The organism is Arthrobacter sp. TJ-254 (assembly GCF_058269175.1).
Genome location: NZ_JBZCNF010000002.1, coordinates 280,019 through 392,144, shown reverse-complemented (window position 1 = coordinate 392,144; position 112,126 = coordinate 280,019). Strand labels below are relative to the sequence as shown.

The following is a 112,126-nucleotide window of genomic DNA, read 5'->3' as shown; positions in this document are numbered from 1 at the left end:
TCCAGCGGCAAGCTCAAGCGGGTCTACGACCTCCGGCCCAAGACCGACGTTTAGTTACCGAACGTTCATGCGAAAATGACGGGTATGGCGAGCATCCCAGTACAGGCCGCGGCCCCCGGACGCCGCGGGCGGCCCGGCTATGACCAGCAGGCGGTCCTGACCATCGCCGTCGACGTGTTCAACCGGCACGGGTACGAGGCCACCTCGATGGGCGTGCTCGCCGAGAACCTTGGGATCAGCAAGTCAGCCATCTACCATCACGTCCCGTCCAAGGGCGACCTGCTCCGGCTGGCGCTTGAGCACGCCCTCGGCGGCCTGGAGGCCGTACTGACCGACCCCCGCGCCACCGCCGGGCGGGCCGACGCGCGGCTTGAATTCGTGCTGCGCGGCACCATCGCCGTCCTGACCGAGCGGCTGCCGTTTGTCACGCTGCTGCTGCGCCTGCGCGGCAACACCGACGTCGAACGCGGTGCGTTGGAGCGCCGCCGCTCCTTTGACCGCCAGGTGTCGGCGCTCGTCGACGCCGCCCGCACGGAGGGCTCGCTGCGCAGCGACATCGACCCGCGCACCACCACGCGGCTGCTGTTCGGCACGATCAACTCCATCGTCGAGTGGTACAAGCCCGGCGGCCCGCTCACGGCCGAGAAACTTGCCGACGACGTCATCACCATGGTCTTCGACGGGCTGCACCACCGCCCCTAGGCAGCGGCGCAGCCCGCCGGTCCTACTTCTCCACGAGGGTCAGCACGTCGTAGGTTGCAACGATCTCGTCCGACTGGTTCGTCAGCACCGCATCCCAGGCCACCTCGCCGTACTCGTCGGTTTCGCGGGGCGTGATGCGCTTGGCGGTGAGGGTCACCCGGATCGAATCACCGGCGGCCACGGGGGTGAGGAAGCGCAGGTTCTCAAGCCCGTAGTTCGCCAGGACGGGGCCGGGCTCCGGATCGACGAAGAGTCCGGCCGCCCAGGAAAGCAGCAGGTAGCCATGCGCCACGATCCCCGGGAAGAACGGGTTAGCCGCCGCGGCCTCCTCGTTGGTGTGCGCGTAGAACTTGTCGCCCGTGGTGTTGGCGAACGCGGTGATGTCCTTGAGGGTGACCGTGCGCAGGTCCGAGCGCACGGCGTCGCCGATGCGCAGCTGCGAAAGGTTCTTGCGGAACGGATGGACGCCGTCAAAGGTGCGGTCCGCGCCGGTGTGCCAGATCCCGGTGACGGCAGTGAGCATGTTCGGCGATCCTTGGAGAGCGGTGCGCTGCATGTGATGGAGCACCGAGCGCATGCCGCCGAGCTCCTCGCCGCCGCCGGCGCGCCCGGGCCCGCCGTGGGTGAGGTGCGGGACCGGTGATCCGTGGCCGGTTGAGGAGCGTGCGTCCTCCCGGTTGAGGATCAGCACCCGGCCGTGGTGGGCGGCGATTCCCGTCACCAGGTCGCGCGCCACCGCCGGGTCGTTCGTGCACACCGTCGCGACGAGCGACCCGGAACCCAGCGCCGCGAGGTGCACAGCATGGGCGATGTCGTCGTAGCCAATCACCGAAGCGACGGGCCCGAACGCCTCGACCGAGTGAAGCGCTCCGGCTTCAACGTCCTCCCAGGTCAGCAGCACCGGCGCCATGAACGCCCCGCCCTCGGCCGGGGCGACACTGCCGTCGGCATGCGTGACCTCGGGGACGTCAAGGGAGCCCAGGGCGAACTCGCCGCCCGAGGACACGAGTTCGCGCACGGCGGCCCGCACCCCCTCCAGCTGCTCAAGGGAGGCGAGGGCGCCCATGGTGACCCCCTCGGCCCGCGGATCGCCCAGGGTGATGCGCTCTTCGATGCGGGCACGGGCCGCATCGACGACGTCCTGAACGATCGCCTTGGGCACGATAGTCCGGCGGATACCGGTGCACTTCTGCCCGGCCTTGACCGTGAGCTCGGTGACCAGGGACTTGACGAAGGCATCGAACTCAGGGGTGCCCGGCACGGCGTCGGGCCCGAGGATTGCGGCATTCAGGGAGTCGGTCTCCGAGCTGAAGCGCACTCCGCCGTGCATCACGTTGGGGTGGGACCGCAGGTGGTTGGCGGTGGAGGAGGAACCGGTGAAGGCCACGAGGTCCCGGTAGTCGAGGTAGTCAAGCAGGTCCCGGGCCGGGCCGGAGATGAGCTGCAGCGCCCCCGGGGGAAGGATGTTGGACTCGATGATCAGCTTCACGACGGCGGCGCTCAGGTAGCCGGTGGGCGTTGCCGGCTTGACGATCGTGGGAACGCCGGCGAGGAACGCCGGGGCGAGTTTTTCGAGCATGCCCCAGACCGGGAAGTTGAACGCGTTGATCTGGACGGCTGCGCCGGGGATACGGGTATGGATGTGAGTGCCGAGGAAGGAGCCGTCCTTGGAGAGGTTCTCCGTTGGGCCGTCGACGATCACCTGGGAGTTGGGCAGCTCGCGCCGGCCCTTTGAGCCGAAAGTGAAGAGCACCCCGATGCCGCCGTCGATATCGACCATCGAGTCGACCTTCGTGGCCCCGGTGCGGGCCGACAACTCGTACAGCGGCTCGCGGCGGCTGTTGAGGAACTGGGCCAGTTCCTTGAGCTTGAGGGCGCGCTCGTGGAAGGTGAACTTCCCCAGTTCCGCCTGACCGGTGGAGCGGGCATAGCGCACCGCCGCTCCGACGTCGAGCCCTTCGGTGCTGACCAGGGCGAGGACCTCTCCGGTGCTCGCGTCGCGGACCTCGGTGGCTGCTCCGGTGAGTGCGGCGGCGTCGGGCGCCCACCAGGAATCCTCGACGAAACTTGGGACAATGTCTGTGCCGACAGCTGTTGTAGTCGTCATCGACTCGCCTTTCAGCTTGATGATGCAGGGCCCGCCAGGGATAAACTGAACGGACGTTCGGTAATATGACCAGCGTACAGGAACCGCCTTTTTTCAAGCACCCCTCCCAAGGAGCAACCGTGAGCGAAATCCCCGACGCCGGAGCCGCGGTCCAGCCCTGGCGGATCGTCCCCGGCGAACTCGACATCGCCATGGGCGTGCAGATCCTCGAGCAGTCGGTGCAGAAGGTTGTGGCGACGATGCCGGTCGAGGGCAACCGCCAGTCCTTTGGGCTGCTCCACGGCGGGGCCTCCCTTGCGGTGGGCGAGGCTGTGGGCTCCTGGGCGGCCGTCATCCATGCAAGCACTCTCGGCAAGACGGCCGTCGGGGTTGACGTATCGGCCACCCACCACCGCTCCGCCCGCGGAGGCACGGTCACCGTCACGGCGACGCCCATCCACCTCGGCCGGACGCTGACCACCCACGAGGTGCTTATCGAGAACGAGTCGGGACAGCGGCTTTGCACAATGCGGATCACAAACCTGCTGCTGGACAAGCCAATCCCTGCCTGAGCCCGAAGCCGTTTCCCGGGACTCCTGAACGTTCCCGATTCACCCTCCCTGAGAGTGGGGCTGAGATGCCACAATCCGCTTCAGCGCCGGTACGGCGCGTGGTCGTCATCGGCGGCGGCATCCTCGGAGTTTCCACGGCCGTTCACCTGTTGCGCGGCGGGGCCGAGGTTGTCCTGGTGACCGAGGCCGGACTGGGCAGCGGCGCCTCGGGGCGCTCCCTGTCCTGGCTGAATTCGGCAGGGGAGCGCACCGAGCCCTACCATCTGCTGCGGATGGCGGGGATCGACCGCTACCGCACCCTCTTCGCCTCCGATCCTTCCCGTAGCTGGCTGCGCTTCGGCGGCGGGCTCTACTGGGCCGAGGCCGGCGATGAGGAGAAGGCCCGACGCCGCCACACGGCTGAATGGCGGCACGGATACGGTTCCCGGCTCATCGATCCCGCGGAGGCCGGCCTGCTCGCTCCGGGGGTCATTCCAGAGCAGTTGCCCCGGCGGCCATCTTCAACCCCGGCGAAGGCTGGGTGTCGCTGCCGCACCTCATCGACCACCTGATGCAGGAGTTCACCCGCCTCGGCGGGAGCCTTGCCGCGCGCGAAGGGAAGGCAGCAGTGATCCTGAGGGGCGGGCGTGCCGCCGGCGCCTCCACCGGGGACGGGCGCGCCTACGACGGCGATGCGGTCGTCGTCGCCTGCGGAGCCCGGACGCCCTCAGTGGTGGGCGAGCTCGGGGTCACAATTGACGACGCGTCGCCGCTGTCGATGCTTGTGGTGACCGGACCCCTGGATCACGGCCTGACCTGCGTGTTGAACACACCGCGGGCGGCGGTCCGCCCGAACCCGGGCGGCACCCTCGCCGCAGACCACGGCTGGTACGAGGAGGCGATCACCGAGAATCCCGACGGCTCCCACAGCATCCCCGAGGCCATTGTGCGAGAACTGCTCGACGAGGTGTCAAGGCTTCTCCCGGGTACCCCTGTCCTCAAGGCGGCCTCCTTGGGGCTGGGCCGCAAACCCGTCCCCGGCGATGGCGAGCCGGTCTTCGGGGAACTTGAGGAGGTCCCCAGCTGCTTCGTGGCATTCACCCATTCCGGTGCGACACTCGGGCTCATCGCCGGTGAATTGCTTGCGGGGGAAATCCTGACCGGAGAGGCACACCCGATGCTGGCAGGCTTCAGGCCGGGGCGTTTCGCGCGGTGACGCCGCGCCCGGCGTTACCAAGGGTCCGACGCTGCCAGGGGCCCGGCGTAACGTCCGCTGTGAACCCTTGCGGCGGGGGGCAGTAGTCCTTGTAATGTCCATCTGTACCGGCAGCAGTGCCTCCCGCTTTTCCCGCAGCGCGCGGGCCCGGGCCATTTGGTTCCCCGCATTCCACCGGCTGCCGCCAGGAAGGAGAGTCCGATGACAGATCGAGACGTGCTGAGGCAGTGTGCGGTGGCAGGGGCCGTTGCCGGCGGAATCCTCAGCGGAGCGACCGGGGATTACGGCGACGCTGCGCAAAGCCGCAGCCTCGTCCTCCCGGGCAATTACGCCTTCGCAATCTGGGGGCCGATCTACGCAGGGGTTATCAGCTACGCCGTTTACCAGGGCCTGCCCGCGACGCGGCAGGATCCGCTGCTGCGCCGGACCGGCGGACCTGCCGCGGCGGCAATCGGGCTGTCCGGCCTGTGGGTCAGGACGCGCGAAGCACCTTTGCTTCAGCTGCCCCTCATTGCGGGAACGTGCGCCGCCGCACTGCTCGCCTACGTACGGGCGGCCCCGGAGGGCGAGAAGGAGCGGCGGTCGACGGCGGCCAGGTGGCTCGTGCGGGCGCCGCTGGGATTGCTGGCCGGCTGGATCACCCTCGCCGCTGTCGCCGGAACCGCGGAAAACCTCATTGCGCAGGGTGTGAAGCCGCCGCGGCCTGGCGCCGAGGCCTGGAGCGCCGTGGCGCTTGCCCTCACTTCGGGCGCCGCCACCGCGTTCGTCAGGGCAAGGCCGGTGTCCGCCGCCTATCCGGCCGCCGTCGCGTGGGGACTCGCCGGAGTGGCCGCGCGGAATCTTGGCCGTCACCGGTTCTCCGGGCTTACGGCGATGCTCGGCTCCGCAGCGGTGGCCGCCGCCGGGCTCCGCACCGGGGTTACCGGTCCGGAGCGAACAGGCTGATGCTGATCAGCGCCCCACCAGATACCGGTTGCGGGTTTCGATCAGGTGACGCATGTACCGGCCGAGGAACACCCGCTCCGCCGCCCATCCGAGCACGCCCAGCGGCGCCGCGAACTCGATCCTGTCGACCATCACGGTCCCGTCGGGCGCCTCAAGGAATTCGTGAACGTGCCGGAAGCGCTTGAAGGGGCCATTGACCTGTTCGTCGACGAAGCGGTGCGGTGAGTCCATCGCTGTGATCCGGCTCGTCATGTGCAACGGAACGCCGAAATGCCATGCCCGCCAGGTAACCTGCTGATCAAGGCCGATCAGTCCCGAGGTGACACCAGCGACCGCCTTCTCCCGGGCTCGGGACATCGAGCCCACGTGCGCATCGATGCTGCGTGACAGGTCGAAGAGTTCGGCTGCGCCGATTGTCGTACGGGTAACGCACTCAAAGTAGTAGCTCATGCTCCGAAGGGCCGTCCGTCCACCGCGGACGCGCGCCCCAGGATCTGCAGTGGGTTCATCCGGCAATTATGCCCTTTGACATCGGAGGATACGGCTCGCGATACTTTCGCTACCGATCCTCACCGTTACAGCTCCCCTCAGGCACCCACTGCACCCCGCCGGCGAAGGCGTCCCCCGTGGATCCGAGAGCGTCAGGAGACCCATGACAGCCACCATCGAACCCCAGCCGTGCGGGCGGGTCCACTCCGGTGCGGGCCCCGGAGTGCCGCGATGAACAACCCTGATCCCCTTCCCGGACTTCAGGACAACACCGAAGTTCTGCACCGGATCACCGACCGCCTTACCGAACGGTTCGCGGGGGTGATCGCTGCCGAGACGGTTGAACGCTACGTCTTTGAGTCCTATGCGGCTCTTGTCAGGACCGCGAGGATCAGCACCTTCCTGCCGTCGACCACCGAGCACTTCGCGAACGACCGGCTCAGCGCCCTGGCCCGCTCCAAGGGTGCGGTGGGCAGGGAGGGACCCGAGGTCGTGTTTGTCTGCGTGCAGAACGCGGTCTTCTCCCAAATGGCCGCGGCGCTCCTTGACCTTGAGGGCGGGGGTCGGATCCGTGCGCGCTCGGCGGGATCCATGCCCGCCCCGGAAATCGACCCCGCCGTCGTCACCGTGATGTCCGAGCTGGGCATCGACGTGTCGAAGAACTACCCGAAGCCGCTCACCGACGACGTGGTGCGCGCCTCCGACGTCGTCATCACCCTCGACTGCCGGGATTCCTGCCCCGTGTATCCGGGCAAGCGCTATGAGGACTGGAGCGTTGGTGAACCGGCGTGCGGATCAGTGGAAAGCTTCAGGGCCGTCCGCGACCGTCTGCACAGCCAGGTGAAGACACTGGTTTCCTCGCTCGCCGGATAGACCGCCGGGGACCGCGGCCGCTTCCCGGGTCCGCCCACCAGGACGCAACGGAGCGGTGGGCGGCCTAGCTGTTGATGTCCCCTTCGGGGCGGTCCACCGCGGCGATGTACTGCTGAAAGCTCGCCGGCAGCTTGTGCCCTCCCGGGGTGCCCGTGTCGCCTTTCCACCATGCCGCGGCCGCTGCACCGCCGGCTCTGATGATTTCGGCTTCGGCGTCCGCGGGCAACGGCGCGTTCGGATCAGCCCGCAGGAGGTCCTGGGTTGCCGGAGAAAGTCCGGCCCAAATCTCCGAGTGCGAGCGGTCGTGTGTCATGGAGGAAAGCATTGCACCTCTCCGTGTCCACGTCTCCTTTATTTCGCGCCGGCACGGGCCGCACCGGATCCCAGCCACCGCGTGGAGGCACCTGGGTTCCGAGGAGGCCATCGCCCTACGTTTCGGCCGAGCGGCCCTCCTGTTGTCAAGAGGGAACGGCCCCGCACCTTCCTGTCGACCTCCCGGCCGCACTCCTGTTTTACTGGTGGGGATTTGCAGGTAGGAGCTCGCGGGTGCACCGGAGGCGGCGGCACGGCGTAACGGCTGGTTGCAGGGCATCATCGGGGAATGCCCTGCAACCCTGCGCCCGACCAGAGAGGGGGGGGGGGGGGGGGGGGGGNCCCCCCCCCCCTTGGAACCCTGTTCCCGACCCCCCCCCCCCCCCCCCCCCCCCCCCCACCACCCCCCCATCGCTTGCTAACGTTGACCCATGATGTCGGCCCCGCAGCGCATCCCGGCGGCAGCAGCGGCCTGTGCAGCGCTTGTTGCGGGAATGCTCGCCGGATGTTCTTCAGGAACCGGTGCGCCGGCCGCCGCGGAGCGGCGGACGGTCCCGGCCCCCCTTGAGTACGTTGCCCTCGGCGACTCTTACGCTTCCGGTTATGGCGCAGGCTCCTACTCCGAGGAGTGCGGACGCTCGCCCTCCGGTCTGCCTGGCCTCCTCGACGCCGACGAAAACGTCAGCCTCGCCGCCGACGCCACCTGCGCAGGAGCGGTTGCCGCCCCACGCTCGGACGGGGCATCGACCCTTCCGGATCAGGTGGCCGGGCTCGTCACCGAGGGAACCCTCGGCCCGGGAACGGACCTGATCACCATTTCTGCGGGCGGCAATGACGCCGGGTTCGGCGAGGTCTCTGAAACCTGCGCGGCCGCACCGCTTGAATCGTGCCGCCGGATGGTTGAAAACAAGACGACGGCCGTTCTTCCCGTGCTCGCCGGGGACCTCGACCGGCTCTACGGGCGGATCCGCTCCGCTGCCCCCAATGCAACGGTGGTCGTCACCGGCTACCCGCATCTGTTCTCTCCCGAGTTCGGGGTTGAAGCGGCGCTGAGCGTCCCGGCGCAGGAACTGTTCAACGGCGGCACCGACTCCCTCAACGCCGTCCTTGAAGACGCGGCCGAGGCCCACGGTTTCATCTGGGTGCCGCTGACCGAGGCCTTCCGGGGTCACGGGCTGGGCGCGGCCGATGCGTGGATCACCACCGCCGACCAGCCCGACGGCCTGCACCCCACCGCTGCCGGGTACCGCTCCGGGTATCTCGCGGCTGTCCGCGGCGCCGTCGACCTGCCCGCGCTCCGAGAGGCGCAGCGCTGAGCGGAAGCGGCAGCTCCGTTCAGGCCAGGATGCGGTGCCGCAGTGCGGCGACCTCCCCGGGTGTCACACCAGCTCCGAGCAGATACGCCTCGGCGTCGAGGGTATCGAGGAGCTCATGCAGATGGGCGCGGGTCTCCGAAAGCCACCCGTCGAGTTCCGGCTCGGCGCGCGGTTTTTCCCGCGGTGCGTCCTGCCCCCGGTAGTAGTCGTTCATGGCGCGCACCGCCACGGCATAGTCGTCGAGGATTGCCTCCGCCGGAACGCCGCAGGCGGAGAGCAGCAGTGCGGACACCATCCCGGTCCGGTCCCGGCCCGCAGCGCAGTGAACGATGACACCTCCCGGCGGCGAGGAGGCGATGGCGCGGGCGACCGCGGCGAACTTCTCGGGCCACCGTTCCAGGTTGTAGCGGTAATACCGTGGCGAGTTCAGGTACGGGCCGCAAACGGCTGTGAATTCCGGGTCGGACTGGTCCTCGGTGGGGAGGTTGAGGAGGAGGAACTGCTCCGCCGCACTCTTCACGGCAGGGTCGGTGCCGCGGCGGCCCACCTCGCCCGGGCTGCGCAGATCGATCACAGTGCGCACGCCGTCATCCCACGCCTGCTGCCAGCCGCGGTCGGTGAGCCATTCCCTTCGCCCCATCCGGTAGACCCGGCCATGGGCGACCATCCCGGCAATACCGCCGAGATCGCGGGCATTGACTGCGCCCTCCCAGGGCACGCTCCCCCGGGGATGCGGGACGGATGGAGTGGCGCTCATCCTTCAGGGTAACAACACGCGGTCCTGCGTCTCAGTCCACCCAGTCGAAGAAGCCTTTGCCGCTCTTCCGCCCGAGCTCCCCGCGTGCCACCTTGTCGCGCAGGATCCGCGGCGGAGCAAATCGCTCGCCGAGGGTGGATTCGAGGTACTCGGCGATCCCGAGCCGCACGTCGAGGCCCACCAGGTCGGTGGTCCTCAGCGGGCCGACTGGATGCTTGTAGCCAAGGACCATCGCGGTGTCGATGTCCTCGGCGGAGGCCACCCCCTCCTCGACCATCCGCATCGCCTCGAGCGCGATCGCCACCCCGAGCCGGGAGCTGGCGAAACCCGGTGCATCGCGGACCACCACCGGGGTCTTGTTGAGCGCTTCGACCCACTCCCGGGCCGCGCCCGCGGTTGCCTCCGAGGTCTGCGGGCCGAGCACCACCTCGACCAGGGTCGAAGCGGGCACCGGATTGAAGAAGTGGAGGCCGCAGAACTCGGCGGGCCGGGTCAGGGATTTGGCCAGTTCGGCAATGGACAGCGACGACGTGTTGGTTGCCAGCCAGGCACCCTCGGCGAGCTGCACCTCGACGGCGGCGAGAGCCGAACTCTTCAGGGCAAGATCCTCCGGGACCGCCTCCACCACGAGCCCCCTGCCGGTGAAGGCTGAATAATCGGTCGACACTGCGGTCCGGCCCAGCAGCACCTCACGGGACTCGGTGACCGAGCCGCGCTCAACGCTCTTGCCGAGAGCCGCCGCGAGCCGTGAATGCGCCGCCTGCGCGGCGTCGTCGTCCCGCTCGACGATGACGACGTCGGCTCCCGACACGCAGAAGGCGTGGGCGATGCCGGCGCCCATCCTGCCGCCGCCGAGCACCCCTACCCGCTCCGGGACCGGCATCAGCGTGCCGTCCCGTCGCCCGCGTGCGCCGCCGTCGTGCCGCGGTCCTGTTTGCGGTCGAGGAAGCGCTGCATGCGTTCAAACTTGGCGTCGGATTCGAAGAGGATGCCCTGCGCGAGCTGGTCGATGAGCGGGTGGGCCTCCGCCGGTGCCGCAAAGACGCTCTTGGTGATGCGCAGGGCGAGCGGGTCCTGGCGGCAGATGCGGTCAGCGAGTGCGTGGGCGGCGTCCATCAGCTCTCCGGGCTCGTGGATTTCGGTGATGAGGCGCACGGCGAGCGCCTCATCGGCGTCGAGGATGCGCCCGGCCAGGAGGATCTCCTTGGCGAGCGGTTCCCCGACAAGCTCCTTCAGCCGCCAGGTGGCACCGGCTGCGGCAAGGATGCCGAGCCCGGTTTCGGGGTTGCCGATCTTCACCGACGGCGTGCCGATGCGGAAGTCCGCGGCATAGGCCAGCTCAGCCCCGCCGCCCAGGGCATACCCGTCAAGGGCGGCGATGACCGGCAGGGGCAGCCGGGCGATGCGGGCGAACAGGGTTGAGTTGATGCCGGCGAGTGCGTCGTCGCGGCGGCGTTCACGCAGCTGGGCGATGTCGGCACCGGAGGCGAAGACCCCATCGGTCCCGGCGAGGACCAACACGCGGGGGTCGTGCTCAAGCATGGTGCAGACAACGTGCAGGTCGTCAACCATCTGCTGGTCGATCGCGTTGCGCACCGCCGGCCGGTTCAGGCGCACAAGCAGGCGGTCGGGGCGCTCCTCGACCTCCAGTGCGGCGAAGGGGCCCATCAGACTCCCTCGATGAGCATTGCGGTTCCCTGACCGACGCCCACACACATGGTGGCGAGTCCGAGGCGGCGGCCGCCGGATCCCAGTTCGCGTTCCATCCGGCCCATGAGGGTGATGGCGATGCGCGCCCCGGAGGATCCGAGGGGGTGGCCGAGGGCGATGGCGCCGCCGTCGCGGTTGACCAGGTCCTCGTCGAGCTTCAGGCGCCGGATGCAGGCCAGGGCCTGCACGGCGAACGCCTCGTTGAGTTCCACGGCGCCGAGATCGCCAACGGAGAGGCCGGTGCGCTCGAGCACCTTCTGCGTTGCGGGGACCGGCCCGATCCCCATGATCTCCGGGGGTACTCCGGCGGAGGCGCCGTCGAGGATCCGCGCCCGCGGCGTGAGGGAGAAGCGCTCGAGGGCCGCTTCGGAGGCGACGATGACGGCCGAAGCGCCGTCGTTGAGGGAGCTTGAGTTGCCGGCGGTAACCACCCCGCCCTTCTTGACGACTGGGCGGAGGCCGCCCAGCACCTCGAGGGTTGTGTCGGCGCGGGGGCCCTCATCGGAGGTGACGCTGAAGGAGCGTTTTCCGGCGTTCACCTGGACCGTGACGATCTCGTCGTCGAACCGGCCGGCGTCGGCCGCCGCGACGGCGCGCTGGTGGGAGCGCAGCGCGAAGGCGTCTGCGTCGTCACGGGAGATTCCGTCGAGCTCCGCGAGCTCTTCTGCCGTCTCCGGCATCGAGTACGTCAGCTTTTCGGTGGCAGCGAACTCGGGGTTGGTGAAGCGCCACCCGATGGAGGTGTCGAACACGGCTCCGGGCTTGGCAAAGGCCTTGTCGGGCTTTTCCATGACCCAGGGTGCCCGGCTCATGGATTCGACACCGCCGGCGATCACGACGTCGGCGGCCCCGGACTTGATCATCTGGGACGCCTGGATGATCGCCGAAAGCCCGGAGGCGCAAAGCCGGTTCACGGTGATGCCCGGCGTGGTGTTGGGCAGCCCGGCCAGGAGCGCTGACATTCGCGCAACGTTGCGGTTCTCCTCCCCCGCGCCGTTGGCGTTCCCGAGGATCACCTCGTCGATGTGCCCGGGATCCATACCGGCCCGGGAGATGGCTTCGCGGATCACCAGGGCCGCAAGATCGTCGGGGCGTACTGAGGAAAGGGCGCCGCCGTAGCGGCCCACCGGGGTGCGGACCCCGCCCACGAGAAAAGCCTCGGTCATGACTGCCTCCATTGCAGGGCCTGCTTACCGGCACGAACCGGCGGGATTTACCGACCGTTCGTTCTGTAAAAACTGATACAAGAATCGCACGGTGGTTTTCCCGGGTCAACCGGCACGGGACCGAACCGTTCTCACCGGGGCCCGAGGGGCCGGCCCCCGCCGGTCCTGCTGCCCGCGGCCGCTGCGGGGATTCAGCAAGGGCTCCGCACGCCGATGACCACGGTCGCCTCGAGGTCCTCGGAGGACGCGATGCGGGTACTGAGCCCGCATTCCTCAAAGAGCCGGGCGACCGGCGGTGCCTGGCGGCTGCCGGCCTCGATGATCAGGCTGCCGCCCGGCACCAGCCAGTCACCCGCCTCAGCGGCGAGCCGCCTGTGCACGTCGAGCCCGTCCGCCCCTCCGTCGAGCGCCCGGCGCGGCTCGTGGAGCCGGGCCTCCGGGGGCATCGACGCGATCATTTCCGAGGGCACGTTGGGTGCGTTGCAGAGCAGAACCTCGACGGTCCCCCTGAGGCGGTGAGGCAGCGGCTTAAACAGGTCGCCCTGATATACGGCGCCACCACTCGGCGCGAGGTTCGCCCGGGCGCACTCCACCGCCCGTGCGTCGATATCGGAGGCATGGAGGTCGATCCGTGGCACTGCCGCCGCAAGTGCGGCCCCGAGCGCCCCGCAGCCGCAGCACAGGTCGAGGACGACGGCGCCGGGAGCAGCCACGGCGGCGGCCTCCCGGACCAGGAGTTCGGAGCGGCGGCGCGGAACAAAAACCCCGGCATCCACAACCATCCTCGCTCCGCAGAACTCGGCCCAGCCGAGAAGGTGCTCAAGCGGGGCGCCGGCTGCGCGCCGGTCGATCGTTGCGGCCAGCTCCGACGGCGGAAGGCCGGCATTCAGCAACAGATGCGCCTCCTCTTCGGCGAAAACGCAGCCGGCGGCTCGAAGGCGGGAGGTGACAAGTTCTTCCAACGGAATGTTGGAGGGGAACGACATGAAAGACCCTTCACAAAGCGTGAGGGCGCTCCCGGGTCAGGTTCGCGCGAGTCCCGGCAGGACCGCGGGGCGGGAGCGCCTTGCCTGATGTGCGGTAATCGGTCCCACCTCCTTCGTGATGCGGCTAAGGGAGCCAATTCTATCCGCCCAGGGCCCGCTGGCGAGGGGATGAAACGGATCCTTCCGGCCTCCCGCAGGCACCGGGGGTCGGAATTTCCTTGTGCGCTTCAGCGCAGCTTTCTACGCTTGTCTTAGTCCAGCAGTTGTGGCGCATGACTATTCGAGCGCGGAGCCACCTGATGAGCCACGAATTCACTGCAGCCAAGGCCACCACCCAGGCAAAGCAGCCTGCCCCGGCGCGGCCCCAGACGCCTTCGGGCGGACAACAGTACGACCTGCCGGAGCCGCCTTCCAAGGTCGATTTCTCCCACGCCAAGACGGCAGGGGAGATTCCGACGCTCCAGGTCACCATGCGCATACGCCGGTATCAGCCCGAACGCGCCGAGGAGGGGTACTGGGAGGATTTCCACCTCACCATGATCGGCACCGACCGCGTGTTGGATGCGCTCCACGTGATCAAGTGGGAGCACGACGGCACGCTGGTGTTCCGGCGTTCCTGCGCTCACGGGGTGTGCGGCTCGGACGCGATGCGCATCAACGGCCGCAACCGCCTGGCGTGCAAGGCCCTCCTCAAGGACCTGAACCCCGCGGACCCCATCGTGGTGGAACCGCTGCAGGGACTTCCAGTAGAGAAGGACCTCATTGTTGACATGGAGCCGTTCTTCCAGTCCTACCGGGAAGTGATGCCCTTCCTCATCACCAGGGGCCACGAACCGGACCGGGAACGGCTGCAGTCGCCGGAGGAACGCGAACGGTTCGACGACACCACCAAGTGCATCCTCTGCGCCGCCTGCACCTCGTCGTGCCCCGTGTTCTGGACCGACGGGCAGTACTTCGGGCCGGCCGCCATCGTCAATGCCCACCGGTTCATCTTCGACTCCAGGGACGACGCAGGCGACCTGCGGCTGGAGATTCTCAACGACGCGCAGGGAGTCTGGCGCTGCCGCACCATCTTCAACTGCTCCGAAGCCTGCCCGCGGGGCATTCAGATCACCCAGGCGATCAAGGAAGTCAAACGGGCAGTGATCAACCGACAGGTGTGAGCGTGCTTCCCGCCGCTGCCGCAAGGGATGCCAGCGGACGCACCCCGTCGGAGTCAGCGTCCGCTGCTGCATCACCCGAGGATACGTCAACTACTAGTTAACGACTGAATCATCGTCAACTTACGGTTGACTCATGACTGATCCAATCCGCATGACCAACCCCGTACGCCTCGATGAGCTCATCGACGCCATCAAGAAGGTGCACCCCGACGCTCTCGACCAGCTGTCCGATGCCGTGATCGCCGCCGACCATCTCGGCGAAGTGGCCGATCACCTCATCGGCCACTTCGTGGACCAGGCAAGGCGCTCCGGCGCGTCCTGGTCGGACATTGGCAGGAGCATGGGCGTCTCCAAACAGGCGGCCCAAAAGCGTTTCGTCCCCAAAGCGCCCGGTGACCAGACGGACCTTGACCCCAGCCAGGGCTTCAGCCGGTTCACCGAGCGCGCCAAGAACGTGGTGATGGCGGCCCAGAACGAGGCCCGCGCTGCAGGCAATGACGAAATCCGGCCCGAACATCTTGTCCTCGGGCTGTTCCAGGAGCCTCGCTCAATCGGAACGGCAGCCATCGCCGCCCAGGGGGTGACGCTCGATGCGCTCCGGCACGCCACCACCGCAGCACTGCCGCCGGCGTCCGCCCAGGTTCCCGACCTGATTCCCTTCGACCAACGGTCAAGGAAAGCACTTGAGTTGACGTTCCGGCAGGCTCTGCGCCTTGGCCACAACTATGTGGGCACCGAGCACATTCTGCTCGCCCTGCTGGAGCTTGAGGACAAAACGGGCGTACTCTCCGCGCAGGGGATTGATAAGGAACGGTCTGAAGCGCACATCTCTGCCGCTCTTGCCGCCGTGCAGGAATCCGCCGGGGACACCTAGCACGCACCGGAATCTCGACGTCCGGGTCCGTTCATGCGGGAAGCTCTCCAATACGGGAGATGAGCGCGCCGTCCGCCGGACACACCCATGCCGCAACGCCTGCTGCCTCCCGGGGCCGCGCCGGATGGGTGAGCGGATGCCGGGGGCATTGGGGCCAGTTGCTGCCGCGTGACCAGCGTTCCTCGATCACCCACTCCTGGACTTGATCCGCGTCCTCGATGGTCCGTTCGAGGTCGGACCACCGCAGCGAGATCTGAATGCCTTGCCCGGACCCGTCACTCGCCCACAAGATCGCCGACGGGGACTTCCGGTCGTTGGTCCATGCTGATTCCCTGATCAACGGCACGGGAGCCCCAGTGGCCTCGATGTCGGCGAGGACGGGTGCGAGGGCGCGGGCCAATGAAGGATCCATTGCCCCATCGTGCAGGGGAGACCTTCATCTGGCTAGAGTTCGTGGATGACGATCATGCCGCACACCCTGACCCGCGATGTCGAGATGCGGCTGGTGCGAACCTCCGATTCCGGGCGGCTCGCTGACGGTTATGCGGTGAACAGGGAGCATCTGGCCCCCTGGGAGCCGCAGAGGAACCGGCACTTCTTTACGGAAGCGGGCCAGCGTTCGGTGATCGAGTCGAAGCTGGAGCTTCACGCATCGGGCATTGAAGTGCCCTGGATCCTTGTGAAGCAGGAGCGTGTGATCGGCGTCCTGAACCTTACCGGGATTGTGCGCGGCCCGTTCCTCAACGCCAATCTGGGCTACTGGATCGACAAGGAGCACAACGGCAGGGGTATCTGCACGTCTGCCGTCGCCCATGCCCTCGGCGTTGCTTCGGGGCAGCTTGGGCTGCACCGGGTGCAGGCCGCGACGCTGCCCCATAACGAGGCCTCGCAGAAGGTGCTCGCCCGGCTGGGCTTCACCAAAATCGGGACGGCGCCGGCGTACCTGAAGATCGCCGGTGCCTGGCGGGACCATATCCTCTACCAGCGCATCCTCGGCGAGGAGATCTGATGGCCGCCCACTACTGCCGGATTTCCTCCCTCAGCGGCTTCAGTCGCTGCGGAGTGTCCCCGGGCGACACCGCCGGGTAGGTGCAGGTGAATTCCCCGCGGTAGCCAAAGAGGAACCCGAAAAGGGGATTGCGGACCCGCATGTCGATTGTGAAGACGTCGCGGGCGTCGTCGTAGCTCTCGTAGAGGTCGGCGGTGCCGGTGAGGATCGCCGGGAAGGTGAATCCCAGGCATCCCGCGTACAGCCGTTGGCCCGTGGTCTGAAGGTGAAGTGAACCGTCCGCGAGGACCTCAAGTTCAAGGGCTGTTGCAAGATGCTGGTGGGTGCCCAGGTAATCGATGATCTTGCCTTTTTCGGCACTGTAGATCATGGTCGCGCCGAAGCGTCGGCGTTCGGCCGCGCTGATCTCCAGGGTGCGCACGAAGGTCACGGTCGGCCGGCCGAACCCGTCGAGGTAGGGGTAGTTCTCAATGGTGAACGGGATGTTCTCGCCGTGATGGGGAAACAGGATGTTCCGGAACGCGCCGAGCTTGAGGAAAGGGACCGTCCACAGGGGCCCGCGGCGGACCTCCGAGAAGCGGCCGCGCCCCACACAGGCGTAGCCGGCGTCGACGTCAACGCCGAAGCGCCGCTGCAGCATCGGGTGGAGGCGGTGGAAGTTCTCCCCTAGGGCGTTCGCGAAGATCGAGGTCACAGGGCACCACCGACCGCAGGTTGCCGGCCCGCGTCCGGAACTCTTGGAGTCGGAAGCCCCGCGAGTGCGGACGGCGCCTTGGCGGAGCGCCGGTCCGGTGCGCGCCGCAGGCACCGCCGCGCGCGGGGGACCGTCCGATGCGCTGGGACCAGCAGGGACGCCGCCGCGATGGCAAGGCCCACGACGGCGGCCGGAGCGCCCTCGGGCCGGCCCGCCGAGGAAAGGAGCAGCGCACTTCCGGCTGCGGCGCCGCCCGCGCGGACGACGGCGTCGAGGATCCACCGGGTGCGCGCGTCCCGCGGATCCACACCGAGTTCGGCCCACAGGCGGAGGCGGTCGAAGCTCAGCGCCGTCGCCCAGCCGAGGGCGGGCCGGGTGACCCGGCGGTCCAACGCCTTGCCCAGAACGCCCATGCCGGGCTGGTAGGTGTAGCCGGTGATGAACCGGATACCGTGCTGCGTCGGAATGTAGCGCCAGTACCCGGAGCCGGACCCGATGGGCGAAAGCGGGTCCGACGTGGAAAACCGCAGCACCGACGTCGACTGCCCGTCCTCCCGGTGCCGATGCCCCAGCGAGATTCCCGTTCCAGTAATCGTGTGGAACGGAAGACCGAATTCATACCGGAACCGTTGAGGCTCCCCGGCGCTGTGCGCGGCGGGAACGATGCGCGAGAACCGCAGGTCCCACCGTGGGTGCAGTTCTGCGTCCTGGCTCAGTTTCCACAACCGGTCCATCGACGTGCGGATGCCGATCTCCACGTAGATTTGCCGCCTGTGACCGGGCCCCCTGCTGCTGTTCTCCCCCATTTGAGCATCATAAGTCCAGTGGTGTTCCGGTCCGGCAGCGCGGCCCGGTGCTCCCCCTCGTCGGTCGAAGGAGTAGATTCGAAGCCGATACGCTTCGCGTTCTTCCGGCCCGGAGCACCGAATGCCACTGGGAGGCCCGCTTTGTCTTTGAGTATCGATTTGACCGGAAAGACCGCGCTCGTGACGGGATCAACCCAAGGTATCGGCGCCGAGATCGCGCTGCAGTTGGCCCGCGCCGGCGCCGAGGTCGCGGTGAACGGGCGCACGGCAGCGAGCGTGGGCCGAGCCGCCCAAACGATCCGCGAGGCGGTCCCCGGGGCGCGGATCCTTGAAGCACCGGCCGATGTAAGTACGGAGGAGGGCGCGGCAATGGCCTGTGAATTGGTCGCCAATGTCGACATCCTGGTCAACAATCTCGGCATCTTCAGCCCGGAGCCCGCCTTGGAGATCCCTGACTCCGAATGGCTGAGGTTCTTTGAAGTCAATGTTCTGGCCGCGGTGCGTCTTACGCGGGCCTACCTTCCAGGGATGATGTCCCGGGGTTGGGGTCGCGTCCAGTACATCGCGAGCGATTCCGCCATCGTCATACCGGCCGAAATGATCCACTACGGGGTCTCGAAGACCGCACTGCTCGGTGTTTCACGGGGTTTCGCCAAGGCGGCCGCCGGGTCGGGGGTCACCGTGAATGCGGTGATCGCCGGGCCCACGCATACCGGCGGCGTCGAGGACTTCGTGTATCAGCTCGTGGACAAGGATCTGAACTGGGACGACGCCCAGCAGGAGTTCATGAAAGTGCATCGACCGCAGTCGTTGATCCAACGGCTCATCGAGCCCACTGAAATCGCGAACCTCGTGGCTTACTTGGCGTCCCCGCTGGCTTCGGCGACCACAGGCGCCGCACTGCGCGTGGACGGCGGCTATATCGATTCCATCGTCCCCTAGAGGGCCTTGCACGCGCGGCCGCAGTGGTGGACCATGAGCGCTAACGGGCTGTCGCGACAGCCACCCACCTCCGCCACGCGATACAAGGGGTGAGCCGAATGGTCGGTAAATCGAGGGCCCCGGCCCCGCGCTGGTTCATCGCGGCAGCGGGCGCCCTGCTCCTCGCGGGCGCGGTGATGCTCCTGCCCGGCATCAACGCGTTCGAGCGCGCTTCCTGGGGAAGCGCCGCGAGCCTGGCGCAGGCGTTCGTCTTCATCGCGGTGGCGGTGGTCCTGATCATCGCGGGCCTGACGCTTCTGGCGACCGGCGTTTCACGTCGTCGTGCGGCCCGGCGACCGGGGACAGACGGGGACCAGCACGATGATCCCACGCTGCGCAGCGAGGACTGATCGATCAATCAGAAGGAATTATTCGTCGCGCCCCGATGCGCGGGAAACGCTGTGGGGAGCCGGAGCTACGGGGAACCGGCGTCCGGTGATGCTGTCCGGGGTAACCCGTACGAAACGGTCCTTGCGCCCGCCCTCCCACGGATGGACGGGCAGATCGATGGTCTCGAGCAGTTCCCTGGTCGTGGAAATCGTGCTCGCGGTGCCCTTGATGACCACGCTCCAGGCCCTCGTCCCGTCAGCGTCGAGCCCGTCGGCCTCGACTGCAACCGGCGCCTTCTCCACTGCCGCCCTGGATTTGGCGCCTTCGGAGGTCCGGAACACTACGGTGCCGTGGTCCACCTGGATGTTGACCGGAAAAATATCCGGTTGGTCATTCGCCGAAAGGGCCAGGCGCGCGACGGACGCCGTGCGCAGCAGGCGCCAACACTCGCTGGCCGAAAGTACCTCGGTGGGAGCGGGCTGATGATTCATGCCCCCAGCGTATTGGTTCCCACCGCTACGCAACAGGGTCATCGGCCTATCCCCACCGGGTCATCGGCTGGTCATGCGCGGAATTTACTGCGTGGCTGAGTTGTCCCGCTAGGCCCGTGCCGCGAGGGTGCCGCCGGTTGCCAGTCTCATCAGGTCGGTATCGAAGGCAACCTCCGGGGCGGCCGTTGCGGGGCGGGCGTTCCCGGCGAAGGTGTGCTGGTACTGGCCCCAGGCGTCGTCGGTGATCGCGGCCCTGATGCCGGTGCTGACCATTGCCGCAAGTTCGGTCGCCGCCCGTTCGATCCGGGTGGTGAGCGCACTGTCTCCCCAGTCCTCCGGTGCCGCGAAGAGCGAGGTGGGGGTGGTGAGCGTGCGCATGAACGCAAAGAGTGGCCGGAGCTGATCATCGATCACCAGTGCGTGCCGGGCACTGCCGCCGGTTGCCGCAAGGACCACGGGAACGGCGATCAGGAGATCGTTGTCGAGAATATCCATGAAGGCCTTGAACAGCCCGCTGATGCCTGCCTTGTAGATAGGGGTCGTCGCTACGACGGCGTCCGCGGCGGCGAGCCTGTCGATGGCGGCCTGGAGGTCCGGGTCAGGGAAACCGGAAACGATCGCTTGGGCGATGTTGGCGGCGAGGGGACGCAGTTCGATGATGCTGACCGCGGCCGGGATGCCCTGCCCGTTAAGGCGGTCGAGGGTTTTCTGGGCCAGGCGGTCGGCAAGCATCCGGGAGGAGGAGGTGTCGCTCATGCCTCCGCTGAGGATCACGATGCTACGGGTCTGATCCGGGTCCGGGCGGGCGTTCTGGGGGGAAGTGGGGTTCACGAGGGGGTCCGTTCGGTGGTGGGCTTGTTCAGGAGGTCCGGATTGATCACTGCGGTGATCTGCCGGCAGAGGTCCCTAAGCTGTTCGAGCTGGGCGTGGCTGAGGGCGCTGGTCATTGTGGCAGTGACGGCCCGCGCGTGCTTCCGCCCCACCCGTTTTTGCGCTTCGGTTCCCGCATGGGTCAGAAGAATGCGGGCTTCCCGTCGGTCCACCTGGTTCGGGCGCTTTTCCACGAGCCCGCGCTCCTCGAGCCGCGTCACGAGTTTCGACATGCCCGGCTGGGAGAGCAGGATCCTCCGGCCGAGGTCGCTGATTCCCAGTCCGCCGTCGGCCTTGGACAGCGTGAAGAGGACGTCGTACTCCCGGGTAGAGAGTTCATCCCAGATCTCGTCGGCGGCGAACCGCCGGCCAAGTGCGCTCTCTGCCTGAAGCAGGGCCTCCCAGGACTCATTCGCCAGCCGGATCTCATTTCTGTCTTGCCGGTTCATCGAATCACCGTTCTATCCGATCAGCGGATAGCGGGCCGGGGTTGCGGCGTCGCTGTCCTGATAGGGCGAGGTGCCCGTGACGTTGTCCCCCCGGTTGGGGTTGGGGCGCGGCTGTCGCGGCGCGGCGTCGCCGTACTTTGCCTTCGTGAGGGACTCGTGGGTGGGGGCGTCCGCCGCGTCAGGGGAACGCCGTGCGGCCATCTCCTTGCGCAGCACGGGAACAACCTCCCCGCCGAGCAGTTCGATCTGGTCGAGCACGGCGGCCAGCGGCAGGCCCGAATGGTCCATGACCCAGAGCTGGCGCTGGTAGTCGCCGAACTTCTCCTGGAATTCCAGGGTCTTGTCGATGACCTGCTGGGGGCTTCCGACGCTCAGCGGAGTCTGCTGCGCGTAGTACTCCAGCGGGGCTCCGTGCCCGTAGACCGGTGCTTCGTCGAAGTACGGACGGAACTCGCGCAAGGCGTCCTGGGAGCGCTTGGCGATGTACGCCTGCCCGCCGAGGCCCACGATCGCCTGGGCCTTGGTGCCGTGCCCGTAGTGTTCGAAACGCTCGCGGTAAAGGTTGACTAGGGGCAGGAAGTGGAAGTTCGGCGCGAGGATGTTGTTCGCGAAGAATCCGTTGCCATAGTAGGCAGCCTGCTCGGCGATCTCCGGGGTGCGGATAGCGCCGTGCCAGACGAAGGGAGGCACGTCGTCCAGGGGCCGGGGGCTGGAAGTGAATCCCTGGAGCGGGGTCCGGAAATTGCCTTCCCAGTCGACGACGTCTTCGCGCCACAGCCGGTGCAGCAGGTTGTAGTTCTCCAACGCCAACGGCAGGCCCTGACGGATGTCCTTGCCGAACCACGGGTAGACGGGGACGGTGTTGCCGCGTCCGAGGGTCAGGTCCAGCCGGCCCTTGGCAAGGTGCTGGGCCAGCGCGTACTCCTCGGCGATGCGGACGGGATCGTTCGTCGTGATCAGGGTGACCGAAGTCGAGAGGATGATCCGCTTGGTCAGGGCTGCGACATGGGCCAGCAGAGTTGTCGGCGAGGAGGAGAAGAACGGCGGGTTGTGGTGCTCGCCGATGGCGAAGACATCGAGACCGACCTCCTCGGCCTTGACTGCCGTCTGCACCGTTGCATCGATGCGTTCCGCCTCGCTGGGCGTGTACCCCGTCACCGGGTTCCGCGTGATGTCGCTGACCGAGAAAATTCCGAACTGCATCGTGCGTGCCTTTCACTGGAGCAATTACATAACCAGTTATGTATCTTGCCCGTGTAACGGTGCATAACCGGTTATGTATTCCCGCGCCCTCCGTGACATGCAGCACCAGGCCATGCAGCGCTGAGGGAACTGACACTCCGCACTGCCGGAATCGGGATGCCCGCTCCGGTGACGGAATTTCCGGGAGGTGCTGCGCCCTACTTTCGAGGGCGGATGCGCACCCGCGGCAGCTCCGGTGCAGGCAGGGGCTTCAGGGTGTTGCCCCCGGGAAGGCCGAACAGAATCTCGGGCCGCATCTGGTCTTCCTCGACACCGATCTCGGACTGCCACCGGTTGCGATACTCGACAATCTCCTCGTGGCTGCGTCCCACGAAGTTCCACCACATCACGATTTCTTCACCGAGAGGCTCGCCGCCGATGACCATCAGCCGCGCCGGTCCGCTGCCGCCTGCCCTGATCTCGATCGATTCATGACCGACCGGTAGATAGGCAAGTTCACCGGCCGCAACGTCCGTACCGTTGACTTCGATGCTGCCGCTGTCGACAAGGATTCCGTGTTCGAAATCCGGGGAAACGGCGAAGGAGGCGGTGGAGCCCGCGCGGATCCTCAGCTCGGCTCCCAGCAGCGGGGTGTGGGTGGCAACGGGGGAAGCTGAGCCGCCAAGGGTGCCAAGGAAAACGCTGAGGTCGAACCCTTCGCCCTGGACCGGGACCGGGGCGTAGTGGTCGAAGCGGTGGGTCACGAAGCGCGAGCGGTCCGGCAGGGCCAGCCAGAGCTGCACCCCGTGGAGCGACGTCGCTGCCGGCGTTGAGACCTCGGAATGGGAAATGCCCGATCCCGCCGTCATGAGGTTCAGCTCGCCAGGTCGAACCAATGCGTGGTTTCCGGCGCTGTCGCGGTGTTCGATCTCACCGGCGAAAAGCCAGCTGACCGTCTGCAGGCCGGTGTGGGGGTGGGGCGGGACGCTCATGGCGCCGGCCGCCTTAACAGGATCGGGCCCGTAGTGGTCGAGGAAGCACCATGCGCCGATCAGGGACCGGCCGCGCTGCGGGAGCGTACGGCGAACTGACATGCTCCGGGGACCGCCCAACGGCACCTCGCGGGGCTGGAGGATTTCGACCGGAGGGCTTCCGGCCCGGTCGGGTCCGCTCTCGCAGATCACCGGAACCGGGCGGGTCTCGAGATTACTCATTACTGCCTTACTCGTTGAGTCCTATGCCGCGCGGTCGGCGCCGGATGGTTGTGCCGATTCTAATCCAGCGGAACTTGCGCCCGTTAATGTTCCGCAGCGGAGCAGGCGCTGTCCACCGCCGGTCTGGGCTCCTGTACGCGGATTTCGGGCGGGGTGTGTTCGGGTCGAGGACAGCGGTTGACCGCGGGTGTCTTCCGCATTCGGCGGGTTCAGCATTACCGTTTCGGCATGGAACACAACATTCAGATTTCCATTGACTGCAGCGACCCTCACGCGCAGGCCGACTGGTGGGCCGAAACGCTGGGCTGGATCGTCGAGCCGGTCGACGAGGGGTTCATCGATCAGATGCTTTCCGCGGGCTACGCGGACGAGTCCGACGTCGTCGTGCACCGGGGCGCACGGGTCTGGCGAGACGGCGCAGCGGTCTGCAGGGCCGGCGAATTGGGCCAGAAGGACAGGCTCCGGCTCGTGTTCCAGCCCGTGCCCGAACCCAAGACGGCGAAGAACCGCTTCCACCCGGATATCCATCTGAAGGAGATCGACAAGGATCAAGCCCGTGCCGCCCTCGAAGCACGCGGCGCCAGTTTCCTCCATGACGGCAGGCAGGGCCCGCTGACCTGGTACACGATGACCGATCCCGAAGGCAATGAGTTCTGCATCTCCTAAGCGCCCGCCGCTGCATGCCCGGGGTGCTTGCCACCGCTAGACTCGGTTGGTGACATCCGATCTTCCCCCTCAGGTCTCCGACATCTTCGACCCCACCCAGTGGCGAACCGTCGCGGGTTTCGAGGATTTCACCGACATGACGTACCACCGTCAGGTGGAGCGTTCGGCAGACGGCCGCGTGCTCCGCGACCTCCCGGCGGTGCGTGTCGCTTTCGACCGCCCCGAGGTGCGCAACGCCTTCCGTCCCGGCACTGTGGACGAGTTGTACCGGGCACTTGACCATGCGCGGATGACCCCCGACGTCGCCGCCGTCCTGCTCACCGGGAACGGCCCCTCCCCCAGGGACGGCGGGCACTCCTTCTGCTCCGGCGGGGACCAGCGCATCCGCGGGCGCGACGGCTACCGGTACGCGGAGGGCGAGACACGGGAGACCATCGACCCGGCCCGCGCAGGGCGCCTGCACATCCTTGAGGTGCAGCGGCTGATGCGCACCATGCCCAAGGTTGTCATCGCCGTCGTCAACGGGTGGGCCGCCGGGGGCGGGCACAGCCTGCACGTGGTCGCGGACCTGACCATCGCCTCGCGCGAGCACGCGCGCTTCAAGCAGACGGACGCCACGGTGGGAAGCTTCGACGCCGGCTACGGTTCGGCGCTTCTGGCCCGGCAGATTGGGCAGAAACGTGCGCGCGAGATCTTCTTCCTCGCGCGCGAATATTCCGCCGAGGACATGGTGGCGATGGGCGCCGTCAACGAGGCCGTCGATCACGTCTCCCTCGAAGCAACCGCCCTCGAGTATGCAGCGGACATTGCCCGCCAAAGCCCGCAGGCGCTGCGGATGTTGAAGTTCGGCTTCAACCTCGCCGACGACGGACTCGCAGGGCAGCAGGTGTTCGCCGGAGAAGCCACCCGGCTCGCGTACATGACCGACGAAGCCGTCGAGGGCAAGGAAGCGTTCCTCGAAAAGCGCAACCCCGACTGGTCCGCGTTCCCCTACTACTTCTAGGACCGGCATGGAACTGCTCCCCGTATTCACCCCTTCGGGTTTCGACGCCCACGAGCTGCTGAAACCGCTGGCGGCCTCGCTCGCCGGCGAGGGCCCGGCGGTCGCCCCGCATGTTGCCGCCGGCGAAGTCTTCCCCGGGGAACTGCCCAACGACGAAATTGCCGCCGTCCTGAGCACCTCCGGCTCGACGGGGGTGCCCAAGAAGACAATGCTCAGCGTCGACGCGCTGGCCGCCTCCGCCATGGCCACGGCCTTCGCCCTGAAGGCGGAGGGGCAGTGGCTCCTCGCGCTGCCTGTGCACCACGTTGCGGGATTCCAGGTCCTGGTCCGCTCGCTCTACGCAGGCACCCGCCCCTGGACGATGGACTCGGGTGCACCGTTTACTGCCGAAGCGTTCACCGCCGCCGCGTCCGAGCTGACGGACCGGGTACGCTTCACCTCCCTGGTCCCCACGCAGCTTCACCGCCTGCTGGCCGATCCGGCCCCGGAGACCCTCGCGGTGCTCCGCCGGTTCAACGCCATCCTGCTCGGCGGGGCTCCGATGGGTTCTGCGCTGCGCGGCGAGGCCCGCCGCCAGGGCCTGAACATCGTGGAAACCTACGGGATGAGCGAAACCAGCGGAGGCTGCGTCTACAACGGCGTGCCCCTCGACGGCGTAGAGGTGTTGTCCGAAGAAGGGCGGCTGTGGATCAGCGGCCCCATGCTCGCCGACGGCTACCTCAACGACCCCCAGCTCACCGAGGACCGCTTCGTCTACAACTCCGGGCGCCGGTGGTTCAGGACCGACGACGCGGGCGACGTCGGCGCGGACGGGAAAGTCGTTGTGCATGGCCGCATCGACGACGTCATCGTCACAGGCGGCCTCAAGGTCTCGGCGTCGGTCATTGCCGGCGTCATCGAGGACATCCCGCAGGTGAGCCAGGCCGTCGTCCTGGGAATCACCAGCCCCGAGTGGGGCGCGGCGGTGGGTGCCGCCGTCGTCGGATCCGTTGACGCAACCGTTGTCCGTGCCCGCGTGGCCGAGGAACTCGGCGCCCATGCCGCACCCAAGACGGTGCTGAGCTTCGACGCGCTCCCCCTGCTTCCCGGAGGCAAGCCCGACCGCCAGGCACTCAGGGCCCTCCTCGAAAAGTCGGGGCACTGACACTTTTCCTCCCCACCGGCACCTGACCGGCCAGACACACCAGCACAACCAGCAAAGGAACAAACCGTGGCGACTGCCGCTCAGTGGCTTGAAGGAGCCCGCCCCCGTACGCTGCCCATGGCGCTTGCACCGGTGATCATCGGCAGCGCGGCAGCCTACGGGCTCGCCTCGTTCCGGCCGCTCAACGCCGTGCTCGCCGCCGTCGTCGCCGTGCTGCTGCAGGTCGGCGTGAATTACGCCAACGACTACTCCGACGGCATCCGCGGCACCGATGACGACCGCGTGGGCCCCCTGCGCCTCACCGGGTCCGGCGCCGCCGAACCCCGCCAGGTGAAGTACGCCGCCTTCGGCTGCTTCGCGCTGGCGATGGTTGCCGGCGCGGTGCTGATCATCCTGTCGCAGACCTGGTTCCTGCTGCTCGTTGGACTTGGCTGCATCGCCGCCGCCTGGGGCTACACGGGCGGAAAGAACCCCTACGGATATCTCGGCCTGGGCGACATCTTCGTCTTCGTGTTCTTCGGGCTCATCGCGACGCTTGGCACCACCTACACCCAGGCCGGTTCCCTTAGCGCCGCCGCCTGGGTGGGGGCGGTGAGCACCGGGGTCATCGCGATGGCGCTCCTGATGGCGAACAACGTGAGGGACATCCCGACGGACCGCGCCTCGGGTAAGCTGACCCTCGCCGTGCGCCTCGGGGACACCGCCGCGCGGGTCAGTTACGTCATGATGCTCGCGACAGCCATCCTGCTGCCCCTGTTCCTCGTCGAGGAGTACCCCTGGGTGCTGCTCGTGCTCCTGCTGGTTCCGGCCTGCCTGATGCCGAGCTGGCTGATGCTCAAGGGCAAGAAGCGCCGCAGCCTGATCCCGGTGCTGAAGCAGACAAGCCTGATCAACCTGGGCTTCAGCGTGCTGTTCGCCCTCGGGATCGTCCTGACCGTCGCGCTGTAGGCCTGCGCGCCGTGCGGCCGGGTCAGTCCCGGCGCGGCCGGCGGTCGGCGTTGACGGGGGCGTTGGGGTCGAGGCCGTCTTCGGCGGCGGCGTCGTCGTTCTCCATCGCGTTGCGCACCGGCGGCGCCCCCTCCTTGAACCGGCGCTGCAGGTTTGCCGCAGCGGCGTCGCGGAGCTCCCGGAAGAAGAGGTAGGTGACGCACCAGGCCAGGATGGCGGCGGCAACGGCGGACAGGATGGCACCAAGCCCGAGCTGCACGCAGATCACGAAGATGATGACGACGAGCAGCAGCCGCAGGGCGGTGAATTTGAGGAAGGCCACCGTACAAGTTTACTCGCCTACAATTGGGGTATGCCCCGCCTGTTGCTCTTTCTGGTGATTCTTGGAGTCGCAATCATCATCTACGCCCTGATCGACTGCTTCATGAGTCGGTCCAATGAAGTGCGAAGCATTTCAAAACCGGCATGGCTGATCACGATCCTCGTGGTTCCCCTCCTCGGAGCGGGCCTCTGGTTCCTCTTCGGGCGCCCGCGCCAGGTCCGGCCGGCCGGTCCGACCCGCCCTGCTCCGCGGCGCCCCACCGCGCCCGATGACGACCCCCAGTTCCTGCAGAACCTTGAGACCAAGCGCCGGCAGCAGGCACGGGAGCAGGAGCAGCGCCGGCGCGAGCAGGAGCGGAAACCGCACGGCGGCCAACCGCACGCCGGAGGAACCAAGGGCGGGGGAACCAAGGGCGGCCCCAAGGCGGACGGACCGGCCTCAGGCAGTTCCGAGACTCCGCAGGCCCCCGAATCGGACGACGACGCCGGGGACTCCGGCAGTACCGGCGCACACCGGCCCAAGAACCCGTAGCCCGCGCCCTTCCGCCGCACTCTTCACCCACGCAAAAGCCGCACCGGTCCGATCCCGAAAGGGGATGGGGCCGGTGCGGCTTTGTGTGGCCGGGAAGGTCAGCCCGCGTCGGCGTAGCTGTGCAGCCCCGAGAAGTAGATATTGACGATCGTGAAGTTGAACACGATGCACAGGTAGCCGACGATCGACAGCCAGGCGGCCCGCGTTCCGGTCCAGCCGCGCGTGGCCCGGGCGTGGAGGTAGCCTGCATAGACGGTCCAAATTACGAACGTCCAGACCTCCTTGGTGTCCCAGCCCCAGTACCGGCCCCACGCCTGCTCGGCCCAGATCGCGCCGGCCATCAGGGTGAAGGTCCAGCCGACGAAGGCAACGGCGTTGAGGCGGTAGGAAAGGTTTTCCAGGCTCAGGGCCGACGGGACAAGGCGCATGAAGCGTGCGGTGTCGGAGCGGCCGGCGGCAACGCGGGCTTCCCGGGAGGACTGCACCAGCTGCAGCACCGACATCGCAAAGGTGATGGTGAAGAGGGCTGAGGACGCAACGGCGATGGACACGTGCACGATCAGCCAGTAGCTCTGCAGCGCGGGGATGAGGTTGGCCACCGGGGTCGGGAAGCCCACTGTCGCGGCGCAAAGCATGACCACCACGAGGCCGACGACAAAGGACCCAACGAAGCGCAGGTCCCGCCGGGTCAGGGTGATCAGGAAGATCACCGAGACGACAAGCGCGCCCGTGGTGCAGAACTCGTACATGTTGCCCCAGGGCACCCGGTTCGCCGCGACGCCCCGGCTCACGACCGCCGCGGCATGGATGACCGTGGCGAGCACGGTGAGCGCGACGGCGATCCGTGCCGAGGAGCGCCGCTGGCCGGCGGCGTACGACATCGAGTCGTCGGCGGTTGCAGCCGCCCCCGCACCGGGAGGCAGGTCCGCCTGCGGTGCTCCGACGGTGGCGAGCCGCGCTTCAACCTTCTCAATGGTCTTGCTCGACTTGACCAGGTCGAGCACAAAGAAAACGAGTGCCACAACATAGGCGATGGAGGCGAGCAGCATGAAGAGCTCGCTGGCTGCGCCCAATTCGGCGTTAACGCTTGGCATTAGGTGTCCTTACCGTCGTCGCCGCGCGTTCCGGCGGGCTGCAATTGATTTTCTCCTGCTTGGGCCTCCGGCACCAGCCAGCGTGTGCGGAGCAGTTTCTCGACAGCGGCACCCTCCCCTGCGAGGCGGTGGTCCTCGCCGCGGGCGAGCAGCCCGTACTCAAGGAGGACGCGCCCGTCGGGGTGGAGTCCGGACCGGACCCACAACCGCCTGCGCCCGATGAACAGGGAGGCGGTGAGCCCTGTCAGGGCGAGGGTGGAAAAGGCGAGGGCCCCGAGCTGACCGGGGTCGTGGTGGATGTCCAGGGCGACGTACCGCTTCAGCCCGTCGAAGGTGATTGAGCCCTTGCCCTCGGGCAGGTCGTAGGTCTCGCCCGCCCCGAGTACGATGCCGCCGTTGTCGCTGTTCCTGCTGTTGAGCTCGGTGAGTCCTTCGGTGTCGAGGGCGTACACGTTCTGGGGATCACCCCCGTCAAGGCCGAGGTCACCGTAGTAGGCGTTGAGGTTCAGCTGGGGATTGAACGGATCGGGGTCGCGCGAGAAGGAGACCCCGTTCTCGTCGATGAAGGCCGTGGGAAGGAAGAACCCGACGAAGCCGAGCTGGTCGGGCCGGGCGTCGGGCGCCTTGATGACCGCCAGAGAGGTGTAGAGGCCGTCGGAGGGCACTGTCACAACCGGGCCCTGGACGGCGATGTTCCCCTCGCCGTCGCGCACCGTGACCACCGGCGCGTAGCCGTTGCCGACGAGGTAGACGCTCGTGCCGCCGATCTTGACCGGCGCGTTGACCTTGAGCACCTGCTTCTGCGGGGCGGCGCCGGGGCCGTCCTTGGTTGTGAGGTTCGCGGTGAAGTCCAGCGGCTGGCCGTAGTGCGCCGGCTGGTCGCGGTCGAACTGCACGTCGAAGGAGTCCAGGCGGATCGAGTAGGGGTCGAGCTGGTCGTTGCTGAAGTTGGTGCCGGGGGTGAAGGAGTCGTAGCCCACCAGGGTGTTCACGAAACTGTCGCCCTCGACGATGACCTTCTGACCGTTGTAGCCGAACAATCCGCCCACTGCCACGGAGATCAGGACCCCGATGAGCGAGATGTGGAACACCAGGTTGCCCAGTTCCTTGGTCAGGCCGCGCTCGGCCCCGACGGAGGGGCGGTCGGTGTCCTTGTCCCGGACGTCCACCCGGTATCCACGTTTGCGCAGGATTTCGGCGGCGTCGGCGGCCGCGGAGCCGGGGGTGATCCCCGCGGCTGCGGCACGCTCGGCCGGAATCTCGATCGTGCCGTAGACCGGCAGGCGGGACAGACGCTTGGGTGTGCGCGGCGGGAATGCCTTCATGGCCCTGCCATGGGCGAGCGCTCGGGGGATGACGCATCCGATGAGTGAGATGAACAGCAGCAGGTAGATCGCGGAGAACCAGACCGAGGAATACACGTCGAACAGCTGGAACCAGTCGAGCACCGGGCCGGTGCCGGGATGGTCTTCGATGTACTGGGTCACGACGGCGGGGTTGGCGGGCCGCTGCGGGAACAGTGATCCGGGGACGGCAGCCACTGCGAGCAGCAGCAGCAGGAAAAGGGCCGTGCGCATGCTCGTCAGCTGCGTCCACGCCCACCTCAGGCTTCCGCCGAGGCCGAGCGCGGGCAGGACGGCGTCGGGCTTGGCAGCCGCTGTGCTTTCCTTTTCCTTTTTCACCTTGACCTGTTCTTCGTTGGGTGGTCGCTCATCCGGGAAGCCGGGTGAGGAAGCGGGCTAGATGGGCAGATTCACATTGCTGATGAGGAGGTCCTGGATGCTGGCGATCCACCGGTTCCATACGCCCGTCACCATCAGCGCTCCGACGGCGATCAGCAGGCCGCCGCCGGCGCGCTGCAGCAGGCGGCGGTGCCTGCGGAAGAACCGCATTGCCCCCATGCCCCGGCGCACACCCAGTGCAATGAAGAGGAAGGGAAGCCCGAGGCCGAGGCAGTAGACGAAGGTGAGGACGGCGCCGCGGAGCGCGCTTGCGTCGTCGCCGGAAATGGCGAGCAGCTGGACGGCGCCCAGCGTCGGGCCGATGCAGGGCGCCCAGCCGAGCCCGAACGTCATCCCGAGCAGTGGGGCTCCCCACAGTCCGGCGGGAACGCGGGCGTGGATCCTGCTCTCTCTCTGGAACCACGAGAATCCGCCGGCGAACACCACGCCAAGGAGGATGACAACGATGCCAAGTACCTGGATCAGCCAGTCCTGCGAGACGCGCAGCCAGGCCCCGAGCTGGCCGAACAGCGTCCCGTAGGCCATGAAGACCAGCGAGAAGCCCAGGACGAACAGGGCTATTCCGACGAACATCCGGCCGCGCCGCTGCTGCTCCAGGTCGACGCCCGTCAGCCCCGTCACATAGCCGAGGTACCCCGGGACGAGCGGGAGCACGCATGGCGAGGCGAAGGAGACGAGCCCGGCGAGCAGTGCCACCGGCAGGGCAAGAAGCATCGAGCCGCTGAGCACCGCGTCGGCGAACGGGTTGCCCTGTGCGGGAACGGCCGCCCCAAGCGCTGTCAGCAGCTGCATGAGGCGCTACTCGGCGACGGCATCTTGGATCAGGGCCTTAAGGGTGCTGCGGTCGGCAAGGCCGAGGATCCGCGCCGAAACGCGTCCCTCCTTATCCAGGACCAGGGTGGTGGGGACGGCCTGGGGCGGGACGTAGCTCGTCATCGCGAGAAGAACGCCGCCGTCTTTGTCGTTGAAGCTGGGGTAGGGAATGTCGAATGTGCGCTCGAAGGCCTCGGCGGTCCTGCGCTCGTCACGGATGTTCACCCCGTAGAACTGGGCGCCGGCGGGTTCGAAAGCGTTGTGGAGGGCCAGGAGGTCGGGGGCTTCCTTGCGGCAGGGAGCACAGGCGGCGTACCAGAAGTTCAGCACCGTCACCTGACCGTCCCAGTCGGCGCTTGAAACCTCGGAACCGTCGAACAGGGTCCCGGTGAGCTGCACGGGCTCTCCCCGCTCCCCCGGAGCGTATTCCGTGACCGATCCGTCTCCGGCGATGTAGTTCTTGTTGTCCCCCGCCGCCGCCTGCTGGGCGAGGGGGTCTTCCGCGGCACAGGAGGCAAGCGCCATCGAGGCGGACAGTGCAAGGGCCAGAGCGGCGCCGAATTTGATCAGCGGGCGTCTAGCCGGAGCGGCATTCGAAGGTGTCACGGCTTCTTCCACATTTTTCTACAACGTGTAGTAATTCTATTATGCTCCCGGGACATTTGCCGCACCCGGAAGCAGGTCCGCGCATGGTTCCTCATACCGGACCCGCGTGAGAACATCACCGGAGAAATCGAGTGACGTGACGGAGGTCAGGGTGCATTCGCGCTGGCGGGGATCGTGCCAGAGCCTCCGCCCCTCGGCCGCGAGCCGGGTGACCCAGATGGGCAGCTGATGGCTGACGAGGATCGCCTCGGCCGGCCCGTGCGTGTCACCACCGGCTCCGCGCAGCGCCTCATCCCGGGCGAAGCGGACCGCTTCCATCACCCGTGACGCCTGCGCCGAGTATGGCTCACCCCAGGACGGCCGGAACGGATTGACAAGCAGCGGCCAGTAGCGCGGCTGCCGCAGCTTGCTCTTGATGCGGGACAGCCCCTCGAAACGGTTTTCGGCTTCGAGGATCCTGCTGTCGGTGTTCACCTCGAGGTTCAGGGCGCTGGCGACCGGCGCGGCGGTCTCCTGGGCGCGGGTCAGCGGCGAGGCGGCCAGGTAAACGATATTGGCACCTTCATTGCGGCGCTGCTCGAAATGGTCCGCCATCTGCTGGGCCATGCGGCGGCCGAGATCGGAGAGGTGAAACTCCGGGAGCCGCCCGTACAGGACCCCGTCGGGGTTGTGGACCTCACCGTGGCGCACCAGGTGAACGGTTGCAAGGGGCATGGTCCCAGTTTCGCAGAGTTATCCCCGCCCCGCTAAATCCCCAGTGGACTGCCCCGGGCGGCCGTGCACCGGGCTGATTGCGGACGGGGTGGGAATAAAAGATGCAAACGCATGTTTATATAGAAGTAACAACCTTCCTCTTCCCATCCAAGGAGAACAACCCATGAGCATCCCTTCAGGCCTCAGCACCGGAACCTGGTCCTTCGATCCCGCACACAGCGAGGTCGGCTTCACCGTCCGCCACGCCGGCATCAGCAAGGTGCGCGGCACCTTCGGCGATGTCGAAGCAGCCCTGGTCGTTGGTGACAACCTCACAGACTCGAAGGTGACGGCGACCGTCAAGACCGCCTCCTTCAACTCCGGTGACGAGAACCGCGATGCCCACGTACGCGGCGCCGATTTCTTCGACGTCGAGGAGTTCCCCGAGATGACCTTCACGTCGACTTCGGTCGAGGGTTCGGGCGAGACCTACAAGGTCACGGGTGACCTCACGATCCGCGGCATCACCAAGACCGTCGTTCTCGATACCGAGTTCAACGGTGTTGCTGTTGACCCGTTCGGTTTCACCCGCGCAGGCGTGTCCGGCTCGACCACCATTTCCCGCAAGGATTTCGGCCTGACCTGGAATGCTGCCCTCGAAGCCGGCGGCGTTCTCGTTGGTGACAAGGTCACCATCAGCCTTGACGCTGCATTCGTAGCCAACTAGCAGTCAGCTTCGGGCACCCGCCCGCCAGCTTTCGTCAGCCGCCGGCCCGAGGGGCCGGCGGCTGACCGCGTTAACGGCTCCCCGGGCGTCCGGGCCGGCCGCATCCCCTGAATTGACCCAAAGGGATGGCCGCGCCGAGGTAGCGATCGCGTGCCTGCGCGATAGGCTGAAACCGAAGCCCCGGCGCCCTCGGGCGCCCTCAGTGAATGGATGCGGTCATGACTACACCTCCGGGAACTCCTGAGCCCAACCCCCAGGATCCGACTCCGCACGATCCCGCACCGCAGAACCCTGCTCAGCCCCGGTACGGGCAGAACGCACCCCAGGCGCCGGCGGGCGGCGGGCAGGCCGGAGGATACGGGCAGCAGCCAGGCCCGCCGCAGTTCGGCGAACGGGTCGAACCCCAGTACGGCCAGCAGCAGGGGCAGTTTGGCCAGCAGGGCCAGCAGCAGTACGGCCAGCAGCAGCCCAATTACGGATACCAGGCTGCCCAGCCGTCCGGATACACCTACCCGGGCGCGCCGGCTGCGGCCGCGACAAAGGGCCCCGCACCGCAGAAGGTCGTTATCGCATACTGGCTCATCATCGCCGCCGGCCTGGTCTTCCTGCTCAGCACCATCCTTTCTTCGATGAACCCCCTTGCCACGCTCGACCCCTCCCAGATTGCCCAGCTCGAGACCGCGGGGTTCACGGCGGAGTCACTCGCCGGAACGATCGCCACCCTGGCGATCATCTTCGGGATCGTTTTCACGGCAATCTACGTTCTCCTCGCAGTGATGATCCGCAAGGGAAAGAACTGGGCGCGGATCATGGCAACCGTCCTGGCCGGGCTTTCGCTGCTCTCCCTGGGCGGCGGCGCGCTCGCGGCCCTGTCCGTCCTGCTTGGTGTCGCTGGGGTAATCCTCTGCTACCTGAAGCCAACAAACGAGTACTTCGCCCCGCGGACCCCGCGCTACTAGCAGCGCACCGCAACCGTTCCTCCGCCGAGTCCGGCGCAGGCGCCTGCGCCTGCGCCGGACGGTACCGAAGCCAGTGCCGCGATCCGGTTTGCGTTCCGGCGCCTACTGAGCGGAGCGGGCGTCGGGGAGGCCCATGTCGGGTTCCTGGGCCCGCTGCGCGTGGTAGGCGAGGATCTGCAGTTCAGTTGACATATCGACCTTGCGCAGCTGGACGTGCGGGGGCACCTGCAGCACGACCGGGGCGAAACTGAGGATGCTTGTGATTCCCGCAGCGACAAGCCTGTCGCAGAGGGCCTGGGCGACTTCCGCCGGCACAGCCAGCACCGCCATATTCGCGCGCGTGCGCTTGAGCACCGGCTCAAGCTCATCCACGGCGCTGACACGCAGCCAGCCCACCTCGGAACCAACCACCATCTGGTCTGCGTCGAAAAGTGCAACGATCTCAAACCCGCGCGAGGCGAACCCCGAATAACCGGCAAGGGCGCGCCCGAGGTTGCCCACGCCGATGATCGCAACCCTCCAGTCGAGGGTCAGCCCGAGGGCGCTGGAAATCTGGCGGTTGAGGTACTGGACCTCGTAACCGACTCCGCGGGTGCCGTACGAGCCGAGATAAGACAGATCCTTGCGCAGCATCGGGGAGTTGACGCCGGCCGCATCGGCAAGCTCCTCGGAGGACACCCGCTCGATACCCTCTGCGAGCAGTGAGTTCAGCGCCCGCAGGTAGATGGTCAGGCGGGACAGCGACGCGGGAGGAATCCGACGCGCGGCTTCACCGCCTACTGGATGAAGCTCTGGCACGTCCGGCGTCGTCACTGTTCTCTGCTCCGTTGCATCTCGGATACCGCGGAAACGGTATCGCCCCCACTGGCACGAATTCCCGGCGGATCTACTTCCACTTTAGGTGGCGGCGGACGGCCCTCCAACCGGGAAGCGCGGGCTTGACGGGAAACGGGCACGGGCGTCACCGCTCACTCACCCGGCATCAGCAGCCGGCGCAGCCTGGCCTCGTCGATGGTCCAGAAATCCCGCTGCACGCCGTCAATCATGAGCACCGGCAACTCCTCCGCGAACCGGGCAAGGAGATCCGGATCCCCGGCCACCGAGCGTTCCCGCCAGCGCAGCCCGAGGCTGCCGGCCACCCGCTCGACAACGGCGCGGGCGTCCTCGCACAGGTGGCAGGAGGGTTTCGTCAGAAGGACGATGTCCGGCCCGGTGCCGGCGGCTTCGGAAGTGTCCATGACTCAAAACTACCCGCCCGGGCGCCTGCGCCGGGTGCGGGCGCCCAGTGGCTAGACTCAAATCATGCCTGCAGCCGTCCCGGGGTCGACCCCGCGTCCTCCGCGTGCGGTCGGCGAGCCTGGGGAAGCCGCCTTCTTCGACGTGGACAACACGATGATGCGAGGGGCAAGTCTCTTCCACGTCGCCCGCAAGATGTACCAACGGCGCGCGTTCACGCTGAGGTTCGCCGTCGGCCTGGCCTGGAAGCAGATCCGCTTCATCATGCGCGGCGAAACAATGACGGACGTCAACGCGGTGCGCGACGCCGCGCTGTCCTTCGCCATCGGCATCGCCCATGCCGACATCCTCGCCCTTGGCGAAGAGGTCTACGACGAGATGATCGCCTCAAAGATCTGGCCGGGAGCCCGCGCGCTCGCCGAGAATCACCTCGACGCCGGCCGGAAGGTGTGGCTCGTGACCGGCACCCCGGTTGAGGTGGCCGCCGTGATTTCCAAGCGCCTTGGCCTGACGGGCGCCCTGGGCACCGTCGGCGAAGTTGCGGACGGCCTCTACACGGGCCGGCTCGTCGGCGAGTTCCTTCACGGCGCGGCGAAGGCCGCCGCAGTCATCGACCTTGCCGCACGCGACAACCTCGATCTTGCCCGATGCTGGGGATACAGCGACTCCTACAACGATGTGCCGCTGCTGAGCATCGTCGGGCATCCGGTGGCAATCAACCCTGACAGCAAGCTGCGCCGCCATGCCCGGGCGAACAACTGGCCGGTCTACGACTTCCGCAGTGGCCGGCGCGCTGCAACGGCCGGGCTGCGGGCCGCCACCGGAGCCGGCGTGGTCTACGGGCTTTGGCGCGGATTCACGCGGATGCGCGGGCGCTGATCCGGCTGCACCCGCGTCAGCCGGGCCGTGCAGCAGGGTCGGAAAATCCTGCGGCTCACCTGGACGCCTTAACCACGTCCGGCCCACGGCTTCAACTGTTTCGGTTGAAGCTGCGGACCGGTAAAGCGGGAGCGGAAGCCTCCCGTCAGCGGCAGGCCGGCTGCGAGGGGCCAGGCCCTACTTTTTGTTGCGGCGCTGGTGGCGGGTCTTGCGAAGCAGCTTGCGGTGCTTCTTCTTTGCCATACGCTTGCGGCGCTTCTTGATTACTGAACCCATAGAGTCCTCACAAACTTTGCTGAAGTTTCCAAGCGGCGGCACACGCCGCTGAACAGCGTGCTTCCGCCTGGATCTGACATTGGCGCACAAGGTGATGCGCACCGGTGGTGCTGCATAGGACGGCAGACAATTGCCGACCAAAACATTCCTTAACAGGGTACAGCCAATTGGCGCCGCCCCTTGACCGGGACCAGCCCGCGCGGCGCCTGTTTGCCGGGCGCGGTCAGGCTGTGGCGGACTGTCCGTCGACCTGCGCGGCGACCTGCGCGTCAACCTGCGCGTGGCGCACGTACGCCTCGACGGCCGACTCGGGCACGCGGTAGGACCTGCCGAACTGGACGGCCGGCATTTCCCCGGAGTGGACGAGCCGATAGACCGTCATTTTGGAAACCCGCATGACCTCGGCCACCTCGGCAACCGTCAGAAACTGCACATCCGAGAAATTGTTCCCGTCTGCCATCTCACCACTGTCCTTTTCTTGAAGGCTTCTCACCCTGCAACCGGCATCACGCTTGACACCCATTGAGCGACTAGTCGGCGTGTCGCCTTGTGGCATAAGGATTATCCGCCTAGAGCAGTACTCTAGTGGCTAATGTGACCAAAGTGAAAGCACCGTACTAGCGGGAGGCTTCACGGGTGCTGCGGACGCTGGCGGCGAGCTCCTCGAGGATCGACTCGGTGGTGGCGAAGTCCATGCACGCATCGGTGATGCTCTGCCCGTACCTCAGCTCTCCTGCCGCGCCCTCGGTGAGCTTCTGGGCGCCTTCAACAATGAAGCTTTCGAGCATGACACCGGCGACGGCGTCCGCGTACCCCGGCAGGGAAGCCCGCAGCGCGGCGATCTCGCGCGCCACCTCCGCCTGCCGCACGTGGTCCTTTCGGCTGTTGGCGTGGCTTGCATCAACGATCAGGCGGGCAGCGGTGCGCTGCCCGGAGAGCGCAGCGCCGGCGGCGGCAATATGTTCGGATGAGTAGTTCGGCCCGCCGCTGCCCCCGCGCAGGACGAGGTGTGCGTCGGGGTTTCCGGTGGTCGCCACAAGGGCGGCACGCCCTGAATCGTCGATCCCCAGGAAGGACTGCGGCGCGGATGAAGCAACGCACGCGTCGAGGGCGACCTGGAGTCCGCCGTCCGTGCCGTTCTTGAATCCGACCGGCATGGACAGGCCCGACACGAGCTGGCGGTGGATCTGGCTCTCGGTGGTCCGCGCGCCGATTGCGCCCCACGCCACGAGATCGGCGAGGTATTGGGGGCTCACCGGCTCCAGGAACTCCGTGCCCACGGGCAGCCCGAGGTCGGTGACCTCGCCGAGGAACCGGCGGGCGGTGCGGAGGCCGAGCGAGATGTCGTGGCTGCCGTCAAGATGCGGATCGTTGATCAGCCCCTTCCAGCCCACGGTGGTGCGCGGCTTCTCGAAGTAGGCGCGCATCACGATCAAAAGATCATCGTTCAGGGCCGCTGCGGTACGTGCCAGGCGCCGGGCGTAGTCGAGGCCCGCCGCCGGGTCGTGGATGGAGCAGGGGCCGACGATCACCAGCAGGCGGTCGTCGGTGCCGTTGAGCACCGCACGGATGTCGCGGCGGGCACCCGCGACCGTTTCGGCGGAGGAATCACTGAGGGGCTGTTCCCGGCGCAGCTGCCGCGGCGTCGGCAGCGGCTCGAACCGGGTGACGCGGAGATTCCGGGTGGCGCTTTTCTGCGGGGCATGGAGCTGAGTGGTCACTGTGTTCCCATTTCCGGTGTGCGAGGGCGGTGCCTGCCGCTTCGGCCCGGATTCAGCTGCTGCAGAACCCGCCGTAGAAACGGCGAAGGGCAGGGAGTGATCCCCGCCCTGTTGGCTCTGAAGAAGTTGGTCAGCGTATTAGACTGCGGGCTCCTTCAGAGCCAACAAAAAATACGCATACCAACGGGTCATGGAAGGTACCCTACCCTTCCGGCGACGGCGGCTCAAATGGGGTTCGGACTGCTGCGGCCCGGGATGTGCCGGGACCAGGGGGTTACCGCTCTTTTTCCCGGCGGCGGCGCAGCTGCGCGAAGAGGTCGGATGCCCGCTCGGCGGCGCGGCCGACGGTGCGCCCGATCTGCTGCTGCCGGGTCACTTCGGCCGCAGTGGGCGGCGCGTCGGCGGGAACGGCGAGGGCGGCCGCGGCGAGCGGCTCTGCAGCCGACTCCTCGTCGGGCTGCAGCAGTGCGGATTCCGCGGGCGCGGGCTCCCCGACGGGGAGTTCTGCCCGGTCGCCGGGCTGTTGCGCGCCGGCGTGGTCCTCGGGACCCGCGCCTGCCGGCGAAACGGCATCGGCCGCGTCGGCGGACTCGGGGGCGGGGGCGAACTCTGTGAGCCATTCCTGTACGGCGGCCAGCGGCGCTGCGTCGAGGGAGTAGAAGCGCTTCTGGCCCTGCGCCCGGGGGCTGACCAGTCCTGCCTCGCGGAGCACCTTCAGATGCTTTGAGACTGTGGGCTGGCTGACGTTCAGTTCCGCAACGAGCTCACCCACTGATTTATCGCCCGCCCGCAGCGAGCCCAGGATTTCCCTGCGCGTGCCTTCGGCGATGACTGCGAACACATCATCGATACCCATCCGTTCACCCTAGCGATATATACGCGAAACGGCATCCCGGCGGGATGGGATGCCGGTTAATCGAACCAGGGGTCGAGCCCGTGCAGGGGGAACACTGCCTTCCGGGTGGCCATGACACTGCGGTCGAGGTCGTCGGCAGGGTCGTAGCCGATTTCCCAGGAGCGCCACCAGGTGTCCGCACCGTCGCCCAGGAGCGCCGGGGCTTCCGACCCGTGGCGTTCCCGGACGTAGTCGCGCCAGCTGGACGGCACAGGGGTTTGCGGTCCAACCTGCGCCCCGGCAGCCACCGCGATCAGGAGGGTCCAGGAGCGGGGCACGACGCTGGCGAGGTTGTAGCCGCCTCCCCCGGTTGCGATCCAGCGCCCATCGGAAAAGCGCGTCGCGAGGTCCCGCACTCCGAGCATGAGCGCGTGCTGGGCGTCCACGCTCAGCTTGAGGTGGGTCAGCGGGTCCGCCGCGTGGGAGTCGCACCCGTGCTGGCTGACGATCGCGTCCGGGGAGAAGACTTCAGCGAGCTGCGGCACGACCGCGTGGAAGGCCCGCAGCACTGCGGCGTCGCCGGCGTGGGTGGGAAGCGCCACGTTGACCGCATAACCTTCGGCTCCGGGTCCGCCAATCTCGTTGGCGAATCCGGTGCCCGGAAACAGGCTCATCCCGGTCTCGTGGAGCGACACCGTCAGCACGCGGGGCTCGTTCCAGAAGATGTTCTGCGTGCCGTCGCCGTGGTGGGCGTCGACGTCGATATACATTATTCGCTGCATTCCGGAATCCAGCAGCCGCTGGACGCTCGCGGCGGCATCGTTGTAAATGCAGAAGCCGCTGGCATTCGAGCGTCCCGCATGGTGCATGCCGCCGCCGAAGTTCACCGCGTGGACGGCCCGGCCCGAGATTATCGCTTCTGCGGCGGCAAGCGAACCGCCAACCAGGCGGGCGCTGGCTTCGTGCATGCCCCGGAAGGCGGGAGTGTCTTCGGTGCCGAGCCCGAATCCGGGCGACGCGGCTTCGGGATTCTCGCTGAGCGTCCGCACCCCGGCGATGTAGTCGCGGCCATGAACAAGCGCCAGCTCCGGGTCGGCGGCAACGTGGGGGCGGATCACCGAGACGCTGGGGAGGTCGAGGAGGCCCATGTCGCGCGCCAGACGGGCCGTCAGGGCGAGCCGTTCCGGATTCATTGGATGGTGCCCGCCGAAGTTGTAGGCGAGCATCGAGTCGTCCCACGTCACCTGGGTGGGCGGTGTGGGCGGGGAATGTCTAGACATCACTGACAGGCTACGCGACGCCGCACCGTTCGGCTACGAAGACCGTCCGGAAGTGATTTACTACTCGAAGGACAAACGCAGTGCCGCCGAGGCGGCTTGAACAGCATCCAGGGACGAACGGCGTCGATGGTCACTCAACAGCCGCGATGGCTGAGGCAGAATCAGCAGAGCACTCTACGGCTCCTCGGGCGTGCCCGGGACCTCCTCGACGCGTTCGCCAACAGCTCACCCGCCCGGCTTGCCCTGATGATCTTCATCGCGGTGATCCTCGTTTTCACCGCCCTGCTGAGCCTGCCGATGGCATCGAGTTCCGGCGAGGTGACCCCGCTGCACGATGCGATGTTTACTGCCGTGTCGGCAGTGTGCGTGACGGGGCTGACCGTCGTTTCGACCGCAACCCACTGGTCCTTCCTTGGACAACTCATCATCCTGCTGGGCATCTTCATCGGCGGCCTCGGCACGCTGACCCTCGCGTCACTGCTGGCCCTGGTCGTCAGCCGGCGCCTCGGCGTGCGCGGGAAGCTGATCGCCCAGGAGGCGCTGAACAACGCCAGCAGGCTGGGGGAAATCGGCACGCTGCTGAGGATCGTCATCACCACCTCGGTGGTAATCGAGGTGGTGCTCGCACTGGTGCTCATTCCGCGGTTCGTGGTGCTGGGGGAACCGTTCGGCCAGGCGGTCTGGCACGGCATCTTCTATTCGATCTCCGCGTTCAACAACGCCGGCTTCACTCCGCATTCCGACGGGCTGGTTCCCTACGAGACGGATCTGTGGATCCTGACCCCGCTCATGGTCGGAGTCTTCCTGGGCAGCCTCGGCTTCCCCGTCGTCATGGTCCTGCTGCAGACCAAGTGGAGGTTCAGCAAGTGGAACCTCCACACCAAGCTCACCGTCACGATGTCGCTGATTTTGCTCGCCGCGGGAACGATCGGATGGGCCGCCCTGGAGTGGTCGAACGCGCGCACCATTGGCGGGCTCGCCGCATCGGACAAGGTGATCCACGCCGTCTTCGCCTCGGTGATGATGCGCTCCGGCGGCTTCAACCTCGTTGACCAGAGCGTCATGGACTCCACCACGATGCTGCTAACCGACGCGCTCATGTTCGCCGGGGGCGGTTCGGCGTCAACCGCCGGCGGCATCCGGGTCACCACGATCGCCGTGATGTTCCTCGCGATCGTGGCCGAGGCCCGCGGCAACACCGACGTCCGGGCGTGGGGGCGGACCATCCCGCACGGTGCAATGCGCGTTGCCATCTCGGTGATCTTCATGGGCGCCACCCTGGTGATGGTCGGCACCGGGCTGATCCTGGCTATCTCCGAAGAGGAGTTGAACAGGGTGGTTTTCGAAGTGATCTCCGCCTTCGCGACGTGCGGGCTGAGCACCAACCTCAGCGCCGAACTGCCGCCCGAGGGCAAGTACGTGCTCTCTGCGCTGATGTTCGCCGGCCGCATGGGCACGATTACACTTGCCTCGGCGCTGGCACTGCAGCAGCGCAGCACGCTATATCACTACCCCGAAGAAAGGCCGATCATTGGCTGAGAGACCACCCCACAACGCCCCGGTCCTGGTGATCGGCCTGGGCCGGTTCGGTTCAGCCACGGCCGAGCAGCTCGTGAAGCAGGGCCGTGAGGTCCTGGCGATTGAACGGGACCCGCAGCTGGTGCAGAAGTTTTCCAACGTTCTCACGCACGTCGTCGAGGCCGATGCCACGAACATCGACGCGCTGCGCCAGCTCGGCGCGCAGGAGTTCACCGCCGCCGTCGTCGGGGTGGGAACGTCGATCGAATCGAGCGTGCTGATCACCGCGAACCTGGTCGACCTGGGCATCGACCACCTGTGGGTCAAGGCGATCACCCCCTCGCACGGCAAGATCCTCAAGCGCATCGGCGCCAACCACGTGATCTATCCCGAGGCCGACGCCGGGCAGCGCGCCGCCCACCTCGTCGGTGGGCGGATGCTGGACTTCATCGAGTTCGACGACGGGTTTGCGATCGTCAAGATGTACCCGCCGAAGGAGACGCAGGGGTTCACCCTTGCCGAGTCCTCAGTGCGCTCGAAGTACGGGGTGACGGTCGTGGGCGTGAAATCCCCGGGCGAGGACTTCACCTACGCCCGGCCCGACACCAAGGTTTCCGGACGCGACATGCTGATCGTCTCGGGGCACGTCGACCTGCTCGAACGGTTCGCCGGCCGACCCTGAGCGCTAGCTGCCCCCGAGCTCGCGCGTAATCTGCGCGGCGCGCTCCGTTGCGGCGCGCGCTCCGTCGGCGATGATGTCCGCCAGCCCCCGCTCGTCGAAGGTCGCCACCGCCCGTTCGGTTGTCCCGTTGGGGCTGGTCACGGCCCGGCGCAGCTCGCGGGCGTCCGCGCCCTCCTGGGCGAGCATGAACCCGGCGCCGGCAACGGTTTCGGTCGCCAGCAGCCGGGAGAGTTCCGGGGCAAGGCCGAGCTTCTCCCCGGCCGCGGCCATGGCCTCGGCGAGGTAGAAGGCGTAGGCCGGGCCCGACCCGCTGATGGCGGACAGGGCGTCGACCTGGGCCTCGGGAATCTCAACAACGGTGCCTGCAGATGCGAGCAGGGCACGGGCCTTGGCAAGGTGCTCGGGCCCGGCTGCGGATCCGGCCGAGATGGACAGGACGCCCCGGCCCAGGCGCGACGGCGTATTGGGCATGGTCCTGATCACCGGTTGGCCCGGGGGAAGCGCAGCCTCGATCATTGCGGTCGTGACCGCGGCGGCCACACTCAGCACCAGGGTGTCAGGGCGGAGCGAGGCGGCGATGTCCTGGGCGAGCGGGACGACGCCGACCGGTTTCACGCCGAGAATGACGACGTCGGCGTCCGCTGCCGCCTTCCGGTTGGCCGCCTCATCCTCCTCGGTGGCGAGGACAGTTACCCCGTGCCGCCCGCGCAGCACGGCGGCGCGTTCCCCGCGCCGGACGGTCGCGCTCACCCGGGTGGGCTCAACCCCGGCGGCGAGCAGCCCAGCGAGGATCGCTTCGTTCATCGACCCGGAGCCGAGGAAGGACAGGCGTTGTGCTTGTGCATCAGTCATTCCTCAATCCTGCCACGCCCGCCTCCCAGCGTTCTCCCAGCGTTTATCCGGTTAAGGCACAAGCTGGGGCGATAGCGTTTCAGTTACCTCATGAAGGTGCGAGTGATGAGGGCCGGATTTCCTGATCCGGTCCGGCGCTGGCGGCAGAACGGGTGACCCCCCAGCACCCGCCTTTGCCGCCGGCGCCATCCTTCTTTAAAGGGTCAACCCGCAGATGTCCTGCGGCGCCGGGACGGGTGGGCAGCTTTCCCTCGAGTCTCGGCACCGCACTACTCGGTGACGCCGGCTACCCCGGTGTTCGCCCCCCGCGGATGCCGCAGGTGCTGCCGGGCGAAGGCGAGGGTCTGCGCCAGCCATTCCTCGCGTTCTCCGGCGCCGCGCGCCTTGCGTGTGCTGACTTCGACGGCCACGACCCCCTGCCATGCGGAATCGGTGAGGTACCCCAGCGCCTCGCCGCAGCGTTGGCCGCCCTGCCCGGGCAGGAGGTGCTCATCCTTGCCGTTGAGGTTTCCGTCGGTGAGATGGACGTGCGCGAGCCGTGAACCAAGCCCCCGGATCTCCTCGAAGGAGTCCATTCCGGCGATTGCCGCATGCGAAAAATCCCAGGTCACGGCGTCGTAGGGTTCGGGGACGGGGTTCCAGTGGGGCAGGTAGGCCTTGGCTTCCCGGCCGCGGACCTTCCAGGGGTACATGTTCTCGACGGCGATCTCGATGCCGTACTCCCCCGCGACCCTGTTGATGCCTTCGGCGAAGTTCTCCGCGTATCCGGTCTGCCAGCGGAAGGGCGGGTGGACGATAACCGTCTTCGCTCCGACTTCGGCGGCCATCGCCGCTGACATCTCGACCTTGGTCCACGCCTTGCCCCAGACCTGCTGGGTGAGCAGCAGGGTGGGGGCGTGGATCGCCAGGATGGGCTGGCTGTACTGCTCGCTGAGGATGCCCAGCTTGTCGGGGTTCTGGCTGACCGAGTTGTTCGTCACCATCACTTCGACGCCGTCATAGCCAAGGTCGCTGGCGAGGGCAAAAGCGTCGTGGACCGACAGCGGGTAGACGGAGGCGCTGGAGAGTGCCACGGGAATGGGACGCCCGGGCGTCAACGGATCGCCCATCTCAGGACAACCCGCCTGCCGCCGCAGAGGCACCGGCGTCGAGGTGGGCGTGCCCCACCCCTGCCCCCGGCAGGGGCTGTTCCGCGTCGAACATCTTCGCGTCGAAGCGACGCAGGAGCAACCCTTCGCGCAACGCCCAGGGGCAGATGTCAATCGAATCGATCCGGAACAGATCGAGCGCGGCTTCGGCGACGAGCGCTCCTGCAAGCAGCTGGCCGGAGCGCATCTCGGAGATGCCCTTGAGGCCGGCGCGGTCCTCGGCGGACATGGCGGAGAGCCGCCGTGCCCAGAGGCTCAGGTCGCTGCGGTGCAGTTGGCGGCGCGCGAACGGCCCTGCGGTCGACGGGGCGGCTCCGGCGATGCGCGCCAGCGAGCGGAAGGTCTTCGAGGTGCCGGCGACGAGGTCCGGGCGGCCGAGGGGCTTGAAGCCGCGCACCACATCGCTGAGGGTTGAGCGGATGTATCCGTGCAGGTCGGTAATGCTTTGGGGGCTGGGCGGATCATCCCGCAGCCACTCGCGTGTGAGCCGGGCGGCGCCCAGGGGAACCGAAACGGCCCGCTGGGGCAGCTCGTCCGAGCCCATCGCGATTTCGAAGGACCCGCCGCCGATGTCGAGGTTCAGGAGCGATCCGGCACCCCACCCGTACCAGCGCCGTGCGGCCTGGAAGGTGACGGCCGCCTCCTGGTCACCGGAAAGCTCCTGGAGGTCGACCGCGGTCTCAGCCGTCACCCGGGCCAGGACCGCGTCGCCGTTGGCGGACTCCCGGATGGCCGAGGTGCAGAACGCCAGCAGGTCTTCGGCCCCGTGCTGGTCGGCGAACTCGCGCGCCTCCCGCACAAACCCGACAAGCCCGGCCTGCCCTTCGTCGGTGATGCGGCCCTCGGCGTCGAGGTGGGCGACGAGCTGCAGCGGGCGCTTATGCGATGCGAACGGGACCGGCCGCGCCCCGGGATGGGCATCAACCAGCAGCAAATGCACAGTATTCGACCCGATGTCCAACACCCCTAGACGCATCGTTCCGCCAGCTTTCTACCACTCATCATGTCTTCCCGGCCGCGGAGTTCCCGCAAAGGCCTACTTCCCCGCCGCGACCTTGCGCTTTGCCGGTGCGCGCCGGGTCGTCTTCTTGGGCGCTGGGCCCTTCGCGCGTTTCTCCGCAAGCATCTCAACCGCCTGCTCCCGGCTGAGCTCCTCGATGGCCATCGATCCAGGGACGGTGATGTTGGTGATCCCGTCCGTGATGTACGGCCCGAAGCGCCCGTCCTTGACCACAATAGCTTTCCCGCTGTCGGGGTCGTCACCGAATTCGGCCAGCGGCGGCGTCGCGGTGCGCCCGCCGCGCTGCTTGGGCTGGGAGTAGATTTCCAGGGCCTGCTCGAGGGTGATCGTGAAGATCTCCTCCTCGGAGCCGATGGAACGGGAATCGCTTCCCTTCTTCAGGTACGGCCCGAAGCGCCCGTTCTGGACGGTGATCTCCTTGCCTTCGGCATCCTCACCGAGGACCCGCGGCAGGTTCATCAGCTTCAGGGCGTCTTCGAGGGTCACTGTTTCGACCGACATCGACTTGAACAGCGAGCCGGTGCGCGGCTTGACCTTCGCTGGTTTCTTCGGCGGCTTGGGTTTACCGTTCTTGTAATACTCGACCGGCTGGTTTGCCAGGTCCTCTTCGCTGGGCTCCGGGATGAGTTCGATCACGTAGGGGCCGTAGCGGCCGTCTCGGGCCACGATCGTCCGCCCGGTCTGGGGGTCGACACCGAGCACGCGCTCCTCGGAGGACGGCGACTCCATCAGTTCGATGGCCTTCTCGGCGGTCAGCTCATCCGGTGCCAGATCTTCAGGGACGTTGGCACGCTGCGGCTCGGCACCCTCGGGGGCGTCGGCGGGAAGCGGCTTTTCGAGGTACGGGCCGAACTTGCCCACCCGCAGCGTGATGCCGTCGGCGATCTCGACCGAGTTGATGCGCCGGGCGTCGATCTCCCCGAGATCGTTGACGATCGTGTGAAGCCCGGTGTCCTTGCGGTCGCCGTAGTAGAAGCGGTCGAGCCACTCGACCCGGCCCGCCTCGCCGCGCGCAATGCGGTCGAGGTCCTCCTCAAGTTCAGCGGTGAAGTCGTAGTCGACGTAGTCGTTGAAGTGCTCTTCGAGGAGCCGGACCACGGAGAACGCAATCCAGCTCGGAACCAGCGCCTGACCGCGGATGCGCACGTAGCCGCGGTCCACGATTGTGGACATCGTGGCGGCGTAGGTCGAGGGGCGGCCGATGCCGCGCTCTTCAAGGACCTTCACCAGCGACGCTTCGGTGTAACGCGGCGGCGGCGAGGTCTCGTGCCCGATCGGCTCGATCGAGCGTGCCGCGAGGGAATCCCCGCGGGCGACGTTGGGCAGGCGGGTGCCCTGTGCGTCGTCGTCGCCGTCCTGGTTCCGGTCGGCGTCGCGGCCTTCCTCGTAGGCGGCGAGGAAGCCGCGGAAGGTGATGACCGTTCCGGAGGCGGAGAACTCGGCGTCGCGGCCGTCGGTGCTGCGCGCCCCGAGGCGGAGCGACGCGGTCGAACCCTTGGCATCGGCCATCTGGGAGGCCACGGTGCGCTTCCAGATCAGTTCGTAGAGGCGGAACTCGTCACCGCGCAGCGACTTGGCCACCTGCGCCGGGGTCCTGAAGGAATCACCGGCGGGCCGGATGGCCTCGTGCGCTTCCTGGGCGTTCTTCGACTTGCCCTTGTAGATGCGCCGCGCCTCGGGAACGTACTCGGCGCCGTAGAGCTCGGAGGCCTGCCGGCGGGCGGCGTTCACGGCCTGGTCCGACAGAGCCGGCGAGTCGGTACGCATGTAGGTGATGTAGCCGTTTTCGTACAACCGCTGGGCCACCTGCATCGTCATCTTTGAGGAGAAGCGCAGCTTGCGCGCCGCCTCCTGCTGGAGGGTCGACGTCGTGAAGGGTGCGGCGGGGCGACGCGTGTACGGCTTCGTCTCGACCGAACGCACGGTGAAGGCGGCGTTCTCGAGGCCGGCGGCGAGCGAACGCGCTGCTTCCTCGTCGAGGCGGACGGCGCCCTTGGCCGTCAGCTCTCCGCGGTCGGAGAAGTCCTTGCCGGAGGCGATCCGGCTTCCGTCAACGGCCACAAGCTTCGCCGGGAATTCGCTGCCCTTGGCGGAGTCTTCGGGGGTGAAGGAGCCGGTGAGGTCCCAGTAGGAGGCGGAGCGGAACGCCATGCGTTCGCGTTCGCGCTCGACGACGAGCCGTGTAGCGACTGACTGCACCCGGCCTGCGGACAGGCCGCGGGCGACCTTCCGCCAGAGCACCGGTGAGATTTCGTACCCGTAGAGGCGGTCGAGGATCCGTCGCGTCTCCTGGGCGTCGACCATCGGAATGTCGAGGTCGCGCATTTCAAGCAGGGCGCGCTGGACGGCTTCCTTGGTGATTTCGGGGAAGGTGAGCCGGTGGACGGGCACCTTCGGTTTCAGCACCTCAAGCAGGTGCCACGCGATGGCCTCGCCCTCGCGGTCACCGTCGGTTGCGAGATAGAGTTCGTCGGCGTCTTTGAGGGCCGCCTTGAGCTCGGCAACCTTCTTCTTCTTGTCCGAGGACACAACGTAGTAAGGCTCGAAGTCCTTGTCGATATCCACAGCGAACTTGCCCACCGAGGATTTCTTCATCTCGACGGGGAGGTCGGAGGGCTGGGGAAGATCGCGGATGTGGCCCATCGATGCGGCGACCTCAAAGCCCTCGCCGAGGTACGCGGCAATGGTCTTGATCTTGCCGGGTGATTCGACGATGACGAGCTTTTTGCCGTGTTTTTTGTCCGATGCCTTAGTGGGCACTTTTCTCCTCGATACGGGGGTGCTGAGCCAGCCGGTCAGTGACATCCGGTGGGGATCCCGCTGCTGGCTCCACCCCTCCCAGTATGCGGTATGCGTACCTGCACTAGGGTAGCGGCAAGATTCAGGGCGCCGGAATCAGGAATCCGTCGAGCACCAGCTGCTCCACCGCCGCCAGCAGTTCCAGGGCGAAAATTCCGTCTTCGCGGCCCAGCAGCGCCGCAAGTGCGCCTGCGATCTGGCCGGCCGTCAGCTCACCGTCGCACGCCGAGACGAAGCCCGCGAGTTCGGTGCTCAGCAGGGTGGTGCGGCGCAGCCCCGCGCCCTGGCGGAGCAGGATCACACCGGGGTGCTCGGCGCCGGGGCGCTGATGGCGTTCCTCCGTCACGTCCTCGGCGACCAGCAGGAACGCCGCGGCGAGTCCGGGCCCCTCACCGGACGGCGACTCCGGCGCTGGATGGCCGGCCAGCCAGTCGATGCGGGAGACCGCGGCCGCGAGGTGCGGACCGAGCGGCTGCTCGACGTCGTGGGTGATCTCCTCGAAGCGCATCGACGGCACACGCCCGGGCGGGGTGCGCCGGAGCCAGACATACCCGAACCCGACCGAGCCGACGCCCCGGGAACGGAAGTCGCCGAGGTACTCGGCGTAGCGGCGGAGGTAGGCCGGACGGTCGCGGTTTTCGGCGGCGTCGCGCAGCCAGGTTTCGGCGTACTGCAGCGGGGTCAGCAGTTCCCGCTGAATGATCCACGCGTCGGTTCCGCCCGGCAGCCACTGCCCGAGCCGCTCATCCCACGCCCGCCCGTCCGGCACTTCCCAGTTGCCCAGCAGCTGTGCGGTGCCGCCTTCGTGGAGCACCCCCGGCAGATCGCGGACCAGGTCCGCGACGATTGCGTCGCCGGCGAGCCCTCCGTCCCGGTAGGTGTACTGCTGGTCCTGGCTGTCGTGCGCGCCGCGCGGGGTGATGACGAACGGCGGGTTTGAAACGACAAGGTCGAACCGCTCACCGGCCACTGGCTCGAGCATGCTTCCCTGGCGCAGGGCGACGCGCTCCTCAAGGGCGGACGGGTCGATGCCGAGCGGGCCGGCGTTGAGCAGCAGGTTGAACCGGGCGAACGCCAGCGCCCGGGAGGAGATGTCGGTGGCGGTCACGTGCCGCGCGTGGGAGAGGAGGTGGAAGGTCTGGATGCCGCAGCCGGTTCCAAGGTCGAGCGCGGTGTCGGCGTCCCGGCGGACGGTGAGCTGGGCCAGCGTGAGCGAGGCCCCGCCGATGCCCAGCACGTGGTCGTGCCGCAGCGCGCCGGGGCGCTGGGTGGCGCCGAGGTCGCTGGCGACCCACAGGTCTCCGTCCGAGTCTGAGGAATACGGCCGAAGGTCGACGGCGGCGCGCACGTGGTCGGGGCCCTCCTCCACCGGGTGGCCTTCGACAAGCCGCAGGGCCCGGAGCCCGGCGGCACTGGTCACCGGGAATGCCAGGTCGAGCTGCCGTTCCGGGACGGGTTCGCCGAGGAGCCAGAGCAGCACCGGAACAACAAGCTGCGACGGGGATTCCCGGCGGAGTTCCTCCTCGCAGGCCAGCCGGGCCGGTACCAGCTGGTCCCGCCCGAGCGCGGCGTACGCCTCCGCCCCGATCAGGCCGGCGACGCCGTCAACCGTGTAGTTGAGCCCGGCGAGGTCCGCCGCGAGGGAGACAAGGAGGCCCTGGTCGCGGCTCGACGGCGCGGTGGGGACGTCCTCGTCGAAGGCGCGCATCAGGCGGCACCGGCTGCGGTGGCCTCGGCTTCGTCGGTTTCACACCCCTGCGGGCAGCGGAGTGTTTCGGGCCGCGCGGCGCACCGGGCGCAGTAGAGCGTGAGGTTGCGGCAGGCGGAATTGGAGCAGTTCTCGAACTTGCTCGTGGGCGCCTCGCAGCGCACGCACTTGCCGATCGTCGCGGCGTCCTTGCTGAATTCCAGGTGCATGCGCTTGTCGAAGACGTAGAGCGATCCCTCCCAGAGGCCGGAATCGCCGTAGGTTTCGCCGTAGCGCACGATCCCGCCCTGCAGTTGGTACACCTCGTTGAACCCGCGGTTGATCATCAGGCTCGAGAGCACCTCGCAGCGGATACCGCCGGTGCAGTAGGTGACGACCGGTTTGTCCTTGAGGTTGTCGTACTTGCCGGAGTCGAGTTCGGCAATGAAGTCGGCGGTCGTGCTCACATCGGGCACCACTGCTCCCTTGAAGCGCCCGATCTGGGCTTCGACGGCGTTGCGCCCGTCGAAGAACACGACCTCCTCGCCCGCGCTTCGCTTCCGTTCGACAAGGGCATGGACTTCCTCGGGCCGCAGGTGGGTGCCGCCGCCGACCACTCCCCCGGCGTCGACCTTCAGTTCACCCGGGGCGCCGAAGGAGACGATCTCGTCACGCACCTTGACGCTCAGCCGCGGGAAGTCCTCGGCCCCGCCCTCAGACCACTTGATGTCCATCTTCTTGAAGGCCGGGTACTGCCGGGTCGCCTTCACATACTGCTTAACCGCGTCGAGCGGGCCGCCGACGGTGCCGTTGATGCCGTCCTTGGAGATGAGGATGCGCCCGCGCAAGCCAAGGTTTTCACAGAGGCCCTTCTGCCAGAGCTTGACCGCTTCGGGATCGGGCAGCGGCGTGAAGGCGTAATACAAGACAATCCGGTTCATTGACACGGTTTTAACCCTACTTCGTGCATCAAAATCATCACTGTCCGGCTGGACGGTGTTTTTTGACGACGATGGCCACTATCGTCAGTGCATGGGAACTGAAGCTACGAATGATCTCCTCGCCACCTGGATCACCGGGTGGTCTTCCTGCCGCGGCTACGAGCGCCACGATGACGGGCGCACGACCTCCGTGGTACTCACCAACGGTCGCGAGGTCAGCGAGCATTTCCTGTACGAGCCGTCCGAGGAACTGTTTCTTCAGGTGGCTGCCGAAACGAAGGCGGACCCCGCCCGGCTGCTGACCGTTGTGACCAACCGCATGCAGGACCTGCTCGACGCCGCCAAGCCGCTGGACCTGCGCGTTGTTGACCGCGACCAGTCCCTGATGAGCGCCGACATGAGCGGCCAGGACGTCGAAGACCCCCGGCCGCCGGATGAGGAGTTCATCCTGAAGCGCATCGACAGTCCTGCCAGCCGCAGGGTCGAGGTCTCCTTCCGCGGGGAGCCCGCCGCCCGCGGCGCCGTCGCCGTCACCGGCGAATTCGCCGTGTTCGACGGCATCGTGACCGAAGAACGCTTCCGCCGGCGCGGGCTGGCCAGTTACGTGATGCGGGCGCTCATCGCCGCCGCCCTCGAGGACGATGTCCGGATCGGGCTGCTCATGGCGTCGTCGGACGGGCGGGGCCTCTACGAGTTCCTGGGCTGGCAGCACCTGGCGGATGTGTTCGTTGTAAGAGGATAAGGCCGGGTTGCGCTGCCCCGGCCCGCGGCCGGGTGAAACAATGGCGGCGTGGCACAGCAGAACTCCCTGATCTCCCTGCTCGGAGGCGGAGAAACCCCGGAAGAGCTGCTTCACGTGCGTGAGATCCCCGCACGGAAGGCCGTGCACGAGCCGTGGCCCGCCTGGGTCCACCCCGACGTCGTCGGCGCCTTCGCGTCAATTGGGGTGAATGAACCGTGGCGGCACCAGGTACAGGGAGCCAATGCGGCGCACGGGGGCCGCAACACGATCATCGCCACTGGCACCGCGTCGGGTAAGTCGATGTCCTACCAGCTTCCGGTCCTCGATGAGATCCACCGCAGCGAGCTCGCCATGCAGGCGACGCTTGCACCCTCCGGGTCGGTCTCGCTCTACCTCGCCCCCACCAAGGCACTTGCGGCGGACCAGCTCTCCGCGGTGAACGCGCTGAAGCTGCCGACGGTGCGCGCCGAAACCTACGACGGCGACACCGACACCGGGGCGCGGCGGTGGATCCGGGACCACGCGAACCTGGTGCTCGCCAACCCGGACATGCTCCATCACGGGATCCTGCCCAACCACCCCTGGTGGGCGAGGTTCTTCCGCAGGCTCAAGTACGTCATCATCGATGAGGCGCACAGCTACCGGGGTGTCTTCGGCTCTCATGTGGCGAACCTCCTGCGCCGCCTGCGCCGGATCTGCGCCAGCTACGGCGCCTCCCCTGTATTCATCGGGGCCTCGGCAACCTCGGCCGACCCGGCGGCGTCGTTCAGCAAGCTCATCGGTGCGCCGGTCGAAGCCGTGACCGAGGACGCCTCCCCGCACGGCTCGACCACCGTGGCATTCTGGGAGCCGCAGCTGACCGGACCCGCCGGCGAGAACGGTGCCCGCTCCCGAAGGACCGTGGTCGCCGAGACCTCCGACCTGCTGACGAACCTCGTCTCGGCCCAGGTGCGCACCATCGCCTTCATCAAGTCGCGGCGCGGCGCGGAGAGCATCGCCTCGATGTCGAAGCGGCTGCTCGACGAGGTGCACCCGAGCCTGCCGCAGCGGGTGGCGGCCTACCGCTCCGGGTACCTGCCGGAGGAACGCAGGGAGCTGGAGCGGGCGCTGCGCGGCGGCGAGCTGCTGGGGGTGGCGAGCACCTCCGCGCTCGAGCTCGGCATCGACATTTCGGGGCTCGACGCCGTCCTCGTGGCTGGCTGGCCGGGAACGCGGGCGTCGTTGCTGCAGCAGATCGGCAGGGCCGGCCGGTCGGGGCAGGACGCCCTGGCCGCGTTCGTCGCCAGCGACGACCCGCTTGACACCTACCTTGTCCACCACCCGGAGGCGGTCTTCGACGTGGCGGTCGAGGCAACGGTGTTCGATCCGGCAAACCCCTACGTGCTTGGGCCGCACCTTTGCGCCGCGGCCGCGGAGTTGCCCCTCACCGACGCCGACCTGCCGCTGTTCGGCCCGACCGCGGCGACCCTGCTGGGCCAGCTCACCGAGCAGGGCTATCTGCGCCGCCGCCCTGCAGGCTGGTTCTGGACCCACCCGCAGAGCGCCGCCGCGATGGTGAACCTCAGGGCCGACGGCGGCGGCCCGATCACCATCGTCGAGGCCGAGACCGGGTCGGTGCTGGGAACCATGGATTCGCCGCAGAGCCATTACCAGGCGCATCCCGGCGCCGTCTACGTGCACCAGGGGCGCACCTACGTCGTGGAGTCCCTCGACGAGCAGGACCACTGCGCCGTCGTCTCCCGCGCAAATCCCGACTTCTACACCCAGGCCCGTGACATCACGCAGATCGAGGTCCTTGAGCGCGGCGACACGGAGCAGTGGGGGAAGGTTCTCGTCAACTTCGGGGATGTGAAGGTGACCACCCAGGTTGTGTCGTTCCAGCGCAAGGCGTTCGTCTCAAACGAGATCCTGGGCGAGGAGCCCCTCGAGCTTGAAGCGCGCAGCCTGTTCACCAAGAGCGTCTGGTTCGAAATCAGCGATGAGCTTCTTTCCGCCGGCGGCATCCCGGCCGAGGAACTTCCGGGCGCCCTGCACGCGGCGGAACACGCCGCGATCGGGCTGCTGCCGCTGGTCGCCTCGAGCGACCGGTGGGATATCGGCGGCGTTTCAACGGCGCTCCATGCCGACACCGGACTGCCGACCATCTTCGTTTATGACGGGCATCCCGGCGGGGCCGGGTTCGCCGAGCGGGGATTCCAGGCGGCGAAGGTGTGGCTCACGGCGACCCGTGATGCCATTGCTTCCTGCGAGTGCCCCGACGGGTGCCCCTCCTGCGTTCAGTCGCCGAAATGCGGGAACCGGAACAATCCCCTCAGCAAGGCGGGCGCGGTCTCCCTCCTCACGCTGATCCTCGACCAGGCGCCCTAGGCGGACCCGGCCGCAGCGTTCAGGGCGGACCGGCCCGCGCCGCTGCGGAGGCGGGCGGCAGGACGGATCCTGCGGGCACCGTGACGCGCACCGTTACGATCGAGTGACCCGCCCCGGACAGGGCACAGTGCTCAAGCCGGGCGGCGTGCTTTTCCGCGACCTCACGGGCGACGGCGCACGGCTCCCCGTCCCGCAGCCCCCGGGCCGCGTCGGCGGCCGCCAGGGCTGCGAGGTCGGCCCCGGTTGAGGCCCTCGCCGCAGCCACCATGCCGTGGACAAGAAGGACCGACAGCGCGAGCAGCACCAGCAGGACGACGGCGAGCGCCGCCACAAGGACCGTTCCGCTTCCCTCCTCCTCAGCCATTTTCGGATCGGCTCTCCGCTGTCGCCGAGAGCCGGATCTCCGAGATGCCGGGGAAGTGCCCGGGGACCGAGGACGACACGGTGATGGAATCCCATCCCGCGCCCGCGGACACCGAAAGCTCGGCGTCGTCTCCGGCCAGGCGAAACATAGTGGCTTCAACCGATCCCGGGGGCTCTCCGCGTTGGATTTCCCGTGCGCCCGCGCGGGCCGCCTCCTCCAGGCGTAGCTGCGTCACCCCGACGGCGGCGGCCCCCAGCAGCGCAGCGAGCAGCAGCACGAGTGCCGGCAGAGCGACGGCGACCTCGGCGGTCACCGTTCCCCGTTCGCAGGCTCCGCCCCTGACGGCTCGTTGGCGCATGGTGCTCAGCCGAAATTCAGCGCCGACGTGATCAGTGACATCAGCAGGTCCCGCACTTCTCCGCTGGAGAGAACGGCGACGAGCAGTGCGGCGAATCCAACCGCGGCTACCGTGATGAGCCGAAAGCGTACTTAGAATTCCGTGAGTGTCTAGACGATATGAACAGTGCGTGCCCGGTCGCGGCATCGCGCGTGAACCATTCGACTTGAGGTCTAGATGCTGGGAGGAAAGTGTTTACGCGGCCCCCGGATCGGCATCCGCTGCCCTCCAGATGATCGTCGCTTTGGCGAGGATGTTCAGCGATCATCGCCCGGGCACATTGAACGCCGACGTTGGCCACGTGCGCTGTCTGATTGAATGTTGGCAAGTGGACCCCTAAGCAACCGTGGAGATGGTCCCTCCTGTCGCCATCAGCATGACTGTCGCGCACTTGGCCGCAGGATGGGACTTGATTATGTCCCAGGTCCTCGACGTGGACGACGAGATAAGGGCGAGGTGCCGGTGTCGTCTTAATCGTCGTCGTAGTACGTCGTCTGAACGGGCCGCTTGCCGGCGAGTGCTTTTCGGTGGCGCTCCGTATCCTCGGAATAGCGGTAACTTCGTTCGCTGAGCCAGTTCCCGAGGAGGTCGACAGCGAGAACGGACGCTAGCCCGAGTCCGATGCCGACCAGGATGTCCCAATTGTCCAGCAGAGCACTGGTGATGGCTGACGCGGCGAGCAGGCCGGCGAGCACGTAGAGGTAGATCTTCATCATCGTGTTCTCCTCACCGTGGCATCAGCGCGTGGTCTTGATCGATCGTCGCTGCAGCTCTCGGTAGACGGTCGTACGCGAGATGCTGAAGAGCTCCGCCAGTTCGGCCTGGGTGTGCTCGCCCTTATCGTGCAGCTCGAGTAGGTGCCGGCGCTGGGAAGCGGATAGTTTCGGTGCCTTGCCCCGCAGGCGGCCCTTGGCCTTTGCGACAGCCATACCCTCCCGGGTCCGCATGCGGGTGAGGTCGGCTTCGAATTCAGCGACCATGCCGAGGACGTTGAACAACAGCCGTCCGATGGGATCGGCTGGATCGTAGACACTCGCGCCGAGGCTGAGAGCGACGCCCTTCCGCGTTAGCTCGTCGGCGATGTCCCGTGCGTCGGGGAGAGAGCGTGCGAGGCGATCAAGTTTCGTGACCACCAGGGTGTCACCGGATCGGACGGCCGCCATTGCTTCACGCAGTCCTGGTCGAGAGCGGTTTGTTCCGGTGAGGCCGTGGTCGACGTACATGTTTTCGGCCTCGACCCCGAGGGCCGCAAGGCCGTCCAGCTGAGCGGTGAGGTCCTGCTCGTTGGTTGAGACTCGCGCATAGCCGATCTTCATTCGAGCAGTGTTGCACATAAGGGACGTTCACCGTGCATATCATCGTACGGGTCTTACGTACATGCTTTGGTCTATGAGACATATGGCACCTCCGCAAGATATTGGCGTGCACGGTGAGGGACCGGCTTACGAGCACTGACGGTATGTCAAGCGATGTGAGGAGATGCGCAGAGGTTCTGAGAAGCTGAGACGACAAACCGTCAGAAATGAGGAACTATGGGCGAACCCCCCGCTTCCATCCTGGACGTCATTGACCAATTCCTCCTCCTTCGCTCGAGCAGAGACTTCTCCACTCTCCCAGGGAGAGTGATACACGAATTCGGTCAGCACGTACGTGACTTCGCGGCAGCTACCCCATCAACCGTAAATCAAGCGAAACAACCCATTTACATAGGGGGATGGCCGTCGGCGAACTTCCCGCTTGTCGACGGTGATCTGGTCCTCTCCAGCCTCCTCTACAGCGAGCAAATACTTGTGCGAGACCCCATATCTGACTGGTTTTCAGATGAGCAGTATCAGGTGGAACATCTCCTTGCCGCTTGGCCGGGTTACCTTGACCCTCACAGCGGTTACTCAGTGCGCATGGACTACACTCGTCGTTTCTTGGCCCACACCGTCCCTCTGTTACAAGCAATGCGACCTCTAATCGACGCGGGAATTATTGTCCTCGTACCGGCGGAGAGAACTTACCTGCAACACGCAACTAAGATCGATCAATTGAAACTCGATCTTATAGAAAAGATTGCCGGAGATCCTCTACAATATTCTGAAAAGTTCGCCCCTTCTGACATCGCGGCTGAATCGAATGTGCGCGGCATGTTCGTCTTTGCTCCCGGCCCAGAACGGGAGAAGCAGATCGCTCGTGCTGTCGAGCATGGCCTTCGATACTTCTCTCGCGAGTACTCCCTTGCGATACTAAACGGAGCAACCTACACCGCCGCATTCGATCACGAGCTGTTTATTTGTCGGGAAGGGATTAGTCCAATCAGTGGCCCTTCTAGCCATGTCGCTCAAGCAGTTCTGCAATCCAATTTACCAATTTTTAGGGGCCTGACTCCTAGCATCATCAAGGACATTCACGACGACGACTGCTTCGCGGAGTTTCGGGCGGAACTCCATAATCTCTATCAGAACGCCCCGATTAACACTTCGACGACCGAGCTCGATGCCTTCGTCAGGGACCAGGAACAAGCACTCCTTAAACCAGTGCTGGAAAAAGCAGAGAAATCTGCATCCCAGGGACTGCTTGCGAAAATCGGTGCCTCCCTGAAAGGCTCGAAGTTCAGCATTGCTTCGGGTCTGGCCATGGACCTAACTCTGCAAACCGGTGGGCTAGCGACTGGGCTGAATGCGCTGAAAGCAGCAGCAGACGGTGTCATTGGTAGTCGTTCAGCTTCTTCAGGAACACAGCGCATCTGGACCGCACTAGTGCGCCATCACGCGTCAGTTTCATCCGAGATGACCCGCTCCGAAGAGGTAACAAACACCGAGATGAGAGGTTGGTCGATCCCCACCGAGCCGTCCATGAGCATCGTTGTCTCGTCTGGGGTCGTACTCCACCCATACTTAAGTGCCCCGACGGAGCCTACACAAATGGGAGATGGGCCGTACCGACCCTGCGAGTGTGGAAGTGGCCGAAAGTTCAAATTCTGCTGCGATGGCCTACAAAAGTACAGACCAGCATTCACGAAAAGGTGAGATTCAGTTCTTGCCCCGTGTCGGGACACAGTCGGTCAGACCTTCGCCATCAGTCACCCGTGACCGGTGTGATTGCCGCGCCGATGCGGCGATACTTATCAGATGCCGAAGCGATATTTTGAGCTCGAAAGTGATTCAGCCGAGGAATCCTGGCGGCGCCTGCGCACCCTAAGAGCGGCTCCTCCCGCCCCTATGCCTCGTGGGCGTCACGAGCTATTCACCAGCTCTCTCGAACAAGCTCAGCAACAGTTCGATGCAGCTGCCCACATCGGGGTGGAGTCTCGCGCCCTGAACTTGTACTACGGCGTTTCCCAAGCTGGTCGCGCTATCTCAGCCGCTCTTACTCCGGACGGTAACGGCGAAGGACCTGAAGTCAGCGGTCATGGGTTGAAGGTGGTCAATCTCAGGTCTGCGCAGCCGGAAAACTTTTGGGATGTTCAGATTCGAGGTGTCGGCGGTGACGGCACCTCTTTTGGACGGATAGCTTCCCTCCTCGATTCTGATCCTCTCGACACCCCAGTGACCTTTGGAGCGATATGGCATATGATTCCGGAGCTCTCGTTGGACTATCCCGTTGGTCGTTATTCTGAACTCCGCTGGACTCAAAAGCCTTACGCCAAGCAAGGCGAAGTGCTTGACCCGAATGCCTTCACTGTGCAGGCAACTGCTGTCGAGGCAGAAGACGATGCGCGGGTACTTCGGCGTAAATACCCAGACCTCGCTGATGCGGATCTTGTCCGTTTCGGAGGTGGCTCCTATGGCGTACATGACGATGGTACGCGGACCGACGAGGCACTGTTCACTTCGATCCGAGGAATTCGACTCCGCAGGCTACGCAGAGACGCAGTCCTGATGCCGGCGTGTAGCGACGGTGGAAAATGCTTGGACCCGCTTCTTACCTGGTGGGTACTTCTCTACGGCCTTTCCATGATCACGAGATATGAGCCAGTGAACTGGACTCGCATAGTCGACGTTAATCGCTCTGCTCTGGCTGTACCGCTCGAAGCCGCGCTCGGTATAGCGTTAGAGGCGGTCCCTGCCCAAATGTACGCGTCCCTAGGCTCCGCCCAGTTCTAGCCTGCACTTCGTAGCGCGACATCCGAGTTGCAACGTCCGCAGGATGTGAAACCGACCGTTGGCCAACACTCAGTGCGGTGAAGGAATGCTTTACGGGCCATGCGTGCACAGTGATTCTGGGCAGCGGCTCAGCCCACTTTCGGCTACAGTGCTCGTCCCCGGCGCTCCCACTCAGCTCTGACCGCCTCGTCCTCGTCCCAGAAATGACCGTCATGACGGCGGACGTGGAGAAGGTACCCAACAAACGTGCCTGCGAGGATCACCACGGTGAGGGATAGATAGTCTCTGACACCCCACACACTTCCTCCAACGACTCTGAGGATCAAAGCGGCCACCTGAGACAATGCCACGACCGACCACACGGTCAACTGGAAGCGAAACCCACCGCGGGTCATCTTGGGCTGTAACCTCTTGGAAGCTGCGGAGTCTGGCATGTGCCGAGACTACAATTCCCGCGCCCCTTTAGATACGGTCCGCACCAATCTGGAAATGTGCTTCCGTGGAATCGCACGACATCGCGGTGGAGGATCGGTTTTTGCGGCAGGTCTATTTTTATCCGTTGTCCGCTCTAAGGCAGGCGCAGCGACGCAGCAAAATTAGTAAACGGGTGGGTGCATTACCGTGCAGGCCGCGCTAGTTTGAGGCATGAAAAATTCGGGCCCGCTCTTCAGTAAACGGAACGCCGTTAAGGGGCAGATAACCGCTGGGGCGATGTCCCTCATCGGCTTCGGCATGTTCCTGGGCGCATTCATTCAGGGTGAATCGCTGACAGGTACCGCCTTCAATCTGGCCTGGGCATTGTTCTCGACAGGCATCCTGATCACCTTGTTTTGGTCAGTGGTATATTTTCGTCTGGCACGGAGACGGTAAGCCGAGGAACACGCTCCCCTGCCGCGTTAGGCCCACCAGCAAAAGCGCCCGTTGAGGGATCGGCACACGGGCGCCAGAGAGACATGGGCGGACTGCGAGTGGTAGTGATGCGAAGGTCGTGCCGATGGAAAACATACTGCTGATCGCTGCTTGCCTTCTGGTTGCCTATTCGGGACTCGTGGGAGGTCGTTCCAACTTCCCGGCGGTACGAGAAGGAAACGGACTCGACCGGTTCTTCGTCAGGGTTCAGCTCGGCCTGAATGTCATTTCCATCCCTCTTGCCGCAGTCCTTCCCGTTGTCACCGCTTTTAAGGGTCACCCGTGGTTGGCTTACGCGACGGTAATCCTAGTGACTACGGCATTGCTCGTGTATCCCGTTCAACTCCCTGCGTGGCGCTTCACCGCGCCGTCTATGGAGGGGAAGCGTTCAGTTGCAACGTCAGATATACGCCGCACGCGTTGGCCCTACCGCACTCTCTTCGTTCTCGGGAACCTGACCCTGTTGATCTATGCCTTCACATTCATTACCTCAACCAGCGGCTGATTGGTTCTGATCGAGACGCCACCAGGCGCGCCCGCTGAGGGATCCTCTACGGTGCTGTCGCGGATACTCACCGGACAGCATCCCTTTCATGACACCAAGACTGAAGGGCGGCGGCGGGCTGCTCAGCAGATCATCAGTGACGTTGCTGCCTAGGCGGAGCAGGAAGACTAAGTAGGAGCAGTTTCTCTCGTGGGGTCTTGCGCCCGAGGACCGTCCGGTGCAAACCCAGCCGATCAACCGCGAAGGCCAATACTGCATGCCGACGCCGACGGCGTAGCCGTGACCCCTGGTGTTCGCCCGAGGAATCAGCCCAATCTCGCCCTGCTCGACCCCGGCTAGTTGTACCCGGCCATTAGTGGGTGTCACCCGTGTGATGGGGGTGGTTCCGATGCCGGTGTGGATGCGTTCCGTGTTGTAGTGCTCCAACCAGGGGTCGAGGGCCGCAGCGCCTTCGGTGTTGCGGGTGTAGACCTTGGCGTAGGCCCTTGGGTGGCCAAGGTGCGGTTGAAGCGTTCGGCCATGCGGCTGAGTCCGGGCGAGTGAGCCGCCGCTGGCGCTTCTGTGAACCCGATGGAGCAACTAGATCGTCCGTACGAACAGCACCCCTTCCCGGGACACCAGCATGCCGTGCTCATGGTCGATGACCAGTGGAGACCTCAACTGCTCGTCCGCGAACACTCGCGGATTGGCTCGATCGACGACGATCGACCGCAATAGTCGTTCGTCGAGAGATTTGAGGATATTGACCGCCGCTTGTGCAAGAGCGGGTAGATCTGAGCGGCGAGCAGCAAGGCCTGCATCGGCGGCTGCTATCAGCAGCTGGTCTACATCCGGGACAACCCCGCCGGCCGACAAACTGCGCGACTGCACTAAACAAAGCGTGGCGAGAACATTCGACGCATGGTCGTCGCGATGAAGACCCTTGAGCAGTTCCCGATCGTGCTGGTACGCCGAAACGACCAAGTGAGCGTCCTCATACTGAGCGGTGAAGACCGCGATGCGCCAAAGCTCGTTGTCCGACTCTCGCAACGACTTCTGGAACGCATCGAACGCTGATGGGTCATACTCCCAACCGTCGAGCTTCTCGAGTTCTGCGCGGATGGTGGCTTCGTCGCGCGAATCTACTTGAAAGGCTTCGATGGCGCGGGACGTCATCCATGTGTCCGACGGGGAGGCCTCGAGAAAGGCGAACTCGGTTTCTCCTTGAACGAAGTAGTCGTAGATTGCACAGACAATCCGGCGCAATCTCGGTTCATGAATGTCCTGCTGGAGGCCCGGGAGCAGCGACTCAAGCGACGCCACCGACTGCTCAAGCCGTTGTACCGCCAGCAGGACATCTTGTGCACTCTCAGAGATGGGCCTGCCATGCTTCGCGTGATTATTCACCCTTCGAACTAGATGGAGATCCTGAGCCGCCGACCAGCCGAGCCCGGCAAGGTCCTCGGTTTGGTTGTAGAGGTAGGATCTGCTCCAAACCTGACCACTCATAACCAGGGTGGTTTCCCAAAGCGCGCTGAGGTCTCGTGCGGCTTGACCGACGTCTCCGACGCGATACCCTTCAGCGAGTCTTGACTCGAGTGACCGCCTGACGTCGGCGGTGCCCGTTTGAAGCTTCTCCAGCAAGTTCACATGGGCACGATACCGCGTCGGTGCGGCCCAACCCGACTCCAGAAGGAATCTCGACTGAACAGGCCGACGACTAACCAACGCCTCATCGTTCATCAAGCGCAACCATAGTCAAGAGTTGACCGGTTATAGCGTGGACGAATGATCGAACTGTGCCCTTGCGCTCAAGCAGACGGCGCGGGCGTTGCGCTAGGTGACCTTCGGCGTGATGTCTCGAACATTATTGACACGACCCAGGCCTGCGGTGGACCGACTCAATTCGTAGCGCAGCTGGAGCGCACCCGCCGAAATCCGAAGTTATTATGAAGGTTCTTCGTGCCTGCGGCCGCCATCATCGCATTCACGACTGCAAGAGCCCGCGGGTTCCAGCGACGAAAGGTCCCATCCATGACTGATGTACAAGACGTACAAAATGCGGAGCGGGGAGCGAATACGCTCGCGGGGCTTTGCGAGTCGTTAATTGCCAGCTGGCGGGAGATCGGCCAGCAGGCGGGCACGGGTGCCCCTTCGGACGCCCCAGTGTCCGTCGAGGCGGACGAAGTGCGCCGTTCAATTCCTGATCGACCGAAGAACATCGAATACGCGGCAGGCCTGATGTCGGGTGAGTTGGTGGGGGCGATCTCACTGCTCCTGCAGGCGGTCGCGACGCAGTTGCGGGCACGGCCTCTGGTGTCTCTGACGATTTGGCCGCTGGTTAGGGCCGAGCTCGAATACGCGGGCCGGGTGGCCTGGCTGCTCGAGCCACTGCAGGGCAGCGACGCCGGTTCCCGCCGGGTCGCTCGAGCACTACTTGAACAACTGTCGTCGCTGCAGCGAGAGAAGTACACCGCGAGCAAGCACTCCAAATCTCTTGGAAAGCAGCTGAAGCGGGAGCGCAATGCTGCGCTGGACTCGATCAAGTCGCTATTCTCCGATGTGCACATCCCACTGGATTCGCCCGAGCAAATCGCGGAGTGGAAGATCGAGGGGGAACCCATGCTGTCACTCGGCAAAGCCAACGACCTCTTCGTCTCTCTCAATGTCACGACGGGCAAGGCGATGTACGACACTCTGTCCGATTACTCGCACCCCTCAGTTACGGCACTCGCCCGTCAGTCGGTAGCGGAGGAGTCAGAAGGCGTGACATTCAGGTCATATCCCCCGGACGCCGACGTCCTTGACTATCAGGCTAAGTTGGGCTGCCTGATACTTTACAAAGCTGCTCACACCATCGCGGGCTACCACGGCCTCAATGCTAACCCCCTTGAGCGATGGGCGGACACGGTCCCAGGGCACTGGTTCAATCCGTCGGACAACGGAGAGAAATAAACGGACACTGCGCAAAGGGGGACTTGCATCATGGACGTCCTGACCACGGTAATCGCCGTTCTCGGTGGCCTGACGGGTCTTTCCGGCTTCATCATCTCGGTACGAGCGGATCGTCGCGCTACGCGGGCCGACAGGCGCGCGGCGGCGGCAGACCAGAGGTCGATTCGCGCCGAAGAGGAAGGCGTACGCGCAAGACAACGGGAACTTTGGAGTGAAGTTATCAGTGCCATGCAGGACGTTGTGGGCGCCAACGTTCTTGCCCAAGATCTCCGACCGGTTCTCGTGCGAGTTCGTTCGTCCATGACGGAGCTGGTTGATGGTGTCACCAGCGATCACTACAAGCGCCTCGACAGGTGGATGAGCGTTGAGCACAAAGTGATCAACGGACTGCTCGAAAAAACGATGCTGAAACTGAGCGGAAGCGGTCACACTATGAAGCAAATAGAAGATGCCCATCATCCGCCGAACGAGTGGGCCGCGATGTTCATCAACAATCTCCGGGTAGCTCGGAAGCTAGAACCAAGCCCCGAGGTCGAGGCTAGCATCGAGGAAATGATTTTAGCGGGTGAAAAGGTGCTGAGCCAGCTAGCGCAGAGTAATCCGGCGCGGCCAGGCCCTGGCGGCCTTGCCGATCGAATCGTGTGAAGCCCTCGCTTATCGAGGCCGCCGAGCGTGCAGCCAAATCGGCTCATGCCGTGATAGTCACCGGCACCATTAGTAGCCCGGTTACGCGACGCTCCAAGGACTGTTGAAGCGATCCTGCACCCGGCGGTCATAAGGGCCCTAGGGTGAGCATCCGCAGATGTCGGCTGCCGCCCGGTGAAGGATCCCCCAGCGTGCGTTGATGAAGCTTCTGAGTGCGTCGATTCATTAGTCGAGGGCATCTAGGCGAGCAGCGTGTAAGGCGCCGGCGAGGGATCGTGACGGCCATCTTCTCTCAGGGGTCAGGGGTGATCGGTCGGCGAGTTCGTTAGTCGGCCCATTGGGTCTTTGACCACGTAATTCCAATAACGGACCCAGAATGGGTCGGAGCGTAAGGCATCAACGTCGGCTCCTGCAACCGTGTGCCGGTGCTTTGGAACCACTCAGGAGACAGAGGGAAGCTCCAGAATGCTCGTGCGCTGCGCGGCAGGGGTTGTGAACATTCAGCCCGAGAACCCATCCGGGCTGAATGACCAGTCATTGCTGATGGTTGTATTTGAGTCGTAGCTGATGGAGAACTGGACTTCACCGACGGGCCTGTAGGCGACGTGGTCGGGCTCGTCCCAGACTTGCTCGGGATCGATCAGCTTTGAGTAGAACTCGCGGGACGCCGCGATGTTATTGCTGCCCATGCAGAGGAAGAAAGTGCTGCTCGGCTTGAATGGACTCTAGTCATCTCGGGTGTCCACTCAGGGATCAATCTTGCGCGGAGGCAGTCAACTCCATCATCGCCTGAGAGTAGGCCTCACCGTCAACCTCGCCCTCGTCGTATCGGCGCATCAACTCGTCTATTTCGGCTTTTAGTTGTTCCCGGTCCATCTTTTTTTCCTCGCGATCTGTTACTTTCGGCGTCGTCAATCGAACAATTCGCATTGGCCGTCGCGACGACCTAGCGGTACGTCGCCATGTGCCCGGTGTTACGAGTCCATTTCGTCCTCGTGCTCGCACCAGTGATCTCCATCGTGCCCGACCTGTAGTCGACAGAACACCCCTCCGAACTTGTGCCGACCACGGAGGAAGTACAAGGCGTTGCACCAATTGTCTGAATCGGCCACTGGCATTCCTATCTCTCGTTGCAGGGTAAGTGCCGTCATACGCATTCAGTGAAATATCGCTTCAGTCAGCGAAGTGCGTCACGAGCCTTCCTTCTGATCCTACGGACTCTGCATACTCAGTGCGACCGTAGCCGGATGGTCCTACGGACTACAGCTACAGTCAGCAGGATGCCTCCCAAAACATCACGACGACTGGCAATTCACCGCGGGTTCGGCCTCACTGCGGAGGAAGAAAATTCCTTGCCCACCCATGACGGCTTCGACCGTGACACGCTGCATTCGAAGAGGCCGAGACATGCAAGCCCTGGTATAGCGTCTTCAGCAGCAATACACATCACGGATAGAGGACAACGAGGGCTCCGCAGATGCGACAAAATTTAATTCCCATCTCACCTGCTCCAGCTTTGCAGCTCCATGAACCTATCGAAAACTGCAGTGCGCTCGGAGAATATCGGGGACTACTGTCTGGTCAGGGAGCAGCACGGAATTGAATCGTTCGACACCTCCATGTGACCTGACTGATGGGTGACTTCCTCCTTGAAGTGCTTCCGATCATCGTCGCAGTCGTCGCTTCTCTCGTCGGCGTGATCGTCGCGGTTAGCCAGCTTACGTCGACATCTCGGCTCCGAAGACGCGCTGAGTTTTGGAGTGCCCAGATGCAAGCCTCAGAACTGAAGCGTGATCACCAAGTGAACCAGAGCTTGTACCGGGAGGCCACCGCCCGACTAATCGCACTCGAGGCCTATCCCGGCCACAAACTGCTTTGGCCGATGGCCCAGATCGTTGTTGCAACATATGGAGTCGGGGGTACGGGATACATTGCCGGAGGACTCGTGCCGGACCGGCTGAACATCGACAACCTCCGAGAAGGGGGCATCGAGGTTGTATTTCTGGGATTCAGCGTCTTGTTCCTGGCCATGGGAACCTCCTCGATTGCCAGCACTGTAGTGCGACGGCGACGCCTTGCGCGTCACTATCTGGAGGGCGCCCGGTTGTCGTTGGAGAAGCCTGCAATTCAGCAGGACGCTGAGCTGGTTGGACTCAAAATAAGCTGCTTGGGCATCCTCGGACTCTACGCATTCTCAGCAGGGGCCTGCTCAACCATCGCGCTCTTCAGCTTCATGTCTGCCGCCCCTCAAGGAGCGCTTCAGACTTTCATGGGCGGCTGGGGCTTGGGCCTGTGGGTGCTGTCATTCATGTTACTTGTCGTTGGTTCATTTTCTGTGCTCTCGCTCTTCCAGCAGGAGAATCGTGATTGGGAACATCCCAGAGAACTGTCGGCGGAAGCGGATCGCCCTAAAGGCGATGTAGGAGATGACGAAAAGCGTAAGTCGCAAGGGAATCAGGCGATCAGGAACCTCAAACACCGGACTCGACAGGCCCGGTGAGCTGCGGTCCGTTGTTACGGACTGATCCGACCTCCCGCCGCCGATCCACGGGATGAGGTTGGGTTTGGGGGTGGTATCGATGAAGTGCTGCACCTGGTCCGGCTCCGTCATCGTGGCCCAGCCACTGATCCTGCAGGCCCTCGGGAATGATGACCGGTGTCCGATCGTGAATGTGGCCGAGCGCGTCGTGAGCGGGCCGCGTGAGGATCGTAGAGGTCACCAGCCACTTATCCTCGGCCTTCTCGGCTTTTGTGGGTCAGGCCAGAATTCATACCTGCCGGCGAACACCGGCGTCCGCCCAACCTGTTCGGCCGAGCGGATAGTATTTTGCCGGCACCGGGAGAGCAGGAGAGCAAGCGGAGAGCATCGAATCGGTCCTTGCTCTCCGCGCTTAGGCGTGGAATTCCGCGGAAGCTGCACCTCGGGAGAGTAGGAGAGCAAGAAATCGGCCTCTAGGTATGAGCTTGCGTGTGCGGGCTTCACGACGCCGGGCACGTGAAGCGCGCACACGCACACGCGTTCCAGCAGGAGCGCAGGATCCCTGCTCTCCTGCTCTCCCCGGACCAAAACCCGGCGCCCGCCAGGGGAAAGACCAAGAGAGCAATCTGGAGAGCAACCGTTTGGTGTACCCTTCTGCTCTCCGACGAAACACCTGAAACTTGGGGCATCCGATCCAACATCCGGGGGTGAGGACAAGGGCGCGTTCACCGGTGCATTCCGGGGGGCGCCAGTGCCTCACGCGCTGCGAGATGCCTCAAGTTCAGCGATGCGTCGACGCGTCGCAGACATCGAGTCCTGAGCCCGCTGTACCTCTTCTTCGGCTTGGTGCATCTGCCAGTAATACTGGCTCAGGTCCCGTCGCAGTTCGCCGATTTCATCATCGATGGCGTCCCTGTCCCGCAGCATCGACGCGAGTGGCACTTGGAGCACGTCCGCGATCGCAACGGCCTCGTCAAGTCGGACCGCCCGTTCGTGCTTCTCGGCGCGAGCAACAGCGCTGGGGTCGATGCTGCGTCCGATCATGGCCGTGATGCGCGAAGCAAGCGCCGCCTGCGAGAGACCCGCCTGCTGCCGCTCCTCGTTGAGTCTCCGGGCGAACGTCTCTGTCGCGATCGTCATCGAGAACCTCTCCTGATTCAACCAAATCTTGGTGTTCAGTACTTGATGCTACTTCATGTCTTGCGATCATCACCTTATCTTCGCTATGCTCAATGTACGACAGGTCGCGACAACGCCACAGTCCACACACCAGTTCTCTTGGGTGGAGGTGACCTCCGATTCCCGGAACGACGGACGCATGGGACCCCCTGAGAGGTCCTGATGTCCACTTCGACCGCATCCCTCCCACAGACGCTTCGTCTGTCAAGCGGAGATGACCCGCGACTCGCCCTTCGCGCCGCCCATGAGCGCGGCTGGCCGCACCCGCATACACTGCGCGGCTACATCCACACGGGCCGGCTCCCTGCTGTACGGGTCGGAAAACAGTTCATGGTCAAGGAATCTGATCTCGAGCGGCTGATGACGCCTGTCGACGTCGCTGGCTCCGCGCCTGAGAGTCCGGCGCCTTCCGAGGCTGACCTCACCGACCTCGCCGCACTTGCAGCGCGAATGGTCGCCTCCTGGCCGCGCTTGAGTGAACAGCGAAAGGCCGAATTGGGTCGGCTGCTTGCCGCCTGAAACGTAACAAGAGCCCCGCCGAAGCGGGGCTCTCGCAGACAATTCTGAAAAATCTGGCACTGCAGCAGTTCGCACCTGCCCAGGGCCACGGAGGAGACAAGGTCCTCATGACTATCATAGACGACGCCCCCGACCGCACGGGGCTCGACAGTGCTGACAATGAGTCGGCAGCAGCGCCCCCCAGCGGCCCAACTGGCTATGCAAATCTGACCCAAGAGCACGCGCAGGAGCTGCTCGACAGCGCAATCCCGGCTGCGATCGCCGTCGCCCAGGGAGTCCGCAGCGCCCATGTACGCGATGACCTCCCGGCTTGGGCTGGATGGATCGCCGACGCGCACGGGGACGATGTTTTCCCGTGCCTGGTGTTCCCGATGGTCCACCCCGACGGCTCCGAGACCGGCCAGGTGAAACCGGCTCCGGGCAGCGTGACGAGTGGGAATGGCAAGGTCCTCAAGTACGTCTCGCCCAGCAGGGCTGACAACCCGCCTCAGCTGCCCGTCCTGCGCGCCGTGCAGAACCCGGACGTCGTCCTCATTGTCGAGGGTGTCAAGCAAGCTCTGGCAGCTCTCGCATGGGCTCCAGAAACCTGGTCGATCTACCGCATCACGGGCATTTGGTCGTGGCGCGTCGCGGGCGACGGTGAGGATGACCCGGGCACCCCGACGCCGCATCTGGTCGTCGTAGGGGGCCGCGACGTCGTGATCGTGCCCGATTCTGACGCGAAGACCAATATCAGTGTCTTCGACGGCGCGACTGCGCTCGGCGAAGCCTGCGAGGGATACGGAGCTTCGAGTGTGAAGTTCGCCCGCCTCCCCGGCGCTGGCAAGGACGGCCTCGACGACCTGCTCATCCGATTCACCGACGACGGCGCCCGGCGCAGCATGCTGTTGTCGTGGGTCGCCAAGGCGCATGGCAGGCCCGCGGACCTCGACAAACGCGAGCAGAAGGTGATGCGCAAGGCGCTCAACGAGCGGCGTGCGGCAGGGCGTTCCGCGGCCCCTGTGATGGCACTCGAGGAGCGCACACCCGTCGATGTCGGACAGGATCAGCGGCAGGCGTCGCTTGATCTGCTCGCCGCGCTGGTCGAGCGCTCCGGCGGCGTGCGGGTGTTCCAGCGCGACGACGAGCTTGTGCGCGTCCGGCGTGCCAAGGATGGCAAGGGTGGGGACGGCCCGCTGCGCGCGACCACGCTCAACCGGAGCGGGCTGCGTCGCGAGCTGCTGGACGTCGCATATCCGTACACCGTGGGCGCGAAAGGGCCGGCACCGGCAGGGCTAACCGACAACCTCATCGACCTCGTCGCAGATCATTACGACAGGCTCCCGTGGCTGACCGGGGTTACCCGCTCCCCGCTGGTACTCGCCGACGGTACTGCCCTCACGGAGTCCGGATACCATGCCGCGAGCGGTGTCTACCTCGACCTGACGCCCGACGTGCAAGGTATCGACGTACCAGACCACCCGACCGACGCCGACATCGCGGCGGCAGCCTCGTTGATCCGCGACGACCTCTTCGCGATGGACCGCGCGGGCGGCTACGACGGCTGGGTTTTCGACTCCGAGGCAGACCAGACCCATGCCATCGCCGGCCTGATCACCCCAGTCATCCGCGCCGCCGTCAGCAAGGTGCCGATGCTCCTGTTCGACGGCCTCCACCGTGGCGTGGGCAAGGGTGGATGCCTCGATGTGCTCCATCGGATCGCCTTCGGAGCGCCCGCACCGATCCAGACGACGCCGAAGTCCGACGAGGAAATGGACAAGCGGATTACCGCCAAGCTCCGGGCAAGCGCCGACACGGTCTGCCTCGACGAGGTGCAGGACGATGAGGGCTCACGACTCGTCTCGAACGCGCTCGGCGCCGCGCTGACCTCCGAGATCTACGAGGGCCGCAAGCTTGGATCCTCAGAGATGCTGAGCCTTCCGCAGATGGCCAGCTGGTACGGCCTTGGTAACAACATCGAGATCCCCGGTGACATGGTCCGCCGCGTCTACACGTGCCGGATGGCCTCCGACCGCGACGACCTCGAGACCCGCGATAATTTCCGTCACGACCTCGACACCTGGGTGCCTGAGCATCGCGCTGAACTGCTGCGCGCTGTGCTGGTGCTCGTACGGGCCTGGTACGACCGGGGACGCCCGGCGGCCGCGCGGGCATTCGGGTTCAAGTCCTTCACGGAGTGGCAGCAGGTCGTCGGCGGCATCCTCCACCTTGCCGGCATCCGTGGATTCCTCTCAACTGTCCTCGAGGTTCGCGAGAGCGCGGACAGTGAGGCCGTCGACAATGCTGAGCACTGGGCCTGGGTTGAGTCTCTATTCCCCGCTGGACGTCGATTCGGAGCTTCTGAAGTCCTCGCGCAGGCGAAGGCCGTTCCGGACGCTCCGCCGCCCTACGGCAAGTCCTGGGAAGAGCTCGACGCACGCAAGCTCTCGATGTACTACGGCCAGCACCCACGATGGTATGCCGGACTTCGCCTGCGCGAGGACGGAAAGTTGCATGGGAAGGGCAAGGCCTATGTCGTCGACCGGCTCCCGGTAGGCGTCGCGGCACTGCCGGGCGCTCAATTGAACGGCGCGCAGGCGTCCGCCTCACCCCGTCCGGCCGCGGGTGCCGCTCCCGGCGAGCTCATCGAGTTCACCGGACGTGGCGGCTTCAAGCAGCAGGCTGCTCGGGCGATGCCGCCGATGACCGGCAAGACCATCGCAGAACTCGGCGGTGATGCCTCGTGAGCATCCTGTACCTGGACCTCGAAACCGCAGAGGCGGATCGCATCTGGGACTACGGCCCAGGCTTTGTCCGCCTCGCTGGCGTCGCCGTCGGCGACTCTGCGGTAACCACGACCACCAACCTCGACACGGTGATCGAGCTGATCGGCAAGGCCGATCTCGTGGTCGGACACAACCTGCTCGCCTTCGACTTGCCAGCGCTCGAGCGATACCACGGACTCGACCTCGCACGTCTCGTTCGCGAGCACCGGGTGATCGATACGCTGCTGGCCGCACGCCAGAACGATCCGCCTCTGTCCGGTAAGGCCGACGCCCGGCGGTACAACCTCGATGCCATCTGCCGGCGCGTACTCGGCGAGGGCAAGGTCTCCGACGACTCCGGCTCGATGCTCAAGGTGCTCGCCCGCAAGTTCGGCGGCTATGACCGGATCCCCGTCGACCACCCCGACTACGTGCGGTACCTCGTCCAGGACGTCGAGCTCGCGCGCGAGCTGGCTAAGCACCTTGTCGTTGACGACTACATCCGGCGGGAGCATCAGGTGATGTGGCGGCTCGGGCACATCTCCAAACACGGCTGGAGAGTCGATGTCGACCGTGTCCAGGAGATGCTTGCGGCTCAGACCGAGCGGGTGAAGCTGCACAAGCAGCGCCTCCACGAGGCATACGGCCTACCCCTCGAGGGAGCGAAACCGCAGGCCACGAATGTCGGCAAGGCTGCGCTCGAACAGGCCTTCTCCGACCTTGGGGTTAAGCCCCCGCAAACTGCCAAGGGAAACTTCGCGACCGGCAAAGATGCGTTGGAGGCTCTCGAAGCGCAGCATCCTGACAACGCTGGCCTGCTCGAGCTGTGCAGCACGCTGCGCGCCTTCAATGGCGAACGTTCGACTGCGCAGACGATCTTTGATCACACCGGGCCTGACGGGCGCGTACACCCGAGCGTCACCGCGCCCCAGGCCTTCGGTCGATTCTCGGTCACGAAGCCCGGCCTCACAGTCCAAGGCAAGCGCGACCGCGGCAACCTGCTCGAACGGGCGCTGCTCCTTCCCGACGAGGGGCAGGTGCTCATCACCGTCGACCTGTCCCAAGTCGACGCCCGCGCGATCGCGATGCATGCCCAGGACCCGGGCTATATGGCTGCAGTCGCACCGGGTACTGATCTTCACGACGAGATGGCTGCGGCGGTCTTCGGCGAGGATGGCTGGGACCGCACTGCGGGCCACCACCACCCCCAACGTGGCGACGCAAAGGCCATTACCCACGCGACATCGTACGGGATGGGCGCAAGCGGGTTGGCCGCGTACGCGAGGATCTCAGTTGACGAGGCTCAGAGCCAACTCGCCACACTCGATGCCCAGTTCCCCCGCCTCGCCGCTTTCAAGTCAGCGATCCGGGATCAGGCCCGGGGCCAGATCCTCGTGAATTCTTTCGGCCGCCGGATGCGGGTGCAGCCTGGTCGGGAATACACGCAAGCGCCGGCCGCGATGGGTCAGGGCACGGCCCGCGACCTCATGACCGAGGGCGTGCTGCGGCTCCCTGAGTGGCTGTTGCCCTGCCTGCGCGCGATTATCCATGACGAGCTCGTCCTGTCCGTTCCCGAGAGCAGGGCGGGCGAGGCCGAAGAAGCCGTACTCAACGCCCTGCAGTTTTCCCACCAAATCGCGCCGGGAGCGACGCCCGTCCCCGTACTGGCGGAGAAGGGTGCTCGTGGACACGACTGGGCTGACTGCTACCGCACGGAAAAGTCCGGCTGGCCCGAGGTCGCCCGCGACCACCGCGAACTGAAGGCCTGTGAGGACGAGCGCTGCACCTGGCACACGGCCGACGCCACCACCACCGATACCAACACTGAGGAGATCGCAGCATGACCATCAAGAATCGAACCGAAGAAGAGCAGCAACGGCTGAACAGCCACATGCGGCGCAAGGACCTGCTGGAGCGGATCCTTTTCCAAACGATCCATACCGAGCCGGCGAGTCAAGAGCAGGTAAAGCGGTTCCTTGCAGCTGCTCCGCCCGAGGTTTTTGTGCTGCTGGACGGCCTCATGCCGCCGCCCTCGCCGGTAGGCATCCACGACGAGCCCTTGCACGAGAACCGAATCGTGCAGGGCTTCGTCGGCATGGCGATGGCGCGCCGGAAGCGTGACCGTCGATGAGCGCCCAACGGGTTCAATTACCGTGCAGGCGGTGTCCCTGCCGGTGCGGGCGCATCGAGGGCGTCGATAGAGTGCCTCACTCTGTGCGGGCTGATCCACTCTTGAAGCGAACCGAGGATGCCAGGAAGTCCCCAGCGACCCGCAGCAAGATGTGGGTCCCGACGTAGTCGGGCGCCTGAGCTCGGTGGACGGCGTCCTTGCGGGCGTCATTCAGGCGTCTCAGATCTTCGAAAGGCATCTCGAACTCAAACCCGGAAACTTCCGCGATGCTGATGGAAATGCCCAGCGTTGGCCGATTCTCAAGGCGCTGACGCTGTCTCTCCGGAAGCTCCTCAATCTTCTCGTCCAGGACCCGGACGAGTGCGATCTCAACCGCCGCCGCGGCATCGATGACTGCGCGCCGGTAGAATCCGCGTGCGAATGCCGCATTCGCGTCACGAATAAGAAGATGCTCCAGGGGCGGTTCCTTACCGTCACGGACAGCAGCGAGGATCCATTGCCATTCGGCAGCAGTGACAGGCTGTATCTGCCGCGTGGTGGGTTGAAGACCGAGATCGCCTTCGCGTGGTGGAGTAATGAAGGTCAGCCCGGCCCCGACCGTTTCCGCGTCGTAGACCCGATGACCGGGGTCGAGATCCTGTCCCGTAAGAATTTCGGCCCAGGAGCGTACCTGGTCGAACCAGAATTTGATGAACTCTCCGAGTTGCTGGTCAGGACCTCGCCATGATCGGGCTGCATCGGTCGGAGCCTCGACAGCGGTGATGACTATTCGGCGCAATGCGGTCGCCGGCTGAAGCTCTTTCGGGATCCGCGCTGCGTACTCGGTCGTCCACGCGACCAACTCCCCATCGAGGGAATCAGGGACCGCAACGCCGTCGATCACCGGGGGACCGCCTACGGGGTCCTGATCCTGCGGCATCACCACGTCAAACCGAAGTCTGCCGTATCCAGACGGGTAGGTTCCGCTCATAACGGCGCAGCTTACCCAAATGGGAACGGGCAGCTCGTAGATTGCCGTCACGGCCCTCGGAAGCGGGTGGAGTCATTTCTGCCACATTCATCTCGTTCACGACTCCAAACTACTGGGCCCCAAGGCCGTGGCTCCCGCCATCACGCCAGCACCCTAGCGACGTCGTAGCAGGAGGACTTTTGCAGGCTGTTCCGTGCCCGGTCATACCGGCGCGCCGTCCGCGGATCGGAATGTCCCTGCTGTCCTGGAGGGCATGCAGCGAGACACCTGTATCCAAGGCGCTGGTAGCGAACGCGTGCGTCTATCGGTTGACTGGCCTCCGCTACCACGAAGCTGCCCGAACGTGTCACCGGCATCACCAGCCCAACGGGATGGGCGACGAAGTGCCCATGTCCGCGGATGGAGCAATGCCCTCAATCAGACCCGAGCCCTCACCAGCTCCCACCCCTACCGCACCCGCAACCCCTCCACCCGCGCCGACGGACAATTCTCAGGCATCAGGACCGATCAAGGAACCGGCTCCCGGACCCCCAGGCTTGAAATTCACCTACGAGGAGGCCCACAGATCGCGTGGAACAGCGGCATGCCGTACCACGAGGCCTTTTGTCTCCGCTATGAGCCCGCCACAGACGGGGGCGGTCCCGATGTGAAGGCATCGAGGCCGGAACGGTGGACCCAGTCACCGGCGATTACATCGGAGACTGAGCCCGCACTCGAAAAGTGGACGGACGGCGATAGAAGCTTATCTTCAGAGTGGTTTCGAGCAACCGGAGAAGCGCCATTGGCGGACGCCTGATCGCAGCTGTATCGGAGTAAGGTGACCTCGTCAATGCCATGTCGAAGCCGAGACCAGCATGACCCCCCAGCAACCGATACGTCCGGGAAAGCGAGGATCTGAGGGACACCGGCCGGATTGGCGCACCGGATGTTTGACTCTTCTGCGATATCGTCTGATCACGCTGGGTGGAGCGGGCTAAGGAGGACTACTGGAAATTGCCCGGAGCATCTTTGACCCTTTCGATGCTCTTGATGAAATCATGCAGTGGTTTTGTCCCACCACCGATAGCCAGCGCAGTGACGATGACATCCAGGTTCCCCGAAACCGGAGTATCCGTCACAGCTTGGAGAAGATATAGCCCAAGGAGCTCACACAGGATTACTGCAATGAGGAATGCTAGAGCAGAAATCCATAGCGTCCTGTCCGCTCTCGTCTGCGGGTTCGATATGCCCAGAGGGAGCGTCAGTTCAACAGATCGCTCGATTGCCTGCGCAGCAATATAAAGGCCTGCTAGGAGCACGAATCCATCGACAGCCTTGAAGGGGGGTTTAGTCTCTGGCCAATACCAGGCGGTAGCGAGGCCCACGACGACTATAAGTATTGTCACTCCTCGTGCCGTCCAGGTGGGGAAGACTTCAGCGCCAGCCCCCGCAGATTGACCCTGACTTGCCGAAACCTGCGGAGAATTAGTCGAGGCTCCCTCTGATGATGACGCACCGGCCAGATCTTTCATGTCGACTCCTCGAGGTCAACAGCACCCTAAAGGGTTTGGTGGATTTAGTATGAGCGCCAATCGAGCGGAAAGAAAGTGTTAGTTTGCCACAGAGGTGCCAAGGATTTTGGCCCGGCAGTCATTGAACGATGGCAAAAGCGGGGCACTAATCCGGGTAACTCCCGCCTAGAAAGACACAAGCTTTTCGAGATACCGAGCCGATGCCCTGCATGGGATAACCGGGTACCGGGATCACGGGCCACCATCATCTCGAAATCTTGTCTCGGCTGGTTTCGTCATAGGAGCGCCGTCGCCGGGGGGCGGGGGAAATACGGTATGAGGCATCTCAGATACACCGACCTCAGTACATCCACCCAGGGCAATCTAGGAGGCTAAGCATGAGTCTTTTCAGCGGGCCGAAAATGGCGCAGGTCGAATTCGAAGTTGAAGGACGGACCTACCGGGTGGAGGTCAATGAGAACGCCCTACTAGACAGCGACTTCTGCGGTAGCCACCATGAGACAGACGTCTTGACTGGGCAGAGAATCATAGATGATTGGATACAAATTGGAGTCTTTCTGGTAGTCCAGGGGCTTACCTGACACTCGCGTCAATGAAGTTCCTTCCCTGACGCGTCCGCGCTACATGTGTGCCGCCGGGCCGGCATCCCTCCATGCCGGCGCCGGCCGAGCGGGCCTGGATATATTGGGGGAATGGCTTCATTGCAGCGTGAACTCGATCAGATAGCGAACCTGGGCCAGCGCGGCTGGCGCGACGATCACGGCACCGACCGGGCCCTGGAGATCCTCGCCGGCCTGCGGCTGGGCGGGCTGATGGCCCCTACTCCTCATTGAGGAGGACCCGGATGGTGTGGAGGACCAGCTCGCGCTGCCGGGCGGTGAGCCGGTTGACGCTCTCCGGCAGCACGAAAGGTTCGGGCTCACCGGCGGGTACTCCGGCCGCCTCCCGGAGCCGGGCCATGGGGATGTTCAGAGCGATCGAGAACGTTTGCAGGATCTTCTCCGACGGGGTCCCCGGTTCCCCGCGCAGGTACTTCGAGATGGACGTGTTGGTGACCTTCACCCCGCGGGTCTGGGCGACGGCTTGGATGCGGCGGGCGGAGAGCTGCTCGGTGTTGGAGTCGTTGAGCAGGTCGGAGAGGCGGCTCATGCCCGGCAGCCTACCGGTGATGGGCATCACATGGCTTGCGCTGAGGAACACCTGCCCATCCAGCCCGAGGTGGTCGCCCTGACGTACACGCAAACCACTAGGTTGTGGTGCCGCACGCATGTCGGTTGCCTCTTTCCCGCCCGCAAGGCCGACCTTAGATCGGTGGCAGCTTCATCCCGGCCAGCCTCCGCACGGCAGGAGATGTCTCCCGCCCCAGCTCCTTATCGAGAGCAACCTTCATCTCGGCTGCGAAGATCTCGCGGCGCAGCGTCCTGAGCAGCTCGTCCGTGCTCATCCGTTGGAACTTCCCCTGGTCAGTTGCTTCAGTCAGTGGCTTATTCGACCTGACGATCGGGGGCAGCTTCATCCCGGCCAGGCTTCTCACCTCCGGCGAGGTCTCCCGGCCCAGGAGCTCATCCAGACTGACCTTCAGGCGGGCAGCAAGGATCTCGCGGCGCAGCTTCCTGAACAGCTGCTGCTTGGGCGTCAGCCCGGTCGTTGTCTGGTTCGTCTCTTCGACGGCCCGGTTCGGCTCGGCGATCGGCGGCAGCTTCCTCGCGGCCAGCTTCTTGACGGCGGGAGACGTCTCACGCCCCAGTTCCTCGTCGAGGGCTACCTTCAGCTGGGCGGCGGCGATTTCGCGGCGCGCCCTCTTGAGCAGTTCATTGCGTGACCGGTTTACCCTGCGTTCAGTCCTTGCCGTCCTCCCAAACTGCTGACTGGTTCCATGATCGTCCGACACTGACGGATCGTCTACGGTCCCGAAATCGCGGACGTCGCCGGGTAAAGCCTTGGAGTCGAATCACGGGTCAGGAGGGTCTACCCCGCTCCATGGTGGTAGCTTCACCTAATGGATTCCCCGCTGCCCAACCCCCGGCCCCTGTCCGGTGACTCCCTTGCGAGCCACACCGGCTTCGATGAGCGGTTCCTGGGCATGGAGGTATCGGTCCTGGAGGCCTGGAATACCCCCAGTAGTTGTTTGCTCAAACTAGTTTCAATCTCATGTATTGAAGGTCAGCGTTTGGCCGGTTCGCGTGATGGTCGCACAGTCGTTGCTTAATGTGCGCTCCATCCCAGACTGCGCTCGGTTCGAGCCCAACGCACTCTTGTGGGGTCACTGTCCGCGAGCCACCCAAATAGTCAACGATTTTGCAGTTCCGGGGATTGAGGATGTCCTGCCGGAAAAACTCTGGGATCGGAATAGGATGCGAAGCCAAAGACACCGCTCCCACTTTCGGCCAAAGTCCTGTCTTGTAAACACCATCGAAGACTGCGACTACGAAGAGCACCGGCCGCTGCACGATCTCCTCCGCGCTTAGGTCCGCCGCGGTGAGGCCGTCGTACACGGCGATGTAGGGGTGATCTGACAACATACGCGCGTAAGCATATTCTGACCCGTTGACGTTAATACGTAAGATGGTACCCGGCTCGAATGGTTGCTTCGGCATGGTTGTCCCCGTCCCTCTGATCAGTCATTCATGGCCCATAAAACCCAGTGTATGGGGCGATCTCCCCGAATAGAATTGATGCCTGCCTATGGAAGATCCACCCAAGGGGGTGCAAGGCCGAAACTCCTCGAATGGAATTTCCAGACAAGGTGAAGCCGACTCCCGTACGGCCAGCAAGGAAATCACTCCGCGCACCCCCCATCTGATCGATCCCCTGCTGCTCACGGCCCCGGATCGCCCAATATGCTGGATCGAAGACTCTTCCTGCGTGTGGGAGGGTTCCAATCTGCGATTCATCTACCTGTCCTGGGCCGAAGCCCTTGGCGCTCATATGATGCCCTCTGGCGAAGCGACTCGCTAGGACTGAGTTCGGTGGTCCATAGCCCGAAGCTCGCCCCCAATAGACCTGACCCGTAACTGAGTTGAACATCGTGTACGTAATGTAAGTCAGCGGTGCTGGCCTACTCACGGTTACAGTCTCGGTAACTGTCGTAGTGGTCGTCTGCGTCTGGGCGGTAAGAAGGGTGCCCACGACCGCAATCGCACCAGCGGCAAGGACTACCGCTCCTGCAACATCTGCAACTCGTCCGCTCCCGTCGACGTTTGCTACTTTCGCGCCGGTGCCTGCGTATATATACCAAATGTGCCCAGTCTGGTCGAGGATACTGACTTCTGCCGTCTGGGCCCGTGTTCTGCTTTCAGTGTGCGGTTCCAAATAGGGCTCGTTCACCAGCCTGTCGCCCTCAGCTTCAACCATTACTTCCTGCCAGGCGACGTCATCATCGACGCCATCCGGCGTGTTGGCGTTGGAACTGTACTGGTAATTCTCGCCTCTTGCGCCCAGGCTAGAGCCCCCGGTCACGAGGTCGGTCAGCAAGCCGCCCGCTGCGCCAATAATGTCACCCACGATTTCATAGGGGTTCGAGTCCGATCCACATGAAGGGGCCTTGGGGTCGCAAGACTGCCAGCCGGTCGGGTCGATCAGGGTACTTGGGTTGTTCCTTACGTAGGTATAACGGTTGTGGCTCTGGCCGGTCAACGGATTTTGGATGATGGGGTCTGGGGTGAGGAAACGCCGGGCCTCAGGGTCGTACATTCGGCCCGTCATGTTAATTAGGCCGTACTCGATGTCGTGGTCGTGGCCCGTGTAGCCCTGCCGCGGACCGTCGCGGGGGCTGTCGCCTCCCACGGACTCATTCTGGGCATTGATCCGGCGGCCAAAGGGATCGTAGAACTGCTCGCGCAGCCAGGAGTCCTCACCAGATGGTTCACCATCACGGCTGCTGAGTGCGACGGTGGAGCCCTGCAGGTCTGCGTGCAGATAAGTCTGACGGCTTGCTGTGACCGGTCCGGCCACCGCGTCTTGGGTCTGATTGACCTGTGCAATGACACGCCCCTCGGCGAGGATATTGTGCCGGTTTTGGATCTGCCTGATGCCGGTACCGGTCGGGGTGCGACGTTCAAAGAGTCCCGCCACGGTGACGGTGGTCTGCTCATCGTCGCGTTTGATGACGCGGGACCGATGGGGGTCGTAAGCGAATGTGGTTCGCCGGGCCTGGTCCTGGCCGGTGACCCAGTCGAGCACAGTGGGCAGACCGAAGGTATTGTACTGCACGGTGCGGTCCGGGCCGCTGGTTTGCTGGCCGGCGCGGTCGTAGCCGTACTTTTGGTCGTTCAGTGCGGTCAGCGCGTGGGGCGGGGCGCCGTCCTCCCCGTAGCGGTAAGTCGTGCTTTTTGCTGGTTGGTTTGCGGACTGGGCGGTCTCGGTCTGGAGGTTGCCAACCGCATCGTAGGCATAGGTGGTGCTAATCATGGGTGTTCCGGTGTCACTTTGGACTGACCAGCCGTCGAGCCGGTTGAGTTCGTCGTAGTGATAGAACTCGGCCCGATCGTTTACTTGATCGTTTCGCGTGATCACATTGCGGTTGGCGTCGTAGTCATAGGCAATATCTCCGAGCACCCCGATGGTGTCGGGGCCGGTGCTCTGAATTCTATCGAGGAGCCCGGTGTCGGGCCGGTAGGTGCGGGTGGTGACCACGCCGTTGCCGAAGCGCTCGACCTTAAGCTGGCCGTCGCCGTTTCTGGCTTCAGCCGTCCAGTACACTTCGCCGCCGGCCTCGCAGCCGTCAGTGACCTGGGCCAGATAACCTCGTGGGTTGTAGGAATAGCCTGCAGAGAGCCGGCCGGCGGCGCCAGGGATCACCGGGTAGCGGAGGCAGGCGAGCCGGCCGACTTCGTCGTAGGCGTACTGGAGTTCGTAGTGGGTTCCCTCGATCGTCCAGGTTGTGGTGGCACTCCTGCCGAGCTCGTCGTAGGTGTAATCGATCGTGACCCCGTCGGCGCTGGTGGCCGCGGCGAGCTTACCAAGTCCATGGTCGGCGGTGTCCCACGTGTTGGTTGCTATCCCATCGGGCGAAGTTTGCTTCTTCACCCGGCCCAGCGAATCGTACTCGAAGGTGGTAGTGCGGTTCTCTCCGTCGGTGACGGTGGCTACCTCGCCAAAAGCGTTGTACGTGGTGATGGTGGTGCCGCTGCTGGGATCTTGTAGCCGTTCCCGTCGGCCGAGCACATCGTAACTCATGGTCTGCTCGGTGTCGTCAGGGGCGACCATCTTGGTAAGCTCGCCGAACGGGCCGTACTCGAAGCGGACCTCCGACCAGTCGATGGCATCCGGGTCGTCCTCGTATCGGTACTCCACCTCCCCGTCCACGGTTCCGGTCGTGTAGCTTTGCACGCCTTTGGCGTCGGAAATGTAGGTCTCCCGTCCTCGATACCCGGACCGGATCTCTTCTCCGTCAGGAGCAGTCACCGAGGTGGCGCGTCCGCGCCAGTCATACTCGAATCGCGTGTACTGCGCTTCCTCTCCGGGCAGCGCCGGTCGGGAGACACGGTCGACCCGGCCGAGGGCGTCATAGCCGGTGTACGTTGTGGCGTCGCTCCCGTCGAACGAACGATCCCGCCGCTCAATCTCACGGCCGAGCCGGTCAAACACCGCAGTCGTACTTCCACCCCCCGCCACCGTCATGGTGACGTAATCCAATCCGGTAATAGGCAAGAACCCGTGCTCGACCTGCTCGAAGCTGCCGCCGGCGTAATGGGTTTCCCGCGGTCGGGCGAACCAGTCATAGCCCATGGTGGTCGGCACACCGTTGGGATCGGTCACGCGCAGAACGACACCGAGCCCGGAGTGGGTCTCCACCAGCGTTCGGTGGCCCATCGCGTTGACCATCGCGGTGGGGTACAGATAGTCCGCGTTGTACTCATAGGTCTCCCCTCGGATGTTCCCTGCGCCGTCTTCTCTAGTGGCGGAAACGACAACGCCCCCCTTGCCATACGTCGTGGTGGTGGTCAGCTTAAGCTGGGGGTTGTCGGGCTCCACCACCATGACTGCCGGGTTGCCTCTGTCGTCGTAATCAAACGTGGTCTCGCGCGTCGTACAGACATTGGCGGCGGTACAGCCGGTGACCAACGTCCGGCCAGGCTGCCCCCTCTGGGCATTGCTGTAGTCAATATCCTCGGTGAACTTGCGCCCCCCATCTGTGGTCGACTTCACCAGCTCCTTGTTCCCAAATTCGTCATAGGTGGTCGTAGTCGTGGTCAACCGCAGCGTCTGCCATACCCAATCATTCAGACGCTCCTGCTCGCGCCAAGTGGTACTCCGTTCCTCCACGAAGATGCTGCCGTCGGCGTACCACCGCGGACGGTTGTTGTAGGTGACGGTTCGCCGGTAGTGGCGTCGGGAGGGGCTCGCAGTGTCAACGCCCTGTGTGACGCCCTGTATGGTGACCGCCTCGGGTATGCCCAGATACGGATAAACCACGACCCGGTCGTGCTCACTGGTCGTTCCGGTCCACGCAGTTACATTGTTGAACGATGTCGTCGTCACCGCGCCGGTCGACTTATTGGTGACTGAATGTGCGGCGAAGCCGAGCCACCCCGGGCCCCTCAGGTCAACCCGCGCCTTCTGGTACCGATGCTCGTACCGGATCCACGGGTCCGCATCGGTGCCCAGACCGTTTGTGACACGGTGGCTCGCCACAATGCTGCCCCCGCTGGTGGGGCAAGTCCGCCAGAACCTGCAGAGGCTTCCGCTATCCGGCGTATGCACGGTGCGATCCGCGAGATTGGTGTAGTCGATCATCACCCGCGGCGGACCCGCACCATTACCGACTCCAATTAGCTGGTCCGGCACCCTTCCCCAGCGTATGAACAACCGGGCCCCCGTGCGGTCCGGGGGGAAGTTTACCAAGTCAAGTAGTCCATCGGCATTAAAATCGAGCGCTTGGGTGCCGTTCCAGTTGCAGCGGCTGGCATCGGCACCAGGTCTGTCGCACAACGGCATGTCAGCGAGCTGAATGGGCAAGGTGTCCCGGACGAACCCGTTATCCGACCAACGGTAGAACTGGACACCGTGGTCGAGGTCGCCAGGGCTGTTGGGCCGCCCTCCGTAGAGCAGCAGGACGTCGTCACGCCCATCGTTGTCGAAGTCAACAATCCGCATGCGGGAATGGAGGAGGTCTCGATCAGATGGATTCAGAAGGGGCTTTGAGGGGCGCTGAGAGAATCCATTCCCAGTGTTCAGAGCAGCGGTCAGCCCGTGGGTTTCCCCTGCTTCGTCCGTGATAATGACTTGGTCCTCGAGGCCATCACCGTTCACGTCGCCGAAGGCCGCCGACTTGTCATCACCAGCGAGGTTTGCCACGCCGGTTTCCACCGTGGCTTTGGGACCCCGGGTGGTCCAATCGCCCGCTGTGAGACCCCATGTGTTCCACCCGCCCCCTGTGGGGCGGGGTGTGAGTATTTCCGCCCGGCCGTCACCATCAGTGTCCATGACGAAGTTCCTATAGGAACTTGAAGCGCGGAGGATGCCGGTGTTCCCTTCAACGGGAAACGGGACTTCGCGAGCGCCCGAGTTCAAGCGATAGCGCCAGGGGCCGCCGTCAGAGCCGACGTTGACTTCCACGTAATCAGGCAGCCCGTCACCGTTGAGATCGGCAAAGTAGCCACGATAGTTGCTGCCCCGATCGTTGACATAGTCCTTCTCACCAAGAGGTTCACCAGGGGCATCCCCGAAGGTAGATCCATTCGATCTGAAGAGCTGCCAGCGCCAGACGCTGTATAGAAGGGGACCGGAACCGACTGGGACATAAGCTGCTGTGTCACTACGACCATCGGCATCAATATCGATTATCCGCGGGTGGGTCAACTCTGGGCCGCCCCGCCGATTAGTGGCCCATGGTCGTGACACCTCTGGTGGCGCGAACGTGTTGGAGACGCTGCGACGTGTCACTGTAAAACCGGGTTGGAGTTCGCTTTGGAGCCGCGCGTCAGGTCGGAGGACCAAGTCGGAGCGGCCATCACCGTTCATATCTGCAATTTGGATGTTTGCCCAATCAGGCCCAGGGTTCCCGTCGATTCTGACCTCTCTGAATCGATTCTGGCCCATCGAGGAGAGGAATTGCAGCGGCTGTTTGCAGGCACCCTTGTGGTCACACTCAAATACTTTATGCAATAGGCTCCGCCGGGTAACGCTTTTGTTCTGATAGACCAACCGGTATTCGCGCAACATCTCCGCGGGCGCCTGTTCGGGGCCGGCCCACATCGTGATGTTGCTGACCCTGTCCGCCATCCGGGTGTGCAGGCCTCCGTGGCTGAACCGGTCGATTGGATCGGGGCGCGGCTGGTAGTGAAAATCCACGCGCCGGTTAGGGGAGTAGGCCACGGAGGCTGGAAGCATGTGGGCCCCCCAGAGATCGTCCTCTGAGCCTTCGGATCGCCGGTAGGTCACCGTGGCGGAGTTCCCGTTATGGTCCTCCACCCGGTTCAGTCCCCATGCTAGCGTCTCCTTGCGTTCTGACTCCCTTAACACCGACGGGTTCTTCAGGTCAGTAGATGCTCGTAACGGATACGCCTCGAATCGGGAGTCATCGGTCTGCCCGTATGTCAGAATCTGCCCGTCTTTGGTCCACATCCGGAAAGAGTTGGGTACGTTATCCTGCATCTCTAAACCGACGATGCGGGCGAAAGTGGCGCGCTGTGTCCGGTACTCCTGGGTATGAGGGTCAGATGCCGGGACCGGGAGCAGCCGGTTACCGTCCAGGCACAACGCACCCGTGCCGTCGGAATGCGTCCCGTCGGTGTAGCCGTCATGCGCGATGGTGCGAGGGCACCAAGTGATGGAGGACAGCCCGCCCAACGACCAACCAACCCCAAACGGACCCTCACCACCGCGGCTGCTGTACGACAGCTTCAGCGCAGGCGCTACACTGCCGCGACCCCTCGGCATCCACAACGGTAGGCTGTACTGTGCTGCCCCATCATCCGAGACCCAAAACTTGCCCTCAAGTTGGCCGAAATTAGAAACGCTGTCGACGAACCCACCTGGCGGCAATGCCCTCGCCGGCGCCCGCCAAGCGGATACCTCCTCCATCAGAGTTGACGGAGGCAACCGCTGCTCGCCCCGAGTGGACGAATTCATCCCCGCTGTTTCTGGAGCAGCCGACGGCACCGTTACATACATTGGTAGCAACGATGACAGAAGTAGGACGACCACCATCACAGCAAGGATCTTGAGGTGACGAGAGCTAGGCCTGGGCACGGTCGCAGGATCTCTCACTGTCATGCCGCGCCTCTGAAACTGCGCTTAGAACATAGTCCGGAATGCCGCTGGCCCGCGCTGCTACACCGGAGCTGTCGCTGGTAATACCAGCAACAGCATTATGTGACTGGGCTGCAAGATCCATCAGGTTGTGTTGCATTCCCGCCTCTTAGAGCGAGTAGTGATCAAACAGGCCCGCCATAACAGCGGGTGGAGCGGTTTCGAGTGCCCTCCTTGCCGGACCCGGACACCGCTTAGCGCAGACCGTACCTGTAGGTCTAGCACTAATGGTGCATTACGGCTAGTCGCAGTCCTCAACTTCGAAGCAGGCCCTCTCCTCTGGAGAGAATGTGTTGCGAGCGACGGGGGGTAGTTCCACTGGGCGAACGGCGTCGAGCAACTCAGCCGACGGAGTACGAATGCTCAAGTTGGCGGGTTTGCGCTTCTCATCGACCTGACTAAAGCCCGGTCCGTACTCGCGGACAGACGCCGAACCGCTGCTAATTTCTGCAGGCCGAGCGGTATAATACGAGCCAACGCAGTCGACCTGAGGAGCAGGTGATGGGGTCATTGAACTGGGCGAGCCTCCGGATAAATGGAAGCCGTGCTGACCGCGTGCCAATCATTCTCCCCGAACATGACCCTAATGCTTCGATCAACGCCATCACGATGGTTAGAGCCAGGGCCACCTTGAGCGCTGGGGATGTTGGCGAGATCGGAAAAAATGGGACCTACTATGATCTACGGATTCGACTGTATGAGGAAGACAATTCGCCTTGGCCTTGGGCGGACGATACGGATGACCAGATTTGGCAGCGCAGGCCTAGATTGTCGGGAAATGTCACTGAGGAAGTAGAGGTGTCGACAAGCGTCTCCGTCTCAACCCTGAAGGACCACGGTGGCGAGTATTATGCTTCAGTCAAACTGTATCGTCGAACCGATTCCGGTATGTCGGTCTTGGATAGTCGAAGGACTAACACCATCAAGCTCGAATACTCGCAATAAATAAATGGCGCTATGTTTACACCGCGCCATCCTCGAGGCATCGTGAGCACATTCATCGCTTCGTCTGCAAAAGACGTCACATCCCGCGAACTTGGGGCTTAACAACTCCCGAAATCCCAGACCGGTCCAACAACCGGCCAAAACTGCTCATGAATCACCCAGTCTGAGCCGGATCCCACAGCCGTTGCACGTCTGAACGCCTCAGTTCTATGCCGCCACAGCGCCTCGTTTACGACCACGATCGGGGTCACTGGGGCTCATGAATGCAGCCGCGTCATATCGCGCTCTATGTCAATTCTAAGGGCTACATTCATGCCATTGGCATCCCGACAAAGACGGCATCCCCAGCCGGGCGTCGCCCGCCACGGGTATCAAGCAGGAAAGATTGGACCCAAAATGACGTCCGCCGCTAGTACTCCCTACGGGCCTTAAATGGTCACCTCCGCTGACATCCGACTTCTGTTGGGCACCGGGATAGCCGGAACACCCATCGGCTGGAAGTGTCAACCGGAACCAGGCTTGTTCTCGATCCAGAGCCCTGCCGACTCCGGGAGACGACCTTATTCACCGATCTAGCTTCGCAGGCTTCCGAGCATCTCGATGTCTATGCCTATATCGACGGTGTTTCCAACCGACAGCGGGATCGACGTCAATGCTGGTGACGCTCACAGGCCGTGCGGCCTCATATCAGATGCACGGGACTCTATGGAGTCCGCACTCAAACAGGTGCAAGAGTACAAGGACTCCTTCCTCACCGAGGAACAGCGCAACAGCGTCTGAGACTCAACCTCACCGGATTCGGGAGAAATAACCCGCCCATCTGGCGGCCATGTCCGCCATCGTGTTGATTGATGACATCGATGCTCTCTACAGACACCGAACCGAAGGCTGCTCATACTGCGACAACCCGAATGGTTGGTATCCTCTCGTCCAGGAATTAGTGGGGTTCGGAGATGAAGCGGGGGATCAGTGTCGTGGCTGCTGGTCGTTTGGCCCGAAGCCCCCTGGCCCAACCTCTTCGGTACGACCCCGAGGGATCAACAGCAGGCTGCTACTTGGACCCTCCACACTGGCTGAGCGGGAGACCTTCTTGTATACCTACGTTGCCTCACTCGGGTCGGTGAAGGGGCAGGAAGTTATGAGGACACGTCCATGAACGCGGCCGAAGTGGTGCGCATTTCCGCGGACCCGAGGACGGCGTGCAGGGCAGGACGCCAACCAGGTAATTCAGCGCTGCTGGGACTGGTACCGACTCTTCGACGGACCGACGGGCGGCTGCCGGTCCGTCAGGGAACCGAGGGGGTTGGTCCAGATCGCCACAGTAACCCCTGTGTCACCGGTACAACTTTCTCCCGCGCCACCGAATGAGCCAACAAGTTGGCTGCGAGGACCACGAAGGCGCCGCAGGCGATGACGAACTTCCAGTACCACTCCGGGGCACTCAAGAACCAGCCCGAGAGGGTCTGGAGAATCGGCCGGAGCCCGAACCCCGTCCAGACCGTCTGCGACATTCCGAACACGACCAGTGAGAGCGGTAGCATGCCCCGGGTTTTTTCCGGACCAAGCACAATGATCGGATCCTCAGCCGTTGACACTTCGGATACCCCATTAACAGAATCACTCGTTCAGGCCCCCAACACGAAGCAGCCCTCAAAGCTCTGTTATCAACGGTAATGCTGTTACTCGCTGCGTTACGGTGAAAATTCCTGCGGCGCAGCGAAACGTACGGGTCGAAGCCCACTATCAACAGACGATAAAGTCGGGGCCATGGGAGCCTCAAATTTTGAGTATCCGCCTTAGCAGGCCACGTGATGGTCAACTCGCACAGCCCGTTCCCTTCGCCGTCAGATAGCGCTCATAAGAGCAACCGGTTAAGAGCGATGTGCACTGGGGCCATGCCGTGGGACCCATCTCAATCTCAGCTGCCATTCAAGAATCCGAAACGAGGAATTACGTCTAATGAATGAACAGGAGACGGCGGCCGTCTCGAACATTCTCTCCGTTGTTGTGTTCATCAGCACCCTCACGCTGGGCTTTACCGCGGCTCTCAGTAACGTCTGGGGCTATAAGGTGATCCGGTTCCTTCACCGCAGGACACTACACCGACACCGCACCGCCGCGTTCAGGACCCTCAGCGCCGCCCTTCAAGGGAGTCCGCGCTATCCCCTTCCGCGTCACTTTGAGGATCGAGTTCGTCTCATCGCCGATGATCACCTACTCATGCGGATTGCCCGGGCCTCGCTGTATGGAATTCCGACTTTCACCGTATTCACACTCTTATCGGTCGGAATGGCCACCACTCTGAGCCCTCAAGGCAACGTCTGGTGGGACGCCCTGCTCGGGCTGGAGGTAAGCCTTTCGCTCACTGCCGTCGTAATGATCCTCGCGCAGAAGCTTGTGAGCCGTCGAGCTACCCCTCTCGGGTTGCTCCGAAACGCCTCGTTCTTGCGGGAGAGTCTGCAAAGCAGGAGTCACCACGGCTCAAATCCTGCTCATTGGCACCGGACGGTGGCGCAGAGCGCCAGAGGATTCCAGGCATCTGCGAGGCGCTACGGGGTGCCGCCTGAGGATAGTCGGCTTGGCACCATTTCCACTCACCTTCAAGACGGATGCCGGCCGACGATATCAAGACAGGAACTGATCAAGACAGACCATGCTGCCGCCTCGCTGGTCCGCAGCGCGTATCAGGGGGATTTTGAGCAGGCACGCTTGGGGGCTGCAAACGAGGGCGCATTCTGGGCGGACAAACGACCGGAAGTACGGGCCGCCTGGATTGCTGCAGGAACTGGGACTCTGGTGACAGTCTTGACCATCACCGGAACTGCGCTGTTTGGAAAGTAAAGGCGGTGAGGACGGACGAGTGGCCTAACATCTAGGCCTTCTATTGATCTTTTCGAGTGGGGGTTGCTCAACGAGCAGCCCCTTCTGGCCAGTTCACGCTCAGCCCGTATGAAACCACATCGATTGTCCAGCCCGTTGCCGTCATTCACGCTCGCAGGCCGGCGTGGAATGGTCCGCTGGTGTACCCGACGGCAGCCACCGCCGTGCAAGCATTGAATGCCGTCGAGACCATTACCCGCGTTACCGATTTCCGACCGCGATCTGCCCTGATCCAATCTGGAATTGTGGTGAAGGCGAGCTTTTCGGCATCCAATTAGAGCGATTGGTCCGCTGCTGCATCAACTGCTGCACCCGCATCAGCTCCACACAGGCGTGGCACACTATCCGCGTCGCCTCATTGGGGCACAGCCCGGCGGCAGCTGGAGCTGCAACAGTCCCCCGGGCACCGTGCCAGGCAGTCCGTCGGCTGGCGGCTGGTGCGCGCTTCGCTGCGCCAGGGTATCCCCGCGGCGGCCCTGGCCGGCTGAACCGGCCCTGGCCCGATCGTGGCCACTTTGTGGCAGGATTCGGGCTCTTTCATCGCGCCGGGTCCTTTACGGGCCCCAAATGGGTCCCTTGTGGGTCGAAAGTGGGCGCAGGGTGACCAACAAAAGCAGCAGTAACCACTTTCGGGTCGAATGTGGGTCCGTTGTGACCAGCCGTGGGCTGATTCCGGGTCCATCGTGGGTTCACTGACGTATTTCGCGCCCGGCGGGGCGCAATTCACCAGGATTCCTCGAATTCAGCGTTACGGGCGCCCCTTTAGAGCCCACTATTGGTCACCTGTGACCATATTCTGGCCACAGGTGGGCAGAATGTTGCAGCCTTTGGGCTGCATTTTTTTACATTACCGGCGCTCTGACGAGCGCCATGCGGGTGCGGAGGCACCGTGCTAAAAGGAGCGAGGGGCGGGGGTGGGTGGCGATGCACTGACGCGTTCGCCCAGTGCTTGCAAGGTGCTCAGGGAGTCCGGTTCCCTCGAGGAAAAGTAGTGCCGTTAGGGGAAGCATGGACAGCACTACTTTTTCTCGTGACAACCGTGCGTGAAGTTGTCAGGGGGCCCCTGAGCACCAGGCCAGCCAAGCATGAAGGTTGGATAGGTCGGGCGCACCAAGTGCAGGGAAGGTCAGCCATATGACAGCCGCCACCCACCCCCTTTGAGGACTCTCTGTGGGCAGGGGGATCTCCTGGTCCTAACCCCGTTGATGCGAGGTTGGGAGGCACAGTGATGACACTGCACCATGGCCCGTTCCGGTCCCCGGGCATGCACCGCTCACCGGGCAGTCGAACTCCGTCCGAAAGCCCAGAAGGCGAGGAGGGAACGCCGGTCCGACGTCACCCAGGGACCGGGCGGCAGCAGCTTCGTGATGGATGTCGTGGGGCCGCGGTGGCGGGAATCCTGGCGACAGGTGCAGCACGATGCCACCGCGAGACTGGGGCAGCTCTTCGGAGCAGGCCGGCGACGGTGTCGCCATCGACCATGGAGCCCTCCGCAGCGGTGCTGCAATGGAACTGTGGCGGCCGCCGGGGCGGCCATGATGCGAGGTCCGCAGCCACTCCCGTGAGGACGTGTGAGGAGACCCCTGCGGGGCCGGTGAGCCCAATGCAGTGACGAGCTTTCAGCAGCTGCTGCGCAGCGCCTTCGCTGCCGCCTCCAGGGCCGGCTTCGTTCCTCAGCAGGCCCCTCCACCGGCACCTCGTATGGGACCGCTGCGGCTTCGCCTCCGCGCCTGTTGGTACGAGCATCAAGGCGGGGACTGCGTCCCCGTGAAGGCCCGAACACGGCGCCCACTCCTTCGTCGGGACCCCGTGGCGCTGCGTTGCAGCACGCTTTCCACCGGGTGCCACGCACCTAAGATCCCGGTGGAAAGCCAACAGCCTTCAACCCGCGGAAAGTAGCCATTCTTCAACCCGACCTTCCACCAGTGGAAACCGTAAACGGTCGGGTTGAAAGCATGTGGTTGAAACTACTTTCCGCTGATGTACCAACAGAAATCCTCTCGATCTTCCGCTAAAGCTCCAGATGCGAGAGAACAAGGGAAAGGGCATAAGGGTTCGTGGCACCAGCTCCCCCCTCGGCCTGTCGGCCGTCGGGGACAGAGACTGCCTGCGACGTTGTCGCAGCCGTCTCTGAGCAGAGCGAAAGGCAGCATGGACACCTCGGCGCCCCTGGCGACAAGTGCTGCATGGAGGCGCCGAGGCACCGGTCGGCTGACGCCGACCCGGGGGTGGTTCCGATGTCGTTGCAGTTTCCGCAACACGTCCTGCCAACGGCCGTCTGAGGTGTCAGCGGCCGTCCCACAAATTCATTGAAGGAGGTGCCCCAATGGTCACCTTGCGCCTCAATATCTATGAGCGTCTGCTCGCGCGTTCCGTCTTCGAACCAACGACCGGCTGCATCGTGTGGCAGGGGAGTTTCCATCCGGATGGCTACGGCCAGATCTCCGTCCACGGCAAGACGCGCAGAGTCCATCGCATCGCCTACGAGCTATTCGCCGGCGACATTGAAGACGACCTGGTCCTCGATCACCTGTGCCGCAACCGAGCCTGCCTGAACCCCAATCATCTGGAGCCGGTCACCCTCGCCGAGAACAATCTGCGGGGCGTCGGATGTATGGCCGTTCACGCCCGCAAGACCCACTGTCCACACGGTCACCCCTACGACGAGAAGAACACTCAGATGAAGAACGGCGCCCGTCGGTGTCGGGCCTGCATCTCCCGCGAGAACCGTCTCTACCGGGAGAAACGGAAAGCTGCGCAGATGGCGCTTTGAACGTGCGCCGCGGACGATGCGGTTCGTCCTCATCGACCCGCTAATGAAGAGTCAGCAGCCCATCCGGGCACCCCGCCTGGGCTGAGTGATCCGCCTAGATCCGGAGCGGCCACCAATGCCCCAACCCTGCTGGGGGCGCTGCTCCCGCTCACGGAAATCATTTCACAAATCATTTTCCGAGCAATTTGCGTACACGACGACAATCTCCGGGTTGCCCATCGACAGTGCAACCTTATGCGGGAGTCCGCCTTCGGCGCCGACCGAGAAGTGTTGAGGATGCACTGACCCAATTCCTAGGTGCTGAAAGCGACAGACAGCCTAATGCTTGGCGACGCTTGGGCACCTACTCATTGAGACGGTGTGGAGCACGAGCTCGCGTTGGCGGCTGCTGAGTCTATTGGCTGACTCCGGAAGGACGAACGGATCAGACTCTCCCGCTGGTGCGCCGGCGGCTTCCCGGAGGACCTCAATTGGCAAACTCAGCGCCAGAGAGACGGTCGCAAGTACAGACTCACTGGGCGCCCCGGGCTCACCGCGGAGGTACTTCGAGATTGAGGTGTTCGCGACCTTTACACCCTTGCTTTCAGTGATCGCCTGGATTCGCCTAGCTGAAAGCCGTTCCATGTTCGAGTCGTTGAGCAGATCCGATAGGAGCGTCATGAAGGGGAGACTACCGGTGTTACGGCTGGCGGTTAAAGCCGTCAGGTCCCGGAGAGGAACCAGACGTTCTTTGCTCAGGAGTAGCGCGACGGCAAGGTAGGTCGCTGCAACGGAACGCTGGCCGAAGAGCTTCTTTACGCCCGCGAATGGACCTCGGAGACGCAACGCGCCGCCGTCATCACGACCTGGAACATGCACGACAACTACCATCGAGCACATACTGCGATTGGGAACCCCAGCCTCAAGCCTTCACCAGAACGTCACCAACCTCATGACACAGAACACCACCTAGTCCCCCTCGCCACGAAACGCGCAGCGGTCATCCCGCCGCGGGCTTCGTGCGGTGAGAGCTCAGGCAGTCATGGCCCCTTGCTCACCTCAGCGTATTCCGGGCAGAACGTCGCGATGCCCGCGCCGCGAATCGCGACGGCCTGGAGGACATTGTAGGAGGGGCCCGACTTCGACCCCATTCGTTGCACCACTTCGTCTTGAGTGCCGCCCCAGCCGTAGATCCCACAGATGTCGAGGGCAAGGTCGACCATGCCGCCGATGTCCTCGTGGCCGAGGGACGAGTCGCCCTCGATGGCGAGATGAACAAACGCATCACCTACCTCGGGGTCCAGCCCCCTGTATGGATCCTTCAACGTATCCAGGTAGGAGGTCGGCTTCGGGGAAGCCGTTTCGGTCGGCTCGGGCTTCGTCGAGGGAGTTGCAGAGGCAGTCGGTGACGCTGTCGACCCGGCAGCCTCTGCCCCGTCAGATCCCGAGCTGTTCTGCCCACACCCGGTCAGTAGCAGGACGGCGAGCAGCGCGACGGCAGGCAGTTTCAAGAGACCCCCCGATGAAGTGATTCCGCTGATCATATCCAGGCCATCGGCGAGTACAGGGGCGGCGTGCCGGCGAGGGTAGGGCGATTTTTCAAACCCGATTATGGCGCCGTCTGCTTCGTCGGTACGACATGGTTGAATCCGTTCAGGCATCCGGCCGATGGCGGCCGGTCACAGGTGGAGGGGGACCACATGGCGGTGATTGCGCAGCTTGACGGCAACCGGATCGACGCGTTGAGCATGGCGGAGGACGACTGGTGCCGGCTAAAGGACTCCGATGAGCGAAAGCGTCTCACGATGCCCCTGTGCGGGATCCGCGCGGTCGCCAAGAGCCGCGGAACTACCCAGTTCTTCTCGCACTACCGCATGACCGAGTGCGGCGTCGACCACGGGGGCGAAAGCGCGCAGCACCACGCAATGAAGGAGGCAATCGCTCACGCCATCAATCTAGTACCGGGCTGGAGTGCCGAGATCGAACATCCGCACCCCTTGCGCGAATGGATCATCGACGTCATGGCAGTGTCCGACGACGGCAGGAAGCGCTACGCCTTCGAGGTCCAACTCTCCGGGCAGGCACCCGAGGAGTACCAGCGTCGGTCACAGCGCTACTTCGACAGCGGGTACATGCCGGTGTGGCTGATGCCCCGCGAGCTCGAGCACAGCGAGATCAAGGTTCCGACCTTGACCATCGGTTTCGGCAAGACGTCCGACATCCCCGACTCCGCAGTCGAACTGCTAAACCTCTTTGCGTCTTCCAGTAATCTCGATCTGCGCGCCGACCGTCTTGGTGCTGCCGTCAGGGAATTGCTCGAACGGGGACACAACTGGCGTTATGGGAGCCCCTTGCGGCAGGTGGAAAAGCTCAGGGTTGAGAAGGAGCGGCGGGCCCGGGAGCACGAGGAAGCCGAACGACGCCGTGCCGAGTGGCAGGCCGCGGTCGACGACATGAACCAACGGACCGCGCCGGCTGAGGCGGCATACGGTCGCCACGTCGTCCGCACGACGGAGAACCTCCACGTCCGCGCAGCGGTCACCCAGTGCTGGCACGACCGCTGTCGGCAGCCCATGCTGATCTGGCACGCCTGGACACCGCGGGGCTACTGGGTGAAGGCGGGCGCCCCGCCTGAGATCCCTGGCAAGGTAGGGGCCAAGCGCTTCGAAAACCACCCGCTCGTACACCGCGCGGTCGACCGCTGGATGGACGTGGTGGACTGCGACGTGGAGAAGGCCGACATCGATGTCCGACGGACCAAAGCGAGCGGGACCACCTACAGCGCCTTCGTCTGCCCCACGTGCGAATCCGTATGCGGGCAGTTCTTCATCTCCGTTCTCCAGCGCGGGAAGTGGTCGATGATCGCTTCGCCCGACGGCACCGCGTGACTACGGGTTGAATGCGTTCCGTTGGGAGTCCTACACATGTCGATGGATGGTGCCGGAGAGCATCCTGTGACGGGCACCCGAGCCATTCGCGGTCACCTCGGTCCATCCTCGGGCCGAACGCCGTCGCGCACTGGGTCCATGACTGTTCGATCACCGACCCCGTCTGGTGGGCGCCTTCAGCCATCCGGGAACCGACACGCCAGCGGTCCGGCTACGGCTTCCGTCCGCGGATGGCGAAGCTCGTAATGATTGCTGCACCTGCGATGAGGATAAGAACCACCGAAGCTGCCGCGGCGCTGCTGTGGACTCCAGGGTTGCACAGGCTTGGCAGCCAAGCGCTGCCACAGCCTTGGGACCCGCCTGGCATCGGCCTCAGGCCGACGAAGGCGCCTATTGCTGCCGCGATGATTCCCACCCAGAGCAGCGCCGACGAAGCACCGTTCGAACCCTCTGATGTCATGACCGGACCCCCAGAGGGTGAGGCCCGCGGCGCCGGTGCCGCGCGTTCAGGGGCTACGGTCGCAGGGACCTGCCGAGGACGGAGGTGATCGGTCCACAATGCCCCGTCATGCCACCGCTCCATGTCGTGTTTCAGCGGATCTGGATACCAGCCTGATTTCATCCCGCCAGCGTAGCGGGACCCGCGCGGGGAACGCGGCAACACCCCGCGCCTTCAGTGGTGTCTTTGTCGATGTCCTATCGCACTATCTCAGCCCGCAAGAATGCAGCTGAGTTCGCGGACCTGCTTTTCGATTCCGCTCGGTACATCCTGGCGGTGGTTGTGTACTCGTCGCACACCCGGACATTCGTCAACCCCGCAACGCTGGTGGATCACCTCGGGTCCGAGGGCTGACGTCGACGTTTTCGGCTCAGTGAGGTCAGCTTTGATTTCGACGACATCATGCCACACGGCACCTCCGTCTACGGCGGCGCGATTCCCTCGTACTCGCGGGGCAGGCAGTGGACCACCCGCTCATGGAAGGGATCGTTTCACCACGCCTACATCGAGGCCGAGGACGAGGACCGCCGCCGGAGTGACCTACATCCACTACAACTACCATCGAGCACATACTGCGTTCGGGAACCGCCCCCAGCCTCGCCGGAACATCACCAACCTCATGACACAGACCATCTAGGCCTGTGCCCACCTGCAACTCGGCCAGCTCTCCGTCGAGGGTAGCGAATGGTTACCAAGTCAGGAGCTCGGAGCTGAGTTCGTCGTTAGAGGGAGAATCAAGCCTTCGGTACGACCTGTACCGTCTCTGCCACGGCCTCGGGGCTCGTAACGCGGCGGCCCTTGCCGACAGGGCAGATTGCGACGCTCATCAAAAAGTCAACGATTGCACGGCGACGAGCGAGGGTCACGGCGTCCCACCAAGCGCGCACGTCCTCAACATCGACCAGGTCGGCAAAAGGACTCCGGCTCACAGCGCTGGTGATTTCCGAGTCGACGGCCCTTAACTGCTCTTCAATGTCGTCGAGTCGGTCCTGTGCGGCTGCCAGCCGAGCCGGGTCGTCGTCGATGAGCAAGAAGACGTTCTTCCGGCTCGCTCGGAGTGCGTCACGGCGAGTGTGCAGCGCAGCGATGTCTACCTCATCGGTCTCGGGAATCAACAAAGTCGCAGCGTCAGGCTCCGAGAGTCGGGCGATGCAAAGCATGGCGACGTACTCGTCAATCAAGTCCCCGCTCCGCATGAAATGGCCGTTGACGCAGCGATAGTTGTGGTATCGCTTGGTGGGAGCAGAGCCGGAGCCGTCCTTACGGGCCGTAGGATGCGTTCTTCCACGTGCTGAACGAACGGGCTCGCGGCACACGGAGCACCTTGCCAGACCGGAGAGCAGCCACCTGCGGGCCGTGCCGCTGTGGGCAGGTTTGACGCCGACGAGGCGGTCACGTGTGGCGACCAGTTGCTCGTGCCCCACAATCGCCTCCCAGGCACCAGGGGTGCAGGCCTCAAGATCGATCTTTGCCAGCTCATGCTTGCCAGTAGGCTGCGCCGGCGGCAGCAGTGCCGCGTAGAAGGGGTTCATGAGAATGCGGCGCACCGTGGCAGAGCGCCACCGAGCACCTTTCCTCGTTGTCCTGCCGGCGTGGTTGAGGTCGCGGGCAATCTGTCCGAGCGGCGCGCCAACGAGGAACTCGGCGAAAATCCGGCGGACGTCAGCGGCCTCGACGTCGTTTACGACGTAGCGAGTCCCGATCGGTCCGCGGTCGGCGGCGGGCAACCATTGGTACCCGTGCGGCGTCTTTCCGGAGGTGGGATGTCCCTCCTTCCGACGCTCGGCGGCGTAGCGGGCCGCGCGCGCCGCCTTGATCTTCACCTCGCGCTCGGCGAGGAGGACGAGCTGCTTGAGCATGAAGTCATCGATCTCGGTGTCGATGCCTTCACGGATCACGACCACTCGGATGTCGCGGCGTGGCGGGCGCACCTCGAGGACGTCGGTGAGGCTGCGCGTAAGCCGTGAGGTCTCGGTGACCAGCAAGACGTCAAACGAGCCGGCATCGAACTCATGCAGCATCTTGGACCAGTCAGTCTTTGGGCCACGGGCCTTGCTTGCGCCCGTGTCGTTGTCCCGGAACTCAGCGACCATCCGCCAGCCCCGTCGGGCAGCTTCCGCGCGGCAATCGTAGAGCTGCTGGGAGATGCCCTGATCAACGTCCTCTGACTGCCGGGCGTATATTGCGACGCGGGGGCGAGGTGCCGCGGTAGGTGACATACGAGTCACCATATCAAAAAGTATGTTTTAAGAGATGCACGCTCGCGAGCATGACGATCGCGTATTCAGCGGTGGCCAGTCCGGCCTCCGCGTGGTCCGACGGTACTGTCCGGGGCTTGTCCGCGTCGTCCCGGTCCGGCCCCTTCGCTGGGTCGGTTCCGGCGCCCGGCGCTCCGGCGTCTGATGAGGACATTGATTTCTCCCTGCTTGGGCCCCGGCGGTCCTGCCTGGGACGGTCGATGGGCCGCGGCTGCGGCATGAAGGTACTCTTCCCCGCTGCGGCTGCGGCCGGTGGTGGGATGCCGGATAAGTGGATAACCCGGGGCCCGGACCCGGCTGTTCACGGCAGGAGGGCGAGCACGACGGGCGCCACCCCCAGACAGACGAAGGCGGGAAGCGCACAGACCCCCAGTGGCACAACCAGCTTCACCCCGAGCGCAGCGGCCCGCCGTTCAAGATCCCGGTTCTGCCGCCGCCGCAGCTGCCCCGCGCACGCATGGACGATGGCCGCCGATGGGGCGCCGGTGAGCGCGGCAAAGCGCAGTGCATCGCGGAGTTCGGCGGCTGCATCGACTCCAGCCGTTCGCTGCCCCTGCGCGCGGCGCCCGGATCCCCAACGCCCGAGGGGCCGGCGGCCCACTGCGGCGACAGTCAGCCGGGATCCCTGCCGCAAGGGGTCCCATGCACCGGCGGGTGGGCGGGGCCCGGCCTGCCATGCCGCCTCCCATTCCGACCCCAGGCTGAGGGCGGCCACGGCGTGGTTGATTCTGCGTGCCACCGGTTCCTCCACCATGTCAGCCAGGACGGAGAGGGCATGATCGGCCGGTGCGCCGGCGACGAGCATGGCTCCCATCAGGTCGAGCATCAAGCTCGCATCGGTGATTCCGGCAGGCACGCGACGCGGGCTCCCTTTCGACGGAGCCACAAGCGACGGGCGGGCGGAGAGGGTGAGGATTCCGTAGGCGGCAAGGAGAAGCGCCGCCGTGAGCGCCGGGCCCATCAGGTGCGCCTCGCCGCAGCGGCAACCAGCCGGGAGCACCAGACGCGCGCGGCCGCCATCAGCAGGCACCCGGCCGCCAGGACAGCGTTGCCCAGGGGTGAACCGAACAGCACGCGCAGCGGGTCCGCTCCGATGAGGTAGCCGAGCAGGAGCCCGAAGGCCGGGAGCCAGGTCAGCAGCGACACCGTTGCCTTGGGGCCGGCGAGCGCGCTGTCCCGCGCGCCCTGGGCGTCAACTTCCACGTCGAGCTGGTCGGCGTACCGCGCCAGGACCTGGGCCAAGGGGGCTCCGGTGCGTTCCGCGACGGAGAAGCACGCAGCGAGATCGACCCACAGGGTCAACGGTGATGCCCGCGCGGAATCGGTTCGGAGGGGTGGAGCGCTGCTGAGCACGTCGGGAACGCTCAGGCCCAGCTCCGCAGCCCGGGCCGCCGCCTGGATGACAGGCAGGGCACTGGGCGCGAACCCTGATCCCGGAGTGGCCGCCGGCGCATAGACGGCCTCAAGGTCCGCCCACAACTGCTGCGGCATCCTCCCTGCCTGAAGCAGGCCGGTGAGCTGGCGGACGAACAACGGGATGTCGTTCGGATCAACGGGCGGGTCCCTCGGGCGGGGAGTGCGCGGGCCGCGGGCGGGGCCGCTCCCCTGGAAGCCGGGACCGCCAGGCAGTCGCCGCCGTGCATCGGCGGGGAACGGCGCGGTCAATCGCAGCACCGCCGCCGCGGCCCCGAGCAGCAGGGCAACGAGAAGTCCGGTCATCCCAGCGGCCCTGCCTCTTCAAGTTTTTCCCGGAGGCCCTCCCACCCGGTGCCCCGTGAGCACCCCCTTCCATTCCAGGTGAGGGCCGGTCGCACCTCAAGCCGGCTTCCATCCTCCAGTCCGACCAGGGCAAGCTGCTCCACCCGGCGCCCGGCGGATGTGCGGACGAGGTGGATCACCAGGTCGAGGGCATTCGCGGCCTGCAGCGCCAGCGCACCGGGGCTAAGCCCCGCGAGCGCCCCGAGTGCCGTCAACCGTGCGGGAATGCTCCGCGCCGAGTTGGCGTGCACTGTCGCGCCGGCCCCGTGGTGGCCGGTGTTCATTGCGGCAAGCAGTTCCCTCACCTCCGCTCCGCGGCACTCGCCGACGATCAGTCGGTCGGGCCGCATCCGCAGGGCGTGGCGTACGAGGTCGGCAAGCTCCATGACTCCTGCCCCTTCGAGGTTGCCGTACCGTGCCTGAAGCCCGACGGTGTGCGGGTGGTGGGGGCTCAGTTCCGCCGCGTCCTCCACCAGGACGATCCGCTCGGTGGGGCTGCTCATCCCCAGCAGCGTGGAAAGGAGCGTCGTCTTGCCCGTCCCTGTGGCGCCGCTGATGAGGAAGTTGAGGCGCCGCCTGATCACGGAGCGAAGGATGCCCGCCATTTCCGGGTGAAGGGCACCGGTTGCCTCGAGCTCGGCCAGGGAGAAAACACGCTCGCGCCGGATCCGGATGGAGAGCAGGGTGCCTTCGGTCGAGATGGGAGGCAGAACGGCGTGGATACGGAACCCGTTGAGACGCACGTCCACGCACGGGTTCGCATCGTCGAGCCTTCTACCTCCGGCGGCGACCAACCGGGTGGCGAGAGCCCTCACCTCGCCCTCGTGCGGGAAGGCCGCGCCAACCCGGTGGAGCCCCGATTCCCCGTCCACCCAGACCTGCGAGGGCCCGTTGACAAGGATGTCGGTCACCGCTTCATCCTCCAGCAGGTGTTGGAGGGGCCCGAGGCCTTGGAATTCGGCGCGGAGCCTGTCCACGGCGGTGAGCGTTCCCTCGGAGCCGAGGAGCCGGCCCGTGGAGCGGACGGCGTCGGCCAGGCCCGCCCCGGTGAGGGGGTCCGCCCGCGAGAGCACGGCGGCCCTCACCTCGGTGACCAGTGCCGTGTCAGCGCCGGCAGCATGACGGGTGCGGGACTCGTGCCAGGTCATCCCGCGGCCGACCTTCCCCAGATCCGGGAGGCGAGTGCTGCGCAAACACGCCGGGGCCCCCGCCGGTGCCCGAGTTCAAGTAGCCGTTCCTGCGCCTCCGCCGCCGGTACCGCACGCAGCCGGGGAAGGAATGCGGGGATCCTGGGCAGGCTGAGGGCCTCGGCGATCCGGTCCGGATCGAGCCCGTTGAGGACCGGGCCGCGCACCACCACCTCCACGGAGGATGGTTCAAGCAGCGGAAGAATCCGCCCCGCGGCTGAGACCGGCCGCGGCCGCGCCGGCACGACCACGATGATGCTCTGGCAGTAGCCGGAGAGGGAATCCCCAGCGGCGTGTGCCGCACCCAGGTCGACGACGGCGAGGTCGTAGGCGTCGCGGGCAGCGGCAAGCACCGAAGCCACGGCCTCGGAGCCGTGCCCCGGGTATCCAGGGCGGGTACGGCCGGCTGGCGGAGTGCCGGCCCCGATGCCGGGAGTCCGCTGGGACAGCACGGCGAAGTTCCGCGTCTGGGGCAGGGCTGCGGCAAACTGGCCTGGGTGCAGCGCCCCGCGCACCTCGGCCAGGTCGTCCCAGCAGGCACCGGAACCGGCGGCCCCGCCGAGGGCGAGCCCCAGGCCACCGCCGTCAGGGTCGCCGTCGATCAGGACGGTCCGCATCCCGCCCGCCCCCGCATGGTCGGCGAGCCAGCAGCCGAGAGTCGTGGCCCCGGCACCGCCCGATGCACCCATTATCCCGACCACCGTCCCGGAGCGCGCCGCTGATCCCGCACCACTCAGGTGTTCCGCGAGCCAACTCGCTGCCTGTGGAAGGATGGCGACCCTGCCTGCCCCCGTTCGGGAGGCAGCCGCCCAGACGGCACCCTCGTCCTCCTTTCCTCCGATGAGGATCACCGGGGTATCCGCAGGGAGGGCCGCGTTGGTGCTGTCGCAGGTTAGGAGCAGGACCGCCGGGTTGTGCTGGAGCGCCTGTGCCACCGAATCGGCCTGGACCAGAACCACACCGGCCGCCGCACCCACGCGCGCCGCCTCGTCGCGCAGCGCCTGCGCTCCGCCCACCAGTGCCACGCAGTGCTCGGTGGCGGCTGCGGGAACCCAGGAGGACCTGACCGTCATCGCTCCATCCTGCGCATCACGTGCGGCGCGGGGCGGGCGCGCCCCGGCTATGTGGACAATCCGGCCGGGCACGGAATAGGGAGGGGCCCGGGTGACAATGATCGTATGTATGTTGTCGTGGCCCACCCGCCCAGCACCGAGCCGGACACCGCGGCTGCGTTCCAGCCGCTTGCCGCGGACGGCTCCCCTACCGGCCCTGTGCTGCGGGCCGGTGCCGGGGAACTGCACGACGTCTTCGCTCGGTTCGAGTCCGGTTCTCCCCGCTGGGTCTGGGATAACGCGCGCGCCTGGTACCCGGCCCTGCTGGCCGGAGGCATCAGTCTCGACCGCTGCCACGACCTGGCGTTGGCCCGGGCTGTCCTCACCCACTCGGGATACTGCGCACCCTCCCCCTACCTTGAGGAACTGCGCGCGCAGGCACCCGACGGAGAGGAGGCACCGCTTCCCCGGCAGCTTCTGCCACCGGCCCCCGCACCGAACCAGAGCAGCCTCTTCGACGAGGTCGTCCGGGCTTCCGGCCCGGGCCTTGAGGCGGTGTCCACGGAATTCCGGCAGCAGCTGGAGGCCGTCGCCGCCTCCCGGCACCCCGGACGGCTCGCCCTGCTGCTCGCAGCCGAATCCGCCGGAGCGCTCCTGGCCGCGGAGATGGAAGCGGCGGGCCTGCCGTGGCGCAGGGACGTGCATGAGGAACTCCTTGAACGGCTCCTCGGACCCCGTCCGCCCGAGGGCCAGCGCCCGGCCGGACTCGAGCTGCTCGCCGCCGAGCTTCGGCGTGCCCTGGGGAACCCGACACTGAACCCTGATTCACCCCAGGAGCTCATCCGGGCCCTGCACCGGGCGGGGATCGAAGTGGCAACAACCCGCTCCTGGGAGCTTGAGCGCCAGAAGCACCCGGCCATCGAGCCGCTGCTCGCCTACAAGAAACTCTCGCGGCTGCTCACCGCGAACGGCTGGACCTGGTTGGACACCTGGGTGGAGGAGGGCCGCTTCCGGCCCGAGTACGTGGTGGGCGGCGTTGTTTCCGGGCGGTGGGCGTCGCGGGGCGGGGGCGCCCTGCAGATCCCCCGGCAGGTCCGTGACGCGGTCCGGCCCGACCCGGGGCATGTGCTGATCGTCGCCGACGCGGCCCAGCTCGAGCCGCGCGTGTTGGCCGCGCTGGGGCAGGATTCGGCGCTCGCCGCCGCGGCCCGGGGCAAGGACCTCTACCAGGGCATCGCCGAGCAGGGATTCGGCGGGGACCGGGCAAAAGCCAAGCTGGCCATGCTCGGGGCGATGTACGGGGCGACGACGGGCGAATCGGGGCGGCTGATGCCCCAGCTCACCCGCACCTACCCGCAGGCGATCGCCATTGTGGAATCGGCTGCACGCACCGGGGAGGCCGGCGGCACCGTCACCAGTTACCTGGGAAGGGGCTGCCCACCGGCGTCGGAGCGCTGGCGCGCCTCACAGCAGACGGCGACGGCGGAGGAGCAGCGCCGCGCCGACGCTGCCGCCCGGGCCCGGGGGCGCTTTACCCGGAACTTCGTGGTGCAGGCAACCGCGGCCGAATGGGCGTTGTGCTGGCTTGCCGAGGTGCGCCGCCGGCTCAGGCAGGTGGGCGGTCCCGCAGCGGTCACGGCCCTGGTGTTTTTCCTCCACGACGAGGTGATGCTCCATGTGCCCGAGGACCGCGCCGCGGAGGTCAGCGCGGTCCTCGAGGAGGCCGCCGCAGCGGCGACGGCGCTGATGTTCGGTCCCATTCCCATCGAATTCGCCGTCAACGTGGTGGTGGTGCGCTCCTACGCCGACGCCAAATAGGCGGTTGCCGGCTCACCGGGGTGGGGGAATCTCCAGGGAGGCGTCCCACGGCTCGGTCCAGCCCAGTCCGTCGAGAATGGAATCGAGCAGGATCCCGGTGAAGCCCCAGACCGTCGCTTCGGGGAGCACGAAGCCCGGGCTCCGCCCGGTGAAACCCCGGCGGGAATACACAACGGTCCTGCGGTTCTCGGGATTGAGCAGTTCACGAAGCGGTGCCCGGAACACGTGGGAGGATTCGGCGAGGTCAACCACGGCCACGGGAGTCGGCAGCGCCCACCATCCAAGCACCGGGGTCACCATGAAGTTGCTGATCGGAAGGCCCACTTCGGGCAGGACGCCGAGCACTTCAACCCCCGCGGGGTCCAGCCCCGTCTCCTCACGGGCCTCACGCAGCGCGGCCGCCGGCTCGTCGGCGTCGGTGGGGTCGATCTCGCCCCCCGGAAAGGCGACCTGGCCGGGGTGGTTGTTCAAGGAACCGGCACGTTTGACCAGGAGCAGGTCGAGATCCCTCGGGGCAACGGGTTCCCCCGGTGGATGCTGGTCGTCCGCCCCGAAGAGGATCAGGACAGCGGCCCGCCGTGCGGTGTCGGGGTCAAGGACACGAAGGTGCCAGGTGGTGTGGAACTGCGCCGACGTCGCACCCGTCATGGAGGCGGCGTAACTCCGCAGGGACTGGTGGGCGCTCACGTTCCGAGGCTGTGGCCGGCCGCACGCAGCTCGGCGCGGGTCGCGCCGTTGACCATCAGCGCGCGCAGTTCCTCGCGCCCCGGCGCCAACTCATATTTAAGGAGCTTGGCGGCCTTCGCCGGGTCGACCTCGCCTTCGCCGTAAGACGGGCACAGCGCCGCAACCGGACAGGCACCGCAGGCCGGCTTCTTCGCATGGCAGATACGGCGCCCGTGAAAGACAACCCTGTGGGAAAGCATCGTCCAGTCCCGCGGCTCAAAGAGCAGGCCCACCTCGGCCTCGACTTTCACCGGGTCGTCGGATTCGGTCCAGCGGAAACGCCGTGCCAGCCGCCCGAAATGGGTGTCGACCGTGATCCCGGGGATCCCGAAGGCATTGCCGAGCACCACGTTCGCCGTCTTTCGCCCTACGCCCGGAAGGGTGACGAGATCCTCGAGGCGGTTGGGCACCTCGCCGTCGTATTCATCCACGAGGCGGTTCGACAGCGCGAGGAGGCTGTTGGCTTTTGCCCGGAAGAAGCCGGTGGGGCGGATGATTTCCTGCAGCTCCTCGGTGTTGGCCTCTGCAAGGCCCCGGGCGTCGGGATAACGCGCGAACAGCGCCGGCGTTGTGAGGTTCACACGCACATCGGTCGTCTGCGCCGAAAGGACGGTTGCGACGAGCAGCTCGAACGGGTTGCGGAAATCGAGTTCCGCCACCGCGTAGGGGTACTGCTCGGCGAGCACCCGATGGATGCGGCGCGCCCGGCGCTTGAGCGCAACCGGCGACTCGGGCTCCCGGGCCTTTGCCTTCATGATCCGGCCTTTCCTGGGGCTGCCCCTAGTCCCGCGGCGCCCGCTCGATGTTGGTGAGGTCGTGCATCATGCCGATCTGGCCGGTGCGCTTGTCCTGCACCAGGAACTCGGTGCCGCGGTCCTCAATTCCGACCTCCCAGTCACCTGGCTCCACGGTGAAGAGCGTCCGGCCTGACTGTTCGTCGATCACCGGGCGCGGGGTGCCGACGGCGAACCAGAACGCTTCAACAACCTGATCGTCGTCGGCGCTGCGGGTCGCGGAAATGGGCTCCTGCTGTTCCACCGGGGCGCTCGCCGCTACGGGATGCACGCGCGTCTGAGGTGCCGGGTCGGGCCTGGAATCCGCGTCCGCCGGGTCCTCCGGCGCCGCCGTCGAACCGTGGCCGCGTTCCGTGCCGGCCTCCGGGGTCACAGCCGTTGAAGCCCCGGAAGCAGCGCCGTTCAGCGGGCGCTCCGCGGAGTCGGCGGGCTGCTCGGACGGGTCAGCGTCGGCGGCAGCTATCTGCGCTCCGGATGCCGGCGATCCTACCGCTGTGGCGCCGTAGCCGCCGACGGCGGAGGCCACTCCATTGGCGGCCGCGGCGTCATCCGGGCCTGCCTTCCGCGGGCTGCGGAAGCGGGCGGCAAGTGTCTTGGCGGTGCTGGAGATGGCGTGGCCGGACTTGGCAAGGCTGGCCTTGGCCGGGCCCGCGGCGCCGGCGCCGGTGGTGTCAGCCTCCGGCGCATCGGATGCCGGTGTATCGCCTGCCTGTGCGTCGCTGCCGGCGGGAGCGGAGACGGGCTTGGGAGGTTTGGGCCGGGTGGGAAGAACCGCACGTGCCACCGGGTGTGCCGCGGAATCGGGACGGTCGTGGAAGTCCTTCTTGAGCACGGGCAGGTGCGGGGCCAGCACCGTTGCCGCAAGCATTCCGAGTGCTCCGATGAGGGAGATGAGCGGGCCGATGTGGAAGGCGCTCATCGTCTGGAGGAAAAAGAACGTTGCCGCGAGCACGGCGGCGACCGACGCAAACTGGTCCGCCGACAGCGATCCGACCCGAAGGCTCGCGGCACCGCGGCGGCGGCCGATGACCAGTGCCACCGCTGCAATCGGGAGGAGGATGCCGATTCCGACGAAGAACAGCGGAAGCGTGTTCCAGAAGTTGGCGTAGCGGACGACACCCTGGAAGAAGGGCAGCAGGGTGCCGAGGAAGATCACCGCGACCGACGCCGCAAGCACCACCTCACGCAGCGTGAACGGCCCGACAGCGGCAGGGCTCGTTGCGTCGGTGGCGTCGGAGGCGGGCTGCGCAGGCGCATCCGGCCGGCCGGAGTCACCGGCGCTTGAAACCAGCGTCCCCCGGTCATCGAGCCGGCGGCCCGGTTGGTGTTCGGTCATGGTGAATCTCCCGTTCGTGGCGGCCGCACGGCCGCCCTGAGCCGGCCGTGCGTGAATCAGTGCTCTTGTCTCCTTCCACCACACTAGCCACCCCCGTTCGCCATCTCTAGCAGGCCCGGCGGCGGTGGAGCCGTTCGGCGCACATTTGTCGCCTCTTACATCTGCGGTGTGACTGCTGACACATCGGAACGGAACTGGCCGATAATGTCAAGGAGATGCCGGTGTCGGGGCACGGCTGGGAGCCGTTCCGCCCGAATGCTTCACCGGTAGAGGAACTGAGTAGAGGAACTGAGCTGCAGAGGGGATAGAAATGTCTGATAGCGCCCAAAGGCAAGGCGACGCGTTCGAAAACCTGCTCCACGAGGAACGCCGCTTCCCGCCATCCGAAGAATTCGCCGCGCAGGCCGTTGTGCAGCCGGCCCTGTATGAGGAGGCCAGGACCAAGGGCCCGGAGTTCTGGGCCGACCAGGCGCGCAGCCACCTCACCTGGGAGACCGACTTCTCCAAGACGCTCGACTGGTCGGATGCGCCCTTTGCCAAATGGTTCGTCGGCGGCAAGCTCAACGCCGCATACAACGCGCTTGACCGCCATGTCGAGGCCGGCCGCGGTGACCGGGTGGCCATCCATTTCGAGGGTGAACCCGGCGATACGCGCAGCTACACGTACGCCGAGCTCACGACCGCGGTCAAGAAGGCGGCGAACGCCTTCGAATCCCTGGGCGTGCGGAAGGGCGACCGCGTTGCCGTCTACCTGCCCATGATTCCCGAGGCCGCCATCACCATGCTGGCGTGCGCCCGCATCGGAGCGGTCCACTCGGTGGTGTTCGGCGGTTTCTCCGCCGATGCGCTGCGCAGCAGGATCGACGACGCCGAGGCCAAGCTCGTGGTGACGGCGGACGGCACGTACCGCCGGGGCAAGCCGAGCTCACTCAAGCCCGCCGTCGACGGCGCCCTCGCCCGGGACGGTCACACAGTCACCAACGTGGTCGTCGTGCGGCGCAACAACGAACCCGTTGAGTGGACCGAGGGCCGCGACCTGTGGTGGGACGACGTCGTCGACACCGCGTCCGCCGAGCACACGGCCGTGGCACACGACTCCGAACACCCGCTGTTCATCCTCTACACCTCGGGGACCACGGGCAAGCCGAAGGGGATTCTTCACACTACGGGTGGATTCCTGACCCAGACCGCGTTCACCCACAAGGCCACGTTCGACCTGCGCCCGGAGACCGATGTCTTCTGGTGCACCGCCGACATCGGGTGGGTGACCGGGCACAGCTACGTCACCTACGCCCCGCTGATCAACGGCGCCACGCAGCTCATGTACGAGGGGACCCCGGACACCCCGCACCAGGGCCGGTGGTGGGAACTGATCGAGAAGTACAAGGTGTCGATCCTCTACACCGCGCCCACTGCCATCCGTACCTTCATGAAGTGGGGAAGGGACATCCCCAAGAAGTACGATCTCTCCTCCATCCGGGTCCTCGGCTCGGTCGGCGAACCGATCAACCCCGAGGCATGGATGTGGTACCGGGAGATCATCGGCGGGGGCAAGGCGCCCGTGGTCGATACCTGGTGGCAGACCGAGACCGGCGCCCACATGATCGCCCCGATGCCCGGGGTGACAAGCACCAAGCCGGGCTCGGCGCAGGTCGCCGTGCCCGGCATCGCGGTGGACGTGGTCGACGAGATGGGCGAATCGGTTCCCAACGGCGCCGGCGGCTACCTCGTGATCCGCGAACCCTGGCCGGCCATGCTGCGCGGCATCTGGGGCGACCCGGAGCGGTTCAAGCAGACCTATTGGTCGCGCTTCGACAATATGTACTTCGCCGGCGATGGAGCGAAAAAGGACGAGGACGGCGATATCTGGCTGCTCGGCCGGGTTGACGACGTCATGAACATCTCCGGGCACCGGCTTTCGACAACCGAGATCGAGTCAGCCCTGGTGAGCCATCCCTCGGTGGCCGAGGCCGCCGTCGTCGGCGCCAAGGACGAGACCACCGGGGAGGCGGTTGTGGCGTTCGTGATCCTGCGCGGCTCGGCGAAGGACGACGACGACATCGTCACGACGCTGCGCAACCACGTGGGCAAGGAGATCGGCCCGATCGCCAAGCCCCGGAACATCCTGGTTGTCCCGGAGCTGCCCAAGACGCGCAGCGGCAAGATCATGCGGCGCCTGCTCAAGGACGTCGCCGAGGGACGCGAGGTCGGCGACGCAACAACGCTCGCCGACAACACCGTGATGCAGCAGATCGCTGCGTCGCTGCGCAAGTAGCCGGCTGAAGCAGCCTGCGGCACCGGCGCGCCGGCAGAACGGGCCGCAGGGCCGCCCCCGCCAAGGGGCGTCCCTGCGGCCGCCCGCCGGACCAGGCACCAGGCCGTCGGCGCCGGTGTGAGATTGGACTCAAACGTTGGCCGCGTCCCGAAGGCGGAGGGACAATCGTCAGCGTGTCCACATCACTTGCCTCTGCGCCCGCCACCACGCCCAACCCCCGGATGGCGCGCAGGGTAGCCGGCGCCTCCTTCGTCGGGACGGCGCTCGAGTCCTACGACTTCTACGTTTTCGGCACCGCCGCCGCACTCGTTTTCAACGAAGTGTTCTTCACGCAGCAGGACCCGCTGGCCGGAACCCTCTCGGCGTTCCTGATCTTCGCGATGGGCTTCGTCGCCCGCCCGCTGGGCGCCATCCTCTTCGGGCACCTCGGGGACCGCATCGGCCGCAAGAAGACCCTGATCTGGACAATCACCCTGATGGGCCTTGCCACCGGCACGGTCGGCCTGCTCCCGGACTACAACACCATCGGGGTGTGGGCGCCGATCATCCTCACCGTTCTCCGCCTGCTCCAGGGGCTCTCCCTCGGCGGCGAATGGGGCGGATCCATCCTCATCGCCACCGAACACGCGGAACCCCGCAAGCGCGCGCTCTACGCATCGATCCCCCAGCTGGGCTCCCCCGTTGGCACAATGCTCATCTCGCTCATCTTCCTGATCCTCACGGTCGCGGCGCCTGACGTCATGACCACCTGGGGCTGGCGCATCCCGTTCCTGCTTGCCTTCCCGTTCCTGGCGATCGCCATCTACCTGCGCCTCGCTATTGACGAGACCCCGGTCTTCAAGGACGCGGCCAACAGCAACAAGCTGGCGCGCATCCCCTTCCTCGAGGTGCTCCGCGCCCAGCCGGTGGGAATCATCGTCGCCGCGGCGTCGGCCGTCCTCGGCATCGGCTCCTACTTCCTCATGGTTTCCTACACCCAGGCCTACGGCACCGAACGGCTGGGCCTCAGCGAAGCGACTGTCCTCAACGCGGCATTGATCGGGTCACTGCTCCAACTGGTCACCATCCCCGCCTTCGGCTACCTGGCCATGCGGATCGGTTCGGCGAAGGTTGTCGCCGGCGGCGCCCTGGGCACCGCCCTGATCGCCTTCCCGCTCTACTGGGTCATCAGCATCTCCACCGAACCGACCTACATTGCCGCGATCCTCCTTGGTGGAATCCTCCCCACGGCCACCTGGGCCGCGCTCGGCGGGCTCATGGCGGACATCTTCAACCCCCGGACAGCCTTCACAGCGCTTTCCTTCGCCTACAGCCTCGCCGCCATCGCCGCAGGCTTCGTGCCCTCGCTCACCCAGGCCTTCGGGCAGGCAACGGACGGCGCCTGGTGGCACCCCGGCATCGTGCTGGCGGCCCTCAGCCTCATCACCTTCGCCGGCGCGGTCGCCGCGGTGCGCCTCCGCTCCCGGGCCGGGGCGGCCGGCCTCTGACGGGCCTTCGGAAGCTGGGGCCGGGTTCTGGGGCATAGTTAAGCCATGAACGCCGCGCCCAGCATCCTGATCCTCAACGGCCCGAACCTGAACCTGCTTGGAACCCGGGAGCCTGCGGTCTACGGCTCGGAAACGCTCGACGACGTCGAACGCCTGGCCCGCACGGCCGCCGCCGCCCGCGGCTGGGCGGTGACCAGCTTCCAGTCCAATCACGAGGGCGCGCTCATCGACTCGATCCACGCGGCCGCAGGAACCGCCGACGCCGTCATCATCAACGCCGGCGCCTTCACCCACACCTCCATCGCGATCCGCGATGCGCTCGCCGCTGTGGCCCTGCCCGTTGTGGAGGTGCACATCAGCAACGTTCACCGGCGCGAGGAGTTCCGGCACACCTCCTACATCTCCGCCGTCGCCGACGCGGTCATCGTGGGCGCCGGCGTCGACGGATACCGGCTGGCCGTCGAATATCTCACGGCGCGCCTCGGAGCCGGCGCCGGAGCGCCGACGAAAAATTAGGCCTCAGCGGCGCAGATTTCCGGCAAAACCGTTCCGGTAGTGCACCATAGATCCATGACGGATATCACTCCCGCCGGCGCAGAAGCCAGCGACGCCCCCCTGCTCGAAGTCCGGGACCTTGCAGTCAGCTTCCGCACCACGCATGGGGAGGTGCGCGCCGTCGAGAACGCCAGCTTCACGCTGCGGCGTGGAAGCACCCTCGCGATCGTCGGCGAATCGGGCTCGGGGAAGTCGACAACCGCCATGGCGTGCATCGGCCTGCTGCCCGGCAACGGCCGTGCAACCGCCGGAAACATCTTCTTCGAGGGCCAGGACCTGGTCGGGCTGCCCGAGTCCAAGATGCGCTCGATCCGGGGGCGGGCGATCGGACTGGTGCCCCAGGATCCGATGTCGAACCTGAACCCCGTCACAAAGATCGGCACCCAGGTCGCCGAGACCCTGCTGGTGCACGGGATGGCCACCAAGCGCAATGTCAAGGAACGCGTCATTGAGGTGCTCTCCGCCGCGGGCCTGCCCGACGCGGGCGAGCGCGCCAAGCAGTACCCGCATGAGTTCTCCGGCGGCATGCGCCAGCGCGCGCTGATCGCCATCGGCCTCGCCTGCCAGCCTCGGCTCCTGATCGCCGACGAACCGACGAGTGCGCTCGATGTGACGGTGCAGCGCACCATCCTCGACCAGATCGCCACAATGACCGACCAGCTGGGCACCTCGGTGCTGCTGATCACCCACGACCTCGGCCTTGCCGCTGAGCGTGCCTCCGACCTCGTGGTGATGCACCGCGGCAGGGTTGTCGAGACAGGGCCGGCCCAGCAGCTTCTCAACGACCCGCAGCACCCCTACACGCAGTCGCTGGTCCGTGCGGCGCCCAGCGTCGCCGCGGTGCGCCTGCGCCCGGGTGCCTACAACGACGACCCGGCGAAGCGGGCGAAGCTTGCCGAGGCGGTCTACGAAGAGCACGGCGCGGTAGCCGGCGTCGCGGCCGAAACTGCGGCGCCGGGGACGAACATCGTAGAGATCCGCGACCTCACGAAGGTCTACAAGCGGCGCGGCAGCTCGGAGGATTTCTACGCCGCGAAGAATGTGACCCTCGACGTGCCGCGCGGGCAGACAGTGGCAATCGTCGGCGAGTCCGGATCGGGCAAGACAACGACCGCCCGCATGCTCCTGAAGCTCATCGAGCCGACCTCGGGCACGATGAAGTTCGACGGATTGGACGTCGCCACCCTCGACAAGGCGCAGCTGAACGACTTCCGCCAGCGCGTCCAGCCGGTCTTCCAGGACCCGTATTCCTCCCTCAACCCGATGTTCACCATCGAACGCATCGTTGAGGAGCCCCTCAACGCCTACAACCGGGGCACCAAGAAGGAGCGGGCGGCCCGGGTGCGGGAACTGATGGATCAGGTGGCCCTGCCGCACAACGCGCTGCGCCGATACCCGTCGGAGCTTTCCGGCGGACAGCGCCAGCGCGTCGCGATCGCCCGGGCGCTTGCCCTCAAGCCGGAACTGCTTGTCTGCGACGAGCCGGTCTCGGCCCTCGACGTTCTCGTCCAGGCGCAGATCCTCAAGCTGCTCGGGGACCTGCAGTCCGAGCTCGGCCTCAGCTACCTGTTCATCTCGCACGACCTGGCCGTGGTGCGCCTCATCTCCGACTATGTGTGCGTGATGAAGGACGGCGAGCTCGTCGAGGCGGCGAGCTCGGAAGAGGTGTTCCAGAACCCCCGCCACCCGTACACCCGCAAGCTGCTCGCCTCGATCCCGGGCAACGAACTCAAGATCGGAGACGGCATAGCGTCCTAGCGGCCCCCTGAGGCGGGCCGCCGGGACTCCCCTGGCGCACCACCAGCCGGCAGGGGTCTCGACACCGCTTATGTTAGTGACTAACATAAGCGGTGTGAGCGCGGCACGCACGAAGTCCCGG

At 65.3% G+C, this 112,126-nt stretch carries 107 protein-coding genes and 3 pseudogenes (2 of these 110 cut by a window edge); 48 read left to right on the top strand and 62 right to left on the bottom strand.

Annotation, left to right across the window (positions count from 1 at the left end):
• Nucleotides 1–54, top strand: partial view of a phenylacetate--CoA ligase PaaK gene (gene paaK / locus AC4D14_RS06915; protein WP_490900995.1) — the end only. The gene continues 1,284 nt to the left of window position 1, outside the view; only the last 54 of its 1,338 coding nucleotides appear in the window; its start codon lies off the left edge, out of view; it ends in the stop codon at nt 52–54.
• A 30-nt stretch (nt 55–84) separates the two neighbouring features.
• Complete coding sequence (locus tag AC4D14_RS06910) at nt 85–702, top strand: TetR/AcrR family transcriptional regulator (RefSeq protein ID WP_490900994.1); 618 nt, start codon at nt 85–87, stop codon at nt 700–702.
• Between the two features lie 22 nt (nt 703–724).
• Here the strand turns inward: AC4D14_RS06910 and paaZ are convergent, their stop codons facing one another.
• A complete protein-coding gene (gene paaZ, locus AC4D14_RS06905) occupies nt 725–2,809 on the bottom strand; it encodes a phenylacetic acid degradation bifunctional protein PaaZ (RefSeq protein WP_490900993.1) in 2,085 nt (694 codons plus the stop codon).
• A 191-nt stretch (nt 2,810–3,000) separates the two neighbouring features.
• Here paaZ and AC4D14_RS06900 point away from each other — a divergent pair, with 191 nt between their 5' ends.
• The 3 genes and pseudogenes from AC4D14_RS06900 to AC4D14_RS06890 all read left to right on the top strand — a co-directional run bounded on the left by AC4D14_RS06900 (nt 3,001) and on the right by AC4D14_RS06890 (nt 5,500).
• Nucleotides 3,001–3,360, top strand: a complete 360-nt coding sequence (locus AC4D14_RS06900; RefSeq protein ID WP_490901514.1) for a PaaI family thioesterase — start codon at nt 3,001–3,003, stop codon at nt 3,358–3,360.
• Nucleotides 3,361–3,425: 65 nt separating this feature from the next.
• Nucleotides 3,426–4,555, top strand: a pseudogene (locus AC4D14_RS06895) (NAD(P)/FAD-dependent oxidoreductase).
• A gap of 201 nt (nt 4,556–4,756) precedes the next feature.
• A complete protein-coding gene (locus AC4D14_RS06890; protein WP_490900992.1) occupies nt 4,757–5,500 on the top strand; it encodes a TspO-related membrane protein in 744 nt (247 codons plus the stop codon).
• A 6-nt stretch (nt 5,501–5,506) separates the two neighbouring features.
• Here AC4D14_RS06890 and AC4D14_RS06885 read toward each other — a convergent pair whose 3' ends face one another.
• Nucleotides 5,507–5,950: an SRPBCC family protein gene (locus AC4D14_RS06885; RefSeq protein WP_490900991.1), complete on the bottom strand. Its 444-nt coding sequence runs from the start codon at nt 5,948–5,950 to the stop codon at nt 5,507–5,509.
• A 270-nt stretch (nt 5,951–6,220) separates the two neighbouring features.
• On the opposite strand from AC4D14_RS06885, the gene AC4D14_RS06880 reads away from it, so the two are divergent.
• Nucleotides 6,221–6,862 (top strand): arsenate reductase ArsC, encoded by a 642-nt coding sequence (locus AC4D14_RS06880; RefSeq protein ID WP_490900989.1) that lies wholly within the window; start codon nt 6,221–6,223, stop codon nt 6,860–6,862.
• Between the two features lie 64 nt (nt 6,863–6,926).
• Here the strand turns inward: AC4D14_RS06880 and AC4D14_RS06875 are convergent, their stop codons facing one another.
• Entirely contained in the window at nt 6,927–7,175 is a 249-nt protein-coding gene (locus AC4D14_RS06875; protein WP_490900988.1) for a hypothetical protein, read from the bottom strand.
• A gap of 430 nt (nt 7,176–7,605) precedes the next feature.
• Here AC4D14_RS06875 and AC4D14_RS06870 point away from each other — a divergent pair, with 430 nt between their 5' ends.
• Complete coding sequence (locus AC4D14_RS06870) at nt 7,606–8,490, top strand: SGNH/GDSL hydrolase family protein (protein ID WP_490900987.1); 885 nt, start codon at nt 7,606–7,608, stop codon at nt 8,488–8,490.
• Nucleotides 8,491–8,509: 19 nt separating this feature from the next.
• Here the strand turns inward: AC4D14_RS06870 and AC4D14_RS06865 are convergent, their stop codons facing one another.
• The 5 genes from AC4D14_RS06865 to AC4D14_RS06845 form a co-directional block, all read right to left on the bottom strand.
• Nucleotides 8,510–9,247 carry a tyrosine-protein phosphatase gene (locus AC4D14_RS06865; RefSeq protein ID WP_490900986.1) on the bottom strand — a complete coding sequence of 246 codons (738 nt, stop codon included), beginning with the start codon at nt 9,245–9,247 and terminating at the stop codon, nt 8,510–8,512.
• A gap of 31 nt (nt 9,248–9,278) precedes the next feature.
• A complete protein-coding gene (locus AC4D14_RS06860) occupies nt 9,279–10,130 on the bottom strand; it encodes a 3-hydroxyacyl-CoA dehydrogenase family protein (RefSeq protein WP_490900985.1) in 852 nt (283 codons plus the stop codon).
• Complete coding sequence (locus AC4D14_RS06855) at nt 10,130–10,915, bottom strand: enoyl-CoA hydratase/isomerase family protein (protein ID WP_490900984.1); 786 nt, start codon at nt 10,913–10,915, stop codon at nt 10,130–10,132. The genes AC4D14_RS06860 and AC4D14_RS06855 overlap by 1 nt, the downstream gene beginning before the upstream one ends.
• A complete protein-coding gene (locus AC4D14_RS06850) occupies nt 10,915–12,123 on the bottom strand; it encodes a thiolase family protein (RefSeq protein WP_490900983.1) in 1,209 nt (402 codons plus the stop codon). The genes AC4D14_RS06855 and AC4D14_RS06850 overlap by 1 nt, the downstream gene beginning before the upstream one ends.
• A gap of 191 nt (nt 12,124–12,314) precedes the next feature.
• Nucleotides 12,315–13,109: a putative protein N(5)-glutamine methyltransferase gene (locus tag AC4D14_RS06845; protein WP_490900982.1), complete on the bottom strand. Its 795-nt coding sequence runs from the start codon at nt 13,107–13,109 to the stop codon at nt 12,315–12,317.
• Between the two features lie 299 nt (nt 13,110–13,408).
• On the opposite strand from AC4D14_RS06845, the gene AC4D14_RS06840 reads away from it, so the two are divergent.
• Entirely contained in the window at nt 13,409–14,272 is an 864-nt protein-coding gene (locus AC4D14_RS06840; RefSeq protein WP_490900981.1) for a succinate dehydrogenase iron-sulfur subunit, read from the top strand.
• Between the two features lie 133 nt (nt 14,273–14,405).
• Nucleotides 14,406–15,146, top strand: a complete 741-nt coding sequence (locus tag AC4D14_RS06835) for a Clp protease N-terminal domain-containing protein (protein WP_490900979.1) — start codon at nt 14,406–14,408, stop codon at nt 15,144–15,146.
• 31 nt (nt 15,147–15,177) lie between these two features.
• On the opposite strand, the gene AC4D14_RS06830 is transcribed toward AC4D14_RS06835, so the two are convergent.
• Nucleotides 15,178–15,558 carry a hypothetical protein gene (locus tag AC4D14_RS06830; RefSeq protein ID WP_490900977.1) on the bottom strand — a complete coding sequence of 127 codons (381 nt, stop codon included), beginning with the start codon at nt 15,556–15,558 and terminating at the stop codon, nt 15,178–15,180.
• Nucleotides 15,559–15,603: 45 nt separating this feature from the next.
• On the opposite strand from AC4D14_RS06830, the gene AC4D14_RS06825 reads away from it, so the two are divergent.
• Nucleotides 15,604–16,155 (top strand): GNAT family N-acetyltransferase, encoded by a 552-nt coding sequence (locus AC4D14_RS06825; protein ID WP_490900975.1) that lies wholly within the window; start codon nt 15,604–15,606, stop codon nt 16,153–16,155.
• 10 nt (nt 16,156–16,165) lie between these two features.
• Here AC4D14_RS06825 and AC4D14_RS06820 read toward each other — a convergent pair whose 3' ends face one another.
• Both AC4D14_RS06820 and AC4D14_RS06815 read right to left on the bottom strand, forming a co-directional pair.
• On the bottom strand, nt 16,166–16,849 hold the full coding sequence (locus AC4D14_RS06820) for a DUF4166 domain-containing protein (protein ID WP_490900974.1): 684 nt from the start codon (nt 16,847–16,849) through the stop codon (nt 16,166–16,168).
• On the bottom strand, nt 16,846–17,655 hold the full coding sequence (locus AC4D14_RS06815) for a hypothetical protein (protein WP_490900973.1): 810 nt from the start codon (nt 17,653–17,655) through the stop codon (nt 16,846–16,848). Before AC4D14_RS06815 ends, AC4D14_RS06820 begins: the two co-directional genes overlap by 4 nt.
• A gap of 147 nt (nt 17,656–17,802) precedes the next feature.
• Between AC4D14_RS06815 and AC4D14_RS06810 the strand changes: the two genes are divergently transcribed.
• Both AC4D14_RS06810 and AC4D14_RS06805 read left to right on the top strand, forming a co-directional pair.
• Complete coding sequence (locus AC4D14_RS06810) at nt 17,803–18,597, top strand: SDR family NAD(P)-dependent oxidoreductase (protein WP_490900972.1); 795 nt, start codon at nt 17,803–17,805, stop codon at nt 18,595–18,597.
• A 98-nt stretch (nt 18,598–18,695) separates the two neighbouring features.
• Nucleotides 18,696–18,986 (top strand): hypothetical protein, encoded by a 291-nt coding sequence (locus AC4D14_RS06805; protein ID WP_490900971.1) that lies wholly within the window; start codon nt 18,696–18,698, stop codon nt 18,984–18,986.
• Between the two features lie 18 nt (nt 18,987–19,004).
• Here AC4D14_RS06805 and AC4D14_RS06800 read toward each other — a convergent pair whose 3' ends face one another.
• The 5 genes from AC4D14_RS06800 to AC4D14_RS06780 form a co-directional block, all read right to left on the bottom strand.
• Nucleotides 19,005–19,457 carry a pyridoxamine 5'-phosphate oxidase family protein gene (locus AC4D14_RS06800; RefSeq protein WP_490900970.1) on the bottom strand — a complete coding sequence of 151 codons (453 nt, stop codon included), beginning with the start codon at nt 19,455–19,457 and terminating at the stop codon, nt 19,005–19,007.
• A gap of 108 nt (nt 19,458–19,565) precedes the next feature.
• The gene (locus AC4D14_RS06795; protein ID WP_490900969.1) at nt 19,566–20,288 is read right to left on the bottom strand and encodes a CE1759 family FMN reductase; all 723 of its coding nucleotides are present in this window, start codon (nt 20,286–20,288) and stop codon (nt 19,566–19,568) included.
• On the bottom strand, nt 20,285–20,776 hold the full coding sequence (locus AC4D14_RS06790; protein WP_490900968.1) for a MarR family winged helix-turn-helix transcriptional regulator: 492 nt from the start codon (nt 20,774–20,776) through the stop codon (nt 20,285–20,287). Before AC4D14_RS06790 ends, AC4D14_RS06795 begins: the two co-directional genes overlap by 4 nt.
• A gap of 12 nt (nt 20,777–20,788) precedes the next feature.
• Nucleotides 20,789–21,979, bottom strand: a complete 1,191-nt coding sequence (locus AC4D14_RS06785) for an LLM class flavin-dependent oxidoreductase (protein WP_490900967.1) — start codon at nt 21,977–21,979, stop codon at nt 20,789–20,791.
• Between the two features lie 197 nt (nt 21,980–22,176).
• Nucleotides 22,177–23,172 (bottom strand): pirin family protein, encoded by a 996-nt coding sequence (locus AC4D14_RS06780; RefSeq protein WP_490900966.1) that lies wholly within the window; start codon nt 23,170–23,172, stop codon nt 22,177–22,179.
• Nucleotides 23,173–23,400: 228 nt separating this feature from the next.
• On the opposite strand from AC4D14_RS06780, the gene AC4D14_RS06775 reads away from it, so the two are divergent.
• From AC4D14_RS06775 to AC4D14_RS06760, 4 genes are all read left to right on the top strand, one after another.
• Entirely contained in the window at nt 23,401–23,838 is a 438-nt protein-coding gene (locus AC4D14_RS06775) for a VOC family protein (RefSeq protein ID WP_490900965.1), read from the top strand.
• A 49-nt stretch (nt 23,839–23,887) separates the two neighbouring features.
• Nucleotides 23,888–24,841 (top strand): 1,4-dihydroxy-2-naphthoyl-CoA synthase, encoded by a 954-nt coding sequence (locus AC4D14_RS06770; RefSeq protein WP_490900964.1) that lies wholly within the window; start codon nt 23,888–23,890, stop codon nt 24,839–24,841.
• A 7-nt stretch (nt 24,842–24,848) separates the two neighbouring features.
• Nucleotides 24,849–25,985 (top strand): AMP-binding protein, encoded by a 1,137-nt coding sequence (locus AC4D14_RS06765; protein WP_490900963.1) that lies wholly within the window; start codon nt 24,849–24,851, stop codon nt 25,983–25,985.
• Between the two features lie 66 nt (nt 25,986–26,051).
• The gene (locus AC4D14_RS06760) at nt 26,052–26,933 is read left to right on the top strand and encodes a 1,4-dihydroxy-2-naphthoate polyprenyltransferase (RefSeq protein WP_490900962.1); all 882 of its coding nucleotides are present in this window, start codon (nt 26,052–26,054) and stop codon (nt 26,931–26,933) included.
• A gap of 22 nt (nt 26,934–26,955) precedes the next feature.
• Here the strand turns inward: AC4D14_RS06760 and AC4D14_RS06755 are convergent, their stop codons facing one another.
• Nucleotides 26,956–27,255 (bottom strand): DUF4229 domain-containing protein, encoded by a 300-nt coding sequence (locus tag AC4D14_RS06755; RefSeq protein ID WP_490900961.1) that lies wholly within the window; start codon nt 27,253–27,255, stop codon nt 26,956–26,958.
• Between the two features lie 30 nt (nt 27,256–27,285).
• Here AC4D14_RS06755 and AC4D14_RS06750 point away from each other — a divergent pair, with 30 nt between their 5' ends.
• Complete coding sequence (locus AC4D14_RS06750; protein ID WP_490900960.1) at nt 27,286–27,786, top strand: PLD nuclease N-terminal domain-containing protein; 501 nt, start codon at nt 27,286–27,288, stop codon at nt 27,784–27,786.
• Between the two features lie 98 nt (nt 27,787–27,884).
• Here AC4D14_RS06750 and ccsB read toward each other — a convergent pair whose 3' ends face one another.
• The 5 genes from ccsB to AC4D14_RS06725 are packed head-to-tail and all read right to left on the bottom strand — an operon-like array spanning nt 27,885 to nt 32,755.
• Nucleotides 27,885–28,880, bottom strand: a complete 996-nt coding sequence (gene ccsB / locus AC4D14_RS06745) for a c-type cytochrome biogenesis protein CcsB (RefSeq protein ID WP_490900958.1) — start codon at nt 28,878–28,880, stop codon at nt 27,885–27,887.
• A complete protein-coding gene (resB, locus tag AC4D14_RS06740; protein WP_490900956.1) occupies nt 28,880–30,562 on the bottom strand; it encodes a cytochrome c biogenesis protein ResB in 1,683 nt (560 codons plus the stop codon). Before resB ends, ccsB begins: the two co-directional genes overlap by 1 nt.
• Before the next feature lie 57 nt (nt 30,563–30,619).
• On the bottom strand, nt 30,620–31,414 hold the full coding sequence (locus AC4D14_RS06735; RefSeq protein ID WP_490900955.1) for a cytochrome c biogenesis CcdA family protein: 795 nt from the start codon (nt 31,412–31,414) through the stop codon (nt 30,620–30,622).
• 6 nt (nt 31,415–31,420) lie between these two features.
• On the bottom strand, nt 31,421–32,041 hold the full coding sequence (locus AC4D14_RS06730) for a TlpA family protein disulfide reductase (RefSeq protein ID WP_490900954.1): 621 nt from the start codon (nt 32,039–32,041) through the stop codon (nt 31,421–31,423).
• A 39-nt stretch (nt 32,042–32,080) separates the two neighbouring features.
• A complete protein-coding gene (locus AC4D14_RS06725) occupies nt 32,081–32,755 on the bottom strand; it encodes a histidine phosphatase family protein (protein WP_490900952.1) in 675 nt (224 codons plus the stop codon).
• 163 nt (nt 32,756–32,918) lie between these two features.
• Here AC4D14_RS06725 and AC4D14_RS06720 point away from each other — a divergent pair, with 163 nt between their 5' ends.
• On the top strand, nt 32,919–33,461 hold the full coding sequence (locus AC4D14_RS06720) for a YceI family protein (RefSeq protein ID WP_490900950.1): 543 nt from the start codon (nt 32,919–32,921) through the stop codon (nt 33,459–33,461).
• 218 nt (nt 33,462–33,679) lie between these two features.
• Complete coding sequence (locus tag AC4D14_RS06715; protein ID WP_490900949.1) at nt 33,680–34,420, top strand: hypothetical protein; 741 nt, start codon at nt 33,680–33,682, stop codon at nt 34,418–34,420.
• 102 nt (nt 34,421–34,522) lie between these two features.
• Here AC4D14_RS06715 and AC4D14_RS06710 read toward each other — a convergent pair whose 3' ends face one another.
• Together AC4D14_RS06710 and AC4D14_RS06705 are read right to left on the bottom strand one after the other, a co-directional pair.
• Nucleotides 34,523–35,233 (bottom strand): redox-sensing transcriptional repressor Rex, encoded by a 711-nt coding sequence (locus tag AC4D14_RS06710; RefSeq protein WP_490900947.1) that lies wholly within the window; start codon nt 35,231–35,233, stop codon nt 34,523–34,525.
• A 155-nt stretch (nt 35,234–35,388) separates the two neighbouring features.
• Nucleotides 35,389–35,658, bottom strand: coding sequence for a glutaredoxin family protein (locus AC4D14_RS06705; RefSeq protein WP_490900945.1), 270 nt, complete (start codon nt 35,656–35,658; stop codon nt 35,389–35,391).
• Between the two features lie 64 nt (nt 35,659–35,722).
• Between AC4D14_RS06705 and AC4D14_RS06700 the strand changes: the two genes are divergently transcribed.
• The gene (locus AC4D14_RS06700) at nt 35,723–36,535 is read left to right on the top strand and encodes an HAD family hydrolase (RefSeq protein WP_490900943.1); all 813 of its coding nucleotides are present in this window, start codon (nt 35,723–35,725) and stop codon (nt 36,533–36,535) included.
• 177 nt (nt 36,536–36,712) lie between these two features.
• Here AC4D14_RS06700 and AC4D14_RS06695 read toward each other — a convergent pair whose 3' ends face one another.
• The 5 genes from AC4D14_RS06695 to AC4D14_RS06675 all read right to left on the bottom strand — a co-directional run bounded on the left by AC4D14_RS06695 (nt 36,713) and on the right by AC4D14_RS06675 (nt 40,647).
• Complete coding sequence (locus AC4D14_RS06695) at nt 36,713–36,811, bottom strand: 30S ribosomal protein bS22 (protein ID WP_003792170.1); 99 nt, start codon at nt 36,809–36,811, stop codon at nt 36,713–36,715.
• Nucleotides 36,812–37,034: 223 nt separating this feature from the next.
• Nucleotides 37,035–37,271 (bottom strand): helix-turn-helix domain-containing protein, encoded by a 237-nt coding sequence (locus AC4D14_RS06690; RefSeq protein ID WP_490900941.1) that lies wholly within the window; start codon nt 37,269–37,271, stop codon nt 37,035–37,037.
• 157 nt (nt 37,272–37,428) lie between these two features.
• Nucleotides 37,429–38,532, bottom strand: coding sequence for a 3-deoxy-7-phosphoheptulonate synthase (locus AC4D14_RS06685; RefSeq protein WP_490900940.1), 1,104 nt, complete (start codon nt 38,530–38,532; stop codon nt 37,429–37,431).
• Between the two features lie 274 nt (nt 38,533–38,806).
• Entirely contained in the window at nt 38,807–39,388 is a 582-nt protein-coding gene (locus AC4D14_RS06680) for an ArsR/SmtB family transcription factor (RefSeq protein WP_490900938.1), read from the bottom strand.
• 56 nt (nt 39,389–39,444) lie between these two features.
• A complete protein-coding gene (locus AC4D14_RS06675) occupies nt 39,445–40,647 on the bottom strand; it encodes an acetoin utilization protein AcuC (RefSeq protein ID WP_490900937.1) in 1,203 nt (400 codons plus the stop codon).
• 126 nt (nt 40,648–40,773) lie between these two features.
• Here AC4D14_RS06675 and AC4D14_RS06670 point away from each other — a divergent pair, with 126 nt between their 5' ends.
• Both AC4D14_RS06670 and AC4D14_RS06665 read left to right on the top strand, forming a co-directional pair.
• Entirely contained in the window at nt 40,774–42,186 is a 1,413-nt protein-coding gene (locus AC4D14_RS06670; RefSeq protein WP_490900935.1) for a TrkH family potassium uptake protein, read from the top strand.
• Nucleotides 42,179–42,847, top strand: coding sequence for a potassium channel family protein (locus AC4D14_RS06665; protein WP_490900933.1), 669 nt, complete (start codon nt 42,179–42,181; stop codon nt 42,845–42,847). Before AC4D14_RS06670 ends, AC4D14_RS06665 begins: the two co-directional genes overlap by 8 nt.
• A gap of 3 nt (nt 42,848–42,850) precedes the next feature.
• Here the strand turns inward: AC4D14_RS06665 and proC are convergent, their stop codons facing one another.
• The 6 genes from proC to trhO all read right to left on the bottom strand — a co-directional run bounded on the left by proC (nt 42,851) and on the right by trhO (nt 51,301).
• Nucleotides 42,851–43,699: a pyrroline-5-carboxylate reductase gene (gene proC, locus AC4D14_RS06660; RefSeq protein WP_490900932.1), complete on the bottom strand. Its 849-nt coding sequence runs from the start codon at nt 43,697–43,699 to the stop codon at nt 42,851–42,853.
• Nucleotides 43,700–43,968: 269 nt separating this feature from the next.
• Nucleotides 43,969–44,808, bottom strand: coding sequence for a sugar phosphate isomerase/epimerase family protein (locus AC4D14_RS06655; RefSeq protein WP_490900931.1), 840 nt, complete (start codon nt 44,806–44,808; stop codon nt 43,969–43,971).
• Between the two features lies 1 nt (nt 44,809).
• A complete protein-coding gene (locus AC4D14_RS06650) occupies nt 44,810–45,823 on the bottom strand; it encodes a Ppx/GppA family phosphatase (RefSeq protein ID WP_490900929.1) in 1,014 nt (337 codons plus the stop codon).
• 60 nt (nt 45,824–45,883) lie between these two features.
• Nucleotides 45,884–48,628: a type I DNA topoisomerase gene (gene topA / locus AC4D14_RS06645; RefSeq protein ID WP_490900928.1), complete on the bottom strand. Its 2,745-nt coding sequence runs from the start codon at nt 48,626–48,628 to the stop codon at nt 45,884–45,886.
• A gap of 121 nt (nt 48,629–48,749) precedes the next feature.
• Nucleotides 48,750–50,375, bottom strand: a complete 1,626-nt coding sequence (locus tag AC4D14_RS06640) for a DUF7059 domain-containing protein (RefSeq protein ID WP_490900927.1) — start codon at nt 50,373–50,375, stop codon at nt 48,750–48,752.
• Nucleotides 50,375–51,301 (bottom strand): oxygen-dependent tRNA uridine(34) hydroxylase TrhO, encoded by a 927-nt coding sequence (gene trhO / locus AC4D14_RS06635; RefSeq protein ID WP_490900926.1) that lies wholly within the window; start codon nt 51,299–51,301, stop codon nt 50,375–50,377. The genes AC4D14_RS06640 and trhO overlap by 1 nt, the downstream gene beginning before the upstream one ends.
• 85 nt (nt 51,302–51,386) lie before the next feature.
• Here trhO and AC4D14_RS06630 point away from each other — a divergent pair, with 85 nt between their 5' ends.
• Entirely contained in the window at nt 51,387–52,037 is a 651-nt protein-coding gene (locus tag AC4D14_RS06630; RefSeq protein ID WP_490900924.1) for a GNAT family N-acetyltransferase, read from the top strand.
• A gap of 48 nt (nt 52,038–52,085) precedes the next feature.
• Nucleotides 52,086–54,404 carry a DEAD/DEAH box helicase gene (locus AC4D14_RS06625; protein ID WP_490900922.1) on the top strand — a complete coding sequence of 773 codons (2,319 nt, stop codon included), beginning with the start codon at nt 52,086–52,088 and terminating at the stop codon, nt 54,402–54,404.
• Nucleotides 54,405–54,423: 19 nt separating this feature from the next.
• On the opposite strand, the gene AC4D14_RS06620 is transcribed toward AC4D14_RS06625, so the two are convergent.
• The 5 genes from AC4D14_RS06620 to AC4D14_RS06600 all read right to left on the bottom strand — a co-directional run bounded on the left by AC4D14_RS06620 (nt 54,424) and on the right by AC4D14_RS06600 (nt 56,481).
• The gene (locus tag AC4D14_RS06620) at nt 54,424–54,768 is read right to left on the bottom strand and encodes an Rv3654c family TadE-like protein (protein WP_490900920.1); all 345 of its coding nucleotides are present in this window, start codon (nt 54,766–54,768) and stop codon (nt 54,424–54,426) included.
• Nucleotides 54,761–55,126 carry a TadE family type IV pilus minor pilin gene (locus tag AC4D14_RS06615; protein ID WP_490900918.1) on the bottom strand — a complete coding sequence of 122 codons (366 nt, stop codon included), beginning with the start codon at nt 55,124–55,126 and terminating at the stop codon, nt 54,761–54,763. The genes AC4D14_RS06620 and AC4D14_RS06615 overlap by 8 nt, the downstream gene beginning before the upstream one ends.
• A 5-nt stretch (nt 55,127–55,131) precedes the next feature.
• On the bottom strand, nt 55,132–55,242 hold the full coding sequence (locus AC4D14_RS06610; RefSeq protein WP_490901513.1) for a DUF4244 domain-containing protein: 111 nt from the start codon (nt 55,240–55,242) through the stop codon (nt 55,132–55,134).
• 393 nt (nt 55,243–55,635) lie between these two features.
• Nucleotides 55,636–55,881, bottom strand: coding sequence for a hypothetical protein (locus AC4D14_RS06605; protein ID WP_490900917.1), 246 nt, complete (start codon nt 55,879–55,881; stop codon nt 55,636–55,638).
• 21 nt (nt 55,882–55,902) lie between these two features.
• Nucleotides 55,903–56,481, bottom strand: a complete 579-nt coding sequence (locus tag AC4D14_RS06600; protein WP_490900916.1) for a recombinase family protein — start codon at nt 56,479–56,481, stop codon at nt 55,903–55,905.
• A gap of 582 nt (nt 56,482–57,063) precedes the next feature.
• Between AC4D14_RS06600 and AC4D14_RS06595 the strand changes: the two genes are divergently transcribed.
• From AC4D14_RS06595 to AC4D14_RS06580, 4 genes are all read left to right on the top strand, one after another.
• Nucleotides 57,064–58,179: a hypothetical protein gene (locus AC4D14_RS06595; protein WP_490900914.1), complete on the top strand. Its 1,116-nt coding sequence runs from the start codon at nt 57,064–57,066 to the stop codon at nt 58,177–58,179.
• A 102-nt stretch (nt 58,180–58,281) separates the two neighbouring features.
• Nucleotides 58,282–59,256 carry a YaaC family protein gene (locus AC4D14_RS06590; protein ID WP_490900912.1) on the top strand — a complete coding sequence of 325 codons (975 nt, stop codon included), beginning with the start codon at nt 58,282–58,284 and terminating at the stop codon, nt 59,254–59,256.
• 645 nt (nt 59,257–59,901) lie between these two features.
• On the top strand, nt 59,902–60,126 hold the full coding sequence (locus tag AC4D14_RS06585; RefSeq protein ID WP_490900910.1) for a hypothetical protein: 225 nt from the start codon (nt 59,902–59,904) through the stop codon (nt 60,124–60,126).
• Between the two features lie 124 nt (nt 60,127–60,250).
• The gene (locus tag AC4D14_RS06580; protein ID WP_490900908.1) at nt 60,251–60,670 is read left to right on the top strand and encodes a hypothetical protein; all 420 of its coding nucleotides are present in this window, start codon (nt 60,251–60,253) and stop codon (nt 60,668–60,670) included.
• 579 nt (nt 60,671–61,249) lie between these two features.
• Here AC4D14_RS06580 and AC4D14_RS06575 read toward each other — a convergent pair.
• Nucleotides 61,250–62,299, bottom strand: a complete 1,050-nt coding sequence (locus AC4D14_RS06575; RefSeq protein ID WP_490900907.1) for a hypothetical protein — start codon at nt 62,297–62,299, stop codon at nt 61,250–61,252.
• A 384-nt stretch (nt 62,300–62,683) separates the two neighbouring features.
• Between AC4D14_RS06575 and AC4D14_RS06570 the strand changes: the two genes are divergently transcribed.
• Together AC4D14_RS06570 and AC4D14_RS06565 are read left to right on the top strand one after the other, a co-directional pair.
• Nucleotides 62,684–63,604 carry a hypothetical protein gene (locus tag AC4D14_RS06570; protein ID WP_490900906.1) on the top strand — a complete coding sequence of 307 codons (921 nt, stop codon included), beginning with the start codon at nt 62,684–62,686 and terminating at the stop codon, nt 63,602–63,604.
• 30 nt (nt 63,605–63,634) lie between these two features.
• The gene (locus tag AC4D14_RS06565; protein ID WP_490900904.1) at nt 63,635–64,249 is read left to right on the top strand and encodes a hypothetical protein; all 615 of its coding nucleotides are present in this window, start codon (nt 63,635–63,637) and stop codon (nt 64,247–64,249) included.
• 500 nt (nt 64,250–64,749) lie between these two features.
• Here the strand turns inward: AC4D14_RS06565 and AC4D14_RS06560 are convergent, their stop codons facing one another.
• Together AC4D14_RS06560 and AC4D14_RS06555 are read right to left on the bottom strand one after the other, a co-directional pair.
• Nucleotides 64,750–64,938, bottom strand: coding sequence for a hypothetical protein (locus tag AC4D14_RS06560; protein WP_490900902.1), 189 nt, complete (start codon nt 64,936–64,938; stop codon nt 64,750–64,752).
• 64 nt (nt 64,939–65,002) lie between these two features.
• On the bottom strand, nt 65,003–65,164 hold the full coding sequence (locus AC4D14_RS06555; RefSeq protein ID WP_490900900.1) for a hypothetical protein: 162 nt from the start codon (nt 65,162–65,164) through the stop codon (nt 65,003–65,005).
• Between the two features lie 718 nt (nt 65,165–65,882).
• Between AC4D14_RS06555 and AC4D14_RS06550 the strand changes: the two genes are divergently transcribed.
• Complete coding sequence (locus AC4D14_RS06550) at nt 65,883–66,749, top strand: hypothetical protein (protein WP_490900899.1); 867 nt, start codon at nt 65,883–65,885, stop codon at nt 66,747–66,749.
• Here the strand turns inward: AC4D14_RS06550 and AC4D14_RS06545 are convergent.
• Both AC4D14_RS06545 and AC4D14_RS06540 read right to left on the bottom strand, forming a co-directional pair.
• Nucleotides 66,721–66,981 (bottom strand): annotated as a pseudogene (locus AC4D14_RS06545) (SOS response-associated peptidase family protein); the annotation flags it as partial. The gene AC4D14_RS06550 and the pseudogene AC4D14_RS06545 sit on opposite strands and share 29 nt — an antisense overlap.
• 503 nt (nt 66,982–67,484) lie before the next feature.
• Nucleotides 67,485–67,868, bottom strand: a complete 384-nt coding sequence (locus AC4D14_RS06540; protein WP_490900897.1) for a helix-turn-helix domain-containing protein — start codon at nt 67,866–67,868, stop codon at nt 67,485–67,487.
• A 201-nt stretch (nt 67,869–68,069) separates the two neighbouring features.
• Here AC4D14_RS06540 and AC4D14_RS06535 point away from each other — a divergent pair, with 201 nt between their 5' ends.
• The 4 genes from AC4D14_RS06535 (at nt 68,070) to AC4D14_RS06520 (ending at nt 73,301) form a co-directional block, all read left to right on the top strand.
• Nucleotides 68,070–68,426 carry a helix-turn-helix domain-containing protein gene (locus tag AC4D14_RS06535; protein WP_490900896.1) on the top strand — a complete coding sequence of 119 codons (357 nt, stop codon included), beginning with the start codon at nt 68,070–68,072 and terminating at the stop codon, nt 68,424–68,426.
• A 107-nt stretch (nt 68,427–68,533) separates the two neighbouring features.
• On the top strand, nt 68,534–71,152 hold the full coding sequence (locus AC4D14_RS06530; protein ID WP_490900894.1) for a toprim domain-containing protein: 2,619 nt from the start codon (nt 68,534–68,536) through the stop codon (nt 71,150–71,152).
• Entirely contained in the window at nt 71,149–73,014 is a 1,866-nt protein-coding gene (locus AC4D14_RS06525; RefSeq protein ID WP_490900892.1) for a DNA polymerase, read from the top strand. The genes AC4D14_RS06530 and AC4D14_RS06525 overlap by 4 nt, the downstream gene beginning before the upstream one ends.
• Nucleotides 73,011–73,301: a hypothetical protein gene (locus tag AC4D14_RS06520; protein WP_490900890.1), complete on the top strand. Its 291-nt coding sequence runs from the start codon at nt 73,011–73,013 to the stop codon at nt 73,299–73,301. Before AC4D14_RS06525 ends, AC4D14_RS06520 begins: the two co-directional genes overlap by 4 nt.
• Before the next feature lie 76 nt (nt 73,302–73,377).
• Here AC4D14_RS06520 and AC4D14_RS06515 read toward each other — a convergent pair whose 3' ends face one another.
• Together AC4D14_RS06515 and AC4D14_RS06510 are read right to left on the bottom strand one after the other, a co-directional pair.
• On the bottom strand, nt 73,378–74,271 hold the full coding sequence (locus AC4D14_RS06515) for a hypothetical protein (RefSeq protein WP_490900888.1): 894 nt from the start codon (nt 74,269–74,271) through the stop codon (nt 73,378–73,380).
• A 983-nt stretch (nt 74,272–75,254) separates the two neighbouring features.
• Complete coding sequence (locus AC4D14_RS06510) at nt 75,255–75,782, bottom strand: hypothetical protein (protein ID WP_490900887.1); 528 nt, start codon at nt 75,780–75,782, stop codon at nt 75,255–75,257.
• Between the two features lie 377 nt (nt 75,783–76,159).
• Between AC4D14_RS06510 and AC4D14_RS06505 the strand changes: the two genes are divergently transcribed.
• Nucleotides 76,160–76,363 carry a hypothetical protein gene (locus tag AC4D14_RS06505; protein WP_490900885.1) on the top strand — a complete coding sequence of 68 codons (204 nt, stop codon included), beginning with the start codon at nt 76,160–76,162 and terminating at the stop codon, nt 76,361–76,363.
• A 111-nt stretch (nt 76,364–76,474) separates the two neighbouring features.
• Entirely contained in the window at nt 76,475–76,615 is a 141-nt protein-coding gene (locus AC4D14_RS06500) for a hypothetical protein (protein ID WP_490900884.1), read from the top strand.
• Here AC4D14_RS06500 and AC4D14_RS06495 read toward each other — a convergent pair.
• From AC4D14_RS06495 to AC4D14_RS06480, 4 genes are all read right to left on the bottom strand, one after another.
• The gene (locus tag AC4D14_RS06495) at nt 76,602–76,931 is read right to left on the bottom strand and encodes a hypothetical protein (RefSeq protein ID WP_490900882.1); all 330 of its coding nucleotides are present in this window, start codon (nt 76,929–76,931) and stop codon (nt 76,602–76,604) included. The genes AC4D14_RS06500 and AC4D14_RS06495 overlap by 14 nt on opposite strands.
• A 154-nt stretch (nt 76,932–77,085) precedes the next feature.
• A complete protein-coding gene (locus tag AC4D14_RS06490) occupies nt 77,086–77,673 on the bottom strand; it encodes a hypothetical protein (RefSeq protein ID WP_490900881.1) in 588 nt (195 codons plus the stop codon).
• Nucleotides 77,674–77,914: 241 nt separating this feature from the next.
• Nucleotides 77,915–78,379: an Imm26 family immunity protein gene (locus AC4D14_RS06485; protein WP_490900880.1), complete on the bottom strand. Its 465-nt coding sequence runs from the start codon at nt 78,377–78,379 to the stop codon at nt 77,915–77,917.
• 28 nt (nt 78,380–78,407) lie between these two features.
• On the bottom strand, nt 78,408–84,809 hold the full coding sequence (locus AC4D14_RS06480) for an FG-GAP-like repeat-containing protein (protein ID WP_490900879.1): 6,402 nt from the start codon (nt 84,807–84,809) through the stop codon (nt 78,408–78,410).
• Between the two features lie 3,132 nt (nt 84,810–87,941).
• Between AC4D14_RS06480 and AC4D14_RS06475 the strand changes: the two genes are divergently transcribed.
• The 3 genes and pseudogenes from AC4D14_RS06475 to AC4D14_RS06465 all read left to right on the top strand — a co-directional run.
• On the top strand, nt 87,942–88,823 hold the full coding sequence (locus tag AC4D14_RS06475) for a hypothetical protein (RefSeq protein WP_490900878.1): 882 nt from the start codon (nt 87,942–87,944) through the stop codon (nt 88,821–88,823).
• A 2,365-nt stretch (nt 88,824–91,188) separates the two neighbouring features.
• Nucleotides 91,189–91,635 carry an HNH endonuclease signature motif containing protein gene (locus AC4D14_RS06470; RefSeq protein ID WP_490900877.1) on the top strand — a complete coding sequence of 149 codons (447 nt, stop codon included), beginning with the start codon at nt 91,189–91,191 and terminating at the stop codon, nt 91,633–91,635.
• Between the two features lie 747 nt (nt 91,636–92,382).
• Nucleotides 92,383–92,587: pseudogene (locus AC4D14_RS06465) on the top strand (integrase core domain-containing protein); the annotation flags it as partial.
• A gap of 67 nt (nt 92,588–92,654) precedes the next feature.
• Here AC4D14_RS06465 and AC4D14_RS06460 read toward each other — a convergent pair.
• Nucleotides 92,655–93,158, bottom strand: coding sequence for a DUF732 domain-containing protein (locus tag AC4D14_RS06460; protein WP_490900876.1), 504 nt, complete (start codon nt 93,156–93,158; stop codon nt 92,655–92,657).
• Nucleotides 93,159–93,314: 156 nt separating this feature from the next.
• Between AC4D14_RS06460 and AC4D14_RS06455 the strand changes: the two genes are divergently transcribed.
• A complete protein-coding gene (locus AC4D14_RS06455) occupies nt 93,315–94,502 on the top strand; it encodes a competence protein CoiA family protein (RefSeq protein WP_490900875.1) in 1,188 nt (395 codons plus the stop codon).
• A gap of 211 nt (nt 94,503–94,713) precedes the next feature.
• Here the strand turns inward: AC4D14_RS06455 and AC4D14_RS06450 are convergent, their stop codons facing one another.
• Nucleotides 94,714–95,124, bottom strand: coding sequence for a DUF2510 domain-containing protein (locus AC4D14_RS06450; protein ID WP_490900873.1), 411 nt, complete (start codon nt 95,122–95,124; stop codon nt 94,714–94,716).
• A 69-nt stretch (nt 95,125–95,193) separates the two neighbouring features.
• On the opposite strand from AC4D14_RS06450, the gene AC4D14_RS06445 reads away from it, so the two are divergent.
• Complete coding sequence (locus AC4D14_RS06445; RefSeq protein ID WP_490900872.1) at nt 95,194–95,355, top strand: hypothetical protein; 162 nt, start codon at nt 95,194–95,196, stop codon at nt 95,353–95,355.
• A 380-nt stretch (nt 95,356–95,735) separates the two neighbouring features.
• On the opposite strand, the gene AC4D14_RS06440 is transcribed toward AC4D14_RS06445, so the two are convergent.
• The 6 genes from AC4D14_RS06440 to ssd form a co-directional block, all read right to left on the bottom strand.
• Nucleotides 95,736–97,220: a recombinase family protein gene (locus AC4D14_RS06440; protein WP_490900870.1), complete on the bottom strand. Its 1,485-nt coding sequence runs from the start codon at nt 97,218–97,220 to the stop codon at nt 95,736–95,738.
• A gap of 13 nt (nt 97,221–97,233) precedes the next feature.
• Entirely contained in the window at nt 97,234–97,413 is a 180-nt protein-coding gene (locus tag AC4D14_RS06435; RefSeq protein ID WP_490900869.1) for a hypothetical protein, read from the bottom strand.
• A 147-nt stretch (nt 97,414–97,560) separates the two neighbouring features.
• On the bottom strand, nt 97,561–98,220 hold the full coding sequence (locus AC4D14_RS06430) for a type II secretion system F family protein (protein ID WP_490900867.1): 660 nt from the start codon (nt 98,218–98,220) through the stop codon (nt 97,561–97,563).
• Entirely contained in the window at nt 98,220–98,978 is a 759-nt protein-coding gene (locus tag AC4D14_RS06425) for a type II secretion system F family protein (protein WP_490900866.1), read from the bottom strand. The genes AC4D14_RS06430 and AC4D14_RS06425 overlap by 1 nt, the downstream gene beginning before the upstream one ends.
• Nucleotides 98,975–100,165, bottom strand: coding sequence for a TadA family conjugal transfer-associated ATPase (locus tag AC4D14_RS06420; RefSeq protein ID WP_490900865.1), 1,191 nt, complete (start codon nt 100,163–100,165; stop codon nt 98,975–98,977). Before AC4D14_RS06420 ends, AC4D14_RS06425 begins: the two co-directional genes overlap by 4 nt.
• Nucleotides 100,162–101,277, bottom strand: a complete 1,116-nt coding sequence (gene ssd / locus AC4D14_RS06415) for a septum site-determining protein Ssd (protein WP_490900863.1) — start codon at nt 101,275–101,277, stop codon at nt 100,162–100,164. Before ssd ends, AC4D14_RS06420 begins: the two co-directional genes overlap by 4 nt.
• A gap of 105 nt (nt 101,278–101,382) precedes the next feature.
• On the opposite strand from ssd, the gene AC4D14_RS06410 reads away from it, so the two are divergent.
• A complete protein-coding gene (locus tag AC4D14_RS06410; RefSeq protein WP_490900862.1) occupies nt 101,383–103,074 on the top strand; it encodes a bifunctional 3'-5' exonuclease/DNA polymerase in 1,692 nt (563 codons plus the stop codon).
• 12 nt (nt 103,075–103,086) lie between these two features.
• Here AC4D14_RS06410 and AC4D14_RS06405 read toward each other — a convergent pair whose 3' ends face one another.
• The 3 genes from AC4D14_RS06405 to AC4D14_RS06395 are packed head-to-tail and all read right to left on the bottom strand — an operon-like array spanning nt 103,087 to nt 105,930.
• Nucleotides 103,087–103,761 carry an NUDIX hydrolase gene (locus tag AC4D14_RS06405; RefSeq protein WP_490900861.1) on the bottom strand — a complete coding sequence of 225 codons (675 nt, stop codon included), beginning with the start codon at nt 103,759–103,761 and terminating at the stop codon, nt 103,087–103,089.
• Nucleotides 103,758–104,555: an endonuclease III gene (gene nth, locus AC4D14_RS06400; protein ID WP_490900860.1), complete on the bottom strand. Its 798-nt coding sequence runs from the start codon at nt 104,553–104,555 to the stop codon at nt 103,758–103,760. The genes AC4D14_RS06405 and nth overlap by 4 nt, the downstream gene beginning before the upstream one ends.
• Nucleotides 104,556–104,580: 25 nt before the next feature.
• Nucleotides 104,581–105,930 (bottom strand): hypothetical protein, encoded by a 1,350-nt coding sequence (locus AC4D14_RS06395; protein WP_490900858.1) that lies wholly within the window; start codon nt 105,928–105,930, stop codon nt 104,581–104,583.
• A 310-nt stretch (nt 105,931–106,240) separates the two neighbouring features.
• On the opposite strand from AC4D14_RS06395, the gene acs reads away from it, so the two are divergent.
• From acs to AC4D14_RS06370, 5 genes are all read left to right on the top strand, one after another.
• Nucleotides 106,241–108,205 (top strand): acetate--CoA ligase, encoded by a 1,965-nt coding sequence (gene acs / locus AC4D14_RS06390; RefSeq protein WP_490900857.1) that lies wholly within the window; start codon nt 106,241–106,243, stop codon nt 108,203–108,205.
• Between the two features lie 173 nt (nt 108,206–108,378).
• The gene (locus tag AC4D14_RS06385; RefSeq protein ID WP_490900855.1) at nt 108,379–109,692 is read left to right on the top strand and encodes an MFS transporter; all 1,314 of its coding nucleotides are present in this window, start codon (nt 108,379–108,381) and stop codon (nt 109,690–109,692) included.
• A 45-nt stretch (nt 109,693–109,737) separates the two neighbouring features.
• A complete protein-coding gene (gene aroQ, locus AC4D14_RS06380) occupies nt 109,738–110,208 on the top strand; it encodes a type II 3-dehydroquinate dehydratase (protein WP_490900853.1) in 471 nt (156 codons plus the stop codon).
• A 54-nt stretch (nt 110,209–110,262) separates the two neighbouring features.
• Nucleotides 110,263–112,005, top strand: coding sequence for a dipeptide ABC transporter ATP-binding protein (locus AC4D14_RS06375; protein WP_490900852.1), 1,743 nt, complete (start codon nt 110,263–110,265; stop codon nt 112,003–112,005).
• 94 nt (nt 112,006–112,099) lie between these two features.
• Nucleotides 112,100–112,126 carry the start of a TetR/AcrR family transcriptional regulator gene (locus AC4D14_RS06370; protein WP_490900851.1) on the top strand. The gene runs 552 nt beyond the window's last position, so only the first 27 of its 579 coding nucleotides appear in the window; the start codon lies at nt 112,100–112,102; its stop codon lies beyond the right edge, outside the window.

Excerpts from the sequence above, each read along its gene's own strand:
- AC4D14_RS06910 (WP_490900994.1), top strand. The coding sequence starts at position 85 with ATGGCGAGCATCCCAGTACAGGCCGCGGCCCCCGGACGCCGCGGGCGG.
- paaZ (WP_490900993.1), bottom strand. The coding sequence starts at position 2,809 with ATGACGACTACAACAGCTGTCGGCACAGACATTGTCCCAAGTTTCGTC.
- AC4D14_RS06900 (WP_490901514.1), top strand. The coding sequence starts at position 3,001 with ATGGGCGTGCAGATCCTCGAGCAGTCGGTGCAGAAGGTTGTGGCGACG.
- AC4D14_RS06890 (WP_490900992.1), top strand. The coding sequence starts at position 4,757 with ATGACAGATCGAGACGTGCTGAGGCAGTGTGCGGTGGCAGGGGCCGTT.
- AC4D14_RS06885 (WP_490900991.1), bottom strand. The coding sequence starts at position 5,950 with ATGAGCTACTACTTTGAGTGCGTTACCCGTACGACAATCGGCGCAGCC.
- AC4D14_RS06880 (WP_490900989.1), top strand. The coding sequence starts at position 6,221 with ATGAACAACCCTGATCCCCTTCCCGGACTTCAGGACAACACCGAAGTT.
- AC4D14_RS06875 (WP_490900988.1), bottom strand. The coding sequence starts at position 7,175 with ATGACACACGACCGCTCGCACTCGGAGATTTGGGCCGGACTTTCTCCG.
- AC4D14_RS06870 (WP_490900987.1), top strand. The coding sequence starts at position 7,606 with ATGATGTCGGCCCCGCAGCGCATCCCGGCGGCAGCAGCGGCCTGTGCA.
- AC4D14_RS06865 (WP_490900986.1), bottom strand. The coding sequence starts at position 9,247 with ATGAGCGCCACTCCATCCGTCCCGCATCCCCGGGGGAGCGTGCCCTGG.
- AC4D14_RS06860 (WP_490900985.1), bottom strand. The coding sequence starts at position 10,130 with ATGCCGGTCCCGGAGCGGGTAGGGGTGCTCGGCGGCGGCAGGATGGGC.
- AC4D14_RS06855 (WP_490900984.1), bottom strand. The coding sequence starts at position 10,915 with ATGGGCCCCTTCGCCGCACTGGAGGTCGAGGAGCGCCCCGACCGCCTG.
- AC4D14_RS06850 (WP_490900983.1), bottom strand. The coding sequence starts at position 12,123 with ATGACCGAGGCTTTTCTCGTGGGCGGGGTCCGCACCCCGGTGGGCCGC.
- AC4D14_RS06845 (WP_490900982.1), bottom strand. The coding sequence starts at position 13,109 with ATGTCGTTCCCCTCCAACATTCCGTTGGAAGAACTTGTCACCTCCCGC.
- AC4D14_RS06840 (WP_490900981.1), top strand. The coding sequence starts at position 13,409 with ATGAGCCACGAATTCACTGCAGCCAAGGCCACCACCCAGGCAAAGCAG.
- AC4D14_RS06835 (WP_490900979.1), top strand. The coding sequence starts at position 14,406 with ATGACTGATCCAATCCGCATGACCAACCCCGTACGCCTCGATGAGCTC.
- AC4D14_RS06830 (WP_490900977.1), bottom strand. The coding sequence starts at position 15,558 with ATGGATCCTTCATTGGCCCGCGCCCTCGCACCCGTCCTCGCCGACATC.
- AC4D14_RS06825 (WP_490900975.1), top strand. The coding sequence starts at position 15,604 with ATGACGATCATGCCGCACACCCTGACCCGCGATGTCGAGATGCGGCTG.
- AC4D14_RS06815 (WP_490900973.1), bottom strand. The coding sequence starts at position 17,655 with ATGGGGGAGAACAGCAGCAGGGGGCCCGGTCACAGGCGGCAAATCTAC.
- AC4D14_RS06805 (WP_490900971.1), top strand. The coding sequence starts at position 18,696 with ATGGTCGGTAAATCGAGGGCCCCGGCCCCGCGCTGGTTCATCGCGGCA.
- AC4D14_RS06800 (WP_490900970.1), bottom strand. The coding sequence starts at position 19,457 with ATGAATCATCAGCCCGCTCCCACCGAGGTACTTTCGGCCAGCGAGTGT.
- AC4D14_RS06790 (WP_490900968.1), bottom strand. The coding sequence starts at position 20,776 with ATGAACCGGCAAGACAGAAATGAGATCCGGCTGGCGAATGAGTCCTGG.
- AC4D14_RS06785 (WP_490900967.1), bottom strand. The coding sequence starts at position 21,979 with ATGCAGTTCGGAATTTTCTCGGTCAGCGACATCACGCGGAACCCGGTG.
- AC4D14_RS06780 (WP_490900966.1), bottom strand. The coding sequence starts at position 23,172 with ATGAGTAATCTCGAGACCCGCCCGGTTCCGGTGATCTGCGAGAGCGGA.
- AC4D14_RS06775 (WP_490900965.1), top strand. The coding sequence starts at position 23,401 with ATGGAACACAACATTCAGATTTCCATTGACTGCAGCGACCCTCACGCG.
- AC4D14_RS06765 (WP_490900963.1), top strand. The coding sequence starts at position 24,849 with ATGGAACTGCTCCCCGTATTCACCCCTTCGGGTTTCGACGCCCACGAG.
- AC4D14_RS06750 (WP_490900960.1), top strand. The coding sequence starts at position 27,286 with ATGCCCCGCCTGTTGCTCTTTCTGGTGATTCTTGGAGTCGCAATCATC.
- ccsB (WP_490900958.1), bottom strand. The coding sequence starts at position 28,880 with ATGCCAAGCGTTAACGCCGAATTGGGCGCAGCCAGCGAGCTCTTCATG.
- AC4D14_RS06735 (WP_490900955.1), bottom strand. The coding sequence starts at position 31,414 with ATGCAGCTGCTGACAGCGCTTGGGGCGGCCGTTCCCGCACAGGGCAAC.
- AC4D14_RS06725 (WP_490900952.1), bottom strand. The coding sequence starts at position 32,755 with ATGCCCCTTGCAACCGTTCACCTGGTGCGCCACGGTGAGGTCCACAAC.
- AC4D14_RS06720 (WP_490900950.1), top strand. The coding sequence starts at position 32,919 with ATGAGCATCCCTTCAGGCCTCAGCACCGGAACCTGGTCCTTCGATCCC.
- AC4D14_RS06715 (WP_490900949.1), top strand. The coding sequence starts at position 33,680 with ATGACTACACCTCCGGGAACTCCTGAGCCCAACCCCCAGGATCCGACT.
- AC4D14_RS06705 (WP_490900945.1), bottom strand. The coding sequence starts at position 35,658 with ATGGACACTTCCGAAGCCGCCGGCACCGGGCCGGACATCGTCCTTCTG.
- AC4D14_RS06700 (WP_490900943.1), top strand. The coding sequence starts at position 35,723 with ATGCCTGCAGCCGTCCCGGGGTCGACCCCGCGTCCTCCGCGTGCGGTC.
- AC4D14_RS06695 (WP_003792170.1), bottom strand. The coding sequence starts at position 36,811 with ATGGGTTCAGTAATCAAGAAGCGCCGCAAGCGTATGGCAAAGAAGAAG.
- AC4D14_RS06690 (WP_490900941.1), bottom strand. The coding sequence starts at position 37,271 with ATGGCAGACGGGAACAATTTCTCGGATGTGCAGTTTCTGACGGTTGCC.
- AC4D14_RS06680 (WP_490900938.1), bottom strand. The coding sequence starts at position 39,388 with ATGGGTATCGATGATGTGTTCGCAGTCATCGCCGAAGGCACGCGCAGG.
- AC4D14_RS06675 (WP_490900937.1), bottom strand. The coding sequence starts at position 40,647 with ATGTCTAGACATTCCCCGCCCACACCGCCCACCCAGGTGACGTGGGAC.
- AC4D14_RS06670 (WP_490900935.1), top strand. The coding sequence starts at position 40,774 with ATGGTCACTCAACAGCCGCGATGGCTGAGGCAGAATCAGCAGAGCACT.
- proC (WP_490900932.1), bottom strand. The coding sequence starts at position 43,699 with ATGACTGATGCACAAGCACAACGCCTGTCCTTCCTCGGCTCCGGGTCG.
- AC4D14_RS06655 (WP_490900931.1), bottom strand. The coding sequence starts at position 44,808 with ATGGGCGATCCGTTGACGCCCGGGCGTCCCATTCCCGTGGCACTCTCC.
- AC4D14_RS06650 (WP_490900929.1), bottom strand. The coding sequence starts at position 45,823 with ATGCGTCTAGGGGTGTTGGACATCGGGTCGAATACTGTGCATTTGCTG.
- AC4D14_RS06640 (WP_490900927.1), bottom strand. The coding sequence starts at position 50,375 with ATGCGCGCCTTCGACGAGGACGTCCCCACCGCGCCGTCGAGCCGCGAC.
- AC4D14_RS06630 (WP_490900924.1), top strand. The coding sequence starts at position 51,387 with ATGGGAACTGAAGCTACGAATGATCTCCTCGCCACCTGGATCACCGGG.
- AC4D14_RS06620 (WP_490900920.1), bottom strand. The coding sequence starts at position 54,768 with ATGGCTGAGGAGGAGGGAAGCGGAACGGTCCTTGTGGCGGCGCTCGCC.
- AC4D14_RS06615 (WP_490900918.1), bottom strand. The coding sequence starts at position 55,126 with ATGCGCCAACGAGCCGTCAGGGGCGGAGCCTGCGAACGGGGAACGGTG.
- AC4D14_RS06605 (WP_490900917.1), bottom strand. The coding sequence starts at position 55,881 with ATGATGAAGATCTACCTCTACGTGCTCGCCGGCCTGCTCGCCGCGTCA.
- AC4D14_RS06600 (WP_490900916.1), bottom strand. The coding sequence starts at position 56,481 with ATGAAGATCGGCTATGCGCGAGTCTCAACCAACGAGCAGGACCTCACC.
- AC4D14_RS06595 (WP_490900914.1), top strand. The coding sequence starts at position 57,064 with ATGGACTACACTCGTCGTTTCTTGGCCCACACCGTCCCTCTGTTACAA.
- AC4D14_RS06590 (WP_490900912.1), top strand. The coding sequence starts at position 58,282 with ATGCCGAAGCGATATTTTGAGCTCGAAAGTGATTCAGCCGAGGAATCC.
- AC4D14_RS06585 (WP_490900910.1), top strand. The coding sequence starts at position 59,902 with ATGAAAAATTCGGGCCCGCTCTTCAGTAAACGGAACGCCGTTAAGGGG.
- AC4D14_RS06580 (WP_490900908.1), top strand. The coding sequence starts at position 60,251 with ATGGAAAACATACTGCTGATCGCTGCTTGCCTTCTGGTTGCCTATTCG.
- AC4D14_RS06570 (WP_490900906.1), top strand. The coding sequence starts at position 62,684 with ATGACTGATGTACAAGACGTACAAAATGCGGAGCGGGGAGCGAATACG.
- AC4D14_RS06565 (WP_490900904.1), top strand. The coding sequence starts at position 63,635 with ATGGACGTCCTGACCACGGTAATCGCCGTTCTCGGTGGCCTGACGGGT.
- AC4D14_RS06560 (WP_490900902.1), bottom strand. The coding sequence starts at position 64,938 with ATGGGCAGCAATAACATCGCGGCGTCCCGCGAGTTCTACTCAAAGCTG.
- AC4D14_RS06550 (WP_490900899.1), top strand. The coding sequence starts at position 65,883 with ATGGGTGACTTCCTCCTTGAAGTGCTTCCGATCATCGTCGCAGTCGTC.
- AC4D14_RS06540 (WP_490900897.1), bottom strand. The coding sequence starts at position 67,868 with ATGACGATCGCGACAGAGACGTTCGCCCGGAGACTCAACGAGGAGCGG.
- AC4D14_RS06535 (WP_490900896.1), top strand. The coding sequence starts at position 68,070 with ATGTCCACTTCGACCGCATCCCTCCCACAGACGCTTCGTCTGTCAAGC.
- AC4D14_RS06530 (WP_490900894.1), top strand. The coding sequence starts at position 68,534 with ATGACTATCATAGACGACGCCCCCGACCGCACGGGGCTCGACAGTGCT.
- AC4D14_RS06520 (WP_490900890.1), top strand. The coding sequence starts at position 73,011 with ATGACCATCAAGAATCGAACCGAAGAAGAGCAGCAACGGCTGAACAGC.
- AC4D14_RS06515 (WP_490900888.1), bottom strand. The coding sequence starts at position 74,271 with ATGAGCGGAACCTACCCGTCTGGATACGGCAGACTTCGGTTTGACGTG.
- AC4D14_RS06510 (WP_490900887.1), bottom strand. The coding sequence starts at position 75,782 with ATGAAAGATCTGGCCGGTGCGTCATCATCAGAGGGAGCCTCGACTAAT.
- AC4D14_RS06505 (WP_490900885.1), top strand. The coding sequence starts at position 76,160 with ATGAGTCTTTTCAGCGGGCCGAAAATGGCGCAGGTCGAATTCGAAGTT.
- AC4D14_RS06500 (WP_490900884.1), top strand. The coding sequence starts at position 76,475 with ATGGCTTCATTGCAGCGTGAACTCGATCAGATAGCGAACCTGGGCCAG.
- AC4D14_RS06495 (WP_490900882.1), bottom strand. The coding sequence starts at position 76,931 with ATGAGCCGCCTCTCCGACCTGCTCAACGACTCCAACACCGAGCAGCTC.
- AC4D14_RS06485 (WP_490900880.1), bottom strand. The coding sequence starts at position 78,379 with ATGCCGAAGCAACCATTCGAGCCGGGTACCATCTTACGTATTAACGTC.
- AC4D14_RS06480 (WP_490900879.1), bottom strand. The coding sequence starts at position 84,809 with ATGGAGGAGGTATCCGCTTGGCGGGCGCCGGCGAGGGCATTGCCGCCA.
- AC4D14_RS06475 (WP_490900878.1), top strand. The coding sequence starts at position 87,942 with ATGAATGAACAGGAGACGGCGGCCGTCTCGAACATTCTCTCCGTTGTT.
- AC4D14_RS06470 (WP_490900877.1), top strand. The coding sequence starts at position 91,189 with ATGGTCACCTTGCGCCTCAATATCTATGAGCGTCTGCTCGCGCGTTCC.
- AC4D14_RS06460 (WP_490900876.1), bottom strand. The coding sequence starts at position 93,158 with ATGATCAGCGGAATCACTTCATCGGGGGGTCTCTTGAAACTGCCTGCC.
- AC4D14_RS06455 (WP_490900875.1), top strand. The coding sequence starts at position 93,315 with ATGGCGGTGATTGCGCAGCTTGACGGCAACCGGATCGACGCGTTGAGC.
- AC4D14_RS06450 (WP_490900873.1), bottom strand. The coding sequence starts at position 95,124 with ATGAAATCAGGCTGGTATCCAGATCCGCTGAAACACGACATGGAGCGG.
- AC4D14_RS06445 (WP_490900872.1), top strand. The coding sequence starts at position 95,194 with ATGTCCTATCGCACTATCTCAGCCCGCAAGAATGCAGCTGAGTTCGCG.
- AC4D14_RS06440 (WP_490900870.1), bottom strand. The coding sequence starts at position 97,220 with ATGTCACCTACCGCGGCACCTCGCCCCCGCGTCGCAATATACGCCCGG.
- AC4D14_RS06435 (WP_490900869.1), bottom strand. The coding sequence starts at position 97,413 with ATGTCCTCATCAGACGCCGGAGCGCCGGGCGCCGGAACCGACCCAGCG.
- AC4D14_RS06430 (WP_490900867.1), bottom strand. The coding sequence starts at position 98,220 with ATGGGCCCGGCGCTCACGGCGGCGCTTCTCCTTGCCGCCTACGGAATC.
- AC4D14_RS06425 (WP_490900866.1), bottom strand. The coding sequence starts at position 98,978 with ATGACCGGACTTCTCGTTGCCCTGCTGCTCGGGGCCGCGGCGGCGGTG.
- AC4D14_RS06420 (WP_490900865.1), bottom strand. The coding sequence starts at position 100,165 with ATGACCTGGCACGAGTCCCGCACCCGTCATGCTGCCGGCGCTGACACG.
- ssd (WP_490900863.1), bottom strand. The coding sequence starts at position 101,277 with ATGACGGTCAGGTCCTCCTGGGTTCCCGCAGCCGCCACCGAGCACTGC.
- AC4D14_RS06410 (WP_490900862.1), top strand. The coding sequence starts at position 101,383 with ATGTATGTTGTCGTGGCCCACCCGCCCAGCACCGAGCCGGACACCGCG.
- nth (WP_490900860.1), bottom strand. The coding sequence starts at position 104,555 with ATGAAGGCAAAGGCCCGGGAGCCCGAGTCGCCGGTTGCGCTCAAGCGC.
- AC4D14_RS06395 (WP_490900858.1), bottom strand. The coding sequence starts at position 105,930 with ATGACCGAACACCAACCGGGCCGCCGGCTCGATGACCGGGGGACGCTG.
- acs (WP_490900857.1), top strand. The coding sequence starts at position 106,241 with ATGTCTGATAGCGCCCAAAGGCAAGGCGACGCGTTCGAAAACCTGCTC.
- aroQ (WP_490900853.1), top strand. The coding sequence starts at position 109,738 with ATGAACGCCGCGCCCAGCATCCTGATCCTCAACGGCCCGAACCTGAAC.
- AC4D14_RS06375 (WP_490900852.1), top strand. The coding sequence starts at position 110,263 with ATGACGGATATCACTCCCGCCGGCGCAGAAGCCAGCGACGCCCCCCTG.